Source organism: Variovorax boronicumulans (genome assembly GCF_019352895.1).
Lineage (GTDB): Bacteria > Pseudomonadota > Gammaproteobacteria > Burkholderiales > Burkholderiaceae_C > Variovorax > Variovorax boronicumulans_A.
Genome location: NZ_JAAAFX010000009.1, coordinates 1,341,486 through 1,453,934 on the forward strand (window position 1 = coordinate 1,341,486; position 112,449 = coordinate 1,453,934).

The following is a 112,449-nucleotide window of genomic DNA, read 5'->3' on the forward strand; positions in this document are numbered from 1 at the left end:
CTTCTCCGCGCTCGACCCGATCATCCGCACCGAGATGCAGTCGGAGCTGCTGCGCCTGCAGCAGGCGCAGCGCCGCACCATCGTCTTCATCTCGCACGACCTCGACGAGGCCATGCGCATCGGCGACCGCATCGCGATCATGAAGGACGGCCAGGTGGTCCAGGTCGGCACGCCCGACGAGATCCTGCGCAATCCGGCCGACGACTACGTGCGCAGCTTCGTGCGTGGCGTGGACGCGGCAGCCGTGTTCAAGGCCGCCGACATTGCCCGCAAGCGCCTGACCGTGGTGCGCGAACACACCGACCGCGGCTGCCACGCCGCCTTGCGATTGATCGAGGACCACGACGACGACTTTGCCTATGTGGTCAGCCCCGGCCGGCGCTATCTGGGCACGGTCTCCGCCGACTCGCTGCGCACCGCGCTGCGCGGCCACGTGGGCGCGCTGGGCCTGCAGCATGCGTTCCTGCCGGACGTGCCCCCGATCGCCGCCGAGGACGCCGTGGCCAACCTGTTCGGCCAACTGGCACAGGCGCCCTGCGCGCTGCCCGTGGTGGCCAGCGACGGCCGCTTCTGCGGCGCGATCAGCAAGACCACGCTGCTGCGCTTCCTGGACCGCGACACGCCGCCGGTACCGCCTTCACCGCACATCGAACTGCCCAAGGCCTTGAACCTCACTGCGCCCGCCACCGAGACGATGGCCCCGGGCCTGCCCGCCACCCCCACACAAGAACGAGGGATTGCCGCATGAGCGACGTCGTACACCACGCCCCCGCGGTATTGCTGGCACAGGCCGACCTGCCGCTGACGACCGGCAGCGACCCCTGGACGCCCCCCATCGAGAGCGCCCCGGCCATCGCTTCCTCGCCGTGGGACGTGCCGGCCGACGTGGCGCCTTCGGCGCCTGCCGCCGATCCCTGGGCTGCGGCCACCTCGGCCAGCGACACGGCCTCGGCCCCGGGCGGCGACTGGCTGGCCGGCACGCCGGGCGATGCGCCGGGCGCCGCAGATGCGTCGCACCAGGGTTTTCAACTGAACCAGCTCTGGGACGGCTCGCTGCCGCTGGAGGGCTGGATCAACCAGGGCCTGGGCTGGGTGATCGACAACTTTCGCCCCTTCTTCCAGACCGTGCGTGCGCCCATCGACGCCACCCTGAGCTGGGTCGAGGGTCTGCTGACCACCATGCCCATGCTGGCCATGGTGAGCGTGCTGGGCCTGCTGGCCTGGCAGTTCGCCGGCCGTGGCGTGGCCATCGGCGCCGTCGTCTCGCTGATGCTGGTGGGCATGCTGGGCATCTGGAGCGAGGCCATGGTCACGCTGTCGCTGGTGCTGACCTCGCTGGTCTTCTGCATCGTGATCGGCCTGCCGATGGGCATCGCGCTGGCCGCGAGCGACCGCGCCCAGCGCTGGACGCGGCCCTTCCTCGATGCGATGCAGACCACGCCGGCCTTCGTCTACCTGGTGCCGGTGGTGATGCTGTTCGGCATCGGCAACGTGCCGGGCGTGATCGTGACCATCATCTTCGCGTTGCCGCCGCTGGTGCGCCTGACCAACCTCGGCCTGCGCCAGGTGCGACCCGACCTGATCGAGGCTGCCCGCGCCTATGGCGCCTCGCCCTGGCAGATGCTGGTCAAGGTGCAGCTGCCGCTGGCCATGCCCTCGATCATGGCCGGCATCAACCAGGCGCTGATGCTGTCGCTGTCGATGGTGGTCATTGCTTCGATGATCGCCGTGGGCGGCCTGGGCCAGATGGTGCTGCGCGGCATCGGCCGCCTCGACATGGGCCTGGCCACCGTCGGTGGCCTGGGCATCGTGCTGCTGGCCATCACGCTCGACCGCATCACCCAGGCCATGGGTGCGCCGCGCCGTGGCGTGCGCCACTGGTGGCAGACGGGCCCCGTGGGACTGGCGACGCGCGCGTTCCAGCGCCGCGCCGACACCCTGCCTGCGAGCGTCGTCGTCGCCGACGCGCGGTAGCCCGCTGCGCCAGCCACGCGCCATCAAGACCTTTGGCGGTCGGGTCCGGCCAGCGCCGGGCACCGCCGCGAAAGCCAGGAACGGGGGCCTTGACCGCCCGTCCTTCATCCGCCGACGGCCCGCAGATCCATTGCCATCTGCGGGTTGCGGCTTGCCTTTCCACTTTCCTCAACGCCCGGTCTCGGGCAAAGAAAGAACACGCATGATGAACACTCGCGATTTCACCCGCTCGCTGCTCGCCGGGAGCCTGCTGGCCCTGGGCCTGGGCTCGCCCGCCTTCGCTGCCGACCTGCCCGGCAAGGGCGTCAAGGTGCTGCCACTGCAAAGCGCCCTGGTCGAAGAGACCTTCCAGACCCTGCTGGTGACCCGCGCGCTGAAACAGCTCGGCTACGACGTGCAGCCGATCAAGGAAGTCGAGTACCCGATGGCGCACATCGCCGTCGCCAACGGCGATGCGACCTTCATCGCCAACCACTGGAACCCGCACCATGCCGAGTTCTACAAGAGCGCGGGCGGCGATGCCAAGATGGCGCGCAAGGGCGTCTACGCGGCCGGTGCCACGCAGGGCTACATGATCGACAAGAAGACGGCCGATCAGTACAAGATCACCCACCTGAGCCAACTGAGCGACCCGAAACTGGCCAAGCTCTTCGACGCCAACGGCGACGGCAAGGCCGACCTGGTCGGCCCCAGCGCGGGCTGGGGCGGCGAGGCCGTGGTCGAGCACCAGCTCACCGCCTTCAAGCTGCGCGACACCGTGACCTACACGCAAGGCAACTACCCGGCGCTGATCGCCGACACGCTCGCCCGCTTCAAGCAAGGCAAGCCGGTGCTGTTCTACGCCTGGACGCCGTACTGGCTCAGCAACGTGCTGCGCGCGGGCAAGGACGTGGTCTGGCTCGAAGTGCCGTTCTCTGCGATGCCGGGCGTGCAGGCCGGCACCGACACGAAACAGGCCAACGGCAAGAACTACGGCTTTCCGCTGAACAACGAGTACATCGTGGCCAACAAGGTCTTCGTCGAGAAGAACCCCGCCGCCGGCAAGCTGTTCGAGGTCATGGCCTTGCCGCTGGCCGACATCAGCCGGCAGAACCAGTTGATGCACGACGGCCAGAACCGCCAGCAGGACATCGAACGCCACACCGACAGCTGGATCAAGGCGCATCAGAAGACCTTCGACAGCTGGATCGCGCAGGCCCTGGCCGCTGCGGACAAGTAAGACCGCGGGCGCCGGCGCTGCCGGTCGCCACCCAGCCGCTGCGCCCCCCGGGACAGCGGCTTTTTTGCGCCCGCGCCGGCCGTGGCCGCGCGGCTGTCAAAATACCGGGCGCGCCGAGGCCCGAAAAGCCTGCGCACGCACGGCTCCCACAAGAACGGCTCGCACGATCGAGCGTCCACCCACGGAACGAATTGCCATGACCACGACCATCCAGCAGGCCGACCTGATCGAATCGATCAGCGCCGCGCTGCAGTACATCAGCTACTACCATCCCGCCGACTACATCGCCCACCTGGCCAAGGCCTACGAGCGCGAGCAGAGCCCGGCCGCCAAGGACGCCATCGCGCAGATCCTGACCAACAGCAAGATGAGCGCCACCGGCCACCGCCCGATCTGCCAGGACACCGGCATCGTCAACGTGTTCCTCAAGGTGGGCATGGACGTGCGCTGGGGCGGCTTCACCGGCAGCCTCGACGACGCCATCAACGAAGGCGTGCGCCGCGGCTACAACCACCCCGACAACACGCTGCGCGCCTCGGTCGTGGCCGACCCGCAGTTCGACCGCAAGAACACCAAGGACAACACGCCCGCGGTGATCTTCACCGAGATCGTGCCGGGCGACACGCTCGAGGTCACGGTCGCGGCCAAGGGCGGCGGCAGCGAGAACAAGAGCAAGCTGGCCATGCTCAACCCGGGCGACAACATCGTCGACTGGGTGCTCAAGACCGTGCCCACCATGGGCGCCGGCTGGTGCCCGCCGGGCATGCTGGGCATCGGCATCGGCGGCACGGCCGAGAAGGCCGCGCTGATGGCCAAGGAAAGCCTCATGGACGACCTCGACATGCACGAGCTGCAGGCCAAGAAGGCCTCGGGCGCCGAGCTGAGCAAGGTCGAGGCGCTGCGCATCGAGCTCTACGAAAAGGTCAACGCGCTGGGCATCGGCGCGCAGGGCCTGGGCGGCCTGGCCACCGTGCTCGACATCAAGATCAAGATGTACCCCACGCACGCGGCCAGCAAGCCGGTGGCGATGATCCCCAACTGCGCGGCCACCCGCCATGCGCACTTCGTGATGGACGGCAGCGGCGCGGTCTACCTCGATCCGCCCTCGCTGGACCTCTGGCCCGACGTCGACTGGACCCCCGATTACAACAAGAGCAAGAAGGTCGACCTCGACACGCTCACGCCCGCCGAAGTGGCGAGCTGGAAGCCGGGCGATACGCTGCTGCTCAACGGCAAGATGCTGACCGGCCGCGACGCCGCGCACAAGCGCATCGCCGACATGCTGGCCAAGGGCGAGAAGCTGCCGGTGGACTTCACCAACCGCGTCATCTACTACGTCGGCCCGGTCGACCCGGTCGAAGGCGAAGCGGTAGGCCCGGCCGGCCCGACCACCGCCACCCGCATGGACGGCTTCACCGAGATGATGCTGGCCCAGACCGGCCTGATCGCGATGATCGGCAAGGCCGAGCGCGGCCCGACCGCCATCGAGGCGATCAAGAAGCACCAGAGCGCCTACCTGATGGCGGTCGGCGGTGCCGCCTACCTGGTGAGCAAGGCCATCAAGACCGCCAAGGTGGTGGGCTTCGCGGACCTGGGCATGGAAGCCATCTACGAGTTCGACGTGGTCGACATGCCCGTGACCGTGGCCGTCGATGCGGGCGGCACCAGCGTGCACATCACCGGCCCGGCCGAATGGCAGAAGCGCATCGCCTCGGGCGAACTCAAGACCATCACCCTGGAAGCGGCTTGACCCTGGCGGCGATCGGCGTCTTCGACAGCGGGGTCGGCGGCCTCAGCGTGCTGGCCGCGCTGCGGGCCGCGCTGCCGCACGAGCGCTTCGTCTATTTCGCCGACACGCCCTATGCGCCCTATGGCGAGCGTGGCGATGCCTACGTGATCGAGCGCACGCGCAGCGTGACCGGCGAGCTGATCGCGCAGCACGGCATCAAGGCGCTGGTGGTGGCGTGCAACACCGCGACCGCCGCCGCCATCCACCTGCTGCGCGCCGAACATCCCGCCTTGCCGCTGGTCGGGCTGGAGCCCGCGCTCAAGCCCGCGGTGGCCGCGAGCCGCGCGCGCCGCATTGCCGTGCTGGCGACACGCGGCACGCTGGCCAGCGCCAAGTTCGCGGCACTGCATGCAACGCTGGCCAGCCAGGCCCATTTCACGCTCGTGCCCTGCGACGGGCTCGCGCGCGCAATCGAAGCCGATGACCAGGCCCAGGTCGCGGCCCTGTGCGAGCGCTACGTGCGCGCGGCAGGCCCCTTCGGCACGTCCGAGGGCCAGATCGACACCCTGGTGCTCGGCTGCACCCACTACCCCTTCGCCGCCGAGGAACTGCGCCGGCACACCGGCCCCGCCGCGCGCTTCATCGACACCGGCGCGCCCGTCGCGCAGCAGACGCACCGGCTGCTGCAGGCAGTGGGCCGGCTCGCAGGCCCGGAGGCCGTCGGCGGCGTGACACTCGCCTCGAGCGGCCCGCTCGAGCCCCTGCAGGCGGCGGCCAGGCGCTGGCTCGGCCCCCGCGGCCTTCAAGGCTGACGCCGCCATGCGACGCCTGCTGCGCCCTGCCTTCCTCTTTCTCGGCCTGCTGGCTGTCGGTCCGCTCGCGCACGCCGCCTGCGAAAGCGGCCTGGCCGAGCGCATCCATGCGCGGCTGTACCCCGATCGCGTGCTCGACGAACGATTGGCCGCCTGCAAGGCATGGCCGGCCTTTCCGGGCCGCATCGTGATCGTGTTGCCCATGCCGCGGCCCACGAGCGATCCGACGGCCACCAAGGTCTACGACCTCGAAGTGCTGCTGGTCCAGCGCCCCGACAACGGCAACACCGAGCGCGACACCCTGGTCAGCCGGCTGTTCCAGGCCGAGGCGATGGACGAGGACGGCGTGGCCATCCAGGAGATCAAGGTCGACACGGCGCGCTATGTGCTGGCCGCCGACGCGCGCGCCTTCGGCCTGCGCGTGCGCTACCGGGGCACCACGCGTGCCGATGCCTTCGCCAGCGAGACCCTGCGCCTCTACGTGTCGCAAGGCGGCAAGCTGCGCGAGGTGCTGCAGGAGATCGAACTCGACAGCGACAGCGGCGAATGGAATGCCGACTGCACGGGCCGCTTCCGGCAGCTGCGCACCCTGCTGTCGACCCGGCCGAACCGCAACAGCCCCTTTGCCGATCTCGTGCTGACCCGCACCCGGACCCAGAGCCGCGGACAACTGCAGGACGATGGCAGCTGCGCGGAGAAGGCGCTGCCACCGCAGTACAGCACCGTGGTGCTGCGCTACGACGGAGAGCGCTTCAAGGTGCCCAGGAGCCTGCTGGCACCCTAGGCTCAGTGCAGGTGGCGCGGCCGGCGTCCACCGCCGTGCCCGCCGGCACCGGGGCCGCCCGGGCCGCCGCTGCCACGCGGGCGCTTGCCCAGCTCGAGCGAGTTGACCAGCGCATCGAAGCGGTCGCCGAAGAGCTTGTCGATCTCGGCCACCACGCCGCCGAGCTCGGCGCCGTCGAAATGGCGCTCCATCAGGTGCACCACGTCCTCGACCAGCAGGTCGCGCTGGACCTGCATGATCGCGGCCGGGTTCGGGCCCACGAAGAGCATCAGGAAGTCGTCGCGCGACTCTTCTTCCGGATCGCCCTCTTCCTCGTCGAAGTCGGTGTCGTAGAAGGTGATCTCGATGGCCGCGCCCTGCTCCGCGAGCTCGTTGAGCGCCATGCACATCTCGTCGAGTTCCTGACGGAAATCCTCGTCGCCCGGCACGGTCCAGCACATCTGGAGCATGTGCTCCTTCTGCTCGAAGCGGATGCCGAGTTCTTCCTCGTAGGCGCTGGTGGCGCCGTCGGCCAGCGAGCGGGCGCCAGCGTACTTCCACAGGGGCTTGAGCGCCTCCTGGATCTGCGCGAAGGTCACGTCGGCGCGCAACGGCACATCGCCGTGCACATGAATCTCGAACGGAGCGTTGTAGCGAGGCATGTCTAGCTCCCTTGTAGTTGATGGTGCCCGGAACGGGAATCGAACCCGTATGCCCGTCTAAAGGCGGCGGATTTTAAGTCCGATGTGTCTACCAATTTCACCATCCGGGCCGGGATCTGAGGACGAAGATAACCCAAAACAAAACAGCCCCGACAACGAATGTTGGCGGGGCTTGCTTTTCAGTGGAGGCGCGACCCGGAGTCGAACCGGGCTAGACGGATTTGCAATCCGTTGCATAACCGCTTTGCTATCGCGCCACGCTTGTTTGAAGCGATTTCGCCATGAACTCGCTGTGCTTGCTCTTGCGAAAAAAAGGGAAGCCTGGGCTTCCCTTTTTCAAAACTGGAGCGGGATAAGAGACTCGAACTCTCGACCTCAACCTTGGCAAGGTTGCGCTCTACCAACTGAGCTAATCCCGCGTTTCGAGCCTCGAATTATATGCCACTTTTTCGAGGTTTCGAAGCTGCGCGCAAATTTTCAATGCTTGATCGAACCTTCGGACGGCTGCGCGGCGCGCTGCTTCGACAGTTCGGCCAGCGCCGCGGCAGAGGCGGCCACCTCTTCGTCCGACAACGGCGTGGGCATCTTCTCGAGCGCGATCTCCAGCACCTTGTCGATCCACTTGACCGGCACGATCTCGAGGCCGTTCTTCACGTTCTCGGGGATGTCCTGCAGGTCCTTGGCGTTCTCTTCCGGAATGATCACGGTCTTGATGCCGCCGCGCAGGGCCGCCAGCAGCTTTTCCTTCAGGCCGCCGATGGCCGTGACCTCGCCCCGCAGGGTGATCTCGCCGGTCATCGCGACGTCGCCGCGCACCGGGATGCCGGTCAGCGCCGACACGAAGGCCGTCGTCATCGCGGCGCCCGCGCTCGGGCCGTCCTTGGGCGTGGCGCCGTCGGGCACGTGGATGTGGATGTCGCGCTTCTCGAACATCTCGTCCTTGATGCCCAGGCGGCGGGCGCGGCTGCGCACCACCGTGCGCGCGGCCTCGACCGATTCCTTCATCACGTCGCCCAGCGAGCCCGTGCGGCTGATGATCCCCTTGCCGGGCATGGTCACGGCCTCGATGGTCAGCAGGTCGCCGCCGACTTCGGTCCAGGCCAGGCCCACGACCTGGCCGACCTGGTTCTGCTTCTCGGCCAGGCCGAAGCTGTACTTGCGCACGCCCAGGAACTCGTTGAGGTTGCTGCCGTCGACCGTGACCTTGGGCGTCATCTTCTTGAGCAGCAGGCCCTTGACCACCTTGCGGCAGATCTTGGACAGCTCGCGCTCGAGCGAACGCACGCCGGCTTCACGCGTGTAGTAGCGCACGACGTCGCGCACCGCTTCCTCGGTGATCAGCAGTTCCTCGTCCTTCACGCCGTTGTTCTTCATCTGCTTGGGCAGCAGATACTTCAGCGCGATGTGGGTCTTCTCGTCCTCGGTGTAGCCCGACAGGCGGATGACTTCCATCCGGTCGAGCAGCGCCGGCGGGATGTTCATCGAGTTCGACGTCGCGACGAACATCACGTCCGACAGGTCGAAGTCGACTTCGACGTAGTGATCGCCGAAGGTGTGGTTCTGCTCGGGATCGAGCACTTCGAGCAACGCACTCGACGGGTCGCCGCGGAAGTCGGTGCCCAGCTTGTCGATCTCGTCGAGCAGGAACAGCGGGTTGCGCGTGCCGATCTTGTTGAGGCTCTGCAGCACCTTGCCCGGCAGTGCGCCGATGTAGGTGCGGCGGTGCCCGCGGATCTCGGCCTCGTCGCGCATGCCGCCCAGCGCCATGCGGGTGTACTTGCGGCCGGTCGCCTTGGCGATCGACTGCCCGAGCGAGGTCTTGCCGACGCCCGGCGGGCCGACCAGGCACAGGATCGGCGCCTTGACCTTGTCCACGCGTTGCTGCACCGCGAGGTATTCCAGGATGCGGTCCTTGACCTTGTCGAGGCCGTAGTGGTCCTCGTTGAGCACCGCCTCGGCATTGGCCAGGTCGTGCTTGATCTTGGTCTTCTTGCTCCAGGGCAGGCCGATCAGCACATCGATGTAGTTGCGCACCACGGTGGCCTCGGCCGACATGGGCGACATCAGCTTGAGCTTCTTGAGCTCGCCCTCGGCCTTCTTGAGCGCTTCCTTGGGCATCTTGGCGAGCTTGATCTTCTTCTCGATCTCCTCGATGTCGGCGCCGTCCTCGCCCTCGCCCAGCTCCTTCTGGATCGCCTTGACCTGTTCGTTCAGGTAGAAGTCGCGCTGGTTCTTCTCCATCTGGCGCTTCACGCGGCCACGGATCTTCTTGTCGACGTTGAGGATGTCGACCTCGCGCTCGAGCTGGCCGTAGAGGTTCTCCAGCCGGGCCTTGATGTCGTCGAGGTCGAGCACCGCCTGCTTGTTGTCGAGCTTGAGCGGCAGGTGCGCGGCGATGGTGTCGGCCAGGCGGCCGGGATCGTCGATGCTGGAGATCGAGGTCAGGATCTCGGGCGGGATCTTCTTGTTCAGTTTGACGTACTGGTCGAACTGCTGCATCACGGCACGGCGCAGGGCCTCGATCTCGGTGCCCTTCTGCGCCGCGGCGTCGGCCACCTCGACCGGCGTCACGTTGGCGGTGAAATGCGTCTCGCCGTCGTTGATGCTGTTGACGCGTGCGCGCTGCTGGCCTTCGACCAGCACCTTCACGGTGCCGTCGGGCAGCTTGAGCATCTGCAGGATGGTCGAGACGCAGCCGACCTCGAACATGTCCTCGACCGAGGGCTCGTCCTTGGCGGCCGCCTTCTGCGCGACCAGCATGATGCGGCGTTCGGCTTCCATGGCCAGTTCGAGCGCCTTGATGCTCTTGGGGCGTCCCACGAACAGCGGGATCACCATGTGGGGGAACACCACGACGTCACGCAGCGGCAGCAGCGGCAGGTCGATGGCGTCGGGAGGCAGGGGGGTGTGACCAGACATGCGAGTCCTCGAAGTGATCAGACAAAGATGGAACGCGCCGCGCGAATTTCAAGCCCGCGCGGCGCGTTCATCGTAGGGGCCACGCGCAAAGCGCGTGAAATGCGATATGGGATGACCCCAGGCACTCAGGCCTTCTTGGCTGCCTCGCGATACACGAGCAGCGGTGGCTTGTTCTCGTCGATGGTCGATTCCTCGACCACCACCTTGTCGACATTGGTCGCGTTGGGCAGCTCGAACATGGTGTCGATCAGAGACTGCTCGAGGATCGAGCGCAACCCACGCGCGCCGGTCTTGCGCGCCAGCGCCTTGCGGGCGATCGCCTTGAGCGCGGCGGGACGGATTTCCAGGTCCACGCCCTCCATCTGCAGCAGCTTGGTGAACTGCTTGACCACCGCGTTCTTCGGCTCGGTCAGGATCTGGACCAGCGCGTCCTCGCTGAGCTCGGCCAGCGAGGCGACCACGGGCATGCGGCCCACGAGTTCGGGGATCAGGCCGAACTTGATCAGGTCCTCCGGCTCGACCTCGCGGAACACCTCGGTGATGCTGCGCTGCGCCTTGCTCTTGACCGAGGCGCCGAAACCGATGCCCGAGGCCTCGGTGCGGTTCTCGATGACCTTCTCCAGGCCGGCGAAGGCGCCGCCGCAGATGAACAGGATGTTGGTCGTGTCGATCTGCAGGAAGTCCTGGTTCGGGTGCTTGCGCCCGCCCTGGGGCGGCACGCTGGCCATGGTGCCTTCGATGAGCTTGAGGAGGGCCTGCTGCACGCCCTCGCCCGACACGTCGCGCGTGATCGAGGGGTTGTCGGACTTGCGCGAGATCTTGTCGATCTCGTCGATGTAGACGATGCCGCGCTGGGCCTTCTCGACCTCGTAGTTGCAGCTCTGCAGCAGCTTCTGGATGATGTTCTCGACGTCTTCGCCGACATAGCCGGCCTCGGTCAGCGTGGTCGCATCGGCCATCACGAAGGGCACGTCGAGCATGCGCGCGAGCGTCTGCGCCAGCAGCGTCTTGCCCGAACCCGTGGGGCCGATCAAGAGGATGTTGCTCTTGCTGAGCTCGACCTCGTCGCCCTTGCTGTTCTTTTCCTTGTGGCGCAGGCGCTTGTAGTGGTTGTAGACCGCCACCGACAGCATGCGCTTGGCCGGCTCCTGGCCGATCACGTAGTTGTCGAGGTTGGTCTTGATCTCCAGCGGCGTGGGCAGGTCGTTGCGCGCGTCGCGCGCCTCTTCGCCGGCCGGGAGTTCATCGCGGATGATCTCGTTGCAGAGATCGATGCACTCGTCGCAGATGAAGACCGAAGGGCCCGCGATCAGCTTCTTGACCTCGTGCTGGCTCTTGCCGCAGAACGAGCAATAAAGCGTTTTTTCGCTGGAAGAGCCTTTTTTATCGGCCATGGACAGGTGCCTCGTTACGCAGTAGGTTCAATGATAACTAAAACAAAAACGGCGTTTCCCGCATGGAAAACGCCGTTTTCTGCCATTTGGCGCCCTGCGGCGCCAAGCGGCTTCCAGCGTGTCAGCCGCGTTTTGCAACGACCTGGTCGACCAGGCCGTAATCCTTGGCTTCGTCGGCCGTCAGGAAGTAGTCGCGCTCGGTGTCGCGCTGGACCTTTTCCAGCGGCTGGCCGGTGCGTTCGGCCAGGATCTTGTTCATCTGGTCCTTGGTGCGCAGGATGTCGCGCGCATGGATCTCGATGTCGGTGGCCTGGCCACGGGCGCCGCCCAGCACCTGGTGGATCATGACCTTCGAGTTGGGCAGCGAGAAACGCTTGCCCTTCTCGCCGGCCGCCAGCAGGAAGGCGCCCATGCTGGCCGCGAAGCCCAGGCACATGGTCGACACGGCCGGCTTGATGAACTGCATGGTGTCGTAGATCGCCATGCCGGCGCTCACGCTGCCGCCCGGCGAGTTGATGTAGAACGAGATGTCCTTGTCCGGGTTCTCGCTCTCGAGGAACAACAGCTGCGCGACCACCAGGTTCGCGGTCTGGTCGTTGACTTCGCCCACCAGGAAAATGATGCGTTCCTTGAGGAGCCGCGAATAGATGTCGTAGGACCGCTCGCCGCGGCCCGACTGCTCGATGACCATCGGAACCATGCCGAGGCCTTGAATTTCGTTTGCGATCATGTAGTTGCTCTCCGGGAAGATGAAGTCGTTCGCTGTGACTGAACTGTACGCCTGAGTGAAATGGGGCTCGTGCCGCAAAGCACAAGCCCCATCGGTGTCACAAGGACGGCGGCGATCAGCCTTGTTGCTGCTGCGCCATCAGTTCGTCGAAGGACACGGCCTTTTCATTGACCTTGGCCTTGGCCAGCACGAAATCGGTCACGTTGTTCTCGATGACCACGGCCTCGACTTCGGCCAGGCGGCGGTTGTCGCTGAAGTACCAGCGCACCACGTCGGCCGGCTTCTCGTAGCTGGCGGCCAGCTCGTCGATGTGGGCCTTGATCTGCTCGGGCTTGGCCTGCAGTTCGTTGGCACGCACCAGTTCGGCCACCACCAGGCCCAGGCGCACGCGGCGCTCGGCCTGGGGCAGGAACACTTCCTGGGGAATCGGCGCCTTGTCGGCGTCCTTGATGCCGCGCTGCTTGAGCTCGGCGCGGGCGCCTTCGATCATGCGTTCGACTTCCGACTGCACGCTGGCGTTCGGCAGGTCGAGTTCGGCGTTGGCGATCAGCGCGTCCATCACGGCGTTCTTGTTGCGCGCCAGCAGGCGGAACTTGACTTCGCGCTCGAGGTTGCGCTTGATGTCCGCGCGCAGGCCTTCGACCGTGCCTTCTTCGATGCCCAGCGACTTGGCCAGCTGTTCGTTGACTTCAGGCAGGTGGGTGGCTTCGATCTTCTTGACCGTGACCAGGAAGTCGGCTTGCTTGCCGGCCACGTCCTTGCCGTGGTAGTCGGCCGGGAACGACAGCGGGAAGGTGCGGCTGTCGCCGGACTTCAGGCCGCGCACCGCATCTTCGAATTCCTTGAGCATCTGGCCTTCGCCGATGACGAACTGGAAGTCCTCGGCCTTGCCGCCCTGGAAGGTCTCGCCTTCGATCTTGCCCTCGAAGTCGACCGTCACGCGGTCGTCGTCGCCGGCAGCGGCGTCCTGTGCGCGCTGGGCGAAGGTACGGCGCTGCTTGCGCAGGATGTCGAGCGTCTTGTCGATGGCTTCGTCGCTCACGTCGGCGGTGACGCGGTCGATCTCGGCGGCGCCCAGGTCGTTGATCTTGACTTCGGGGAACACTTCGAACACCGCGTCGAAGGCCAGCTCGCCCTCGGGCGACTCTTCCTTCTCGGTGATGCGGGGCTGGCCGGCCACGCGCAGCTTGGCTTCGTTGGCCGCCTGCGAGAAGGCTTCACCGACCTTGTCGTTCATCACCTCGTAGTGAACCGAGTAGCCATAGCGCTGGGCCACGACGTTCATCGGCACCTTGCCGGGACGGAAACCGTCCATCTTCACGGTGCGGGCCAGCTTCTTGAGGCGCGAATCCACCTCGGACTGGATGGTGCCGACCGGCAAGGTCAGCGTGATCTTGCGCTCGAGCTTTTCGAGGGTTTCAACGTTCACGGTCATTCTTTGTTCCTCAAGAGAGATGGGGCTGGTGCGCGGGGCCGGACTCGAACCGGCACGTTCTTGCGAACGTCAGGACCTAAACCTGGTGCGTCTACCAATTTCGCCACCCGCGCGGTCAGGTGAATCAAGCAAAAACGGGCGGCCTCCTATCGCAGACCACCCGTTTCGAAATCGGTCAACCGCGCATTTTAGACGCTAATGGGACCCGCTTTCGGTTCGCGCTTCACACGGAATGCTGCGGCGTACATCGCAGGCAGTGCCAACAGGGTCAGAACGGTGGCCACGATGAGCCCGCCCATGATGGCCACGGCCATCGGTCCCCAGAAGACGCTGCGCGACAACGGGATCATCGCCAGCACCGCCGCGGCAGCCGTCAGCACGATCGGCCGCAGCCGGCGCACGGCCGATTCGACGATCGCATCCCAGGCCGGCACGCCCGCGGCGCGGTCGCTCTCGATCTGGTCGATCAGGATCACCGAGTTGCGCTGGATCATGCCCATCAGCGCGATCACGCCCAGCAGCGCGACGAAGCCGAAGGGCCGGTTCAGCAGCAGCAGCGCCGCCGCCACGCCGGCGATGCCCAGCGGGCCGGTGATGAACACCAGCAGCGAGCGGCTGAAGCTGTGCAGCTGCAGCATCAACAGCGTGAACACCAGGAACAGCATGATCGGCACGCCGGCCACGATGGAATCCGAGCCCTTGCTGCTCTCCTCGACCGCGCCCGCCGTCTCGATGCGGTAGGCGCCCTGCCCGGCCGCGCGCCACTTGGCTTCGAGCGCGCGCAGTTGCGGCAGCAGCTGTGCCGTGACGGTGGCGCCCTGCATGCCTTCGACGATGTCGGCGTTGACCGTGATCGCGTAGTCGCGGTTCTCGCGCCACATCACGCCCGGCTCCCAGCTGAACACCGGTTTGGCGATCTGCGAGAGCGGAATCGAACGGCCCGAGGCGGTCGGCAGGTAGGCGTTGCCGATGTCGGAGATCGCTTCGCGCTCGTCGGCCGACTGGCGCAGCACGATGTCGATCAGCCGGTCGTTCTCGCGGTACTGGCCGACCGTGGTGCCGCTGAACATGGTGCGCGAGGCCTGGGCGATGGCCTGGCTGGTCACGCCCAGCGTGCGCGCCTTGGCCTGGTCGACTTCGAGGCGGATCACCTTGACCGACTCGTTCCAGTTGTCGTTGACGCCGCGCGTGCTGGCGTTCTCGCGCAGGATGGCCTTGACCTCGTCGGCGTGCTGGCGCAGCGCCAGCGGCTCGGTGCCGATCACGCGGAACTGCACCGGGTAGGCCACGGGCGGGCCGTTGGGCAGCAGCTTGGCGCGGCCGCGCACTTCCGGGAACTCCTGCGCCAGCAGGCCCGGCAGGCGGCGGCGCAGGGTCTCGCGCTGCGTCAGGTCCTTGGTCAGCACGATCATCTGCGAGACGTTGCTCTGCGGGAAGATCTGGTCCAGCGGCAGGTAGAAGCGCGGCACGCCGGTGCCGATCCAGGTGGTGACCGTGGCCACCTCGGGTTCCTGCATCAGGCGCTGCTCGACGCGCTTGGCGATGTCCTCGCTGGCGGCGAAAGAGGTGCCCTCGGGCGACCAGAGGTCGACCAGGATCTCCGGCCGGCTCGAGTCGGGGAAGAACTGCTGCTGCACCCGACCCATGCCCACGATGCCCAGCCCGAAGATCAGCACCGTCGCGCCGATGGTCAGCCAGCGGTACTCCACGCACCAGTTCACCGCGCGGCGGAAGGCGTTGTAGAAGCGCGAGTCGAACAGCTCGTGCGGTGGCGCGTCCGGGTCGTGCGGCTTGACCTTGAGCAGCAGCGTGCCCAGGTAGGGCACGAAGTAGACCGAGACGATCCACGACAGCACCAGCGCGATCACCGTCACCGCGAAGATCGCGAAGGTGTATTCGCCGGTCACCGATTTGGCGATGCCGATCGGCAGGAAGCCGGCGGCCGTGATCAGCGTGCCGGTCAGCATCGGCTTGGCCGTCACGTCGTAGGCGAAGGTGGCGGCACGCGCCTTGTCGTAGCCCTCCTCCATCTTGCGCACCATCATCTCGACCGCGATGATCGCGTCGTCCACCAGCAGGCCCAGCGCGATGATCAGCGAGCCCAGCGACACCTTGTGCAGCCCGATGTTGAAGTAGTTCATCGCCAGGAAGGTCACCGCCAGCACCAGCGGGATGGTGATCGCCACCACCAGGCCGGGCCGCACGTCGATGTGCCAGCCGAAGCGCCCGCCCTTGTGCAGGCCCAGCGCGACGAAGCTCACCGCCAGCACGATCGCCACCGCCTCGATCAGCACATGGATGAACTCGTTGACCGAGGTCGCGACCGACACCGGCTGGTCCTGCACCTGCGTGAGCGAGGCGCCGGCCGGCAGCCGCTGGCCGATGTCGGCCACGGCCACGCGCAGCGCCTTGCCCAGCGCGATGATGTCGCCGCCCTTGGCCATCGACACGCCCAGCGCCACCACTTCCTTGCCCTGGTGGTGCACCTTGGTGGCCGGCGGGTCGATGGTGCCGCGCCGGATCTCGGCGATGTCGCCCAGGCGCAGCTGGTTGCCCGAGCTGCCGCGGATGGGCATCTCGCGCAGCTGGTCCACGCTGGTGAACTGGCCCGCCACGCGCACCTGCACCACGTCGAGCGGCGACTGGATGGTGCCCGCGCTCTCGACCGCGTTCTGCGCGCCGATCTGCTGCAGCACCGCGTTGAAATCCAGGCCCAGCTGCGCGATGCGCTTCTGCGAGACCTCGATGTAGACCTTTTCGTCCTGCAGGCCGAACTGCTCGACCTTGGCCACGTCCTTGACGCGCAGCAGGCCCTGGCGCACGTCGTCGGCGAAGGTCTTGATCTCGGCCGGCGTGTAGCCGTCGGTCTCGAGCGCGTAGATCACGCCGTAGACGTCACCGAAATCATCGTTGAAGAAGGGGCCCTGCACGCCGCTGGGCAGCGTGCCGCGCATGTCGCCGATCTTCTTGCGCACCACGTACCAGACGTTGGCCACCTCGCTGGACTTGGACGAATCCTTGATCTCGAAAATGATCTGCGACTCGCCCGGCTTCGAGTAGCTGCGGATCTTGCTGGCGTAGGGTGCCTCCTGCAGCGTGCGCTCGAGCTTGTCAGTCACCTGCTCGGCCATCTGCTGCGCGGTCGCTCCGGGCCAGTAGGTGCGCACCACCATCACGCGGAAGGTGAAGGGCGGGTCCTCGTCCTGGCCGAGCTGGAAATAGGCGGCGAAGCCCAGCACCATCAGCGCCACCATCAGGTAGCGGGTGAGCGCCGCATGCTCGAGCGCCCACTTGGAAAGGTTGAAGCCGGCCTTGCCGGTCGTCTCGTTGGGGGTGGTCATCGGGGCGACCTCAGCGCGCGGCCGCCGAAGCGGGGGCCGCCGGGGCCGGGGCCGCCGCTGGCGCGGGCGTCTTGCCCTGGTACACCGTGACCTTCTGGCCTGGCGACAGCACGTGCACGCCCGCCACCACCACCTGCATGCCGGGCGCGATGCCCGCGGCGATCACGGCTTCGTTGCCGTCGGCCGTCGCCACCTGCACCGGCTGCGAGCGCACCGTCATGGTGGCGGTGTCGAGCACCCACACCGCGCTGCCGCTGCCTTCCTGGCGCAGCGCGCTGGTCGGCAGCTTCAACACCGCCGCACCGGCATTCGACAGGGCCTTGGGCCGCGCGTACACGGTGGCGCCGAGCGCCGGCGAGGTGGCCGCATCGATCGCCACCTTGACCGAATAGGTGCGGGTCACGGCGTCGGCGCTGGCCGCGACCTCGCGCACCTTGCCCTCGAGCTCGGCCCCGCCGGCCCAGCCGCGCACGGTCACGGCCGAGCCCGGCCGGATCAGCGCCGCGCGGTCTTCCGGCACCGCGAACACCACGTCGCGCGCGCCGTCCTGGGCGATGCGCACCACCGGCGTGCCGGCCGAGACGACTTGCCCGGGCTGCGCGTCGATGGCCGTGACCACGCCCGCGACGTCGGCCACCAGCGTGGTGTAGCTGGCCTGGTTGCCCTGGGAGGCCTGCTGCGCCTGCGCCTGGTCGAGCTGGGCCTGGGACGACTTGAAGGTGGCCTCGCGGCGCTCCAGTTCGGCGCCGCTGATGAAGTTCTGCGCCCGCAGTTCGCGGTAGCGCTTGAGGTCGGCCGAGGCCAGGTCACGGTTGGTCACGGCCGCGGCCTGCTGTGCGCGCGCCGCATCGGCGGCCAGCCGGTAGTCCTGCGGGTCGAGTTGCGCCAGCACCTGGCCGGCCTGCACGTGCTGGCCCAGTTCGGCCTGGCGCCTGAGGATCTTGCCGGCCACGCGGAAGCCCAGCTGCGACTCGATGCGCGCGCGCACCTCGGCCGAGAACTCGGGCACGGTGTCGAAGGCGCTGGTGCCCACGGTCTGCACCTTGACGGAGCGCAGGGGCTCCTCGACCGGCGGCGGCTTGGAACAGCCCGCCACGGCCACCGCCAGCAGCACGGCCGCCGACGGAAATGAGAGCGCAGGACGAAGAAACGATACGGTCATGAACCACCTTGATTGGCACGGAGAGGGTCATTAATGACCGAAGGGTTAGTAATTTTGTGGGATGCGTCCGACGCTGTCAACGAATCGTGACGCGAGCGGCGCACCCGACGCGGTGCCCGACAATCCAGCCCGTGTCATCCCCTGCCCCCCCCGCCGTCGCGCCACCGCCGACGCACTACGAGAACTTCCCGGTCGCGTCCTGGCTCTGCCCGCCGCGCCTGCGCCCCCCCATCGCCGCGATCTACGGCTTCGCGCGCACCGCCGACGACATCGCGGACGAGGGCGACGACGGCCCCGCGCAACGGCTGGCCGACCTGCACGCCTTCGGCGCCGACCTGGCGGCCACCGCGCGGGGGCTGCCGATCTCGGGCCGCTGGCCCGAAGTGTTCGGCCCGCTGGCCCGGGCGATGCGCGACTTCGCGCTGCCCGAAACGCTGCTGGCCGACCTGCTCTCGGCCTTCGTGCAGGACATCGAGAAGACCCGCGACGGCAGCCGCTATGCCGACCGCGCCGAACTGCTGGACTACTGCAGCCGCTCGGCCAACCCGGTCGGACGGCTGCTGCTGCATCTCTATGCCGTCGACGATGCGGTCGCGCTGGCGCAGAGCGACGCCATCTGCAGCGCGCTGCAACTCGCCAACTTCTGGCAGGACCTGAGCGTCGACCTGCCGCGCGGGCGTTTCTACCTGCCACTGGCGGACTGCGCGGCGCACCGGCTCGCGCCCGAGGATGTGCGGCACGGTCCTGGCCACCCCCCGACGCCCGAAGCGATCGCGCTGGTCCGGTCGGAAGTCGCCTGGACCCGCGCCTTGATGGCCCAGGGCGCACCCCTGGTGCACCGCCTGCCTGGCCGCATCGGCTGGGAATTGCGGCTGGTGGTCCAGGGCGGCCTGCGCATCCTCGACAAGATCGAAGCCCAGGGTTTCGACAGCTTCTCGCGCCGCCCGACCATCGGCGCGGCCGATGCCCCCCTTCTGGCCTGGCGGGCCTTCCGGATGCGGAGACAATCGACGCCATGAGCCACGAGAACAGAAGCGACACCCAGAGATGAATCCTGAGCAGTACGTCCAGGAGAAAGCAGCGGCCTCGGGCAGCAGCTTCTATTACGCCTTCCTGTTTCTTCCCAAGCCGCGGCGCGCGGCGATCACCGCCTTCTATGCCTTCTGCCGCGAGGTCGACGACGTGGTCGACGAAGCGCGCGACCCCGGCGTGGCCGCGACCAAGCTCGCCTGGTGGCGCACCGAGGTGGCCCAGTCCTTCGCCGGCCAGCCCAGCCATCCGGTGATGAAGGCGCTGATGCCGCTCGCGGCCGAATACGGCATCGAGGCCCGCCAGCTGCAGCAGATCATCGACGGCTGCCAGATGGACCTGGACCAGACCCGCTACCTCGACTTCCTTGGCCTGCAGCGCTACTGCCATCTGGTGGCCGGCGTGGTGGGCGAAGTCGCGGCGCGCATCTTCGGCCAGGAAGATCCGCAGACCACCGCCTACGCCCACACGCTGGGCCAGGCGCTGCAACTCACCAACATCATCCGCGACGTGGGCGAGGACGCGCTGCGCGGCCGCATCTACCTGCCGGTCAACGAGCTGCAGCAATTCGACGTCAAGGCGCACGAGGTGCTCAACCGCGTGTACTCCGAGCGCTTCGTGGCGCTGATGAAGTTCCAGGCCGAGCGCGCGCACCGGATCTACGACGAGGCCCTGGCGCTGCTGCCGGCGGCCGACCGCCGCAGCCAGAAGCCGGGCCTGATGATGGGCAGCATCTACCGCGCGCTGCTGCGCGAGATCGAGCGCGACGACTTCCAGGTGCTGCAGCAGCGCGTGAGCCTCACGCCGCTGCGCAAGTTCTGGCTGGCGTGGCGCGTGCAGGCGCTGGGCCGGGTCTGAAGCGGAAGCGCCCCGCATGAAGATTGCCGTCATCGGCGCCGGCTGGGCCGGCCTGGCCTGTGCCGTCGAGACCGCGCGCGCCGGCCACCGCGTGACCGTGTTCGAGGCCGCGCGGCAAGCGGGCGGCCGCGCGCGCCGCATCGACGCCAGCCACGGCGGCGCCGCGCTCGACAACGGCCAGCACATCCTGATCGGCGCCTACCGCGACACGCTGGCGCTGATGCGTTCGGTCAGCGTCGACCCCGACACCGCGCTGCTGCGCCAGCCGCTGTCGCTTCGCTTCGCCGATGGCGGCGGGCTGGCGCTGCCCCGGCTGCAGCCGCCTTTCGACCTGCTGGCCGGCATCGCCATGGCCCGCGGCTGGACCTGGCGCGACAAGGGCAGCCTGCTGCGCACCGCGCTGCGCTGGCGGCTCGACGGCTTCCGCTGCGCACCCGAGGCCACCGTCGCCACGCTGTGCGCCGGGCTCACGCCGCGCGTGATGCAGGAGCTGATCGAGCCGCTGTGCGTCTCGGCCCTCAACACCGCGGTCACGCAATCGAGCGGCGAAGTCTTTTTGCGCGTGCTGCACGACGCGCTGTTCGGCGAGCGGGGTGGCGCCGACCTGCTGGTGCCGCGCTGCGACCTGGGCGCGCTGTTCCCCGATGCCGCCCTGCGCTGGCTCGCGGTCCGCGGCGCCACGGTGCGGCTGGGCCGTCGCGTGGCGTCGATCCTGCGCACCGACGAAGGCTGGCAGGTCGACAACGAGCCCTTCGACCGGGTCGTGATCGCCGGCGCGCCCTGGGACGCGGCGCGCCTGCTGCGCTCGGCCGGCGTGGCCGCCGATGCCTGGCTCGCCGCCGCCGACGCGCTGCGCTTCGAAGCCATCGCCACGCTCTATGCCGACGGCGCCTCGGCGCTGGCGGCACCGATGGTCGCGCTGCGCAGCGGCCCGGGCGCGCCCGCGCAATTCGCCTTCGACCGCGGACAACTCGCCGGCCCGCACGGGCTGCTGGCCCTGGTGGTCAGCGCCAGCGACCAGCCGCGCGAGGTGCTGGCCCGCCAGGTGCTCGCGCAAGCGGCGGCGCAGCTCGGCCAGACCCGGCTGCGCATCGTGCAGACCGTGGTCGAGAAGCGCGCCACCTTCGCCTGCACGCCCGGCCTCGCGCGCCCGGCGATGCAGATCGCGCCCGGCCTCGCGGCCTGCGGCGACTACCTCGACGGCCCCTACCCCGCCACGCTCGAAGGCGCGGTGCGCAGCGGGCTGGACGCGGCCCAATGGATCGGACCCTGCGGATGAGCCTCGACTACCTCGATTTCGACTACAGCGAAGATGCCGACGGCAACGGCAGCTTCGACGCGCTGGCCTCGGTGAACGCGGCACAGCTGCCCCAGGTGCATGCGGAGATCGCCGCCGTGCTGCGCTGGGCCCATGCGGCCTTCGCCGAACGGCGCGGCGCGCCCGAGGACGGCGGCGAGTGGGACTACGACCTGCAGTCGCGACGCGAATTCAGCCTCGGCGAGACGCTGTCCTTCGACGCGCGCAGCGGCAGCCTGTCGGTCGAGGCCGGCGCGAGCACGCCGCCGCGCCACACGCTGAGCCTGTCGATCGGCGGCAGCGCGGCCTTCTGCGAAGCCTTCCGCGCGGAATTCGAGATCGACTGAGGCCTACCAGCCCCAGACCAGGCTCTGCGCCACCCAGCCGGTCGTGCCGCTGCCGTGGCGCACCTTGACCCAGCTGCCCTTGCGCTCGAGCGTGCGCAGCACCTCGCCATGGCTGGCCTTGCCCACGATGCGGCCGTTCGTGCCGGGCAGGCTGCGCAGGTTGGCGACGCGCGACCGCACCACATGGTGCGGCGTGCGATCGGTCAGCGAGCGCAGCACCCAGCCGCGGTCGTTCTCGAAGTCGCGCACCTGCAGCCAGTTGCCGCTGCGCTTGATCACCTGCAGCGGATAGCCGCGGCTCAGGGCCCACTGCACCTCGCTGCGCGTGTTCGGGCCCGAGCGCATGTTCACCTCGCCACGCGCCACGCTCACCATCTCTCGCGCATGGGCCATGGAGACCATGGACAGCCACAGCAGGACGAAAGCCAGAAGAAATGCGGGCAGGCGGCGGGAATGCGTCATTCGGTGAAGACCTTTCGGGGACAAGAGAGAAATGGAAAAGCGGCCACGCGAACCGTGGCCAGCCTCTCCGGGTCACTCACCGCCAAATAGTTCCGCAGCGAAAAGACGCGGGCGCTCAGTCGGCGCCGAGCGCGCGGCACAGCGCCTGCAGATCGGGCACCACGAGCTGCGGACGCGCACCGTGCGTCCAGGGCTTGCGCTCTTCCTCGGGATGGCGCACCACCCAGGCCGCCTGCATGCCGACCGCGAGCGCGCCCACCACGTCGAGCGCAGCATCGTCGCCCACATGCAGCACCTCGTGCGGCTGCACGCCCACCGAGGCCGCGGCCGCCTGGAAGATCGGCGCGTGTGGCTTGCCGCTGCCGAAGACGTGGGCGCTGAAGGCCGTGCGAAACCAGGCGTCGACGCCGGTGCGCTTCAGGTCCGCGTTGCCGTTGGAGATCGCCACCAGCGGGTAGCGCTCGCTGAGCCACTTCAACGCGGGCAGCGCGTCGTCGTAGAGCACCACGCGCTGGCGCTCGTCGAAGAACACATCGAAGGCCGCATCGGCCAGCGCCGGGTCCTCGCCCACGCGCGACAGCGCGGCGCGGATCGATTCGCGGCGCAGTGCGCTCAGGTCGTGCGCCAGGTCGGAACGCTCGCGCTCGGTCGCCTCGCGCAGTTCGCGCAGCACGCCGGGCGTGAGCAGCAGCTCGGCGGTCTTGGGCGCCTCGCGCAGCAGCCAGCCGTGCAGCACCTCTTCGGCGCGCGCGATGGTGGGCCAGATCGGCCAGAGGGTGTCGTCGAGGTCCAGCGAGATCGCGGCGATGCGCGTCAAATCCAGGCCGTTGTGTGCCGCAAGGGCCGGTGTCTCGAAAGTCATGGCCGAGAATATCGCATGCCTTCGATCGCCCCGCCCGCCACTCCCCTCCCCCCAACGCCCGCCACGCCACGCACCGCCGTGCTCTGGTGCAACCTGGGTTCGCCCGATGCCCCCACCGCCAAGGCCGTGCGGCCCTACCTCTCGGAGTTCCTGGGCGACCCGCGGGTGGTCGAGATCCCGCGCGCGATCTGGTGGTTGATCCTCCACGGCATCATCCTGCGCACGCGGCCCGCCAAGTCGGCCGCCAAGTACGCGAGCATCTGGCTGGCCGAGGGCTCGCCGCTCAAGGTCTGGACCGAGAAGCAGGCCAAGCTGCTGGCCGGCTGGCTGGGCGAGCGCGGCCACCGGCAGCTGTCGGTGCGCCATGCGATGCGCTACGCCAACCCGTCGATCGCTTCGCAGCTCGATGCGCTGATGGCCGAAGGCGCGACGCGCGTGCTGGTGCTGCAGGCCTACCCGCAGTACTCGGCCACCACCACGGCCAGCGTGATCGACGCGGTCAACGCCTGGACCCTGAAACAGCGCCGGCTGCCCGAACTGCGCTTCGTCAACGACTACCACGACGACCCGGCCTACATCGAGGCGCTGGCTTGCAGCGTCGAAGCCTACTGGAAGCAGAACGGCCGGCCCGACCAACTGGTGATGAGCTTCCACGGCATTCCCGAGCGCAACATCCGGCTGGGCGACCCCTACCAGTCGCAGTGCCTGGCCACCGCGCGCCTGCTGGCCGAGCGGCTGGGCCTGTCGGCCGCGCAGCACCGCGTGACCTTCCAGTCGCGCTTCGGCCGCGCCAAGTGGCTCGAGCCCTACACCGAGCCGACGCTGCGCGAACTCGGCGCCGCCGGCACGCAGCGGGTCGACGTGATGTGCCCGGGCTTCCCGGCCGACTGCCTCGAGACGCTGGAAGAGATCGCGATGGAAGGCCGCGAGGCCTTCCTGCACACCGGCGGCAAGGAATTCCACTACATCCCCTGCCTCAACGACAGCCCGCTGTGGATCGATGCGCTCACGGGCATCGCCGAGCGGCATCTCGCGGGCTGGCCGACCCTGGCGACGAAGCCGGCCGGCTGAGGCTCAGAACTTGCCGAGGTAGTCCATCTTGCCGATGGGCACGCCGCTGTGGCGCAGCACGTCGTAGGCGGTGGTCACATGGAAGAAGAAGTTGGGCAGCGCGAACTGCAGCAGGTAGCGCTGCGCGGTGAACTGCACCTCGTTGCCGCGGCTCTTCATCACCACCGCACGGTTCTCGAAGCCGTCGACCTGGGCACGCTCGAGGGTGTTGAGGTAGTCGATGGTCTTCGCGACCCGGGCCTGCAGCTCGGCGTAGGTGGTCTCGGTGTCGGGAAAGCTCGGCGCCGTGACGCCCGCGAGGCGCGCGCTGCCCAGCTTCGAGGCATCGCTCGCACCCTGCACCTGGCCGGCCAGCGTGTACATGTCGGGTGCGAGCCGAGCGTTGACCAGGGTCGCGGTGTCGATGCCAGCGGCCGTGGCATGCGCCAGGCCCTTGTCGAGCAGGTGGCTCAGCTGGTGCAGGCCGCGGAGGAACACGGGGATGGAAAGGTCGTACAACGAAAGCGCCATGGGGAGTCTCCTGGGGTTCAGCGCGCGATTGTCGTGCGCCTGCCCGATCTCTGCTGGCAGCGCCTCACCAGCGCAGCAGGCGGGGGCCCAGCACCGCGCCGATCAGGGCCGTCGCCGCGATGCCGCTCACGTACCAGACCGCCAGGAAAGGGGCCGCCAGCTCCATGCAGTGCATCGCATACACCGCGGCGCCCACGCCGCCCGCCAGCGCGCCGGCCGCGGCGCCCGCGAGCGCGGGCCGGGTCGGCGCCAGGCTGCGCAGCGCCACCATGGCCGCGACGAACACCGGCGCGGCCATCAGCAGGATGCTGGCCGCGCAGATCTGCCACGAGATCCCCCAGAGCATGGTCGCGCGTTCGGGCGCGGCGGCGGGCATCCACACGACGGCCGCCAGCGCCCAGATCAGGGCCACCGGCACGCAGAGCAGCAGCGGCCACGCGCGTCCGATGCGCACGCCCGGCCGCGCCAGGCGCTGCAGGATCACGCCCGCGGCCAGCGCGATGCACAGCGGGAACAGCAGCTTGAGCCAGAACATCGGCAGCTGCACCGCATCGGCCCAGTCGCGGCGCACGCCGTAGCCCACGAGCAGCACGGCCAGCGACAGCGGCACCGCCAGGCCCAGCGCCAGCGTCAGCCGGCGTGCGGCCGCATGGCGGGGCACCGGGGCGGCATCGGCGGCCAGCAGGGCAATCAGCGCATCGGTCTTCATCGGGCGTCCTTGATCTTCTGCATCAGGGCCTTGAGCCCGCGGTGGATGCCGACCTTGACCGCCGATTCCGACATGCCGGTCTTCTGCGCGGCCTCGGCGATCGAGAGGCCTTCGAGCTTCACGTGGACGATCGGCAGCCGGTGGCGGTCGGGCAAGGTGTCGAGCAGGCCCGACAGGTCGCGTCGCGCGTCGCTGGCCTCGGTGGCCGAGTCGGCGAACACCTCGAGTTCGTCGTCGAGCGGGATGTGCAGCGCCTCGCGGCTGCCCTTGGCGCGCAGCAGGTCGATCATCTTGTAGCGCGCGATCGCATGCACCCAGGCCGTCAGGGGCTGGTCGCTCTGGTAGGTGTGGCGCTGGTTGTGCATGGCGATCAGGCATTCCTGGACGAGGTCTTCCACTTCATCGGGCCAGCCGAACAGCCGACGACCCAGGAAGCCGCGCAAGTGCGCGCCCAACTGGACCAGGAATGCACGGTAGGCCACGGCGTCGCCCGCCTGGCCGCGCACGAACAGGTCGTGCAGCGCCGCTTCGGCGTCGTGCAGATGCTGCGGGCTCCCGGATGTTGTTCGTTTCATTCGCTCTGCGGGTTACAGCGGGAGGCGGGGCCGGTGAAAAAAGACGGCTCGATTGTGCCGTGGACCGGTCGCGGCGCCCGCCTACGGCCGATGGCCTCCCTGCGCTTGCCAGCCACGGGGTCCGTCGGTACATTGCATTTTTTGAGGGCCTGCAATGTCTGTCGACACCGTTCCGAGTTCTCCTGTTCCCGCCTCCGACACGTCGCGCGCGTCGTTCCTCTCCCCGCCGTCCGCCACGCCGCCGCAGAACGAGGTGCCGCCCGGCGAGCCCGACGCGCTGGCCTCGGTCTCGCTGTCCCCGATCTACGCCGCCGCGGCCACCGCCGTGAACGCGACCGGCCCGCGCCACATCCGGCTGACCTCGCATGCCAGCGGTTTCGGCGCCCTGCCGATCCACTGGGGCGCGGCCAGCGCGGCCGAGCGCGGCCCGATCGTCGGCACCACCACCTCGCGCGCGCACCGCAACGTGATCGGCACCCACAGCGGCTCCTACAGCGTGTACCGCGCGCTGGCCGTGGCGGCGGGCGCGCTCAAGCGCGAGCACAAGGCTGACCTGACCAACACCTCGCCCACCGACGTGATCGGTCCCTACCCGCAATGGAGCGAGCCCGGGCGCATCGTCTCGCTCGACCCCTGGGGCGCGATCGTGGCCGACGTGTTCTCGGCCGAGCTCGCGGCCGGCTACGACATCCGCCCGACCTTGGCCGTGACCAAGGCGCACGTGATCCTGCCCGAGGTGATCGAGGCGCTGCAGACCGGCCGGCTCCAGGCCGACGGCAAGTTCCTCACCGACGGCGGCGCGGCCATGGTGACCAAGGTCGCGGTCGAGCCGGCCTGGTACCTGCCCGAGGTCGCCAAGCGCTTCGGCTGCTCCGAGACCGACCTGCGCCGCACGCTGTTCGAGGAAACCGGCGGCATGTACCCCGAGCTGGTGACGCGCTCCGACCTCGAGGTCTTCCTGCCGCCCATCGGCGGCCAGACGCTCTACATCTTCGGCAACCCGCGCGACCTGGCCAACCCCGAGGTCGAGCTCACGGCCCGCATCCACGACGAATGCAACGGATCCGATGTGTTCGGCTCCGACATCTGCACCTGCCGGCCCTACCTCACGCACGCGATCGAGGAATGCATCCGCGGCGCGCAGCGTGGCGGCGTGGGGCTGATCGCCTATTCGCGCAAGGAAGGCCGCGCGCTGGGCGAGGTCACCAAGTTCCTGGTCTACAACGCGCGCAAGCGCCAGGTCGGCGGCGACACGGCCGACCAGTATTTCGCCCGCACCGAATGCGTGGCCGGCGTGCAGGACATGCGCTTCCAGGAACTCATGCCCGACGTCTTCCACTGGCTGGGCATCACCAAGATCCACCGGCTGGTCTCGATGAGCAACCTGAAGTTCGACGCCATCACCGGCTCGGGCATCGAGATCGGCGAGCGGGTCAACATCCCCGACGATCTGATCCCGGCCGATGCGCAGGTCGAGATGGACGCCAAGAAGGCGGCCGGCTATTTCACGCCGGGCCACGTGCCCGACGCCGACGAACTCAAGCAGGCCAAGGGCCGAGGACTCACCGAATGAGCAAGGACAACTACGGAATCGATCCCGAACACGCCACCGCCAACCATGCGGTGCGCCACGCCGACGCGCAAGGCCGCGTCGACCCGGTGCAGGAGCTGACGCCCGACTTCACCCAGCCTGCCGCAGCCGCCACCTGGCTGCGCACCACCGCGGCCGTGCGCGAGCGCGCGGCGCAGCTGCTGGCGCGCGCGCGCAGCGGCGAATCCGCCTGGTTCACGATCGGCGACGCGGCCGCGCTCGACGGCGCCGCGCAGACCGTGGCCGATGTGACGCGCGAGCGCTACCCCTCGGGCCGCATCCCCTTCCACAGCCGCTGGCGCCATTTCGAGGCCGGCGGCGTCGACCGCCTGGCCGAACTCGACCGGCTGCTGGGCAACAAGGTGACGCCGCGCGAACGCGCCCGCGTGCAGATCGACCTGGTGCTGGTCAGCGTGCTGCTCGACGCCGGCGCCGGCCCCGACTGGCACTACGTCGAGTCGGCCAGCGGCCAGCGCTTCACGCGCTCCGAAGGCCTGGGCGTGGCGAGCTTCCACGCCTTCACCAGCGGCCTGTTCTCCTCCGACCCCGAGCGCCCTTTGCAGGCCGATGCCGCAGGCCTGCGGGCCCTGGTGACCGACCGGCTGGCCCAGGCTTTCCAGATCAGCGACGTCAACCCGCTGGTGGGCATCGCCGGCCGCGCCATGCTGCTGCGGCGCCTGGGCGAGGCGCTGGCCGAGCAGCCCGAGGTCTTCGGCCAGGAAGGCCGGCCGGGCCGCCTGTTCGATGCGCTGGTCGGCCCCTACGGCCCGGCGCTGCCGCCGACTGCCGAGGTCAAGGCGCACGACCTGCTGTCGCTGGTGCTGAGTTCGCTGTCGCGCATCTGGCCCGCGGCCAACGCGGTCGACAGCCTGGCGATCGACGGCAGCGACGCGCCCGGCGGCATCCCCATGGGCTCGGGCGACCCGGCCTTTGCGCTGGGCGACTGCTGGCGCCACAGCGCGGTGCACGGCCCCGGCCTGACCAACGGCTGGATGCCCTTCCACAAGCTGTCGCAGTGGCTCACCTACTCGCTGCTCGAACCCATCGAGGGCGCGGGCGTGAAGGTGCGCGGCCTCGACGCGCTCACCGGCCTGCCCGAATACCGCAACGGCGGCCTGCTGATCGACAGCGGCGTGATCGTGCCGCGCGACGCGGCCTCGCTCACGCGCAGCTGGAAGGTGAGCGACGAATTCATCGTCGAATGGCGCGCGCTGACGGTCGCGCTGCTGGACGAACTGGCGCCGCGCGTGCGCACCCTGCTGGGCCGCAGTGCCGAGGAATTGCCGCTGGCCTGCGTGCTCGAGGGCGGTACCTGGGCCGCCGGGCGCGTGCTGGCACAGCGCTTGCGTGACGGTGCACCACCCCTGCGGATCGAAAGCGACGGCACCGTCTTTTAAACTCTCCCCCCTCCGTTTAGAAAAAAACACGGCAACGCCGCCACGCCTTTTCTCAGAATCTCCGCCCTATGAGCAACGTCCACGTCCTCGACCACCCCCTCGTCCAGCACAAGCTCACGCTGATGCGCCGCAAGGATGCGTCCACCAACAGCTTCCGCCGCCTCCTCAACGAGCTCAGCATGCTCATGGCCTACGAGGTCACGCGCGACATGCCGATGCAGGACATCGAGGTCGAGACCCCGCTCGAGACCATGACGTCCAAGGTGATCGACGGCAAGAAGCTGGTGCTGGTCTCGATCCTGCGCGCCGGCAACGGCATCCTCGAAGGCATGCTGAGCGTGGTGCCGGGCGCGCGCGTCGGCCACATCGGCCTGTACCGCGACCCCAAGACGCTGACCGCGGTCGAGTACTACTTCAAGATGCCCAGCGAGATGGAGAACCGCGACATCATCGTGGTCGACCCGATGCTGGCCACCGGCAACTCGGCCATCGCGGCGGTCGAGCGCCTGAAGGAGATGAACCCCAAGTCGATCAAGTTCGTCTGCCTGCTGACCTGCCCCGAGGGCGTGAAGAACATGCAGACGGCCCACCCCGACGTGCCGATCTACACCGCCGCCATCGACCGCGAACTGGACAGCCATGGCTACATCCTGCCGGGCCTGGGCGATGCGGGCGATCGGATCTTCGGAACGAAATAGGACGCCCCCCGAAGGGCTTGCGCACTTCGTGTCGCGGCGCCCCTCCCCCCACTGGGGGGCGATACCGGAGGCCCGGCGGAGCCGGTTCCTCGGTATCCCTCGTGAAGAGTGCGCCTCTACCGCTTTGTTCTTTCTGTCGACTCAAAAAACCCAAGGAAAAAACGTGACAGCTCGTCGTCAATTGATCATTCGTTCGGTGGCCCTGGCCGCCGTCATGGCGGCGGGTGCGCCGGGGCTGGCCTTGGCGCAGGCCAAGCTCAAGGTGGCGGGGGTCTACACCTCGCCCTTCGAGCAGCAGTGGGTCAGCCGGCTGCACAAGGCGCTGAAGGCGGCCGAGGCGCGGGGTGAGATCGAATACAAGGCGACCGAGAACGTGACCAACGCCGACTTCGAGCGCGTGATGCGCGAGTACGCGACCGGCGGCAACCAGCTGATCATCGGCGACGTGTTCGGCGTCGAGGCCGCGGCGCGCAAGGTGGCCAAGGACTTCCCCAAGACCTCCTTCCTGCTCGGCTCCTCGGGCAAGCCGCAGGCGCCCAACCTCAGCGTGTTCGACAACTACATCCAGGAGCCGGCCTACCTCAGCGGCATGGTCGCGGGCAGCATGAGCAAGTCGAACAAGATCGGCATGGTCGGCGGCTTCCCGATCCCCGAAGTCAACCGGCTGATGAACGCCTTCATGGCCGGCGCCAAGGAAACGAATCCCAAGGTCGAGTTCACCGTGAGCTTCATCAACAGCTGGTTCGACCCGCCGAAGGCCAAGGAAGCCGCCTTCGCGATGATCGACAAGGGCGCCGACGTGCTCTACGCCGAGCGCTTCGGCGTGAGCGACGCGGCCCGCGAAAAGGGCAAGCTCGCGATCGGCAACGTGATCAACACCCAGGCCCAGTACCCCGACACCGTGGTCTCGTCGGCGCTGTGGAACTTCGAGCCTTCGGCCGACCGCGCGATCAAGCTGGTGAAGGAAGGCAAGTTCACCGCCGAGGACTACGGCCAGTATTCGATGATGAAGCACAAGGGCTCCGAGCTCGCACCGCTGGGCACCTTCGAGAAGAAGGTGCCGGCCGAGACGGTCGCCAAGGTCAAGGCCAAGGAAGCCGACATCGTGGCGGGCAAGTTCACCGTCAAGGTCGACGACTCCCAGCCCAAATCGACGGCGAAGTGAAGGCGGCCGCGATCACGCGCTGGCGCTCGGCGCTGTCGGCCGTCGTGCTGGCGGCCGGCGTGGTCGCGCTCACGGGCTGCATCGGCATCTACAAGAGTGCCGGCGCGGTCGAGGACACCCGCCTCGACCACACGCCGCGCATCGCGGTGATCTCGGCCTTCCAGCCCGAGCTCACGCTGCTGCTGGCGCGGCTGCAGAAGCCGGTGACGTACAGCGAGCACGGCGTCGACTTCACCACCGGCACGCTCGAAGGCAAGCCGGTGGTGCTGTTCCTCTCGGGCATCAGCATGACGAACGCGACCATGAACACGCAGCGCGTGCTGGACCGCTTTCGCGTCACCCACATCGTCTTCAGCGGCATCGCGGGCGGCGTGAACCCCGCGCTGCACGTGGGCGATGTGACCGTGCCCGCGCAATGGGGCCAGTACCTCGAGGTGCTGATGGCCCGCGAAACCGCGCCGGGCCGGTTCAGCGCGCCGCCCTTCATCACCGACGCGACGATGTTCCCGAACTTCGGCATGGTGCATCCGCGCTCCGTCGAGGTGCGCACCGAGGCCAGGCCGCAGATCGAGCGCAAGTTCTGGTTCGAGGCCGACCCGAAGATGCTCGCGGTCGCGCGCAGCATCCGCAACGTCGAGCTGGCGAACTGCAGCGCGGGCAAGTGCCTGCCGCGCAAGCCCCAGTTGGTGGTCGGCGGCAACGGCGTCTCGGGCCAGGCCTTCATGGACAACAAGGCCTACCGCGAATACACCTTCAGGACCTTCCAGGCCAACGTGATCGACATGGAGACCGCGGCCGTGGGCATGGTCGCCTACAGCAACGGCGTGCCCTACATCGCCTTCCGCTCGCTCAGCGACCTCGCGGGCGGCGGCGACGGCGAGAACGAGATGGGGACCTTCATGGGCATCGCGGCCGACAATTCGGCCAAGGTGATGCTGGCCTTCCTCGCGGCCTGGAAGTGATTCCGCCTTCACTCCCTCCCCTTGCGGGAGAGGGTCGGGGCCGGGGCGCGCACCACCACAGAACGATGACGTGGGCCGCGTGCCCCCCTCCCCGCCTCGCCCCGCAATGGGAAGGAGGAAGACCATGACCCACCCCAGCGCTCTTCGCCTCGTTCTGCTGCCAGGCATGGACGGCACGGGTGATCTCTTCGAGCCCCTGCGGCACGCCATGCGGCCGTGCAACGCCATCGACGTGGTGCGCTACCCCGGCACCGAGGTGTTGGGCTATGACGAACTCGAACGACGGGTGCGTGCGCAACTCCCCGCCGGTCAGCCCTTCGTGCTGCTCGGCGAATCCTTCTCCGGCCCGTTGGCCATCGCGATCGCGGCCGCGCCTCCTCCCAACCTGCGCGGCCTGATCCTGTGCTGCAGCTTCGCGCGCAGCCCCGCACCGGGGCTGGCGTTGCTGCGCGGCGGCCTGCTCGAACTGGCGATGAAATTCCTGCATTCGGACCGAATGCGCGGCCCCATGCGTCACCTGCTGCTGGGCCGCTTTGCCACACCGCGCCTTGCGGGGATGTTGCAGGCCTCGCTGCGACAGGTGACGACCACGGTCATGACGCATCGCCTGAAGGAAGTGCAGCAGGTGAACGTGATCGACCGGCTTTCGCGGGTGCGCGTGCCCGCGCTGTATCTGCGGGCAATGCATGACCGCATCGTTCCGGAGGAGGCGGCGCGTATCATCCAGCGCGCCCTGCCGGGCCTGCGCATCGTGCACCTGCCAGGGCCTCACGGCCTGTTGCAGGCTGTGCCTGAGGCCGCCGCCCGAGCCATCGAAACCTTTTGCAATGCGCTTGGCGACCCCGAGCCCACCGCCCCATGAACCCCACCGTGCTCCGGCTTGCCGGCATCACCAAGCGCTTCGGCCCGCTGGTGGCCAACGACGCGATCTCCCTCGAGCTGCAGGCCGGCGAAGTGCTGGCGCTGCTGGGGGAGAACGGCGCCGGCAAGTCGACGCTGATGTCGATCCTGTTCGGCCACTACACCGCCGACGAGGGCCGCATCGAGGCCTTCGGCCAGGCGCTGCCGCCCGGCAACCCCAAGGCCGCGCTGGCCGCGGGCATCGGCATGGTGCACCAGCATTTCACGCTGGCCGACAACCTCAGCGTGCTCGACAACGTGCTCATGGGCACCGAGCCGCTGTGGCAACCCTTCTCGCGGCGCAGCGCGGCACGGTCGCGGCTGCTGGAGGTCTCCCAGCGCTTCGGCCTGCCGGTGCAGCCCGACGCGAAGATCGGCGACCTGTCGGTCGGCGAGCGCCAGCGCGTGGAGATCCTCAAGGCGCTGTACCGCGGCGCGCGCATCCTGATCCTCGACGAGCCGACCGCCGTGCTCACGCCGCAGGAGAGCGAGGCGCTGTTCGACACGCTGGCCCAGATGGTGGCCCAGGGCCTGTCGATCATCTTCATCAGCCACAAGCTGGGCGAGGTGCTGCGCGTGTCGCACCGCGTGGCGGTGCTGCGCGGCGGCAAGCTGGTGGCGCAGGCGCGCGCGGTCGACACCACCCAGGCCGAGCTCGCGCTCTGGATGGTCGGCCGCGCGGTCGAGAAGACCGCGCGCCGGCCGGCCCGCAGCGTGGGCGATGCGGTCTGCGTGCTCGACCACGTCAGCACCACCGGCAGCGGCCACGACCGGCTCGACGATGTCTCGCTCACGCTCAAGGCCGGCGAGATCGTCGCGATCGCGGGCGTGTCGGGCAACGGCCAGGTCGCGCTGGCCGAGTTGCTGAGCGGCACGCGCCGCGCCATGTCTGGCTCGGTGCAGCTGATGGGCCGCGCGCTGCCGCCCTCGCCCGCCCGGCTGGTGCCGCGTGGCGTCGCGCGCATCCCCGAAGACCGGCACGCCGTGGGCGTGATCGGCGACCTGCCGGTGTGGGAGAACGCGGTGTCCGAACGGCTGCGCAGCCCGGCCTTCTCGCGCTGGACGCCGCTGGGCCTGCGCTGGGTCAAGCGCGCCGCGGCACGCGCCTATGCGGCGCGGGTCGAGAAGGCCTACGACGTACGCGGCGCGGGCCTGTCCTCGCCCGCACGCTCGCTCTCGGGCGGCAACATGCAGAAGCTGATCCTGGGCCGCGCGCTGATGGCGCCCGAGTCCGCCAACGGCCAGCGCAAGCCGCCGCGGCTGATCGTCGCGCACCAGCCGACCTGGGGCCTGGACATCGGCGCGGTCGCCTATGTGCAGCAGCAATTGATCGCCGCGCGCGATGCCGGCGCCGCGGTGCTGGTGATCTCCGACGACCTCGACGAGGTGCTGGCATTGGGCGACCGCGTGGCCGTGATGCACGGCGGCCACCTGGGCGAACCGCGGCCCGCCACCGCCTGGACACGCGAAGCCATCGGCCTGGCCATGGCCGGCACGGAACATTCATGAGACTCGAACGCCGTCACCGGACCTCCCCCCTGGCCCTCGTGCTCGCGCCCATCGGCGCGATCGCCTTCACGCTCGTCGTCAGCGCCCTGCTGGTGCTCTGGGCCGGCGCGCCCGTGGGCCGCACCTACGCGCTGCTGCTGCAGGGCGGCTTCGGCTCGGTCTTCGCGTGGAGCGAGACCCTGACCCGCGCCATCCCGCTGATCCTCACCGGCCTCGCAGCCACCGTGGCCTTCAAGGCGCGGCTGTTCAACATCGGCGCCGAAGGCCAGCTCTACGCGGGCGCGCTGGCCGCGATCGCGGTCGGCGGCATGCATGGCGGCACCGGCTTCGCGCTTTCGCCCTGGCTGCTGTTCCCGCTGATGATGCTGGCGGCGGCCGTGGCCGGCGCGCTGCTGCTGCTGGGCCCGGCGCTGATGAAGAACCGACTGGGCGTCGACGAGGTCGTGACCACGCTGCTGATCAACTTCATCGTGCTGCTCGCGGTCTCGGCCATGCTCGACGGCCCGATGAAGGACCCGACCGCCATGGGCTGGCCGCAGAGCGTGGCACTGCAGGGCGATCTCGAACTCGGCAAGCTGATCGCGCAGACCCGCGTGCACACCGGGCTGATCTGGGCCGTGTCGCTGGCCGTGATGGTCTGGGCGATCTTCAAGTACACGGTGCTGGGCTTCGACATCCGCGCGGTCGGCGCCAACGCGCGCGGCGCGGCCTTCGCGGGCGTGCCGGTGACGCGCACCGTGGTCATGGTCGCGCTGCTGTCGGGCGCGCTGGCCGGGCTGGCGGGCGCCATCGAGGTCGCGGGCCGCACCAGCTACGTGACGCTCGACATGTCGCCGGGCTACGGCTACACCGGCATCGTGATCGCGATGCTCGCCGGCCTGCACCCGCTGGGCGTGATCGCCGCCGGCGTGTTCGTGGCCGGCGTGCTGGTCGGCGCCGACAGCATGAGCCGCGCGGTCGGTGTGCCGACCTACATCGCCGACGTGATCGTCGCGGCCTCGCTGATCGCGGTGCTGGTGGCGACGCTGCTGACGCAGTACCGGGTGCGGCGCAAATGAGGGCGCCCTCCTCTGCGGCTGGGCTCCTTCCCTCGCTGGGGGAAGGCTGGGATGGGGGCTGCAGCCTGCCCATCGCGCGCCGCCTGCCCCCACCCCCGCCCTCCCCCGGAAGGGGAGGAAGCAAAGACAAATGACCGACCTCTTCGACATCCTCTCCAACGCCTCCTTCTGGGTGGCCACGCTGCGCATCGCCACGCCGCTGATCCTCGGCACGCTGGGCGTGCTGCTGTGCGAGCGCGCGGGCGTGCTCAACCTCGGCATTGAAGGGATCATGGTCGCGGGTGCCTTCACGGGCTGGCTCGCGGTCTACGCGGGCGCGCCGCTGTGGGTCGGCGTCGGCGTGGCGGCCTTCACCGGCGCGGTGTTCGGCCTGCTGCACGCCTTCCTGACGGTCGGGCTCGCGCTGTCGCAGCACGTGTCGGGGCTGGGCATCACGCTGCTGGCCACGGCGCTCAGCTACTTCGGCTACCGCGTGAGCTTCCCCAAGGTCAGCACGCCGCCCACGGTGACGCCCTTCGCGCCGATGGACTGGCTGCCGATCCCGATCCTCAACGCGCAGACCGCGCTCACGCTGTTCGCACTGCTGCTGGTGCCGGTGGTCGCGTGGGTGCTGCTGCGCACGCCGGTCGGCCTGGCGGTGCGCATGGTGGGCGAGAACCCGCAGGCGGCCGAGGGCCAGGGCGTGTCGGTCGCGGCCACGCGCACCGGCGCCATCGTGGCGGGCTCGGCGCTGATGGGTGTGGCGGGCGCCTTCCTCACGCTGTCGGCCTTCAACGCCTTCTTCTTCAACATGGTCAACGGCCGCGGCTGGATCTGCGTGGCGCTGGTGGTGTTCGCCTCGTGGCGGCCCGGCAAGGCGCTGCTGGGCGCGCTGCTGTTCGCCTTCTTCGACGCGCTGCAGCTGCGCCTGCAGCAGTCGGGCGACGCCGCGCTGCCCTACCAGCTCTACCTGATGCTGCCCTACCTGCTGTCGATCCTGGCGCTGGTGCTGGTGGCGCGCAAGGCGAGCTATCCGCAGGCGCTGATGAAGCCTTATCGCAAGGGCGAGCGATAGGCTGATGTTTCAGTAGGTCGTTCATCCGTTCGCGATTTGGGATGCTGTGGTTACCAAGACGCGCCCCTTGACTCAGGAGAACGGATGAACAGCCATAAGCATGCGAGATTGACGCCAAAGGTCGAGCCCTTCTGGTGGACAGGGCACGAACGCAGAGCTGGAAAGTCGCAGCGGCACGCAATGCGGCCGGCGTGAGCCCGCGCACGGCCTGTAAGTGGCTTGCTCGCTTCAAGGCCGAGGGCCTGTCTGGGCTCAAAGACCGCAGTTCCAGGCCCGCATGTTGTCCTCATGCGATGAGGACCGGGTTCGGTTCGAAGCGCTGAGCCGCCAGAGATGGCCCCTGTGAGCCATCAGGTTCCCATAAGCCGCATACCGGCTATGAACAACCTACTGAAATTCAACAGCCAGAGCCTCACCGTCTTCAATGAACAGCACCCGCTAGCTGAACTCAAAGGACATTACATCACGCAGCAAACAGAAATACCACAAAACTTACTGCATTGCGCAATGAATGAACACATGCGACCAATAAATAGGGGTGTCCCCCAGGAAAATCGCGAGCAACAAAACCCATTGCCAGCAACAAACCAAAAATAAACGCTCCCCAAAACTGAAGCCCTAAAGAATGGGCCAATCCAAAGGCAATCGCCGATATCAAAACATATCCCATCCGACTCTCGAACCCCGCGCGCTGCATCACACGACGTATCAACAGCTGGTGCAGCGCCGTCTCAAATAAGGGCCCAACCAGCACAGCCATGACGAATACTCGCAACCACCCTTTCGCAAAAAGCGCTTCTTGCACAGGGGCCGCCGAATTTGAGGAAAAGCCGATGAAATGCAATACATAAGATATTGCCACAGCATAAAAAATACCCACAAACAATAACAAGCCCACAAAACCGAGACAGTTTATATTTCTAAGAAAGTGAAACACGAAATAAAATCCATGACGCACGACATTAAAAATCATAATCCCCTACTAATATCAAAATTAATCATAGGAATTTTTATTTGACTGACAATCCAAGATTGAAGATACGCACGCTCATCTGAGCTTAGAAGTTCATAGATCACGATGTCAACCACATCATCACACCTCATCGCATCTCGTCAGAATAATTCACCATTTATTCTAGACACCCGATTATTTGAGACAAATGTTTCTAGAATTCACTAGGAGATTTGGCATCGTTTTGAGCAAAATCGTTAGTTCTTTGGTTTTCAGCCTGAATTGACCAACAAGGGCGAAAGCGACATCCGCAATACTGGAGTTGAAGAGGTTTTCCAGTGGAAGGATGTACTGACGCGCCTATCGCCGATAGCAAGCCTGATCGACTCCGCCCGCGATAGGCGTGTCAGCCAGGACTGATGCGTTGGATTAGCTGTGCGCACGCCGCCGGCCTGCGCGCAGGTACTGGGCCAGCAACCCGCGCGTGCGCGCGCCGTAAAGCAGTTCACTGACGCCAAGCAGTTGCAGCTAACGCCCTCGATGTTGAGTCGACGCCAGCTGGTGCAGGTGAAGTTCAAGCAATGACGCCGGCCGCGTGCCGCGGCACGCACAAGCACCGAGGTGGTGGTGAAGTTCTGGGCAGGGAGTGGCCAATAGCGATTCCCAAATGGCACTGCATGTGCTGGCGCCACCTTGCCATCACTCCCGATGGACTGCTGATAGCTCCATCAGAGCAGATGGGCCGGCTTAGGAACTATGACCTGCACGAGCAGTTGCCCTCTTTGACCTGGTGCATATCAAGGCCAGTGTGGATTTCTACTGTCCGCAGAATCTGGTTGATCGGTTAGATCGCATCGACACGCGAAACGCAGCTTTAAAGGCCCAAGGTCCCTCAAAGTGGGCTTACAATGCGAATAATTCTCATTTGAGTTGTTGCATCCGGTACTTTCCGACAGTGAAGCAGCTCGCCCGAATGGAGCTTCTTCACCGTGTCCGCCCTGCCGCCGCTGCCTGCCTGCGCTCCTGCCGATCCGCCTGCCGTCGAATCGCTCTACCTCGCGCATCACGGCTGGCTGCAGATGTGGCTGCGCAAGAAGCTGGCGAACGCGGCCGACGCGGCGGACATCGCGCATGACACCTTCGTTCGCGTGCTGGCCTCGCGCCACCGCACGCGCATCGCCGAACCGCGGGCCTTCCTCACGACCATCGCCAAGGGGCTGGTGATCGACAGCTGGCGCCGCCAGGAGATCGAGCGCGCCTACAGGGAAGCGCTGGCGCTGCAGCCCGAGCAGCTCGCGCCCTCGCCCGAGACGCACCTGCTGATCGTCGAGACGCTGGCGCGCATCGACCGCCTGCTCGACGGGCTCAAGCCCAAGGTGCGCACCGCCTTCCTGCTGGCGCAGATCGAGGAACTGCCCTACGCCGAGATCGCGCAGCGCATGGGTGTGACCGTGCGCTCGGTCGAGCGCTACGTGGCCGAGGCGCTCTACCACTGCCACCTCGTGCTGGCTTCGGACTGAGATGCCGCAGCCCGCCTCTCCGGCGCCTTCCGCGGTGCGCCAGGCCTTCGGCTGGATGGTCCGGCTGCAATCGGGCACCGCCGACGCGCGCACGCAGCGCGCGTTCGCGCAATGGCGCAGCGCCGACCCCGCACACGAGCAGGCCTGGCAGCGCGCGCAGGAAGTCGGACAGGCCCTGCGCGCGGACTTCGGCGCGCTGCCTGCCGGCGCGGGCGGTGCATCCTTCGAAGCGCTGCAGGCCGGCGCCCAGCGCCTGAGCCGACGGCGCCTGCTGGCCAAGCTCTCGGTCGGCGCGGCCGTCGTGGGCCCGGTCGCCTGGCTGACGGGCGAGCTCGCCCCCTGGCAGCGGCTCACGGCCGACTACAGCACGGCCAAGGGCGAGCGGCGCAGCGTCACGCTTGCCGACGGCACCGCGCTCGCGCTCAACACCGACAGCGCGGTGCAACTGCGTTTCGACGGCACGCAGCGCCTCTTGGTACTCACCCGCGGCGAGATCGCGCTGGTCTCGGGTGCGGATGCGCAATCGGCGCTCAAGCGCCCGCTGCGCGTGCAGACGCGCGACGGGCTGCTCGAGGCATTGGGCACGCAGTTCGTGGTGCGGCTCGACGCCGACGCGAGCCTGCTGTCGGTCGAGGAAGGTGCGGTCGCGATGCAGCCGGCGCTGGCCGGCGCGGGCGCCGAGCTTGTCGTTGCGCGCGCTGGCACGGTCTACCGGCTGAGCCGCACCGAGGCCGTGCCCGCCGACACCGGCGGCCTCGACCCCACGGGCTGGACCGACGGCGCGCTGGTCATCCGCGACATGCGGCTGGGCGACTTCCTGGCCGAGCTCGGCCGCTACCGCAGCGGCCACATCGGTTGCGACCCGCGCGCGGCCGAGCTGCGGCTGTCGGGCGTCTACCGCCTCGACGACACCGAACGGCTGCTGGCGATCCTGCCCAGCGTGCTGCCGGTGCGCATCGACTACCGCACCCGCTTCTGGGTGCAGGTCTCGATGCGCTGAAAAAAATCTTTCGCTTTTCCTGTCGGGTTTCGCCGTCCCGTCCGGCATGGACAGGACACATCGCTTTTCTTTGCACTCCATGCCACTCCCACATCTGCCCGCCCGCTTCCGGCCTTCCACGCTGGCGGTCTGCCTGCACGGCGCGCTGTGCCTGGCGCTGCTGCCTACTTCCGGCTTCGCGCAGGCGCCCGCGGCCACCGACGCCGACGCACGCGCCTACCGCATCGTCGCGGGGCCGCTCGACGACGCACTGAACCGCTTCGCGCGCCAGGCCGGCATCACGTTGTCCTTCACGCCGCAGCAGGTCGACGGCCTGCGCAGCCGCGGGCTGGAGGGCAGCTTCTCGGTGCAGACCGGCCTCACGCGCCTGCTCGACGGCAGCGGCTATGTGGCGCGACTGCAGGCACCGGGCCACTACGTGCTGCAGACCCGCGAGCCGCTGGTGGGCTCGGCCGCGCCGCATTCCGCCAACGCCGCGCCACCGCCGGCCGCCGAGGTCACGCTGCCGACCACCACCGTGACCGCCGCGCGCGACCGCCGCCAGGAGGTCTACGACACGCCCGCCTCGGTGGCGGTGATCACGCGAGAGGAGATCGACCGGCTGCCGCCGCGCAACACCGCCGACCTGCTGACCGACGTGCCGGGCGTCTACACCTCGCAGTCCCGCATGGACCCGGGCATCAGCGTGAACATCCGCGGGCTGCAGGACTTCGGGCGCGTCAACGTGATGATCGACGGCACGCGCCAGAACTACCAGCAGAGCGGCCACGGCTCCAACGGCTCTGTCTACCTCGACCCCGAACTGCTGGGCGGCGCCGACATCGCCAAGGGCCCGACCTCGACCGTGGGCGGCGCGGGCATGATCGCGGGCCTGGTCAACTTCCGCACGCTGGAAGTGGCCGACCTGCTGCAGGACGGCCAGACGCTGGGCGGCCGCGTGAACACCACCACCGGCAGTAACGCCTACGACTTCGCGGGCAGTGCCGCCTTGGGCCTCAAAGCCGGCGAGGACTTCGACGGCGTGATGGTGCTGAGCCGCAAGAAGGTCGGCGCCTTCGAGAAGGGCCAACGCGGCTCGGTGCGCGAAGGCCTCGACGCGGTGGTGCACGGCATCAGCCAGCTCACCGACCAGGACCAGACCTCGGCGCTGCTCAAGGGCACCTGGCGCTTCGCGCCCGGGCACATGGCCAAGCTGAGCTACATCGGCCTCGACGCGAACTTCGGCGAGAAGGCGCAGTCCGCCTCGGCCGGCGGCCTCACCAACCACGTGCGCACCGACACGCTGCTGGCCAACTACAACTGGAACCCGGCCGATTCCAAACTCATCGACCTCAAGACCAGCCTCTACTACACCCGCACGCGCAACGAAGCCTTCCGCCATGCCGGCGGCCAGCTCGACGACAACGCCTACCAGCTGCGCTACCAGACCAGCACCGTCGGCGGCACGCTGGAGAACACCGCGCGCCTGGCGCTCGCGAAGACCACCGACGCGGTGCTCAAGACCGGCGGCGAGTTCTTCCACGACTGGACGAGCCCGCAGGCGCAGGCGCTGTCGATCGGCGCCGATGCGGGCACGACCGCGCTCTACACCGGCTCCACGCCCGAGGGCAAGCGCACCGTGGCCAGCCTGTTCGGCGAAGCCACGCTGCTGCACGACAGCTGGCTCGAGGTGACCGGCGGCCTGCGCTACGACTGGTACGGCCTGCAGGGCGACGGGCGCATGCGCATCGGCTCGATCAGCAACCCGGCGGGCGTGCGGCCCTCCACCACCGCGCTCTACACCCGCTTCCAGACCGACCGCCACGGCGGCTCGATCGCGCCGCGGCTGTCGGTGGCCGTCAAGCCCATCGAGCAGCTGCAGTTCTTCGCCAACATCGGCCGCGGCATGCGGCCGCCGGCCATCACCGAATCGCTGCAATGGGGCCAGCACGTGGGCAGCCTGTTCCCCTACTACCCCAACCCCGACCTGCGCGCCGAGTACTCGCGCAACACCGAACTGGGCGTGAACGCGGTCTTCAAGGGCCTGCTGACCGGGCGCGATGCGCTGCGCGTCAAGGCCGCGTGGTTCGACAGCAAGGTCAAGAACTACGTCACGCTGGGCCGCATCATGGCGCCCAACGACACCGCGGGCGGCGGCCTGCTCGGGCCCTATGCCTACGTCAACCTCGACGACCCGTTTCGCAGCAAGGGCCTCGAGCTGCAGGCCGACTACGACACCGGCCGCGTGTTCGGTTCGCTGAGCTACACCCACATGATGGTCAAGACCGGCAAGGGCGGCTACGACCCCTTCCCGCTGGGCAGCATGATGGGTTTCCCGTCGAACACGCTGGGCACGCCGGGCGACGCCAACATCTGGTACACGCTGCCGCCGCGCAAGAACCTCAGCATCTCGGCCGGCGTGCGGCTTCTCGACGACAAGCTCACGCTGGGCGGCCGCATGCGCTTCCAGTCGCCCACCGCCACCACCAGCGTCTGGACCATGCAGGGCGATGCCTACAACCAGAAGGCCTGGCACCTCTACGACCTCTGGGCCAGCTACGAGCTCAACCGCCACACCACGCTGCGGCTGGCCATCAACAACCTGATGGACAAGAACTACGCCGAGATGCAGGGCGGCGGCTATTTCGTCGGCCCCGGCCGCACCGCGATGGTCACGCTGTCGCTCAAGTTCTAAGCGGGTGCCGCGCGCACCGATCCCTCCTCCTTCTCCCCATCTCCGCATGCACTCTCCACATCCGCTTTCCGCCGCGTCGCACCCCGCGCGCTTCGGCCTCTCGCTCGCGCTCCTGGCCACGCTGGCCGTCACCGCATTGCCCGACACGCAAGCCCAGACGCACGTCTCCGGCGTGCGCGTCACCTCGCTGGCCTCGCTGCGGCCATCGGGCGAGGACGTGACCTCATCCGACGGCACCGTGGGCTGGCCCGGCGCGCGCCACCCCACCTCGCCGCCGCTGTTCGCGGTCAAGCCCGGGACCACCACGGGCTACCTCTACGGCGGCTTCCTGGGGGCCGGCTGGACCGGCAACCGGCCGACGCTGTACACCGCGGTCGGGCTCTACAGCATGCGGGCGGGCGTCTCGGTCTACGAGCGACTGGCCTTCGACTTCGACACCGACCTGCAGGGCCGCATCAACAGCACGCCGGTGCGCTCGAGCAGCGGCGCGCTCTACGCCGTCATGACCAGCCTCTACGGCGAGCAGTACGCCGGCACCGACGAGAAGAGCAACTACACCTACTCGGCCACGGTCGGCCAAGGCCTGATCGTGCGCACCGATTTCGACGGCGCCTACCCCTCGGTGGTGGAGTCGTCGCGCGGCAAGCTCTACTCGCCCAACGGCGCGCTGGTGATCGACGCCAAGGACAACCTCTACGGCGTCGACAAGGGCCTGCAGGGCCAGGGGCGGATCTTCCGGATCAACCTGGGCACGGGCGTGCTGAGCACCGTGCATGAATTCGCCGTGGGCCCCAAGGGCATGAAGCAGGTGGCCAACGACATCGTGCTGGGCGGCGACGGCTTCCTCTACGGCGTGACCGCCTACCGCCGCGGCCTGCCGCTGGCCCCCGGCACACCGAACGCGCCCGACACGCCCACCGGCACGCTCTACCGCATCGATCCGAACGCCGCCGGCGCGGGCCCCACTGTGCTGCACACCTTCACGCTGGCCGAGGGCGAGCTCAACGTGGGCGACAACGTGACGCACGAGGGCTTCCGCCTGTATCCCAGCGAGCAGCCGGTGACCATCGGCATGACGGGCCCGGCCACGCTGCGCAGCCTGAGCTCGGGCGAGCAGAACGGGCTGTCGTCGCTGGTTGACGGAGGCGACGGCTATCTGTACGGCACCACTTCGGTGGCCGACTGCTACACCTACGTCCACAACCTCAACACGCTCACGGGGCTGCCATCGGTGACGCGCAACAACCCGCTGTGCGGCTTCCGTTCGTGGGCCGCCGCCCCGAACGCCTTCTCGTACCCCGGCGCCTATCCGTACCACGACGGCCCGCGTCCCTACGGCGCGGTCTGGCGCATCGCGCGCAACGGCAGCGGCAGCCTGCAGGTCCTGCACACCTTCAACGAGGACGACGGCGCCACGCCGCGCGGCCCGCTGGCGCTCGCCCCCGACGGCGCGATCTACGGCACCACGCTGGCCGGCGGCACCCACACCTGCAGCAACCGCAACACCGCGAACGCCGAGGTGCGCTGTGGCACGCTCTACCGCATCCGGCCCTCGGCCATCGCGGTCGAAGGCGGCGGCCATGTGGCCAACGGCGGCTTCGAGAAGGTGCACAGCTTCTCGGGCAACGACGGGCGCATCCCGCTGGGCGTGCGCGCCGGCGCCGACGGCCGGCTCTACGGCGTGACCTCGATGGGCGGCAGCTATGCCGACAGCCAGGGCAAGGCGGTGCCGACCGACTTCGGCACCGTGTTCCAGGTGGCGGTCAATTCGGACGGCGCCCCCGATGCCAGCGTGAGCCTGGTGGCGAGCCCGACGCAGCTCAAGGTCGGCGAGACCAGCACGCTGACCTGGATCAGCAGCAACGCCACGCAATGCACCGCGGCCTCGTCGGCCAACGACTGGCGCGGTGCCGTGGCGGACTTCGGTGCCGTCTCGGTCACGCCCAAGCCCGGCACCTACCGCTACACGCTGACCTGCAACGTCGCCGGCAGCGCCTTCGGCGCGCAGGTCTCGGCCAGCACCACGGTCTACGTGGGCACCGACGCCACGGCCGTCGACGGCAACACCGTGAGCTTCGGCAACGGCGGCGGTGGCGCGGCTTCGCCGGTCTGGCTGCTGGCGCTCGCGGTGCTGGGCCGTGCCGCATCGCTGCGCCGCAAGCGCAAGACCCCGCACACCTCCACATCGATGACCACCGCACAGAAGAACTGACATGAAGACCTCGTCCACCCTCTCCTCCGGATCGCGGCCCCTGCTGCTCCTCGCGCTGGTCTTCGCCAGCCTGGCCGCCTCGTCCGCCATCGCGCAGACGACGGCCTTCAAGCCCACCGTGCTGCACCGCTTCACCGGCACCGCCGACACGGCCCAGCTGGGCGGCATGCCCATGGTGCCGCCGGTGCTGGCCAAGGACGGCAGCGGCCAGTTGCAGGGCCACACCTTCAATGGCGGCACGCCGCTGACCCTAGTGCTCGGCCAGGGCGTGAGCTACCGACTCGACGCCCTCAAGGGCACGGGCTACCAGGCACGGCTGCTGGGCGACATCTCCAAGTCGACGACCACGCTGGTGCAGGATGCACAGGGCAAGATCTACGGCGGCGCGGGTGCGTCCAACGTCAACAACGACACCAGCGCCAACCCCTTCGGCTCGACCGCCGCGATGTTCAGCCTGCAGGCCAACGTGGCGAGCGCATTGCCGACGCCGCCGGTGCGCCCGCGCGGCCAGCTGGCGATCGACGACGACCAGCGCGTGTACTTCGGCGGCGGCGACGCCCCGGGCACCTGCAACGCCAGCGGCGTTCTCGCGGCCGGCCTGTGGCGCCTGAACCCTGACGGCAGCTACGCCAAGGCCTTCGACTTCTGCCAGTTCTTCACCGTCGTGGGCCGCCTGCAGCTCCACGAGAAAGGCGGCGCCCCCGTGGCCAGCGTCTGGAGCAAGACCGACCAGGCACTCTATGTGCTGACCAGCGTCGGCGCCACGGGCGTGTTCGACAGCACCCAGGCCAGCGACAACGCCGGCCGCGCCTTCGGCACGCTGGTGAAGATCGACAAGGCCACGCTCGACGAAGGCGCAGCCAACAACGGCCAGCTTGCCTCGGCCGATCAGGTGAAGGTGCTGCACACCTTCCTGCGCCACCGCGACGGCGCGCCGACCTCGGTCGGCGACCGCTACAGCACGCTGGTCGAGGCCGGCGAATGGCTCTACGGCACCAGCTACGCCAACGCCCCGACCGCCGGCGGCGTCAACGACCTGCGCTACGGCGGCACGCTGTGGCGCGTGAAGAAGGACGACCCGGCCAGCTTCACCGTGCTGCACCGCTTCCGCGATGCCGACATGCTCGCGAAGGACGGCACCGCCCAGGCCGACGGTTCCACGCCCAATGGCCCGCTGGTGCTCGCCGCCGACGGCAACATCTACGGCACCACGGCGCGCGACGGCTCCAGCCTCTACCGGCCCGCGACCGGCCTGCCCACGCCCTCGGGCGCCGGCACGCTGTTCCGCATCGTCGTCGGCAGCAAGGGCGATCGCTCGGACGACATCTATGAAGTGCTGCACCGCTTCGACATCGCCACCGAAGGCGCACGCCCCGTGGGCCTGAGCCTGGGCGCGACGGTCGACGGCGTGCAGAAGCTCTATGGCGCGACCGCCAGCGGCGGCCCGGGCGAAGCCATCGACCCTGCCTCGCCCGACACCAGCGGCAACGGCACCGTGTTCTCCATCGACGTGCCGCTGCCCAGCGTGAGCTTCACCACGCCGCTGACCGCCTCGGCCTCGAGCGCGCTGGTCGGCGACCGCCCGACCCTGAGCTGGGCCACGCAGAACGCCGCCGGCTGCACCGCCAGCGGCAGCAACGGCAATACCTGGAGCGGCGCGCAGCAGACCCAGGGCAGCCAGATCCCGCTGTCGGGCGCGCTGAGCAAGACCGGGGTCAACACCTTCACGCTGCGCTGCGAAAGCGCTTCGGGCGGGCCGGCCGTGGTGCAGACGGTGTCGATCACGGTCAGGGCCGTGACCGTGGCGCCGCCCGCGACCTCCGACGGCTCGGGCACCGGCACCTGGGAGCGCAACAACAACCGCAGCGACGGCGGCGGCCCGCTGAGCCCCTGGCTCCTGCTGCCGCTGGCCGCGCTCGGCCTGGCCCGCCGCTTCGCGCGGCGCGGCTGATCCTTTTCTTCCCCACGACCACGACCTCCCCGACATGACCACCACTTCTTCTTCCGCCCTGTCGCAGCGCCTCAAGCACGAGACCGCCCCCCAGCACGAACGCATGCATGCGCTCATGGCCACGGCCGACCCCTTCGCGAGCCGCGCGCAGTACGCGCGCTTCGTGGCCGCGCAGTACGTATTCCAGCGCGACGTCGAGCATCTGTTCGCCGACGCGCAGGTGCAGGCCGCCGTGCCCGACCTGGCCGAGCGCGGCCGCGCCGAGGCCTCGCTGGCCGACCTGCACGACCTCGAGGCCCCGGTGCCCAGCGCGGCCCTCGCCACCGAGGGCGTGACGATGCCCGAAGCGCTGGGCTGGCTCTACGTGTCCGAAGGCTCGACGCTGGGCGCGGCCTTCCTGTTCAAGGAAGTCGGCGACAAGCTCGGGCTCACGGCCGAATTCGGCGCGCGCAACCTCGCGGCCTATCCCGAGGGCCGGGCGCGCGTGTGGAACCGTTTTGTCGAAGCGCTGGATGCGCCCGCGCTGGCGGCGGTGCACGAGCAGGTGATCGCCGGTGCGCTGGCCGCCTACGACCGCTTCGGCAACCTGCTCGAGGCGCAGTTCACGTCGGACGCCACGGCTTGACACTGCCGGTCGCACCGCACGCCGCGCGCCGCCTGTGGCCCTGGGCCACGGCCGGTGCGCTGTGCGGCGCGCTCGCCATGCTCGGTTGGCAGCTGCCCGCGCACTGGCTCACCCCCGCCATGGAACGCGCCACGGGCGAACGCATCCGCTTCGCCGATGTGCGCGGCACGCTCTGGAACGGCTCGGCCGTGCTGAGCCTCGCGGCGGGCCCCGGCGGCCACGACCTGCGCGCCCTGCCCGGCCGCACGCACTGGCGGCTGCGGCCGTCGCTGTCGCCGGTCCCGGCCTTGCAGCTGTCGATCGACCAGGCCTGCTGCCTCGACCGGCCCGCGCAAGCGCGCATCGCGATCGGCGCGGACGGCGTCGACCTGCGACTGGCCGCGCTCGACTGGCACGGCCCGGTCGAAGTGGTGCAAGGCCTGGGCACGCCCTGGAACACGCTGGGCTTCGACGGCCGGCTGCGGGTGTCGACGCAGGCGCTGCACCTGCGCCGGCAGCAGGGACAGATGCAACTGGAAGGCCGGCTCTCGCTTACGGCGGAATCGGTCTCGTCGCGCATCTCGGCCTTGCGTCCGCTGGGCAGCTACCGGTTCGACATCGATGGCGATGCGACGCGCGGCGAACCCAAGGCCCCGTTGCGCCTCACGCTCGCCACGCTGCAGGGCCCGCTGCAACTCAGCGGCCAGGGCGTATGGACCGCCGGCCAGCTGCGTTTTCGCGGCGAGGCGCAGGCCGAGTCCGGCCGCGAGGAGGCGCTGGCCCACGTGCTCAACCTGATCGGCAACCGCAACGGCGCCGTCGCCTTGCGCGTGCTGCGATGAGCCGCCACGCCCCCCACAAGGAACACAATCGACCGTGATGTCCGTCGAACAGAACCACACCCCCGAGACCCCGCTGCCGCCACCGCAGCGCCCCCCTCTGCCGCTCGTCGCGCGCTGGCTGCTGCTGGCTTTCGCCGGCCTGTGCCTGGTGCTGGCCGTGATCGGCGTGATCGTGCCGGGCATGCCCACCACCGTCTTCGTGCTGATGGCCGCCTGGGCCGCCGCGCGCAGCTCGCCACGGCTGCACCGCTGGCTGCTCGACCACAAGCTCTTCGGTCCGATCCTGCGCAACTGGGAAAACGGCCGCACCGTGAGCCGCCGCGCCAAGTGGAGCGCCACCGCGGCGATGGCCTTCTGCGCGGTCGTGATCCTGCTGACCGCGCACAAGCCCTGGCTTGCGGCCCTGGGCATCGGCTCGATGGCCTGCGTGCTGGCCTGGCTCTGGCGGCGTCCCGAGCCGAATGCCTGAGGTCACGCCGGGCCGCGCCATGGCGCATGCGGCCCTTGCGGCGCTGCTGCTCGTCGCGCTGCAGGCGACCGGCGATGCGCCAAGACTGCTGCTGCGCTACGAACGCGACGCCGTGCTGCACGGCGAACTCTGGCGCCTGTTCAGCGCGCACCTCGTGCACCTGGGCTGGGCCCACGCGCTGCTCAACGCCTGCGGCCTGCTGCTGTGCGCCTGGATCGCGCCCGCGCGCTTCGGCGCGTGGCGGCTGGTGTGCGACGGGCTGTGGCTCGGCGGCTGCGTGTCGCTGCTGCTGCTCGCCTTCTCGCCCGAGGTGGCGCACTACGTCGGCCTGTCCGGCGTGCTCTACGGCCTGTTCGTGCTGGGCCTGGCGCCGCCGGCTTTCAGGGGCGACCGCATCGCGCTGCTGGGCCTGACCACGGTACTGGGCTGGATGGCCTGGCAACTGATCGCCGGCCCCGCGCCCGCCGAGGAGCGGCAGATCGGCGGGCGGATCATCGCGGTGGCGCACCTCTACGGCGTGGTCGGCGCGTTCGTCCTGCTGGCGGTGCAAGGGCTGCGCGCGCACCGCCAGCGCCTCGCACCGCGCTGACCCGCTACTGCATGCGCGGCAGGTTGCCGATGCGCACCAGCATCTCGGTGAACATCTGCATGTCGGCGTCGAGGTCGACCACTTCCTTGAACTCCTTGGCGTTGTGCGCCGTGTACTTCTTGCCGGGCATGGCCGGGCCGAAGTTGATCGCGTTGGGCATGAGCTTGGCCGTGGTGCTGCCGGCCGTGGGCACGGGCTTGGCCTCGAGCCCGGTGGTGTCGCCGAAGATGTTGAGCAGGGTCGACAGCCAGGCGCCGCTCGGGTCGCGCGCCATCCAGTTGCCCTGGTCGTAGGCCACCTCGGCCGGGATCGCCGCGCTCGCCGACCAGGCGCCGATCTTCGCGGTGATCACCTGCTTCAGTTCATCGGGCGTGCGGCCGCGCGGCATGCGCACGTTGACCGTGACGTCGACCTTGCCGTCGGCACCGCCACGGATCAGCGTCGGCGACAGCGTGAGCGGGCCCATGAAGTCGTCCTGGTAACCCACGCCCATCTGCTCGCCCAGGTAGCCGGTGCCGTACAGCGCGGCGATGTATTTGGCGGCGCGCGCGTAGCCGTTGTCGGCCAGCGGCACGCCGGCCTCCTGCAGGAACAGCGCGAGCCGCGGCACCGGGTTCACGCCCTCTTCCGGGCGCGAGCCGTGGGCCGACACGCCCGTGACCTTGATCGTCAGGCCGTCGGGCGCGTTGCTCAGGTCGATGCCGAACTTGCCGCCCTGCCCCTCGTATTTCTGCACGAAGGCCGCCTTGGCCGCCTCGAGTTTCGCGGCCACCGCCGCGAGCTCGCCGCCCTGCAGTTTCGCGGTGGCGGTCTGCGGGATCGCGTTGGCCGAAGGCGCGCCGGTCATCGCGGTGATGGCGGTCGCCGATGCATCGGCCGGCCCGCCCGCGAACGAGACCTTGAGCGCGCCCGAGCCCTTCTCGGCCACCACCGCCGGGTACTTGCTGTCGAGCACGATGTTGTAGGCCGGCAGTTCGGTCTTCTCGCGGTAGTACTTCATCGCGTCGCCGCCGGTTTCCTCGGTGGTCTCGACCATCAGCCGGATGGTGCGCGCCAGCGGCAGGCCGCTGTCCTTGACCGCCTTCATCGCATAGAGCACCGCCGCGATCGAGCCCTTGTCGTCGATGGTGCCGCGGCCGTAGAGGTAGTCGCCCACGCGCGTCAGCTTGAAGGGGTCGAGCTTGGTGCCGTCGTCCAGCACCCATTCGGCCGCGTTGGCCGGCACCACGTCGGCATGCGTGAGGATGCCGAATTCCTCGCTGCCGCTGCCCGGCAGCTTGACCTCGAAGATGCGGTTGTCGACGTTGCGGTACTGCAGGCCGAAGTCGCGCGCCATCGCCTCGATCTTGCGCCCGATCGCCTGGATGGCCGGGCTCTCGTGCGGCGGCACGTCGGCCGCGCGCACCGTGGGCATCGCGACCATCTCGCCGATGGTGGCGATCACCGCATCGTGGTGGTGCAGCCGGTTGTAGAGACCCAGCACGCGGCTCACGTTGACCAGGTCGTCGCCGGCCAGCGGGCGCTTGGCCGCATAGGCCGCGGCGGCGCGCTTCAGGCTCGGGTCGGCCTTGGCGGCCTGCGCGAGGAAGCGCGGGAAGTCCGGCGCCTTGCGCAGTGCGGGCGTGGCCACCAGCGCGTCGAGCTGCGGCTTCTTCAGGAGAGTGTCGTCCGAAGCGCCCGAGGAAAAGCTCAGGGCGATGGCGAGGGGAAGGATGGCGAGGGAAAGGCGGTTCATGGCCGTGATTCTCGCGCTGCCGCCGACGCGTCAGGCAACCGGATGTCGCCGGTGGCCCAGCGCTTATGCTCGAAGGCTTCCGTCGGCCCCGCGCCGCGCCACTTCGCGCCATGCCCTCCTCCCATCCCACCGCTCCCGCCGACCCCACGCGCGGCCTGCGCGCCCTGACCTTCGCCTTCGCGCTCAGCCAGTTCTTCCGCACCTGCCTGGCCGTGATCGCGCCCGAACTGCAGCACGACCTCGGGCTGTCGCCCGCGGGTTTCGGCGCGCTGTCCTCCTCCTTCTTCCTGGCCTTCGCGGTGGCGCAGATCCCGATCGGCATCGCCTTCGACCGCTACGGCGTGGGTGCGCCCACGCGGCTGCTGATGGTGGTGGGCGTGCTCGCCTCGGTGCTGTTCGTGGTGGCGCCCAACGGCGCGACCGCGATGGTCGCGCAGGCCGGCCTGGGCCTGGCCTGCGCGCCGGTGTTCATGGGGCTGATGCACTTCGCGTCGGAGCAGTTGCCCGCCGCGCGCTACACCACCGCGGTCGGCCGCGCGAGCGCCATCGCCATGCTGGGCGCGCTGTGCGCCACCGCGCCGCTGGGCTGGGCCGCGCACCAGTTCGGCTGGCGGCCCGCGCTGGCCGTGGCCGCGCTGTGCATGCTGGCCGCCTGCATCGGCACCTGGCGCCATGTGCGCGACACGGGCCATGCCGATGCGCGCGCCGAGACGCCGATGAACCTGCTGCTGGGCAGCGCGCGGCTGCTCAAGGTGCCCGCGCTCTGGACGCTGATCCCGCTGTGCGTGGCGATGGCTGCCGGCACCGCCTTCCGCAATGCCTGGGGCGGCCCCTACCTGGCCGAGGTCTACGGACTCGCGGCCGGCCCGCGCGGCCTGGCGCTGACCTTCGTGAGCCTGGGCGCCTTCGCCACCGCGCTGCTGCTGCCCAAGCTGGTGTGGCGCCATTCGGTGCGCAAGACGGTGCTGTACTGGTCGCTGCTGTCGCTGGGCGGCGGCGCGCTGCTGTCGGCCTGGCCGGCCGCCGGGCTCGGGTCCAGCGTGGCGCTGCTGACGGTGCTGGCCACCATCGGCATGCTGCACCCGCTGGTCATGACGCATGGCCGCTCGATGGTGCCGCAGGCCCTGCGCGGGCGCGGGCTGGGCGTGCTGAACACCTTCGTCTTCCTCGGTTCCGCCGTGACCTCCTGGGCCTTCGGCCTGATCGCCGACGCGGGCCAACGCCACGGTGCCAGCGCGCCAGGCACCTACGCGAGCATCTTCGTCTGCGCCACGGTGCTGGTCCTGATCGGCGTGCTGTTCTACGCACGCAGCCCGCGGCTCGCGCCGGGCTGAGGCACCGGCCGCGACGCGGCCCCCCCTGACGCCAGAAGCTCGCCGCGACGCCCGCGGACGGCCACGCCCGTGCGCTGGCGCCGCGGTCGTTGATCGACGCCGCGAGCAATACGCGCTCGCCTTTCCTCCTCGTGACACCGAGCTACTTTTCAGCAGGAGAAAAGCTCGAAGTTTTCAATTGCGGCGCGCCACGTCGAATGAAAAGATGCCGCATCTCGCTCGCATGGCCCCCCAGTTTCCGGGCCCCGCGAGGGCTCTTCACTTCGCGCATCAAGGCCTACCGACGCATGACTCCCCCGGCACCTTTTCGACTGGCACAGCGTGCGGCGCGCATCCAGCCTTCCATCATTCGCGAGATCCTCAACCTCGCAGCCAGGCCCGGCGTGATCTCGCTGGCCGGCGGCCTGCCCTCCCCCGATGCCTTTCCGCTGGACAAGGTGCGCGAGGCCACACAGCGCGTGCTGTCGAAGTCGCCGCGCGAGGCGCTGCAGTACGCCGCCACCGAAGGCTTCGCGCCACTGCGCGAATGGGTGGCGAACGACCTGGCCGCGCAAGGGTTGCAGGTCGGCCCGGCCGATGTGCTGATCACCAACGGCTCTCAGCAGGGCCTCGACCTGGTCGGCAAGGTGTTGCTCGATCCGGGCAGCACGGTGGCCGTCGAGTCGCCGACCTATGTGGGCGCGCTGCAGGCCTTCAATCCGTACGAAGCGCGCTACCTCGGCATCGAAGGCGACGACGAAGGTCCGCTGCCGCAGGCACTGGACGCCGCGGCCGATGCGCGCTTCCTGTACCTGGTGCCGAACTTCCAGAACCCCACCGGCCGCAGCATCGGTGCGGAACGACGCGTCGAGCTCGCCGTACAGGCCCGACGCCTGGGCCTGCCGTTGGTCGAGGACAACCCTTATGGCGACCTGTGGTTCGACGCGCCCGCCCCGCACGCGCTGGCCTCGCACTGGCCCGAGGGCAGCGTCTACCTGGGTTCCTTTTCCAAGGTGCTGGCCCCGGGCCTGCGCCTGGGCTACGTGGTGGCGCCGCCCACGCTGATGCCCAAGCTGGTCCAGGCCAAGCAGGCGGCCGACCTGCACACGCCGATCTTCAACCAGCACCTGGTGCACGAGATCGTGCGCGACGGCTTCCTTGCCGAGCACGTGCCGCTGATCCGCGAGCGCTACCGCACGCAGCGCGATGCGATGCAGGCCGCGCTGCAACGCCGCCTGCCCGCGGGCTGCGAATGGCAACTGCCGGCCGGTGGCATGTTCTTCTGGGTCGCGCTGCCCGAGGGCACCGACACCATGGCCCTGCTGGCACGCGCGGTCGCGCTGGGCGTGGCCTACGTGCCCGGCTTCGCCTTCTTCGCCGACCACTCGCGTCGCCATCTGCTGCGTTTGTCCTTCGTCACCGTATCGCCCGCGCAGATCGACCAGGGCATCGCGCTGCTGGCCCGGGCGCTGGCCGAGTAACGCGCAGCGACACCCCATAACCATAAAAGGAGACCTCCATGAAACGCCGCCACTTCTCGACCTCGCTCGCGCTCGCCGCCGCATCGATTGCATCGTCCACGGTGTGGGCCCAGGACGCCGCGCCCACCCGCATCCTGGTGGGCTTCCCGCCTGGTGGCGCGGTCGACGCGGTCGCGCGCCTGCTGGCCGACGCGTTGCGGGTGTCGCTGGGCACGAACGTGATCGTGGAAAACCGGCCAGGCGCGGCCGGCCGCCTCGCGCTGGGCGAGTTGCGGCGTTCGCGTCCCGACGGCCTGACGCTGGCGATCGCGCCCGGCGGCGCGCTGACCATCCTGCCCTGGCTCTATCCGAGCAGCCTGGGCTACGACCCGGTCAAGGATTTCACGCCGGTCTCGCGCCTGACCACGCTCGACTTCGCGTTGACGGTCGGGCCGGCCGCGCCGGCCGGGGACGTCAATGCGCTGTTCGCGTGGATGAGGGCGAACCCAGAGCGCGCGACCTATGCCACCTCCGGCGCCGGGTCGGTGCCGCACTTCGCGGGCCTGCTGATCGGCCAGGCGATCGGCGTGCCGCTGATCCACGTGCCCTACCGCGGCGGTGCCCCCGCGGTGCAGGACCTGGCCGGCGGACAGATTCCGCTGATGATCGACAGCCCGTCGGAGACGATGGAGATGCACCGTACCGGCACGCTGCGCATCCTCGCCGTGACCGGCGCGCAGCGCTCGCCCGCCTTGCCCGAGGTGCCGACGCTGCGCCAGGCCGGCGTGGACGTGGTGGTCGACAACTTCTTCGGTCTCTATGCACCGGCCGCCCTGCCGGCCGCGACCGTGCAGCGCATCGATCGCGCGGTGGCCGAGGCACTCGCCACGCCAAAGGCGCGCGAGCGCCTCCTGAACCTGGGATTGATCGCCGACCACGGCGGCCCGCAGCTGCTCGCCAGCACCCAGGCCAGCCAATACAAACGCTGGGAAGCACCGATCAAGCGCTCGGGCTTCACGGTCGACTGACCCTTCTCTCTCACCCCCCAAGGATCCTCCTATGACCGAGTCCTCCATCGCGACGGCGAGTCCCGCGCGGACCATTCCGCCGCCGCATCCGAACCCCAGCCGCCCGGCCTTCAGGCTGCCAGCCGGCGCCTGCGACGCGCACTGCCATGTGTTCGGCCCCGCCGCGCGCTTCCCCTATTCACCCAAGCGCACCTACGAACCGCCAGACGCACCGGCGGCCCGGCTGCGTGCGCTGCATGCCTTGCTGGGCATCGAGCGCGTGGTGCTGGTCCAGGCCAGCGTGCACGGCCACGACAACAGCGCCATGATGGACGCGATCGCGCAGTCGCCCGAAACCTACCGTGGCGTCGCGATGGTGCCGGCTTCGGTGAGCGACGCGGAGTTGCAGGCGCTGCACCGCGGCGGCGTGCGCTCGGTGCGCTTCAACTTTGTGCGCCGGCTCGGCGGTGCGCCCGACCTCGACGCGATCCGCAGCATCGCGCGCCGCGTGAAGCCGCTGGGCTGGCACCTGGTGCTGCACTTCGACCCGCAGGACCTGCCGGTCTACCGTGCCTTTCTCGACGAACTGCCCGTGCCCTACGTGATCGACCACATGGGCCGTGTGCTGGCGGAGGGCGGCCTGCAGCAGGCGCCCTTCGACGCGCTGCTCGAACTGATGAAGGACGAGCGCTGCTGGGTCAAGGTGAGCGGCGCCGAGCGCACCTCGCATCTTCTGTCCACCGGCCCGGGCCTGCCCTTCGAGGACGCCGTGCCCTTCGCGCGCCGGCTGGTCGAGGCTGCCCCCGATCGCGTGCTCTGGGGCACCGACTGGCCGCATCCCAGCGTGCGCGAGATGCCTGACGACGGCAAGCTGGTCGACCTGCTGCCGCTGTTCAGCGACGACCCGGCCGTGCTGCACAAGCTGCTGGTCGACAACCCCACGCGCCTCTACTGGCAGGACTGAACGCCCGACAGGGCCCACGAGACACCCATGAACCACACCGACAAACTCGCACTGCGCCAGACGCTCGAGGCACTGGCCATCGACTACTGGTACGAGGTCGACTTCAACTGGGGCCAGGAGGCCCCCGCCTACTACACCGAGGACGCTGTGTTCACCACCAGCCAGAAATCGCGCACCGGCCGCGCAGCGATCGCCGATTTCTACAGCGCACGCCAGGCCCGCGGCGCGCGCACTTCGCTGCACCTGGTGCAGAACTTTCGCGCCGTGCCCACGGCCGCGGACCGCGCGGACTGCAACTACCTGATGAGTTTGTTCGCGGCCGACGGCGAAGGTGTGCTGCCGTCCAAGCCCGCGATCATGGTCGCCGACGTGCGCGAGACGCTCGTGCGGCAGGCGGACGGCCGATGGCTCTGCGCGCTGCGCACGCTGCGCCCGCTGTTCCGCGACGACACGCCGACCACGGGCTGAAATCATCGAACGAAAGAAGCCCATGCTGTTCATCGACCCCGACAACACCCCCAACTTCAAGCGCACCCTGTTCAACGCGATCGTGGCGCCACGACCGATCGGCTGGATCAGCACCATGGGCCCCGAAGGCCAGGTCAACCTGGCGCCGTTCTCGCACTTCAACCTGGTCTCGACCGCACCGCCGATCGTGATCTTCTCGTGCAACGCTCCGGCGGACCGGCACGAGAAGGACACCATCACCAACGTGCGCGCCACCGGCGAATTCGTGACCAACCTGGTGACCTGGGAGCTGCGCGACCACATGAACATCAGCTCGCTCGACGCGCCCTACGGCACCGACGAATTCGAGCTCGCCGGCCTCGAAAAGGCGCCCAGCGTCAAGGTCCGTCCGCCGCGCGTGGCGCGCTCGCCGGCCAGCATGGAATGCAAGCTGCTGCGCATCGTCGAGATCGAGCCGCAAGGCCCCGGCGACACCTTCAGCAACGTGGTATTCGGCCGCGTGGTCGGCATCCACCTGGACCCAGCGTTCATGGAGCCGAACGGGCGCTTCGACGTAGCCCGCACGCTGCCGCTCACGCGGCTGGGCGGCAACCAGTACGCGTCGGTCGGCCCGCTGGTCGAGCTGTCGCGCCCGAGTCCGCGACGCGACTGACGCCTTTTCGGCGCCTCACACAGAACAACGAAAGGAATGCGATGACGAACACGACACACGAGACCGCAGTGCGCCGCGCGGCGGTCCATGAACTGCCACCAAGTGCAGTGGCGCGCGGACAGAACTTCTGGGTCCAGTGGATCGAAGGCGAGGCCGCGCTCGACGCCACCAGCCCGCACGAAATGCTGCTGCTGCTGCCCGACGGCGGCGCCACCGTGCACACCGCCACCGAAGTCCGCGAGCTGCCGGGGCGCAGTGTATGCGTGCTGCCGGCCGGCGCAGCCACCGTGCGCCTTGCGGGCACGGGACGGGCCGCGCTGATCGCCTCGTCGCGCCCCGACCTGGACACCGGTGCCGCGCGCAACGAGGCCGACTACGCGCGGCCCGATGCGCGCATCCGTCCGACTGGCCACCCCTACGAGCGCAAGACGCCATCGACCGCGATCCAGGTCCTGGAGGTCGACGCCATCCAGCCGCCGGCCGACAAGCCGCGGCTCAAGATGTTCCAGACCGACACGCTGAGCATCAACTGGGTCGAGTACCAGGGCCCGCGCGACCGCAAGCAGCTCAGTCCGCACAACCACACCGACTTCGAGCAGGGTTCGCTGGCCCTGGCGGGCGATTTCCTGCACCACCTGCGGGTCCACTGGGGTGGCAATGCCGACCAATGGCGTGAAGACGAACATCTGCAGGCTCCCTCTCCTTCGATGATCACGGTGCCCGTGCTGATGGTGCACACCACCGAAGGCGTGGGCCCGGGCCGGCACCTGCTGATCGACGTGTTCTCGCCCCCGCGCCACGACTTCATCGACAAGGGCTGGGTCGCCAACGCAGGCGACTACACGCGCCTGAAGGCCGAATAGGAAGCGAACCCGGCGCGGTCGGCGGGCGCCGCATCGGGCGCCGCCTACACTGCGCCCCTCCATGGCCTCCTTCACTCCCATCCGCGCCGTCGAACGCGCCATCGATGTGCTGGCCGCGCTCAACCGCGCGCCCGTCTGCACGCTCGACTCCCTGCACCGCAACACCGGCATTCCAAAGCCCACGCTGATTCGACTGCTCGAGACGCTGCAGGGCAAGGGCCTGGTCACGCGGGCGCCGCAGTACGGTGCCTACAGCCTGACCTCAGGCGTGCGGCAACTGTCCTCGGGCTACCACGGCGAGCCTCGCCTGGTCGAGGCGGCAATGCGGCCCATGGACGAACTCACGCGCAAGCTCAAGTGGCCGATGGCGCTGGCCGTGCCCGACTACGACGCGGTCGTGATCCGCTACAGCACGATTCCGAGTTCGCCGCTGTCGCTGCTGCATTCCAGCATCAACATGCGCCTGAGCCTGATGACGCGCGCGCTCGGCCGCGTCTACCTCGCAGCCTGCACGGCACAGGAAGGCCGTGCGCTGCTCGACATCCTCAAGCTCTCGGACGACCCGGAAAATGCATTGGCCGGACAGACGCGCACCGTGCAGGCGATGCTGCGCGAGATCCGGACGCAGGGCTATGCGCTGCGCGTGCCCGGTGTGCGCCCAGTCTCGAACACGCTGGCCGTGCCGGTGTTCGAGGGGCGCCGCGCGGTCGCCAGCATCGGGCTCACCTGGATCGCTTCCGCCGTCACCGAAGAGCAGGCGGTGAAGAGATTCCTGCCGCCGATGCAGGAGATGGCGCTGCGCATCAAGGAACGGCTGGCCGCTCTTTAGGTTTGCCGGCGATGCCCTGCACTGCTTGCCGCAGCAGCGTCTGGTCGGACGAGACCACGAACCAGTTCGCGCCTTCATGCATGAACTGTTCGCGCTCGGCCGTGCCGCCCACATGCATGCCGGCCAGCTTGCCGGCACGCGTCGCGGCCTGCAGTGCCACGCGCGTGGCCTGCAGCACCTCGGGCGCGCGCGGGTCTTCGAGGCCCATCGACAGCGCCAGGTCGGCGCGGCCGACGAACAGTCCGGCCACACCCGGCACCTCGGCGATGGCTTGGGCCTCCTCGACCGCCTGGGCGCTCTCGATCTGGCAGACGATCTGCGCCTGGTCGCCCAGCCGCAGCGCCTCGGCCATGCCCAGGCTCGCGTAGCTGGCGAAACGCGGACCGCCGGAGTAGCCGCGACGGCCACCGCGGTAGCGCGCCATCGCCACCACCTCGCGCGCCTGCGCTGCCGTGTCCACATGCGGTACCAGCAGCCCGGCGGCGCCGATGTCGAGGCAGGACAGGATCACCGCCGGGTTGATCTCGGCGATGCGGATGAACACCGGGATGCGCGCGGCGCGCCCGCCCATCACCATCAGGTCGAGCGTGGCACGGTCGAAGGGCGCGTGCTCGGCATCGACCACGACGAAGTCGAGGGCCGTGGTGCCCAGCACCTCGATCACCTGGGGCGATCCGGTCTTGACGAAGGTGCCGATCAGCGGCGAGCGTGGGGTGTCGTTCATGGGGTGCGCGCCTTCAATCGAGCTTGATCTGTGCGGACTGGATCACCTGCTGCCACTTCTGCGCATCGGCCTGGATGCGCTGGCGCAGCAGCTCGGGCTTGCCGGTCGCAACCACGGCACCGTACTGCTGCAGCTTGCTCTTGCCCTGCGCAGACTCCAGCACCCGGTTGATCTCGGCGTTCAGCAGTTGCACCGCCGGCGCCGGCATGCCCGCCGGGCCGACCACCGCGAGCCAGACCGTGGCCGTGAGGTCGATGCCCTGCTCCTTGGCGGTCGGCACATCGGGCAGGCCGGGGAAGCGCGCCTGCGAGGTCACGGCCAGCGCACGCATCTTGCCGGCCTGGATGTTCGGGATGAAAGCCGAGACCGGTGCCGAGATGGCCTGCACCACGCCACCCAGCAGGTCGGTCAGCGCGGGCGTGTCGCCGCGGTAGGGCACGTCCTGCAGCTTGACGCCGCTGGTCATCGACAGCGCGGCCAGCGACAGGTGGCCGATCGTGCCGTTGCCCGGCGTGGCCACCGAGACCGACGAGGGGTTGGCCCGCGCCATGTCGATCAGGTCCTTGAGGTTGCGCAGCTTCGACTGGTTCGGATTGCTGACGATCACCGTCGGGATCTCGCAGACAAGCGCGATGGGTGCCAGGTCCTTGTCGGCATCGAAGGACATCGACTTGTAGAGGAACTTGTTGTTCACCAGCGGCCCGGAAGTGACCAGGCCGATGGTGTAGCCGTCGGCCGACGACTTGGCCACCGCATCGGTCCCGATGTTGCCGGCCGCGCCCGCGCGGTTGTCCACGACGATGGGCACACCCAGGCGCTCACCCAGGCCCTGCGCCAGATGGCGCGCCACCATGTCGGTGCTGCCGCCGGCCGGGAACGGTACGACCATGCGGATCGGCCGGTTCGGCCAGGCGCCGTTGGCCGCCAGCGCGGTCAAGGGGGAAAGGCCGGCAGCCGCGCCTGCGCCGATGGCGCCCAGGGTCGCGCCGAGACAATGTCTCCTGTTCATCATTCTTGAAGTCTCCTATGGGTTTCTAAAGGGATGTCTGGCGGGCCGCTGCCAGGCCCTGCAGCAGTTGCGGCATGCGGGCCTGCGCCTGCGCGCGCAGCTGGTCGTAGAGGCTGTTGCCGTGCGCATCGATCGCCACGGTGGCCGGCCCGAGCTCCGCCACGTCGAGGGTCAGCAGGCGGAACTGCGAGATGTATTCGTTCCAGTGCGACGACACCACGCGGCGCAGTCCGCGCGACAGCAGCGGCGCGCCGCCGCCGAGGAAGGACAGGTAGACGCAGCCGGTGTCGCGCAGCGCCTGGACCGACGCGGCATCGAGCCCGCCCTTGCCACCCGTCAGGCGCAGGTCGAGGCCGCGCACCAGCCCGGGCATCCACTGGTTGTAGCGCGTGCTGGTGCTCGGGTTCATGTAAAGCGGCACCGGCCCGGCCTCGGTTTCGCGCACACAGGTGCTCAAGTGGAAGAAGGCGCCGCCGCGCAGGTCGACCGGCAGGGCCACGCCATCGGCCAGGGCCTGCGCCATGCGCTGGTGCGTCGGCAGGCCGATGCTGACGGTGATCTCGCCGGTGAGTGTGACCATGTCGCCCACGGCAAGTTCACGCACCTTGTCGCGCGAAAGCGGAAGTTGGAGTTCGTGGAACATCGCGGCCTACCAGTTCAGGTCTTCGACGCGGCCGTCGTTGTAGATGCGGGCCGCCGTGCGGCGGTTGATCCAGCAGTTGAAGCTCACCGCGACCGGCACGAAGCCATGGCTCGCGGCGTAGTCGATGTGGACCGCCATCGCGCTCGCGTCGCCGCCCGTTCCCATCGGGCCGAAGCCCATGGCGTTGATCGCGTCGAGCAGGCGCTTCTCCATGGCCGCCAGGATCGGTTCGGGGTTCGTGCGGCCAAAGGGGCGCAGTACCGACTCCTTGGCCAGTTTCGCCGCGTAGTCGAAGGTGCCGCCGATGCCCACGCCGACCACGATGGGCAGGCAGGGTTGCGAGCCGGCGCGCAGCACGGTGTCGATCACGAACTTCTCGATCTGCTCGAGCGTCGGGTAGACGAAGGCGTCGATTGCCTCCCAGCGTCCGGTGCCCATGGCCTTGGGCGCGCAGACGATCTCGATGTAGTCGGCATCGTCGATCACGTCGAAGCTGATCAGCGGCATGTCCTTGCCCGCATAGCTGCGCGCGTGGGTCAGCGGGTTGGTCACCATCTTGAGGATCGGCGGATCGATGTGCTGCACCAGGTCGGCAAAGCCGCGCGTGACCGCTTCGCGCACCGGGCCGTCGAACTGCACGCGGGTGCCGATCTTGATGCTGTAGACGGGGATGCCGACATCGGTGCACACCAGCTCGTCGCCCTGCTGCGCGGCGTCCGCGCTCTGCAACATGATCTTCAGCGTGTGCTTGCCGGTGGCACCGGACTCGACCGCTTCGGCACGCTGGAGCGCGGCACGCGTGTCGTCGGGAATCTTCTTCAGGGAACGCTCGTAGAGCTGCGCTGTCACGCGCTGGATCGTTGCACTGTCAATGGCCATTTTCTCGTGGGTCTCTTGTCTCGATGGCCCGTACGATGCGCCGCGAACCGCAAGTGTTCAAGCCCATTCTTCGTAGTTTTCACCAGCAGAAAAGTCTCAAGGTTTCGTTTGCGATGAGGTCATCGCTCCTCCAACAATGCGCTCCCCAAACTTAGATGGAGGAGACAAGTCATGAGGAATTTCGCGATCGGCCTTGCAGCCGTGGGTCTTGTCAATGCGGCCTGCGCCCAATCTTCGATCACGCTGTTCGGCGTCGTCGACGCGGGCATCAGCAGCTACACAAGCAAGTCGGTGGATGCACGGACGCAGCGCGGCCAGCGGGCCAGCCAGCTGGCGATGTCCAGCTCGGGCCTCGCATCGAGCCGGCTCGGCTTTCGGGGTGTCGAGGACCTCGGCGGCGGGTTGGCCGCGAGCTTCTGGCTCGAAGCACCCATGTCGAACGACACCGGTGCCGACGCGCTGAGCTTCGGTCGCCGCTCGACCGTGAGCCTGTCGGGCGGCTTCGGCGAGATTCGCCTGGGTCGCGACGTCAACGCGACCTTCGTCAACGACTTCGTGTTCGATCCGCTCGGCGTCAACGGCGTCGGCACCAGCCTGCTCTACCGAGCCGGCACCGTCATGAGCAAGATGGGCGTACCGCCCACGCCGGGGCTCAGCCCGATCCTGGCCAACGCCTACGCGCGCAGCAACAACATGGTGGCTTACCTGCTGCCTGCGAGCCTCGGTGGCTTCTACGGACAGGTGCAGTACGCCTTCGACGAAAAGATCCACTACGGCGCGGGCGGGTTGCCTGCTGCTGGCACCGACGTGCGTTCGGGCCGTTACGTCGGCGGGCGCTTCGGCTACGCCCAGGGGCCGCTGGACGTCGCCCTGGCCGCGAGCCGCAGCACGCTGCTCGACGACCGCGCCGCGGGTCTCACACTGCGGCAGGACACGGTCAACCTCGCCGCCGCCTACGACCTCGGCCCGGCCAAGCTTTTCGCCGAAGTCACGCGCATGGCGAACCGCACGATCGTCACGGGCCCGGTGGTCGGCGCTCCCCGCGAAGTCGATCTCACAGGCTTTCTGTTCGGCGTCAACGTGCCGGTGGGACCGGGCACGATCCGCGCGTCCTATGCGCAGGTCCGCTACGACTACGACGGCGCGACGACGCCCGATCCCAAGGCCAACCAGTTGGCGCTGAGCTACGTGCACAACCTGTCGAAGCGCACAGCGCTGTACGCAAGCGCGGCCCGCATCCAGAACAAGAACGGCGCGGCCTTGTCGGTGGGCAGCCCGTCGTTCCCGGGTGGAGGTTTCACGCCCAAGAGCTCGACCGGCTACGACCTCGGTCTTCGCCATGCCTTCTGAGCCCCTGCGCCCCCGCGCCGGCACGCGGGCCTTGCGCATCGCGATCATCGGAGCGGGGGCGATCGGCGGGCACTTCGCCGCGCAACTGGCCGAGGCCGGCCACACGGTCAGCCTGCTGGCCCGCGGCGACACGCTCGACGCACTGCGACGACACGGCCTGCGCTACCGCAGCGGCGCCGAGCCGTTGCGCAGCATTGCGGTGCATGCGACCGACCGGCCCCGCGAGATGGGCTCGCCAGACCTCGTGGTGCTCGCGCTCAAGTCGCAGGTGCTGCCTGCCGTCGCGCCCTCGCTGGCGCCGCTCCTGGACGGTGGCGCCACGGTGCTGCCGGTCGGCAACGGCCTGCCCTGGTGGTACTTCGGCGTACCCGATCAACCGCTGTCGGGACTTCGACTGCGCAGCGTGGACCCCGACGGCACCATCGCGCGCACCGTCGCGCTGCCACAGGTGCTTGGTGGCAGCGTGATGGCGTCCTGCCATTGTTCCGCGCCCGGGGTGGTGGTGCACAGCGCCGGCGGGCGCGTGGTGATCGGCGAGCCGCTGGGCGGCGCCAGCGAACGGGCCGAACATTGGGCCGCGGTGCTGACCAACGCCGGCCTGACCGCGGCCGTCAGCGAGAACATCCGCGACGACCTGTGGCTCAAGCTGCTGGGCAATGTCTGCGCGAATCCGCTGAGCCTGCTGACTGGCGTGAGCACCGACCGGTTGCTCGACGATCCGCGCACGCGTGAACTCTTCGGGCAAATGATGGACGAGTGCATCGACCTGGGGCGACGCCTGGGCCTGCCGGTGGCAACGGATTCGACACAGCGCATGGCACAAACGCGCAAGCTCGGAGCCATCAAGACCTCGATGCTGCAAGACCTGGAAGCCGGACGCGAGGTAGAACTCGATGCGATCCTCGGCGCGGCGCTCGAATGCGCGCAGGCCTTGCAGCAGTCGACGCCCCAGTTGTGCAGCGTTTTCGCGCTGGCCTGCATGCGTGCGCAGCAGGCCGGCCTGTACAGCGCGCGGGCGCTCGACTGAGCAAAGTCGGCCGGATCGGCCCGCCCCGCGTCGCAAACTCTCCTACGCCCACACGCGGCACGCTCGCGCATGTGGGGCCCTAAGGGTGCACCAGACTGCAAGCTCTGCCACCCGAAGGAGCCGCCATGCCCGCGAAGAAAAAAGGCCTGTACGCCAACATCCACGCCAAGCAGGAGCGCATCGCGCATGGCAGTGGCGAACACATGCGCAAGCCCGGGGCACCCGGTGCCCCTGGCAAGGAAGACTTCGAGAAGGCCGCCCGGACGGCCAAGCCGAAGAAGGACGCGCACTGAGCGCGCGGCATCCCATCGATCCGGAGGAATCCCCATGAAGAACATCGCCCTCACCGTGCTCGCCTGCATGGCCACGCTCGCGCTGGCCGCCTGCGACCCCACGCCCAAGACCCCGAAGGCCCTGCAGAGCTACACGCCGACGCTGATGGTCTGATCCGCGAGCGGTCCGAGCGTCAACGCACGCTGCGCGGCCTGCGCCTCGGCCGCATCGAGCGGCACCAACCAGGCGACCTCGCCCGCGATGCTGGTCGCGATCGGCAGCCCGTCGCGCCACAGCACACGCGAACCCGCCACGCGCGGCACCTTGGTGCCGTGGACGATCGTGCCCAGCAGGTTGGCCGGGTCGCTGGCCGCGAGCACGATGAAGGCACCGTCGCCCGGTGTGCGCCGCACCTGACGCATCGCGGCCACCGCCTCGGGCAGCGCGAACTGCTCGCCGGTCAGGCCCGCGATGAAGCGGCCGCCGCGGATCTCGCCGCGCGCTTCCAGCCGCCGGCACACGCGCACCAGCTCGCGCCAGGGCGGCAGCCATGCGGCCTCGCGTTCGAGCAGGCGCCAGCAGACCACACCGTAGCGCCGCAGCAATACATGCACGACCTGCTCGTGGGCCTCGGCCGAGCCCGGGTTGGCCGACTCACCCACCGAAGGCGGACGCACCAGCGTCCAGCGCCCTGCATCCTCGATGCCGAACAGCGGCACGCGGCGGCGCCGGCGCGTGTCGGCCGAGGCGCGCTTCGAGGCCGGCACCAGCAAGGCGCGCAGCCCGGCATAGCTGTCGCAGCGCACGCGGCCCTTGGCCACCAGTTCGGTCAGCGCCTCCTCGATCTCGACCGGCAGCAGCCGCGTGCCGCCCGCGATCTCGTCGAAGAAGCAGGCACCGTGCTGCTGCAGGTGCGCGGCCACACGCGCGGCGCGCGAGCCCAGCGTCTCGTCGTCGACCGGCGCGGGCGCCAGCCCGGTCCAGAGCGCAGCGCTGCGGCGCGGCAGCAGCACCACCGGCGTGGCGCGCAACGACAGGCTGCCTGCGCCCTTGCGGCCTTCGCTTGCCGAAGGCCGCAGCCGCGTCCACAGCACGCGGCCCGCGGTGCACAGGTCGTCGAGCCAGGCGCCCGCGTAGTCGGCCACGCGCGCGGGCAGCAGCTCGGCCTCCCAGATCGGCGCGGGCGCTTCGTAGCCTTCGAGCTGCGACAGCACGCCCGACAGCGCCTCGGGCCCACGCACGCGCGAGGCCGCGCCCAGGTGCTGCCAGTCGAACAGGAAGCGCGCGAAGTCGCGCGGTTCCACCGGCTCGATCTCGCGGCGCAGGCGCTTGAGCGTGTAGCGGTGGATGCGCGCGAGCAGATGGCGCTCGCACCATTCGACGACCGGCGTGCCCGGCGTGAAGCGGCCCTGCAGGACGCTGCCCTCGGTCTGCAGTGCAAGCAAGGCGGCTTCGACCTGTTCCAGCGGCAGGCACAGCGGCTGCGCGAGTTGCGCGACCGTGACCGGACCGAGGCCGCCCAAGCGCGAGCGCAGCAGCTCATGTAGCGCGGCCTCGCGGTCCTCGGGGCGCTCGGCATCGGCCGGGGCTTCGATGGGCGGCTGCATCGGCGCATCGGGCACGATGGCTTGCCACAGCGGCAGGCGTTCGGCCGCGACCCAGAGGCCGCGTGCCGTGCGGCCCTGGCCCCCGACGCGCACACGCGTCGCGCGGCCCGACTTGGCCAGCGCCGACAACCATTTTTTCCAGTCGGCATGCGATGCGACCTCGTCGTCGCCAACCGCACCCAGCATGCCCAGCGCCTCGTGCATCTCGTCGCTGCCGCGCGGCTGCGGCCAGGCCTCCTCGCGCACGCCGGCGATGGCTTCGGCATCGAGCTGGCCCACGTCGTCGGCGCTCTCGGGGTCGGTGTAGCGCCGGTTCTGCACGGCCAGCGTGCGGCGCTCCTCCAGCGGCGCATCGTCGAGGAAGGCGTAGGGCCGCGCGTTCAGCACCTCCATCGCGAGCGGCGATGGGGCCGGCAGGTCGCGCGCCAGCATGCGCACCTCGCCCGACTCCAGGCGGCGCAGCAGCGCGAGCCAGCCCTCGGCGTCCATCGCGTCGTGCAGGCAGTCGTCGAGCGTCTGCGCGACCAGCGGATGCGCGGGGATCTCGCGCTCGCCGACGAGGTTCTCGGCGCAGGCCACCTGGTCGGGGAACACGGCCGCCAGCAGGTCTTCGGAGCGCATGCGCTGCAGCTGCGGCGCGACCTTGCGGCCGCCGGAAAAGCGCGGCAGCGCGAGCGCGGTGGTCGCGTTCCAGCGCCAGCGCACGCCGAACAGCGGCGCGTCGAGCAGTGCCTGCACCAGCACGTCGAGCGCCGAATTCGAATGCAGGTAGCGCGCCACCTCGTCGAGCGGGAAGCTGTGGCTGGTCGCCAGCGAGAGCACGATCGCGTCCTCGGTGGCCGCGGCCTGCAGCTCGAAATTGAAGGTGCGGCAGAAGCGCTTGCGCAAGGCCAGGCCCCAGGCGCGGTTGAGCCGGCTGCCGAAGGGCGAATGGATCACCAGCTGCATGCCGCCCGAGGCATCGAAGAAGCGCTCCATGACAAGCGTGTGCTGCGTGGGCAGCATGCCCAGCACGGCCGCGGCGTGCGCGAGGTGCTCGACGATCTGGCGCGCGGCCTCGGCGTCCAGGCCCATCGCGCCGGTCAGCAGCGTCATTGCCGCCTCGCGACCGCCTTGCACCAGCGCCTGCGCCACCTCCTCGCGCAGCCGCGACACGCCGAAGGACAGCTCGTCGCTGCGCCCCGGTGCCTCGCCCAGCCAGAAGGGAATGTTGGGCGCGGCGCCGTGCGCGTCTTCCACGCGCACGCGGCCCGGCTCGATCTTGAGGATGCGGTAGCTGGTGTTGCCCAGCTGGAACACGTCGCCCGCCAGGCTCTCGACCGCGAAGTCTTCGTTGACCGTGCCGATCTTGTCGGCCTGCGGCTCCAGCATCACGGTGTAGTCGCCGGTCTCGGGGATGGTGCCGCCCGAGGTCAGCGCGGTCATGCGCGCGCCCTTGCGCTCGCGCAGCAGGTGGTTCACCGCGTCACGGTGCACATAGCCGGCGCGCTGGCCCTGGCGCGTGGTGAAGCCCTCGGACACCATGCGCACCACCTCCATGAACCGCGCATGCGTGAGCTGCGCATAGGGCCAGGCGCGGCGCACCAACGCGAAGAGTTCGTCCTCGTGCCATTCGCGGCAGGCGGTCTCGGCCACGATCTGCTGGGCCAGCACGTCGAGCGGCGCGGGCAGCACGCGCAGCGCATCGAGTTCGCCGCGGCGGATGCAGTCGAGCAGCGCCGCGCACTCGACCAGTTCGTCGCGCGACTGGGGAAAAAGCCGCGCCTTGGGCACGCCGCCCACCGCATGGCCCGAACGCCCGGCGCGCTGCAGGAAGCTCGCGATCGAGCGCGGCGAGCCCAGCTGGCAGATCAGGTCGACGTCGCCGATGTCCAGGCCCAGCTCGAGCGAGGCGGTCGCGACCAGCACCTGGAGTTCGCCGCGCTTCAGGCGCTGCTCGGCCTCGAGCCGCGTCTCCTTCGACAGGCTGCCGTGGTGCGCGGCCACCGCTTCCTTGCCCAGGATCTCGCCCAGGTGCCGCGCCGCGCGCTCGGCCATGCGGCGGGTGTTGACGAAGACCAGCGTGGTCTTGTGCAGCCAGACCAGCTCGGCCACGCGCGCATAGACCTGCGTCCATTGTTCGTTGGACATCACCGCATCGAGCGGCGTGGGCGGCAGTTCGAGCGCCAGGTCGCGCTGCTTGGCATAGCCGATGTCGACGAGGGTGCAGTCGGCCGTGCCGTCGGGCCGCAGCGCGCCCGCGCCGACCAGGAAGCGCGCCACCTCCTCGATGGGTTTCTGCGTGGCCGACAGGCCGATGCGCACGGGGCGCACACCGCCTTCCGCAATGCACAGGGCCTGCAGCCGTTCGAGCGACAGCGCGAGGTGGCTGCCGCGCTTGCTGGCTGCCACGGCATGGATCTCGTCGACGATCACGCTGCGCACCGTCTGGAGCATCTTTCGGCCCGAGACCGAGCCCAGCAAGACGTACAGCGATTCGGGTGTGGTCACGAGGATGTGCGGCGGCTTGCGCAGGCTCTGCTGGCGCTCGCGCGGGGGCGTGTCGCCGGTGCGCACGGCCGTGCGGATGTCGACGTCGGGCAGGCCCAGCGCCGCGAGCTCCGCCCGGATGCCGGCCAGCGGCGCCTCGAGGTTCAGCCGCACGTCGTTGGACAGCGCCTTGAGCGGCGAGACGTAGAGCACCACGGTCTGGTCGGGCAGCCCGCCTTCGGCGTCGAGCCCGCGCACCACCAGGTCGTCGAGCGCGGCCAGGAAGGCGGTCAGCGTCTTGCCCGAGCCCGTGGGCGCGCCCACCAGCGTGTCGCAGCGCGCGCGGATCGCGGGCCAGGCGGCGACCTGGGCCGCGGTGGGCGCGGGAAAGGTCCGCTGGAACCAGCGGGCGACGGCGGGGTGGAAAGCATCGAGCGGCACGGCTTCATCACATCAGGGCGGGCGGCGGGATGTCAAGCCGCGGCCCCCGGGCTCGATGCCCGCCGCAGTCGCCTATCCTACAAACGCAGTGACGAACTCTTACAAACGTGCTGCGCGCCCGACCCCAGTATGAAAGGGTCGGGACGCTGGCTGCGGCATGGGTTTTCGACACACGCCTTCCAAGGCCCTTGCCTTCTTCTCATCAACGCCCTGCGCGGAGAGTCCCGATGCCTGCTTCAACGCGACCCGTCGATGCCGACCCGAGCGGGGCACCCGTCGACGCCGACCCGAGCGGGGCACCCGTCGACGGTGTCCCGGGCCCCTTCGTCCAGCAAGGCGCAGCGGCCCTTTCGCGGTCTTCTTCGTCCGCATCGTGGGCCTTGTCGGCCTGGGGCGTCGCCTCCCCCGCGCTTGTGCACACCACGCTGCCGCCGACGGACGCGGCGCATCAAACCACCGTCGACGGCGTGCTGCGCCTGGCCCTGCACGACCTGCGAAATTCGCTGTCGGCGATCCAGCTCGGCCTCGAATTGCTCGGCCGGCGCGAGGGCCTGCCGCCGCCGTCTCAGCAGCCGCCCTCTGCCGTGCTGGCGCACATGGACAACGCCGCGCAGCGGGCACAGGCCTCGGTGGTCGAACTGGAAGACCTCACGCGCCTGGCCGCGGGCCGCAGGCTGGCGGTCTCGCCAGCGCACTTCTCGCTGCACACCGTCGTGCGCGACACGCTCGATGCCTGCCGGCTCATCGTGCCGGGTGTCGTGGTCGAGCACGACCGCCTCGGCGATGGCGACTGCAGGGGCGATCCGGCCCGCCTGGCGCAATTCCTGGGCCTGGCACTCGAAGAACTTTGCACCGCGGCCACGCCGGCGCGCGTCATCGTGATCAGCGAGGTCGCGGGCGACCGCTTTCGCATGGCCGTCCATGCCGCGGGCGCGGTCGGCGCCGCGCCGGCTGCGGACGATCCGGCGGCAGCGCCGGCGCGCGCGCAGGCCCGTCGCCGCGTGCTGCTCCAGGCCATCGCGCAGGCGCATGGCGGCGATGTCGGCTTCGAGGGCGGATACGCTTCGGGGGGCCGATCGGTCGAGGGCAACTTCTCGCGCCTTGCCGATCCGTCTTCCCCACCCGCACAAGGCCTTCCATGATCACGACCACCGACGACGCACGCCCCACCCACGATGATTGGCAACTCCCCTGGCAAGGCGGCTGCCGCTGCGGCCAGGTGCGGCTGCGCATCAGCGCGCCGCCGCTGCTGGCCATGGCCTGCCACTGCACGGGCTGCCAGCGCATGAGTGCAAGCGCCTTCTCGCTGTCGCTCGCGATCCCCACGCCGGGCTTCGAGGTCACCGCCGGCGAGCCGGTGCTGGGCGGGCTGCATGGCGCATCGCACCACTACTTCTGCCCGCACTGCAAGAGCTGGATGTTCACGCGCACCGAGGGCATGGACGCGTTCGTCAACCTGCGCCCGACCATGCTCGACGCGCACCGATGGTTCGTGCCCTTCGCCGAGACCTGGACCGACGAGAAGCTGCCCTGGGCCTCGACGCCGGCAGTGCACAGCTTCGGCCAGCTGCCGGCGATGGAAGCTTTCCCTGCATTGATCGAGGCCTATGCGCGGGAAGGCGCGCGGCCCCCAGCCCCGAAACAGGACTGAGGGCCGCGCGGGGTCGGTCCGATCAGGTCAGGTCAGGTCGTTGCCAGGCGCTCGGCCGCATCGAGCGCACGCTTGGCCTTGATCGACTTGCGCACCGTCGACCAGATGGCCCAGCCCAGCATCGCGGCCGTGCAGGCCAGCAGCGACGCGCTGATCGGGCGCTCGAGGAAGACCATCGCATCGCCGCGCGACAGCAGCATCGCGCGCCGCAGATGCTCTTCCAGCATCGGGCCCAGGATGTAGCCCAGCAGCAGTGGCGCGGGCTCGAAGCGCAGCACCATCAGCACATAGCCCATGATGCCCAGCGCAGCCACTGAATAGATGTCGAAGACGTTGTTGTTGACGCTGTACACCCCCAGGGCCACGAACACGATGATGGCCGGGTACATCCAGGCGAAGGGAATGCGCAGCAGTGCGACCCACAGGCCGATGGTGGGCAGGTTCAGGATCACCAGCATCAGGTTGCCGATGCCGAAGCTCACGACCAGGCCCCAGAACAGATCGGGCTGCTCGCTGATCAGGTTGGGTCCGGGCTGGATGCCGTGGATGATCAGTGCGCCCATCATCACGGCCATCACCGCGTCGCCCGGAATGCCCAGCGACAGCGAAGGCACGAAGGCCGTCTGCGCGGCGGCGTTGTTGGCCGACTCGGGGGCGGTGATGCCCTCGATCGCGCCCTGGCCGAAGCGGCTCGGGTCCTTGGCGACTTTCTTCTCGATCGCATAGGACATGAAGGCCGCGATCGACGGGCCCACGCCCGGCAGCGCGCCCAGGGCCGATCCCAGCGCGGAGCCGCGCATCATCGGCTTGATGGTGGCCTTGAACTCGTCCTTCGTGGGCACCATCGACTTGAGCGTGACCTTCTCGGGCTTCTGGTTGGTGTCGGCCGAGTTGATGCAGCGCACCACCTCCGCGACGCCGAACAGACCCATGGCCAGCGCGATCAGGTTGATGCCGTCCATGAGCTCGGGCACGTCGAAGCTGAAGCGCGCGACGCCCGAGTTCACGTCGGTGCCGACCATGCCCAGCAGCAGGCCGAACACCACCATGCACAGCCCCTTGGCGGCCGAGCCGGCGGTCATCGACGAGGCCGCCACCAGGCCCAGCACCATCATCGAGAAGAACTCGGCCGGGCCGAACTTCAGGCCGATGCTGGCGATGGCCGGCGAGAACAGCACCAGCAGCACCAGGCCCGACATGGCACCGGCCAGCGAGGCGATGGTGGTCACGAACAGCGCGACGCCGGCCTTGCCCTTCTTCGCCATCGGATAGCCGTCGAGGCAGGTCACGGCCGACGAGGGTGTGCCCGGCAGGTTCAGCAGGATGGAGGCGGTCGAGCCGCCGTACTGCGCGCCGTAGTAGACGCCGGCCAGCATGATGATCGCCGCGGTCGGCGGCATGTGGTAGGTCAGCGGCAGCAGCAGCGAGATGGCCGCGAGCGCGCCGATGCCGGGCAGCACGCCGACGACAGTGCCGAGCAGCACGCCGAAGAAGCAGTAGGCGAGCGTGACGGGTTCGGCCGCGACCTGGAGGCCGAGCCAGAGATTGCTGAGGAGATCCATGGGTATGTCCGGGGCGTCGGGTTCAGTTGCTCCAGGGCCAGATGGGAAGAATCATCTGTAGCGCCAGGGGGAAGATCAGCGTGGTGAGCAGCGCCACCACGGCGCACACGATCATTCGGGTGCGCAGCGTCATGGCCGAAGGCACCAGCGCCAGCAGCGCGGCCAGGAAGGATGCGACCACCACGCCCAGGCGTTGCAGCGCCCAGGCGAACACCAGCAGGCTGGCGATGGTCCAGGCCAGGTTGCCCCATTGCACCGTGACGCCGGCGCCCTTGCGCCACCAGGCCGGCAGCGCGACCAGCAGGCCGAGCACTGCGAGCGTCCAGCCCAGTACCACCGGGAAGTAGCCGGCCCCCATGCGGGCGGAGGTGCCGAAGTTGTAGCGACTGCCGTAGAGGGCGAAGAACAGGCCGGCAGCCACCATCAGCAGCCCTCCGATCAGGTCGTGGATGTCTCTCGTGATTTTCATGTTCAGCGGAATGGCGTTGGAGAACGCTCTGGATGGAACAGGTCGACGCGCAGCGTGGGAAGAAGGCGTCGGCGAAGCCCGCCTCGGGGCGCTGAAGTACAGGCCGAAGCACCGGGCTGGCGAAAGCTTAGGGGGGCAATTCGGGCATGCCGGCGGCCATTTGTATTGGGATATGTTGAGCCGCGACATCGACACATCGCATTGCAAGACGCGCGGATGAAGTCCATCGCCCGGCGATAGATTCAATGCCAGCCGATGCCCACCGACCTCACCTTTTCCGCCTGCAGATGACCGCGCAGGCCCTCCACCCCACCGACGCGCACGACCGGGACGGCAGCGGCATGCGCCTCGACCGGCCGGCCGAATTCCTGTCGGGCGCGGCCTTCAGCGCCTTCGGCATCTCCTTTGCCTGCGGCGCCAGCGTGTTCAACCACGAGGCGCCCTCGATGCACTGGGCCGGCGCGTGGCTGCCGCTGCTGGCGGGCCTGCTGATCGCGCTCACCGGCAACCTGATCATCCTCAAGTCGCTGGCGCTCTGGCGCCTGCAAGCCAGGCCGCTGCCCAGCGCGGGCCGCGCGCTGCTCGGCATCCTGCTGCTCAGCGGCGTCTTCGCCGCGGCGCTGGGCGCCTGGTCGCCGGCCGGCCTGCCCACCATCGGGCTGCTGGGCGGCATCTACATCGCCGGCTTCGCCGTGTGGCTCGCGGGCAAGGACGTGCACCTGCGCACCTTCGCCGGCCTGGCCGCGGCGCTGGCCTTCGGCAGCTACCTGGCCTTCGTGGTGGCGCTCGACCTTTCGCTGCCCGTGTGGCCCACCTTTCTGCACGGATGAACCTTCCAACGTTTCCAGGAAACCCTCACCATGCGCATTAGCAGCCGCGGACGGCTGGCCGTCGCGGTCATGATCGACTTCGCCTTGCACCAACGGCACTGGCCCATCTCGCTCAAGGTGCTGAGCCGGCGCCATCGGGTGTCGCTGTCGTTGCTCGAACCCATCGCGGCCGACCTGCGGCGCCACAGCCTGGTCGAGGCCACGCGCGGGCCCGGCGGCGGCTACGGCCTGAGCCGCGCCGCCACGAACATCTCGGTGGCCGACATCGTGTTCGCGATCGACGGCTCGATGGACGCCAACCCCGCGCGGCCCACGGGCCGCACCCAGCCCGCGCCCCACTGCGCCACGCACGACCTCTGGGACGGCCTGCGGCAGAACGTGGTCGACTTCCTGCAATCGGAGTCGCTGCACAAGCTCGCGAGCACGCAACGCCCCTGGGGCTTTCCCGCCACCGCCGAGCCGCTGCACAAGGAGCCGCCACCGGCGCCCGCCGCGGTGGCCGTCAACGCACCCAACTCGGTCTTCGACCTGGCCCGTTTCCACGCCTGAGCGCGGGCAGGTCGCTAGGCCTTGGCGCGCCGGGGCAGCGTGAGCAGCGCTTCGAGACCGCCCTCGGCCCGGTTGCGCAGCGTGATCGATCCCTCGTGGGCCTGCGCGATCGAACGCGCGATCGACAGCCCCAGCCCCGACCCGCCCGAGGCCGTGTTGCGCGAGGTGTCGAGCCGCAGGAAGGGCTCGAACACTTCCTCCAGCGAGTCCTCGGGAATGCCCGGGCCCGCGTCGGCGATGCGGATGCGCAGGGCCTGCGCCGAATCCTCGATGCGGATGTGCGCCGCACCGCCGTACCGGATCGCGTTCTCGATGATGTTCTGCACGCAGCGCCGCAGGCTGGTGACGTAGGCCGGCAGCGGTGCGCGCGCATGGCCTTCGAGCGTGACCAGTGCGCCCGTTTCCTCGAAGTCGGCGCGCAGCCCGGCCAGCAGGCTGTCGATGTCCACCGATTGCCGGGGTTCGTTGTGCTCCTCGCCACGGATGTAGTCGAGCGTCGACGAGATCAGCGATTCCATGTCGCCCAGGTCCTTGCGGAACTTGTCCTGCATCTCGCCGGGCGGCAGGAACTCGGCGCGCAGCCGCATCCGCGTGATGGGCGACCGCAGGTCGTGCGAGACCGCGGCCAGGAAGCGCGTGCGCTCGCCGATGTCCTGGATCAGCCGCCGCTGCATGAGATTGAAGGTGCGCGCCGCCTGCCGCACCTCGCGCGGGCCGCTCTCGACCAGCGGCGGGCTGTGCAGGTCGTGGCCCAGTGCATCGGCCGCATCGGCCAGCCGCCGCAGGGGCCGCAGCGCGAGCCGCACCGCGACCAGCGCGATGACCACGAACACCAGGATGCGCAGCACGTAGATGCGCAGCACGTAGTCGGCCACCATGCCGAAGGGCTTGGCCTCGATGCCGCCCTGCGACTCCGAGGCCGTGACCTCGATCCATTGGCCGTGCAGGCCGGGCATCTCCAGCGCGATGCGGAAATGACCCACCGGCTCGCGCGCGTTGAGCAGCGCCCAGAGATCGGCCGACTGGCCCGCGTCGTCGGTGAGTTCGGCCGACAGCAGCCTGGCGTCGGCATCGCTGCCCAGCCGGTCGCTGAGCGACTGGCTCAGGATGTCCTGCACGGTCTCGAGCGTGTTGTCGGGATTGGCCACGGTCGGCATCGGCCCGGGCTGCAGCGTGAGCCGGAAGCGCTCGGAGCCCAGCCAGGCCAGCGTCTGCGGCACCGTCTCGGCGGGCAGCCCGCGCAGGATGCGCATCGCGTCGGCCAGCTGGATCGAGACCAGCCGGATCGGCATCTCCATCGCATGGCGGTAGCGCATGTCGAACCAGACCGAGCTGGTCAGCGCCTGCGCGGCCAGCATGCCCAGCACCAGGATCAGCGCCAGCCGGCCCCACAGCGAACCGGGCCAGGGCACCCAGCGCCGCCAGCGGCCTTGCGGCGCGGTGTCGGCACCGTCCATCTCAGCGCTCCTCCACCACATCGACCGCCATCACGTAGCCCGCATGGCGCACCGTGCGGATCATCATGGGCTTGCGCGCATCGTCCTGCAGGCTCACGCGCAGCCGGCTGATGCAGACGTCGATCGCGCGGTCGAAGGGTGCGCGCTCCTTGCCGAACACATGCTCGATCAGGAAGTCGCGGCTCAGCGTGCGGTGCGCGTTCTGCAGCAGCAGCCGCAGCACCCGGTAGTCGGAGCCGCCCAGCGACACCACCACGCGCTGCGGCGACAGCAGCTGGTGGGTGCGCGTGTCCAGCACCCAGCCTGCAAAACGCACCACCGCGGCCTCCTCGGCCTCGCGCGAGGGCGGAAAGCTGTGGATGCGCCGCAGCACCACCTTGATCCGCGCCAGCAGCTCGCGCGGATCGAAAGGCTTGGGCAGGTAGTCGTCGGCGCCCATCTCGAGCCCGATGATCCGGTCGAGCAAGGCGCCGCGCGCGGTCAGCAGGATCACGGGCGGGCCGCCCTTGGCATGCAGGTCGCGGCACAGCGAGAGCCCGTCCTCGCCGGGCATCATCACGTCGAGCACCACCAGCGAGATCGACTGCAGCCCCAGCTGCCGGTGCATCTCGACCCCGTTCGACGCGGTCGCGACCTTGTAGCCGGCATCGGACAGGTAGTCCGAGAGCAGTTGCCGGATGTCGCCGTCGTCGTCGACGATGAGGATGCGTTCGATGGGGGGTGAGGACATGGCGGGTGATGCGATGGGTGAGACCGACGCCGAGAGGCGCGGGCTGGCCGATCGCCTCGACGGATCGAAGGCGGTGAGGAACAGCAGGGATTTTCAACCAGATCGCGCGCGGGCCCTGGCAGCACCCTATGTGTTGGGGGGCGATGGGAATCGACTGCGCGCCCGCCAAAGCACCCGGGCCATCCTGCCGCCTTCCTGGGCCACCGATTTCAGATTCCTGGGGCGCGCTTCGCCGCGGCGCAGCCAGGCCGCATGGGCAAGGCCCTTCCTAGGCGTGCCGCCGCACCGCGCCCTGCAGCGTGCGCACGCGGTTCTCCGGCGAGGCCGGCCCCCAGCCCTGAGGCAACGCATGCAGCACGGCCTTGGCGTCGAGCGAACGGATCGCCACCGAGGTGTCCGCCGGAATGCGCCCCTGCGCCACCATCGCCTCGTAGCGCAGGGCGCTCACGCGCAGGAAGGACGCGAAGTTGCCGACCTCGCCGCGCGCCGCCACCAGCTCGTCGTACAGCCGCTCGATGAGCTGCACCACGACCATGCCGTCGCGCTGCGCGATCTCCTCGAGCACCTGCCAGAACAGGTTCTCGAGCCGGATGCTGGTGACCACGCCATGCAGCCGCACCGAGCGCGTGCGCGCGTCGTAGCTCTGCGGGTCGGCGCTGATGAAGATCTCGCACATGCGGCCTCCTGTGTGGGAATGGTGGGCGACGCTCGCACTGTAGCGCCGCCCACGCGGGCCCGTCAGTGTTCGATGCGCGTGCCCAGCACCACCAGGAACTGCGCGAGCCACGCCGGGTGCGCGGGCCAGGCGGGCGCCGTGACCAGGTTGCGGTCGGTCACGGCCTGGTCGACCGGAATGCCCACGTACTCCGCGCCGGCCAGTTCCACCTCGACCTGGCAAGCCGGGTACGCCGACACCTTGCGGCCTTTCAGCAGGCCCGTGGCCGCGAGCAGTTGCGCGCCGTGGCACACGGACGCCACCGGCTTGTCGGTCGCCAGGAAGTGCTTGGCGATCTCGACCACGCGGCTGTGCATGCGCAGGTACTCGGGCGCGCGGCCGCCGGGGATGACCAGCGCGTCGTAGGCCTCGGGCTTCACGTCGGCGAAGTTGGCGTTCAGCGTGAAGCGGTGGCCCGGTTTTTCGCTGTAGGTCTGGGCGCCCTCGAAGTCGTGGATGGCGGTGTGCACCCAGTCGCCGGCCTTCTTGTCGGGCGCCACCGCGTGCACGGTGTGGCCCACGGCCAGCAGGGTCTGAAAGGGCACCATGGTTTCGTAGTCTTCGGCGTAGTCGCCGCAGAGCATGAGGATCTTGCGAGCCATCGGGGTTGTCTCCTTCGAATGAGGTGTTGAATGCGCCCCGGCATGGACATGCGGGCCGTCGCCGCATTATTCGAAGGCGGCGGGCGCAGCGGGTAGCAGCCGGCTGTGACCGCGCGATGCCGGCTTCGACGCGCGCGTCATCACGCGGTCACGCGGCTGCCCGACCATCCCTCTCCCCCTACCTTGGAGCCCGGAGATGCGCCTGCGCTGGCGAAAGCCCTGGCCCGTCGGCGTCCTGCTGATGGCGGCGCTGGCCGCCTGCAGCACGCCGCCCGTAGAAGAAGGCGCCCGGCCCTCGCTGACCCTCAAGCTGATCGCCTTCAACGACCTCCACGGCAACCTGGAACCGCCCAGGCTGGCCATCGCCGCGCCCTCCTCCACCGGCGGCACGGTGGCCGTGCCCGCGGGCGGCGCGGCCTACCTCGCCACGGCCATCGCGGCGCTCAAGGCGAAGAACCCGCAGCACGCGGTGGTCTCGGCCGGCGACATGATCGGCGCCTCGCCGCTGGTGTCGGCGCTGTTCCTCGACGAGCCGACCATCGAAGCGGTGAACGCGATGGGCATCGACTTCAACGCGGTCGGCAACCACGAGTTCGACAAGGGCCAGGCCGAGCTGCTGCGCATGCAGCATGGCGGCTGCGCGGCATACACGGCGCTTGCGCCCTGCCAGGTGAACACCGCCTTCCCCGGCGCCAACTTCGGGTTTCTGGCGGCCAACACGGTCAAGCGTGATGGCACGACGCTGTTCCCGGCCACGGGGCTCAAGACCTTCAGGCAGGGCGAGGCCCAGGTCACGGTGGGCTTCATCGGCCTGACGCTCAAGGCCACGCCGACGGCGGTCACGCCCGCGGGGGTGGCGGGACTTGCGTTCAGGGACGAGGCCGACACGGCCAATGCGCTGATCCCGGGCCTGCGCGCGCAGGGCGCCGACGTGATCGTGGTGGTGATGCACGAGGGCGGCACCACCACCGTGGGCTACAACGACAAAAGCTGCGCCGGGCTCAGCGGCAACGTGCGGCCGATCCTCGACCGGCTCGACCCGCGCGTCGACGTGGTGATCTCCGGCCACACGCACAGCGCCTATGTCTGCGATTACGGCCGGATCAACCCGGCCAGGCCTTTCCTGCTGACCAGCGCGGGCCAGTACGGCACGCTGCTCACCGACATCGACCTGGTGGTCGACACGACGACCCGCAAGGTCACGGCCAGGTCGGCGAACAACCTGATCGTGCAGGGCGAGGCCTTCATGCGCGGCGCGGACACGGTGGCGCTGAGCGAGCAATACCCGCGCTTCCGGAAGAACGCCGAGATCGACGCCTTGATCGCGCGCTACCGCACCGTCGCGGCGCCGCTGGTGCAGCGCGTGGTGGGCCGGCTCAGCGCGCCGGCCAGCCGCGCACCCACTCCCTCGCGCGAGAGCGTGCTGGGCAACCTGATCGCCGATTCGCAGCTGGCCGCCACCGCGCCCGCGGCCAAGGGCGGCGCGCAGATCGCGTTCATGAATCCGGGCGGCGTGCGCGCGGACCTGGTGCCCGGTGCGAGCGGCGGCGTGCGCTACGGCCAGCTGTTCAGCGTGCAGCCCTTCGGCAACAGCCTGGTGGTGAAGACCCTGACCGGCACGCAGATCCGCGCCCTGCTCGAGCAGCAGTTCGCCAGCGGCACCAACACGCTGGCCACGCCGCGCGTGCTCATGCCCTCGCGCGGCTTCCGCTACCGCTACGACCTGTCGCGCCCGGCCGGCGCGCGCATCGAGGGCATGACGCTCGATGGCGTGCCGCTGGCCGATGGCAGCACCTACCGCGTGACCATGAACAGCTTCCTGGCCAGCGGCGGCGACAACTTCACGGTGTTCAACCAGGGCATCGACTTGCTGGGCGGCGACCTGGACATCGATGCCTTCGAGGCCTACCTGCAGGCCCACCCGGCGCTCGTGCCGCCCGCGGCCGACCGCATCACCGCGATCGGCACGGCCCGCTGAGCGGGTCGCTCAGCGCGGCTCGGCCACGGCGCGGATCAGGCGCGTGGCCGGCGCGACCAGCGCGCGCAGGTCGCTCGAGCGGTCCTGCTCCACCGCTTCGAGGATCAGCTCGTTGATGCCGCCGACCACCGCCAGCGCGAGTTCGGGCGACAGGCGCGCGCCGCCGTCCGAGCCCGTGGCCAGCGCCACGAAGCTCGCGATCTGGGCATTGACCTTGCGGCGCACCGCGAGCCCGGCCAGCCCCAGGCCCAGGATCTCGACGAACAGCGTCTTGAGCAGCACCGGGTCCTGCGCGAGGAAGTCGAGGTAGGCCATGACGGCATGCTCGACCTGCGTCTGCCAGGGCTGCAGCGGATCGACCGCGGCGCTCAGCACGCCCAGCGCCTGCTCGCTCGCGGATTCGTAGAGCGCGATCAGGCAGTCGGCCTTGGTCGCGAAATGCTCGTAGAAGCTGCGCCGCGACACCGCGGCCTCGCGCACGATGTCGGCGATGGTCGTGTCGGCATAGCCCTTGGCCGCCACCGCCTTCGCCATGCCTTCGAGCAGGCGGTAGTGGTGCGCGTGCTGCAGCTCGGCGCTTTCGGAGGCGGTGTCGGTGGACGTCATGCGGCCTGATTGTCGAAAGGGTTGGTACTTGACAGTACCAGATCGCGAGTCCACGATGACGGTACGCAAACGTACCAACATTCATTGCCAGCCCTCATTTCCCGAAGCACCATGACCGATCTCGTCGTCCGCCGCCTGCTCATCGACCTGAAGCCCCCGTTCGCGCGCGACTGGTGCGGCGGCGATGCCTTCTCGAGCGCCGTCTTCAATGCGCTCTCGATGAGCTTCCCCTACGGCGAGCAGTTCTTCATCGACGCGGTGCGCGACACGGTCGACATGCTGGCGCCCGAGCTGCAAGCGCGGCACAAGGCCGAGGTCAAGGGCTTCATCGGCCAGGAGGCCACGCACCGCCGCATCCATGCGCTGTTCAACGAACAGCTCGAACGCCAGGGCCTGGTCGACCACTGGACGCCACGCGCCATGGCCCGCATGAAGACGCTCGAAGGCAACGATCCGCGGCATGCGCTGGCGATCACCGCGGCGACCGAGCACTTCACCGCGATGTTCGCCGACTGGCTGCTGGCCCATCCGCAGGTGCTCGACGGTGCCGAGCCGCGCCTGCGGACGATGTGGTTCTGGCACAGCGCGGAGGAATCCGAGCACAAGAACACGGCCTTCGACCTCTACGCCGCAGCGGCGGGCTCGCAGGCCTGGCGCACCCGCTGGTTCCGGCGCGTGACGATGATCTTCCTGACCGACCTCGCACGCCAGACCGTGACCAACCTGCGCCACGAGGGCCAGCTGTGGAAGCTGTCGACCTGGCGCAGCGCGGCGCGCATCCTGCTCGGGCGCGACGGCCTGCTGCGCAGCAACCTCCCGTCCTGGCGCGCCTACTTCCGAGCGGACTTCCATCCCTCGCAGCACGACAGCGACCTGGCCGGGCGCTGGCTGGCGGACAACGCCGCGATGTTCGAGCCGGTGAATGCGCTGCGCCCGGCGGCGAGCTGAAGGCCCCCTTCCTTCCTTCCTTCCTGCCCGCCACGCCACGGCCTGCGCACTACGGCCGTCGGGGGCTGCCCGGCGCGACCAGCCCGCGCCTTTCGATGGGCGTCGAGAAGACGATGGACGTGCGCGTCTCGCCATAGCCGTTGATCGTGCCGATGAAGCGCTCGAGATCGGCGAGGCCCGTGGCCACCACCGTCATCACATAGGAATCGGCCCCGGCGACGTGGTGGCACTCGAGCACCTCGGGCGCCTTGCGCAAGCGCTCCAGCAGCGGCTTCTTGCCGGGCTGGGTGGCCGTGATGCCGATGATGGCCTTGACCGGGTAGCCGAGCTTGGCGGCATCGAGTGCGACCGTGAAGCGCTGCGCGATGCCCGACTCCTGCAGCCGCTTGAGCCGCTCCGCCGTCGCGGCCACCGACAGGCCCGTGGCCTCGGCCAGCGTCTTCAACGGCGCGCGTGCATCGTGCTGCAGCGCCCGCAGCAGGCACCAGGCGGCATCGTCCAGTTCGTGATGGGGTGTTCTTGCCATCGACGCATTTCACCAGAAATGCAACGGCGTCCGGGCGACTGGGCCGGAAGAATGCGCTGTCTCGGCACGGGCTCTCACCGCATGATCGATGGCGTTTCCATACCTCCATCCCTTCTTGCACCCGATGCCCGACATCCAGAACTACGGCAGCTTCATCGCTGCCATCCTCGTGTTCCAGGCTGTGCCCGGCGCCGGCACGATCGCGATCCTCGATGCCACGGCCCGCGACGGCCGACGCGCGGGCATGGCCGCCGTGCTGGGCACGCTGGCCGGCGACTTCCTGTTCATGCTCGCCGCGGCCGCCGGCCTGGCCGCGCTGCTGCAGGCCCATCCCCTGTTGTTCCACGCGCTGCGCTGGTCCGGCGTGGCCTACCTGGGCTGGCTGGGCGTGCAACTCCTGCGCAGCCGACCAAGCGCAGAAGGGTCGACGCCCGCCCGCCCGCAGACCGCCAGGGTGTATTTCCGCCGCGCGTTCATGGTGAGCCTGACCAACCCCAAGGTCATGCTGTTCTTCGTGGCCTTCTTTCCGTTGTTCCTGCGGCCCGATGCGTCCGCGCTCACGCTGCCCGTGATGATGCTGCACGTGACCGCGCTGAGCCTGGCCTACCAGGGCACGCTGGTGCTGGCGGGCAACCTCGTCGCGCGGCGCGTGGCGACGCGGCTCGCGGGCCTGGTGCTGGTCGCGCTGGGCGTGCGGCTCGCAAGCGACATCCGCTGAGCGTTCAGGCGCCGCGCCGTACCCTCTCCAGCAGAACCTCGACCGGATGCCGCAACCGCCGGCCGCGCAGGCGATCGACCTGGCTGCGGCACGAATAACCCGTCGCCAGCAGCTCGCCGCTCGCGGCGTTGTCGAGCAACGGGCCCCATGACTGCTCGAAGATCACTTTCGATGTCGAGAGGTTGCGCGCCTCGTGGCCGTAGGTGCCCGACATGCCGCAGCAACCGCTGGCCTGGCTGCACAACGCGAGGCCTGCGCGCGCGAACACGGGCATCCAGAGCGCGGTCGCGGCCGGCGCATTGGTCTTCTCGGTGCAATGTGCGAGCAGCCGAAACACATCGCCGGCATCGACGGCGGCTTGCTGCGGCAGCGCGCCCAGCAGCCATTCCTGTGGCAACAACACCTCGGGTGCGGCCTCCATGCCCTCGAGCTTGCGGTACTCCTGCCGATAGACCAGGGTCATCGCGGGGTCGAGTCCGAGCAGCGGCAGGCCACTGCGGGCCAGCGCGGCCAGCATCGCGGCATTGCGGCGCGCGGCGCGGTCGAAGGCGCCAAGGAAACCCTGCACCTGCAGCGGCTTGCCGTTCGGGCGGAAGGGCGCGAGCCACACGGTGTAGCCGAGCCGCGCCACGAGTTCGATGAAGGCCGCGAACACCGGCGTCTCGAAATGGCGGGTGAAAGCGTCCTGCACCAGCACCACGCTGCGTGCGCGCGCTACGCTGTCCAGGCGCGCCAGCGCGGCCGGCGTGGCATGGCGCACGCCCCACCGACGCGCCATGGCGCGGAAGTCGAAGCGGCTGAGCAAGGGGCTGTCGACCATCCCGGCGCAGCCTTCGAGCTGGCGGCGCACCCAGGGCGCGGCCATCACTGCGTTGTAGATCACGGGCGCACGGGCCAGCCAGGGCACCGTGTATTCGAGCGAGCCGATCAGGTAGTCCTTCAGCGGTCGCAGATAGCGCGCGTGGTAGAGGTCGAGGAAGCGCGCGCGGAACTCCGGCACGTTGACCTTGACCGGGCACTGGCCCGCGCAGGATTTGCAGGCCAGGCAGCCGGCCATGGCCTCGTAGACCTCGTGCGAGAAATCGTCGGCGGCGCTCTCGCGACCCTGCGTACGCGCGTGGCTGCGGCGCCAGCGGGCGGGCAGGCCAACCAGAAAACCAGGCTGTCGTGCGGCAGCCTGAAGCACATCGACACCAGCCTCGCCTTGCAGACGCAGCCACTCGCGCAGCAGTGACGCGCGGCCTTTGGGCGAATGGCGACGTTCGCGCGTGCCCTTCCACGACGGGCACATCGCATCGTCGGGGTCGACGTTGTAGCAGGCGCCGTTGCCGTTGCAATGCACAGCCGTCCCATAGCTCTGCCACACGCGCTCGTCGATCCGGCGGTCGGCCTGGCCGCGCATTGGCACCTCGTCGATGCGCAGCAGTTGCGCGCCGCTGGCCGCGGGCGTGGCGATCTTGCCGGGGTTGAGCTGGTTGTACGGATCGAAGGCCGCCTTGAGTTCCTGCAGCGACGCGTAGAGCGGCCCGAAGAAGGCCGGCGCGTACTCGGAGCGCACGCCCTTGCCATGCTCGCCCCAGAGCAGGCCGCCGTATTTTTGCGTGAGCCGCGCGACCGCGTCCGAAATCGGTCGCACCAGCGCAGCCTGCGCCGGGTCCTTCATGTCGAGCGCCGGCCGTACGTGCAACACGCCGGCATCGACGTGGCCAAACATGCCGTAGCTCAACCCGTGGCCGTCAAGCAGCGCGCGGAATTCGGCGATGTAGTCGGCCAGGTGTTCTGGCGGCACGGCGGTGTCTTCCACGAAAGGCTGCGGCCGCGCCTCGCCCTGCACGTTGCCCAGCAGTCCGACCGCGCGCTTTCGCATGCCGTAGACCTTCCCGACCGCCGCATGCCCCGAGGCCAGCGTGTGTCCCAGCCGCCGCACGCTGCGCTCGGTGCGCAGGTGTTCGACGAAATCGGCCACGCGGCACGCGACCTCGTCTTCGGCATCGCCGCTGAACTCGACCAGGTTGATGCCCAGCGTCTCGCTCTCATCGCCATCGGCGGGAAAGTAGCGCGCCACGTCCTGCCAGACGATGTCCTGCATGGCGAGCCCCAGCACGCGCGAGTCGACGGTCTCGATCGACAGCGGGCGGTGCGCCATCAGCGCCTGCGCGTCACGCAGCGCGTCCATGAAGCTCGCGTAACGCACGTTGACCAGCACCGCATGGCCCGGAATGGGCAGCAGGTCGAGTTCCACCTCGACGATCAGGCCCAGCGAGCCCTCAGCGCCGCAGAGCACGCTGTTGAGGTTGAAGCGCCCGTCGGGCTCGCGCAGATGGGCCAGGTCGTAGCCGGTCAGGCAGCGGTTGAGTCGGGGAAAGCGCTCTTCGATCAGCGCTGCCTGCGTGCGCGCGATGCGGTGCGCGCATCGCCAGGCATCGCCCAGGCGGCCGGGCTGCGCCAGCCGCAGCGCGAGTTCGGCTTCGTCGACCGCCATGCTGGTGAAACGCTCGCCGCCCAGCAGCACGGTGTCGAGCGCATGCACGTGGTCGCGGGTCTTGCCGTAGGTGCAGCTGCCCTGCCCGCTCGCATCGGTGCTGACCATGCCGCCGATGGTCGCGCGGTTCGAGGTGGACAGCTCGGGCGCGAAGAACAGGCCGTGCGGCTTGAGCGCGGCGTTGAGCTGGTCCTTGACCACGCCGGCCTGCACGCGCGCGCGTCGCCGCCCGGCATCGATCCAGAGGATGCGGTTCATGTGGCGCGACAGGTCCACCACCACGCCGTCGGTCAGCGACTGGCCGTTGGTGCCGGTGCCGCCGCCGCGCGGCCCGAGTGCGACGCGGCGGAACGCGGGGCGGTCGACCACCTGCGCGAGCCGCACCACATCGTTGGCATCGCGCGGGAACACCACCGCCTGCGGCAGGCGTTGGTAGATCGAGTTGTCGGTCGACAGCACGGTACGGTCGGCGTGGCGCGTGCTGATCTCGCCACGGAAGCCCGCTTCCGCCAGCGCCGCCAGGAAGTCACGGTAGACCGAGGCCAGCGTCGCGGGCGGCGCGACGTGGGCGATCACGGGGGCGTGCGCCACCTCAGGCCAGCGTGTAGGCCGTCTTCACGGTGGTGAAGAATTCCTGCGCGTAGCGTCCCTGCTCGCGCGGCCCGTAGCTGCTGGCCTTGCGCCCGCCGAAGGGCACGTGGTAGTCCACGCCGGCCGTCGGCAGGTTGACCATCACCATGCCGCTCTGCGCATGGCGCTTGAAGTGCACGGCGTGCCGCAGGCTGCTGGTGGCGATGCCCGCCGACAGCCCGAAGGGCGTGTCGTTGGCCACGGCCAGGGCCTCGTCGTAGTCCTTCACACGGATCACGCTGGCGACCGGGCCGAACACCTCCTCGCGGTTGATGCGCATGGCCGGCGTGGTGTCGGTCAGCAGCGTGGGCGTGACGAAGAAGCCGGTCTTTCCGCTGCCGCTGTGGCATTGCGCGGCGCCACCGCCGGCCGCAAGCGTCGCGCCCTCCTCGCGTGCGATGTCGATGTAGCGCAGGTCCTGCGCCAGCTGCGCCTCGCTGGCGGCCGGGCCGACGTCGGTGCCGGCATGCAAGGCATCGCCCACGCGCAGGCCCGCCATGCGCTCGCGCATCGCCGCGACGAAGCGGTCGTGGATGCCCTCGGTCACGATGAGCCGGCTCGAGGCCGTGCAGCGCTGCCCCGTCGAGAAGAAGGCGCTCTGCACGCAGAGCTCGACCGCCTGCGCGAGATCGGCATCGTCGAGCACCACCTGCGGGTTCTTGCCGCCCATCTCGAGCTGCACCTTGGCGCCGCGCTCGGCGCATTGCAGCGCGATCCGGCGCCCCACTTCCACCGAGCCGGTGAAGCTGAGCGCGGCGATGCCAGGGTGTTGCACCAGCGGGTCGCCGATCACGCTGCCGCGGCCCATCACGAGGTTGAACACGCCCGAGGGGATGCCGCTGCGATGGATGATCTCCGCCAGGGTCCAGGCCGAACCCGGCACCAGGTCGGCCGGCTTGAAGACCACGCAATTGCCGAAGGCCAGCGCAGGCGCGATCTTCCAGGCCGGGATCGCGATCGGGAAGTTCCAGGGCGTGATCAGCCCCACCACGCCCATGGGCTCGCGCGTGATGTCCACGCCCACGCCGGTCCGCACCGAGGGCAGCGTCTCGCCCGACAGCCGCAGGCATTCGCCGGCAAAGAACTTGAAGATCTGGCCCGAACGCGTGACCTCGCCGATCGCCTCGGGCCGGGTCTTGCCCTCCTCGCGTGCGAGCAGCACGCCGAGTTCTTCACGCCGCGCAAGGATCTCGGCGCCGATCCGGTCGAGCGCATCGCTGCGCGCCTGGATGCTGCCCGTGGACCAGGCCGGGAACGCGGCCTGCGCCGCGGCTACGGCCGCGTCGAGCTGCGCGGCATCGGCCTGCGCGTATTCGCCAATCAAGTCGGCGGTGTCCGAGGGGTTGCGGTTCTGGCCGCGCTGCGGGCCTGCGATCCATTCGCCGGCGATGAGGTTGTCGAAGGGCATGTGTCGTTCGTGCGGATTCAGGGGACCGGCGTGACCAGGGGCCGGCCGATGAAATGAGCGTCGGCGTTCTCGAGGAAGCGCAACACCGAGGCATGGATCGCCTGCGGCGAGATGCCGCCGATGTGCGGCGTGAGCACCGCGTTGTCGAAGGCCAGCAGCGGCGCGGGTGGCGTCGGCTCGTTCTCGTACACGTCGAGCGCGACGGCCCAGATGCGCTGCTCGCGCAGCGCGTCGGCCACCGCGTCGGTGTCGACCAGGGTGCCGCGCGCGATATTGACCAGCACACCCTGCGGGCCCAGTGCATCGAGCACCTCGCGGTCGACGATGTGATAGGTCGCCTTGCCGCCGGGCGCGGCGATCACGAGGAAATCGCACCAGGCCGCGAGACTGTGGATGTCGTCGAACCACTGGAAGCCGGTCTCGTCGCGCCGGGTGCGGCTGTGATAGCCGATCTCCATGTCGAAGCCGAGTGCGCGCTGGGCAATCTTCCTGCCGATGGCGCCGAGGCCGAAGATCCCCATGCGGCGGCCGCTGACATGCGGCGGACGCGGAATATCGTCGCGCCACAACCCGTGGCGCACGCCGTTGTTGAGGAATGGCAGCCGCCGGATGGCCGCCAGCAGGATCGTCATCGCATGGTCGGCCACCGCGGCGTCGTTGGTGCCGGCCGCGTTGCACACCGGGATGCCACGAGCCCGCGCGGCATCGAGCGCCACGTTCTCGAAGCCCACACCCACGGTGCATATCAGCTCCAGCCGGGGCAGCGCCGCGATTTCCTCGGCCAGCAGGCCGTTGGTACCGTTGGTCAGCACCACGCGGATGTCCTGGCCACGCGCGGCAATCTGCGCCGCGCCGTTGCTGCGGTCGGCGCCCAGCTTCTCGTTGGGCGCATAGAGGGTGTCGAAGCGTTCGGCCACCAGCGCGCGGTGCTCTTCGGAAAGAAAGACGAGGACGAGAAGAAGGGGCTTCATTGAGGAACGGGGAAAAGTCGGAAGGAAATGAACGGTACAGGGCCTCAGTCGACGCGAGCACCCGAGAGCTTCACCAGCTTGCCCCACTTGTCGATTTCGACCGCGAGGTTGGCCTTGAATTCTGCGGGCGTGTTGCCGACCGGTGTCGAACCCTGGTCGGCCAGCACCTTGCGCATCCCCGGGTCCTGCAGGATCTTGGCGATGGCGGTGTTCAGCCGCGTCACGACCGCAGCCGGTGTGCCGGCGGGCGCGAACACGCCGTTCCACAGCACCACGTCGAAGCCGGGCAGCGCTTCGTGGATCGCCGGCACATCGGGCAGGCGCGGTGAGCGGGCCTTGGTGGTCACGCCCAGCGCGCGCAGCTTGCCGCTGTCGATGTAGGGCAGCACCTCCACCAGCGGCGAAAACACCGCCTGGATCTGGCCACCCAGCAGGTCCGCATTGGCCGGCGCACCGCCCTTGTAGGGTACGTGCACCATGTCGCCCTGCGCCATGCTGTTGAACAGTGCGCCTGACAGGTGCTGCGAAGTCCCATTGCCGGCGGAGCCGAAGTTGACCGTGCCCTTTTTCTGGCGCACGTAGTCAACGAACTCCTGCAGGTTCCTGGCAGGCACGGCGTTGTTGACCATCAGCACGTTGGGAATCAGCGCGACCTGCGAAACCGGAATCAGGTCCTTCTGCAAGTCGAAGCCCATGTTCTTGTAGAGCGACACGTTGGTCGCGATGGTGCTGGTCGACATCAGCAGCGTGTAGCCGTCGGGCGTGGCCTTGGCCACGTAGGCGCCGCCGATGTTGCCGCCCGCCCCGGCCCGGTTGTCGACGATCACGCTCTGGCCCAGCTCGGTGCCCAGCTTCTCCGCCACCAGCCGTGCCGTGGTGTCGGTGCTACCGCCGGCCGCCAGTGGCACGACGAGCGTGATGGTGCGTTCAGGCCACTGGGCATGGGCGGCGAAGCCCGCCAGTCCGATGGCGGCGCTCAGCAGGAGCTTGGAGAAGAGGGTCTTGGTCATGCGTTGTCTCTGTTTTTTTGAAGATGGAAAGCGTCAGCGGCAGTGCGGTGTCAGCGCTGGCCGTCGCCCACGGAGATCTTGTCGGCGCGCAGGCCGCCCAGGCGTTCGTGCACGCGGCTGCCGGTGGACATCACCAGCGCGTACAGCAGTTCGTCGGGGCGCGGGCTGTCGATCGCGCCCACATCCATCGTGCTGAAGTGGCTGCGCACATAGCACGCCTCGACGTGGTGCAGCGGGATCTGCAGGCGCGTGCCGGCCGAGGCGACGACCTTGGCGGCGGGCACGATGGACTTGGCATGCGGCAGGTTCGCACGCATCGGCCAGCCGCCGGCCTCGTGCCAGATGGCGCCGTGCTCGAGCTCGCCGTTGAGGCCCACGATCGCGCCCTTGCCGTAGGCCTGGATCTTGTCCGCGCCACCCAGTGCCTCGAGCAGTTCGGGTACCAGCGTCTCGGCCATCACCGTGGCGTCCTTGACCAGCTGCGAGAGGTCCTCGACATAGCGGCCCGCATAGGGGTTGTGCAGCACGACGGCGATGCAGCCCATCTTGATGGGGTCGGTGCGTGCCGGGCCGCCTTCGTGGTAGATCGATTCGACGGTCAGCAGCTTCTTGCGGATCTTGATGAGGGACATGGTGTTTCCTTTGAGTGGGTAAGTGAAGAAGAGAGGAAAGAAAAAGAGGAGGAGAGGCGCTCTATTGCGGCTGCATGCCGGCGTCCTTGAACACCTTCCCCCACTTGGCGATGTCGGTGTCGATCAGTCGACCGAATTCCTGCGCGCTCGAAGGCTTGGGCGCGAGGCCGGCGTTCTCGAAGCGCTTCTGCACACCGGGATCGGCCAGCACCTCGCGCAGCGCGGTGTTGATGCGCTGCACGATGGCGGCCGGGGCGCCCGCCGGGGCCGCCATGCCGAACCAGACCGTGAGGTCGAAATCGGGCAGGCCGGCCTCGGCCAGCGAAGGCACTTCCGGGGCGAGCGGCGAGCGCGTCTTAGAGGTCACGCCCAGCGCGGTCACGCGGCCGGCGCGCGACTGCTGCAGGCCGTTGACCAGGTCGGCGATGGTGAAGTGCACGACACCGCCGATCAGGTCGGTCATCACCTGCGGCACGCCGCGGTAGGCCACGGGCATCGCTTCGAAACCGCCCATCGACACCACCTGCGCCGCGCAAAGCTGGGCACTGCCCGAGCCGTAGCCGTACGACAGCTTGCCCGGATGGGCCCGGCCATAGGCGATCAGTTCCTGCAGATTCCTGACCGGCAGCTCTTTCGAGGCCACCAGCATGAAGGGCGCATCGGCGATCGTGCCGATCGGTGTGAAGTCCTTGCGCGGGTCGTACTGCAGGGCCTTGAAGGCGCTCACGTTGCTGGCGCCCGTGCTCACGCCGACCATGAACAGCGTGTAGCCATCGGGCGCGGCCTTGACGGCCGAGACCGTGCCCACGATGCCGTTGGCGCCCGCGAGGTTGTCGACCACCACCGGCTGGCCCAGCTTGCCCGCCATGCCGTCGCTGAGCGCACGCGCCACCACGTCGGTGATGCTGCCCGCAGGGAACGGCACGACCAGGCGGATCGGCTTTTCGGGGAAGGCGGCAAGTGCCAGCAGCGGCAGCGCGCAAGCCATGGCGGCGAGGAGTTTCTTCATCATTGTGTCGCCGTCAATCCGCGGCCTGGCCGAACTGCACGCCGGCCCACTGCTCGAAATGGCGGATCGGGAACACGTTGTCCTGTTGGCCGTCGCCCTGCGTGATCGCGAAGGCCAGGAACTGACGGGCCGCGGGGCTGACCAGCATCGGGGCGCCGATCTTCTCGGCCTCGTCGATGCACATCTTGATGTCCTTGTGCAGCAGCTCGGTGGTGAAGCGGACCGGGAAGCTGCGGTCGAGCACGCACTGCGGAATGCGCTCGAGCGTGGCGAAGGAGCGGCCGCTCGACACGTTGAGCACGTCGAGCATGGTCTTGGCATCGAGCCCGGCCTTGACGCCGTAGACCAGCGCCTCGCAGCTTGCCACCATGCTGGTCGCGTAGAGCGTGTTGTTGATGATCTTCATGGTCTGGCCCAGGCTCGGGTCGGCGCCCAGGTAGAAGATGTTCTTGCCGATGGCGCGCAGCAGCGGCTCGATCTCCGCATAGGTGGCCTCCGGGCCGGCCGGCATCACGGCCAGCGTGCCCTTCTCGGCGGCCACGGTACCGCCGCTGACCGGTGCGCCGACCATCGCGATCCCGTGCGTCTTCAGCAGCGCCTCGATCTCCTTCGTGACCGAGGGGCCGGTGGTGGAGAGATCGACCACGATGCGCACCGCGCTGCCCTGCGCCACCTCGGCCGCCACGTCGGCGACGATGCGCGGCATCGGGAGACACAGCAGCACGATCTCGGTTTCCGAGGCCAGCGCCTTCGCGCTCGGCATGCCGGTGGCGCCCTTGGCCACCAGGCGCTGCTGCATGGCGTCGCTGCGGTCGTGCACCAGCAGTTCGTGGCCGGCCGCGAGCAGCCGCGTGCCGAAATGCACGCCGATGTTGCCCAATCCGATGAGTCCGATTTTCATGTTGTCTGTCCTGCGATGTCTGGAAGGTGGAGGGACGGGTGCGCGAGCGCGCGACTCGCCCCCGGCAGCGGCCGAAGTGGCCGCCGCGATGTGGGGGATTTCAAGGAGGGGCGGCTGTGCGCCCGCGAGCTCAGTATTCGGACGCGTAGCCCAGGCGCTGGAGCGCCCCGTCGACCCACGAGGTGTCGAGCGAGCCGGCCGCGATCTGGGCGATCGTGAGCTTCTCCTGCTCGTTCTTGTCGTGCGCCGCGGCATAGATGGCCTCGGCCTGGCCCTTCGGCACGCAGAGCACGCCGTCGGCATCGCCCACGATCAGGTCGCCGGGCTCTATGACCATGCCGTCGATGGCGATCGCCACGTTGATCTGGCCCGGGCCGTCCTTGTAGGGACCGCGGTGGGTCACGCCGGCGGCGTAGACCGGGAATCGTGAGGCGCGCAGCGTGTCGGCGTCGCGGATGGCGCCATTGATCACGATGCCCGCGATGCCGCGGCTCGCCGCGTAGCCGGTCATGAGCTCGCCCATGATGGCGTTGGTGAGGTCGCCGCCGGCATCGACCACGATCACGTCGCCCGGCTTCGCCAGGTCCAGTGCCTTGTGCGCCAGCAGGTTGTCGCCGGGTCGCGTCTTGACCGTGAAAGCCGGACCCGACAGGGCACCGCCCGCATGCATCGGCCGCAGCCGGGGACCGGCCGCGGTGATGCGCTGCATGCAGTCGCTGATGTTGGCCACGGGAATCGCGCGGAAGCGCTCGGCCAGCGCGGCCGGTACCTGGGCGCGTCGCTTGAAGATCTGGATCGGCGGGTTCTGGCTCATGGTCTGTGTCTCTTTGCGTTGTCTCGAATGGGTTCCGCCGTGTGCGGAACCGATGGACGCAAATCTAAGACGCAGGCCCCGGCGCGGCCAGTGCTGCATGTGCGGTGGGGTATAGCCTGAGGTTAAGCCCCGGGTTTACCAGCAGCCGCTCAGAAGTCCGGCGAGGCCGGGGCCGCGGTGTCGGTGGCGGGTTCCGTGAGCAGCTCCACGAACTTGTCCGCATGCGTCTTGCGCGTGTCGAACACCGAGCGCACCACGCTGGGTGTGAGCCGGATCTCGTCGACCAGCGGCAGCACCTGGAGGTCGATCCAGTCGACGCCGGCCACCGTGAACTCGTCGACCATCGCGATGCCCGCGCCGGAACGCACCAGCGAGCAGGCCACGTCGGTCTGATGGATATGGATGCGCGATTCGAGCGTGACCTCGGCCTTGCGGAAGGCGGCCGCGACCAGCTGGCCGAACGGGATGCTCGGGTGATGCGCGATCAGCGTGTAGCGCGCGAGGTCGGCGATCGACACCGCCGCCAGCTGCGCCAGCTCGTGGCCACGCGGCACCACGCAGACCATGCGGCCCTCGGTGAAGGGTTGGACCGTGAGGTTGGGATGCTCGAGCGGCAGCACCGACACCGCCAGGTCCACCTTGTTGCTCAGCACCTCCTGCGCCATGCTGTTGAGCAGGGTCGTGTGGTAGTTGACGCGGATGTTCGGGTAGCGCTGCACGAAGCGGGTGATGACTTGCGGCATCAGGCTGCGGCTCAGGCACGGGCTGGACGAGATGTTGAGCGTGCCCGAGGGTCCCTGCGCCAGGCCGCGCGCGAAGTCGTCGACCCGCAGCGCCTGCTGGTAGAACTCGTCGACCTCGCGGAACAGAGCCTCGCCTTCGGGCGTGGGCACCAGCTTGCCCTTGATGCGGTTGAACAGCGCGAGGCCCAGCGTCTGCTCCGTATGCGAAACGATCCGGCTGATGGCCGGCTGCGAGGTGAACAGCAGCTTGGCCGCGCCGTTGATGGACCCCGTGAGCATGACGGCCCGGAAGACCTCCATCTGCCGCAATCTGAACTTCATGTGTCTCTCCCCCTCCCTGGAGGTCGGCACCGGCCGGCCCTTCCGAAGGGCGGGAAAGATAGCACGTGCCTCGCGGGCGCCGTGCGCTTCAGCCCTGCGCGCGCTCAGTCTTTGGCTGTGCGACGTTCGCCGCGCCGACCCCGGTCCGCCTTCGGCAGCACCGCCGCTTCGGCCATGCGCTCGGCCCGCGCCTGCAGGCGCTGCAGTGCGGTATCGAAACGCTCGGCCTCGGCCGTCGCCAGCGCCGCCGCGAGTTCGGCGTTGATCGCGCTCACCAGCGGAAACAGTTCGTCGTAGAGCGCGCGGCCGCGCTCGGTCAGTCGCAGCGTGACCTGGCGGCGGTCGCTGGCCAGCGCCACGCGTGACACCAGGGCCTTGGCCACCAGCGAGCCGACCGCCTTCGAGGTGCGGGCGCGGTCGAGCTCGGCATGGGCGGCCAACTGCGACGAGCTCAATTCACCCAATCCCGCCAGCGTGACCAGCATGCGCCACTCGCGCCGCGTGATGCCGAAGCGGCCCTCGCACAGGCGCGTGACCATGCGGCCGGTCACGGCCATCAGGCGCGACAGGCGGTACAGGAGGAGCGCGTCCAGCGGTGGCGGGGTCATGGTCGGCAAGAAAAATGCGGCCGAAAGGCGGCCGTTAGGGGTTAGTCCCGACGATGGTTGATTTGATCCATCGACTGTAGCCTCGCCAGAATCGCCAGCGTCGGCCTTGCGTCCACGACGGCCTCGCCCCCACACCACGGAGATTTCCTTCATGACCACGCCCTTCTCTTCCACCCTGCGCCTCACGCGCCGCATGGCCGGCCTCGTGGCCGTTGCCGGCCTGTTCGCGGCCGGCATGACGGGCGCGCATGCCCAGGCCCAGCTCGACAGCCCGCTGCGCATCGTGGTCGGCTACGCCCCGGGCGGCGCCACCGATCGCGTGGCGCGGATCGTGGGCGACAAGCTGGCCGCGAAGCTGGGCGTGCCGGTCGTGGTCGACAACAAGCCCGGCGCGGGCGGCCGGCTGGCCGCGCAGCAGGTGAAGAACACACCGGCCAACCAGAACGTGCTGATGCTGGCCAACCCCGCGGTGATGGTGGTGGCGCCGCTGGTCTTCAAGGACAACGGCTACGACGCCGAGCGCGACTTCGTGCCGGTCTCGCATGTCAACGACTACGACTTCGCGCTGGCCGTGTCGCCCACGCTGCCGGTGCGCGAGCTGAGCCATCTGCTGGCCTGGATGCGCGCCAACCCCGGCCAGGCCAATGTCGGCGTGCCCGCGACCGGCAGCCTGCCGCACTTCTTCGCGCTGATGGTGGGCGAGAAGGCCAAGGTGCAGACACAGGTGATCGGCTACCGCGGCTCGGCGCCGCTGCTCAACGACCTGCTGGGCGGCCAGGTGCCGGTGGCGATCGACACCTCCGACGTGGTGCTGCCGCAGCACGAGGCCGGCAAGCTGCGCATCCTCGCGCTGTCGGGCGCGCAGCGTTCGCCCTTCGCGCCCAAGATCCCGACCTTCAAGGAAGCCGGCCTGGACCTGGCCGCCACCGGCTGGAACACCTTCTTCGCGCCCGCGACCATGCCGCGCGACAAGGTCGACAAGCTGTCGCGGCTGATCCATGAAGTGATGCAGGACCCGGACACCGCGCGCCGCTTCAAGGACGCGCTGATGACCCCGGTGGTCAGCACGCAGGCGCAGACCGCGGCCATGCTCAAGGCCTACCGCGCGCAATGGGCGCCGGTGGTGCAGAAGTCCGGCTACCAGCCATGACGCGGCCCAACATCGTCTTCATCGTCGCCGACGACCTGGGCTACGCCGACCTCGGCTGCTACGGCGGGCGCGACGCGGCGTTCGGCCCGGTGTCGCCGGTGCTCGACGGCCTGGCGGCGAAGGGCCTGAAGCTCACGCAGGGCTACGCCAACTCGCCCGTGTGCTCGCCCACGCGCTTCGCGATGATCACCGCGCGCTACCAGTACCGGTTGCGCGGCGCGGCCGAAGAGCCGATCCGCAGCGACAGCCGCGGCAGCACCGCGCTGGGGCTGCCGCCCGAGCACCCGACGCTGCCCTCGCTGCTGCGCGCCGGCGGCTACCGCACCGCGCTGATCGGCAAGTGGCACCTGGGCTATCCGCCGCACTTCGGACCGCTGCGCTCGGGCTATGAAGAGTTCTTCGGGCCGTTGTCGGGCGGGGTCGACTACTTCACGCACTGCGATTCCTCGGGCCGCCACGACCTCTGGGACGGCGAAGAGGATGCGCAGCACGAGGCCTACCTCACCGACCTGCTGTCGCGGCGCGCGGTCGACTACGTCGAGCGCATGGCGCAACAGGACGCCCCCTTCTTCCTGAGCCTGCACTACACCGCGCCGCACTGGCCCTGGGAGACACGCGACGATGCCGACAAGGCGCCGGCGGTCAAGGACAACCTGTTCGACCTCGCGGGCGGCAACATCCACGTCTACCGCCGCATGGTCCATCACATGGACGAGGGCATCGGCCAGCTGATGGCTGCGCTCGAGAAGCACGGCCTGGCCGAGAACACGCTGGTGGTCTTCACCAGCGACAACGGCGGCGAACGCTTCTCCGACAGCTGGCCGCTGGTGGGCGGCAAGATGGACCTGACCGAGGGCGGCATCCGCGTGCCCTGGATCGCGCACTGGCCCGCGGTGATCGCACCCGGCGGCGAGAGCCGGCAGCTGTGCATGACCATGGACTGGTCGGCCACCATGCTCGATGCCGCGGGCGTGTCGGCCGCGCCCGGCTACGCGCTCGACGGCGTGTCGCTGATGCCGGTGCTGCGCGACGCGGCCCACCGCTTCGACCGCCCGCTGCACTGGCGCATGAACCACCGCGGCCAGCAGGCGCTGCGCCATGGCGACTGGAAGTACCTGCGCGTGGACGGCAACGAGTACCTGTTCAACATCCCGGCCGACGAACGCGAGCGCGCCAACCAGGCGCGGCGCGAACCCGGGCGGCTCGCGCAGATGCGCGCCGACTGGGAGGCCTGGAACGCCAGCATGCCGGCGATTCCGGCGGATGCGACGGTGAGCCTGGGGTATTCGGTGAAGGACATGCCGCAGCGCTGAGCCCCATGGCCCTAGACTCGCCGCATGCCGATGCCCACCCGTTTCCACAAAGAGCGCGCTCTGCGCGCCGCCGGGGTGCCGGTGCAGCCCTACCCCTTGCCGACGCGTGCCGACGACGAGCCGCAGGCCGTGGCCGACCGGCGCTTCCTCGATGCCTGCGCGGCCTGGGACGCCGAGATCGACCGGCATTACCTGCAGCTGACGCAGCAGTTGCCGGCCACCCTCCCGAGCCCCGACGTCCAGGCCTTCCTCGACCGTTGCGCCGGCCAGGGCCTCAAGGCCGCACTGGCCGATCTCAACGGCCGCGTGCCGCACCGCTACACCGCGCTGTACCGGCTCGAAGACGCGCAGCTGAAGAACGTCGAGCTCATCGACAAGGCGGGCGAGTTGCGCCCCGAGTTCCTGGCCTCGGTGCCGCTGACCGACAGCTTCTGCCAGTTCGTGCTGCGCGACGGTGCCTTCCTGACCGAGGATTCGGCACGGGACGAACGGCTCGACGGCCATCCCTACAAGGGCGTGATGGTGGCCTACCACGGCGTGCCGGTGATCGACGGCGCGGGCGAGCTCTTCGGCTCGCTGTGCCATTTCGATGTGCAGGTGCAGCCGCTGAGCGATGCCGAGTTCGCGCACCTGCAGGGCGTGGCCCAGGCACTGGCCCGGGTGATGCCGGGAAAGGCCCCTACAACACCTTGACCGCGCGCCCGATGAACTGGATCGGCCCGGTCGGCCGGTCCAGCGGCGAGCCGTTGGCCGGCTCCAGCGTGAGCTCGAACAGCTGGTTGGCCTCCAGCGGCGGCAGCTTGTCGAGCGCCACGCGCAGCGGCTGGCCCGGCGTGACCAGGCCCAGCGACACCGGGCCGCGCCAGGCGTCGGCCTTGGTCCAGAACTGCAGCGACTTGTCGCTCGGCACCGCGACCGTGCCCAGCGGGATCAGGCTCAGCTGCTCCTGCTGACGGCCGCCGGTCTGCACCACCCAGCCGGGCGCCTTGTCCTGCGGCGCGACCAGCACCACCATGTACTGCGGCACCGCGGGCGCCTGCACGCGCAGCACCAGCACGGCGGCCATCACGGCCGCGGCCGCGAAGCCGGAGCCCGCCAGGCCGCGCCAGAGGTTCAGATTGTTCCACCAGCCCTGCACGCCCGACACCGCGCGGCGCGTGTTCGCCGATACGGAGGCCGCCGAGGGCCGCACGCTGGCCTCGATGCGCTGCCACAGCGAAGGCGAAGGCTCCACGGGTTCGGCCAGCGCGGTCAGCGGATGCAGGCGCTGCGCCCAGGCATCGACGGCATCGCGCAGCGCGGGCTCGCCCGCCATGCGCGACTCGACCTCGCGGCGGCGGGCCGCAGAAAGCGTGCCCAGCACGTACTCGCCCGCAAGTGCCTGCAGGGCATCGTCGTCGTTGGCGGCATCGAAGGGATGGTTCGGGTTCATGTCATGCACTCGCGCAGCGCGCGCATGCCGCGCTGGATCCAGGCCTTGACGGTGCCCAGCGGGGTCTTCGTGCGCTCGGCGATCTCGCCGTGCGAGCAGCCGTCGACATAGGCCAGCACGATGCATTCGCGCCGCCCGGGCTCCAGCTGGTCGAGGCAACCGTCGAGACGGCCGAGCTCGACGCGGGTCTCGGCCGCATCGCGTGTCGTCGCATGGTGGTCCACCGCCATTCCGTCCTCGAGCGCCGTCGCGGTCTCTTCGTCGACCGGCACGTCGCGCGCGTTGTTGCGAACCCAACTCAGCGCGGCATTGCGCACCACGCTGTAGATCCAGCCGCGGCCCGCGCCGCGTGCCGCATCGAAGGTGCCGGCGCGCTGCCAGATCGCGACGAAGGCGTCGTGCAGCACGTCTTCGGCGTACTGCCGCTGCCGCACGATGCGCAGCGCCACGCCCAGCAGGTAGCGGCTCTCGCGCGCGTAGATCCGTGCGAGCGCGGCCTGGTCGCCCCCGGCGCAGGCGACGAGCGCGGCTTCGTAGTCGAAATCGTCGGGAGCGGGCAAGGCGTGGAGGTGAAGGTCGAAGGAGCCCGGATATTAGTCGAGCCCGTCGCCCTCAGACCCGAATGCCCTTGCCGCACCGGCCGGTCAGGCGGCCTTCCAGAAGATGTAGTCGGCCTGGTACTTGACGGTCGTCTTCTGGCCCTTGTTCATCGGCGTGCAGGGCGTCGCAGCTGGTGCCACGCCGCCGGTCAGCGCGACGCGCTGGATGTAGGTCACGCCGGTCATCGCGCCCGAGCCCATCGCGGGATTGGCCTTGACCAGTTGGAACGGCAGGCTGGTCGGGCCCGAGGGCGCGACCGCGAGCTGCGTGGCCGTGAGCTTGGAACCGTCGTTCGCTTCCCAGGTGGCCGGCGGGCCGTAGTACTTGCCCACCTGCTTGCCCGCGCGATCGTTGAGCACCGCGTTGGGGCCGACGAAGACCCATTCGGTCTGGCCGGGCATGTTGGCCTTGTCGCGGCATTCGTAGGTGATGTCGCCCACGCCCACGGTTTCCCACGCCACCTTGTTGCCGGCCGGCACCTGGATGCTCGGCGGCAGGCTCGTCTGCGAGAACGTGGACATGGTGCCCATGTTGTTCATCGAGCCGCAGGCGGCGAGGACGGCGGCGGAAGCCACGAGCGCGGTCACGGCGACGGGACGGAAGGAAGTCAGTTGACGCATGGGAAGCTCCTTGGAAGTTTCGGGTGGGCAGCCGTTTTCTGTGCTGCTGCAGGTACTACCCACCAGACACCGCTTTGGATGCAGCAGCTCGCAAATATTTTTTCGCGTCGCTTCTCATTGGGGATTCGCGCGTAAACCCTGGGTGCGCGGCAACGCCTGCTTACCAGTGGCTGCATCCGTTGCCGCATCGCCAGCCGTACCCCCTGCAGGGCGAGCGGCTGCTTGTCGGTCGCCCCATCCGTTCCGCGGTGCATGTCGCACCGCGGTGGTCAACGTTGTTGCGGTGACTGCATCGGAAACGAAGCGCGCCGCTCAGGAGATGTGATGCTTGGAATTCCTGTGACTCTGGACCTCTTGCAAAAACGCACCGAGAAGCTCGCCGACCGGCGCCGCTTCTTCCGCAAGGGCGGCGGCTTCGCGGTGGGCATGGCGGGCGGCGCGATCCTCGCGGCCTGCGGTGGCGGTGGCGGCAACGCGATCGGCCAGGCCACGCCGAATGGCGGCGGCCCCAGCGATATCGACATCCTCAACTTCGCGTTGAACCTCGAATACCTCGAGGCGCAGTTCTACCAGTACGCGGTGTTCGGCACCGGCCTGCCCGAGAGCCAGCTGGGCGGCAGCGGTAAGCGCGGCGCGGTGCGGGGCGGCCATGCGGTGCCCTTCAAGGACCCGGTGGTGGCGCAGTACGCCCGCGAGATCGCCAAGGACGAGGCCGACCACGTGCGCTTCCTGCGCAGCGTGCTGGGCAGCGCCGCGGTGGCGCAGCCCGACATCGACGTGAGCGCCGACATGAACGGCGCCTTCTCGTCGGCGGCGCGCGCGGCCGGGTTGATCAAGGCGGGCGAGGCCTTCGACCCCTATGCCAGCGACGAGGCCTTCCTGTTCGGTGCCTTCATCTTCGAGGACGTGGGCGTGACCGCGTACAAGGGCGCGGCCCCGCTGATCGCCAACAAGACCTACCTCGAGGCCGCCGCCGGCATCCTCGCGGCAGAGGCCTACCACGCGGGGCTGGTGCGCACGGTGCTGTACGCGAAGGGCATCGAGACGCCTTCGCTGCGCACCGGTGCCGATGCGATCTCGAACGCGCGCGATTCGCTGGACAACTCGATCGACGACGACCAGGGCATCACCGGCACGGCCGACATGTCGAACATCGTGCCGCTCGACGACAACGGCATCGCCTACAGCCGCAGTCCGGGCGACGTGCTCAACATCGTCTACCTGACGCCCACCGCGGCCGACAAGGGCGGCTTCTTCCCGAGCGGCGTCAACGGCACGCTGAACCTGAGCTCGGCCTTCGCTTGAGCCATGGGCGGCGGACGCGCAGCTTGCGCGTCCGCCGCCATGACCTTCCGCACCCTGCCCCAGGAGTCGACCATGGACCTGCCTTCGCTGCCCGTTGCCCCTTCTGCCGCCACCGTCGATGCGGGCCGGCCTGCACCGCCGCACCACCCGTGGCGACGCAGGATCGGCTTCGCCATCGTGCTGGCCGGCGCCGCGGCACTCGCCTGGCAGGCCGCGCAGGCCATCGACGGCAGCGACCCGCGCATGCGCGGCGCGATCCTCGGCGGGCTGTTCGCCGCCTTCGCGACCGCGCTGGGCACCGTGCCCGTGCTGCTGTCGCAACAATTCTCCCAACGCACCTACGACAGCATGCTGGGCTTCGGCGCCGGCGTGATGCTGGCCGCCAGTTCGTTCTCCCTGGTGATCCCCGCGCTGTCCGCCGCCAAGGCCCAGGGCGCGGGCGGCTGGGGCGCGGGCGGCATCGTGGGCATGGGCATCCTGCTCGGTGCCGCGGCGCTGCTGGCCATCGACCGGCTCGTGCCGCACGAGCACTTCGTCAAGGGCCTCGAGGGCCCGCAGGCGCGTGCGCTCAAGCGCGTGTGGCTGTTCGTGCTCGCGATCTCGCTGCACAACCTGCCCGAAGGCCTGGCCATCGGCGTGGCCTTCGCGGGCTCCGACCCGGTGGGCGCGACCGCGCTCGCGACCGGCATCTCGATCCAGGACGTGCCCGAAGGCATGGTGGTGGCGCTCGCCTTGCGCAGCGTGGGCTACGGCCGCTGGATGTCGGCCGGGCTGGGCGTGTTGTCCGGCCTGGTCGAGCCGATCGCGGCCGTGTTCGGCGCGGCCGTCATCGGCATCTCGGCGAGCCTGCTGCCCTGGGGCCTGGCGCTGGCCGCGGGCGCGATGCTGTTCGTGATCAGCCACGAGATCATTCCCGAATCGCACCGCAAGGGGCACGAGGCCTATGCGACCGGCGGGTTGATGCTGGGCTTCGTGGTGATGATGCTGCTGGACACGGCGCTGGCCTGAGGGCCGCTTGCGAACGCCGGCCCGACGACGGTGCTTCAGGCGCTTTTCCTGCATGGGGCGCGCCATGCGCCGCTTAGGGTCTGGGCTTCCTCCTCACCGACATCGCACCATGCCCGCTCGCCATCCCACACACGAGATCGACGTCTGGTCGGTCAAAGGCCGCTTCCAGCACCTGATCTTCAGTCCCAAGGGCGCGATCGAGGGCCTGATGATCGACACCCAGGGCGTGCCCACGCAGTTCGTCACCGATGCGCAGGACCCCGGCACCGTGGCCTTGTTCGGCGCGTTGCAGGTGGGCCAGAAGCTGGTCGTCGAAGGCACCCAGGCGCCGCCTTCGCCCAAGGGAGAGGCCTCGCACACCGTGTACCGCTTCGAGCGCCTGGCCAGCGTCGACGACCAGCCGCCGCAGCCCGCGCCTTCGCACGAGGGCACCAAGGGCACGGTCGTCCGCTTCAACCATGCCAGGCATGGCGAGGCCAACGGCGTGGTACTGGACAACGGCGACTTCGTGCACACGCGCCCGGATGGCCTGGCGGCGCTGGGCCTGCAGGTCGGCGACTGGGTCGCGGCCGAAGGCTCGGCACGCGCACTGGTCACCGGCAGCGGGCGCGTGATCGAGGCGGTGCGTGTCAACGACCAGCCGGTGGCGCGGGACCATTGAGCCGCACCCATGACCGTCGGCGCGGGTGCTGTGGGCCGCGTCCCACGTCGCGATGCGACTTCGACCGAGCATCCATTCACGGCCTCACTGCGTATTCAGGCTACGCGCGCATCGCGATGTCGCGCGGGGCCTCTTCTTTCCCTTTTTCTTCACTCGTCCTTCAGGAGCTCTCATGAACAAGTTCATCACCGCCACGGCCATCGGCCTGTTCGCCTTCGCCGCCCACGCCCAATCCAACCCGCCGGGCGCACCGGTGCCGCCGAACACCCCGGGCTATGCCACCGGCAAGTCCGAGATGGCGGGCGAAGCGCGCAAGAACAACCGTCCGCAGGGCCAGGTGAAAGGTCCGGCCGGCGACGCACCGCGCACGCCCGAAGGCGGCGCGATCGGCACCGACCGCGCGGCCGTGGCCGGCGAGAAGCGCGCCGAAACGCGCGACCAGCGCCGTCCGGGCAAGCGCCAGTCGATGCAGGGCGGTACGCCCAAGTAAGCAGACAGGTCCGAACCCGCCGCCGCGGCAGCGGGTCAGGGTCAGGGCCGGGTCTGGACCAGCTTGATCACGCTCGAGAAATCAAGCGCGCCGTGGCCGGCCAGGCTGTGTGCCGCATACAGGTTGCGCGCCAGGCCGCCCAGCGGCGTGGCGGCGCGCACCGCGGCAGCGTTCTCCTGCGCCAAGCCCAGGTCCTTGAGCATCAGGTCGGTGCCGAAGCCCCCCGCGTAGTTCTTCGACGCGGGCGCGGTTTCCATCACGCCCGGCAGCGGGTTGTACTTCTCGAGCGCCCAGTTGCCGCCCGAGCTGCGCCGCATGATCTCCGACAGCACCTTGGGGTCGAGTCCGTTCGCCACGCCGAGCGCGATGGCTTCGGAGGTGCCGATCATCAGGATGCCCAGCAGCATGTTGTTGCAGATTTTCGCGGTCTGGCCCGCACCGGCCGCGCCTGCGTGGAAGATGTTCGCGCCCATCTTCTCCAGCACCGGACGCGCGCGTTCGAGGTCGGCCTCGCTGCCGCCCACCATGAAGGTCAGCGTGCCGGCGATGGCACCGCCCGTGCCGCCCGAGACCGGCGCATCGATCACGGCCACGCCTCGCTTCGCGGCAGCCTCGGCCACCTTGCGCGAGGTCGCGGCGGCGATGGTGCTGCTGTCGATCACCAGCGTGCCGGGCGCAATCTTCTCGAGGATGCCGGGCTGGCCATTGCCACCCAGGTAGAGCCCTTCGACGTGCGCGCTGGCCGGCAGCATGCTGACCACGATCTCCACGCCCTCGAGCGTGGCCGCGGCGGACGCGGCGATCGGCAGGCCCTCGGCCGCGAACTTCGCGCAGGCGTCCTTCGACAGGTCGAAGGCGCTGAGCGCGTGGCCAGCCTTGTGCAGGTTCAGGGCCATCGGGCCGCCCATGTTGCCGAGTCCGATGAATGCGATCTTCATTGCTTGTCTCCAGGTTGTTTGAATGCGGGGACGGGGACAGGACGCAGAGGACGCGAAGGTTGCGCAGAGGACGCAAAAGAATCCTTCAGAATTTTTTACCCTTCTGCGTCCTCTGCGAAAGCTCTGCGCCTTCTGCGTCCGACTGCCCGATGTCTCAGGTCAGCCCGACCAGCTCCGGTGCCATCTCGCCGCGCACGCGCAGGTGGTCCTCGACGAAGGCCGGCGTGACCTCGGCCAGCGTGGCGGGATTCCACTTCGGGTTGCGGTCCTTGTCGACCAGCACCGCGCGGATGCCTTCGGCGAAGTCGGCATGGGCACAGAAGCCCAGCGAGGCCCAGTACTCGAGGCGGAACACTTCCGCCAGCGACATGCGCGGCACGCGCTGCCACAGCGCCCACGACAGCGCGACCGAGCTCGGCGCGCCCTTGGCATAGGTCTTCACAGCGGTCTGCAGCCACGGGTCGTCGCTCTGCAGCGCGCGCAGGCGCTGGTCGATGTCAAGCAGGTCCTCACCGGCCAGCGTGGCGTTGATCAGGTCATAGTGCTCGCGCAGCTTCGAGGCGGGCACCGCGGCGCCCTCGCCTGCCTGCGCCAGCAGCTTCGACATCAACGCACGGTCGGCCTCTGGCGTGCCCTTCCAGGCCGCGGTGGTGATGGCTTCGAGCACCTGCGCCTTGGCCGCGTGCGGCACCAGCACGTCGGCCAGGCCCGCGAAGATCGCGTCGGCGCCATTGACCTGCGCGGCCGTGAACGCGAGGAACAGGCCGGTGCGGCCCGGCGCGCGGCGCAGGAACCAGCTGCCGCCCACGTCGGGGTACAGGCCGATGTTGACCTCGGGCATCGCGACGCGGCTGCCGTCGGTCACCACGCGGTGCGTGCAGCCTGCCATCAGGCCCACGCCGCCGCCCATCACGATGCCGTGGCCCCAGCAGACCAGCGGCTTGGGGAAGGTGTGGATCAGGTGGTCGAGCTCGTATTCCTCGCCGAAGAAGCGCTCGGCGTATTCGTTGCGCCCGGCCTTGCAGTCCAGCAGCGTCTGGTAGAGCTGGCGCAGGTCGCCGCCGGCGCAGAAGGCCTTCTCGCCGGCCGCGTCCATCAGCACGCCGACGATGCCCGCATCGGCCGCCCATCTGCGCAGCTGCGGCGTGAGCAGGCGCACCATGTCGACCGACAGCGCATTCAGCGAGGCGGGTGCGTTGAGCGTGGCGATGCCGAAGCGCTGGCCGTTGGCGGTCGGGATTTCCTTGAAGAGAACAACTGGTTCGGTCATTGGGATTTCTTTGAGAGGGAAGACAAACGGTGATTCTTACCGGATGTCGGCATCGCCTTCGAGCAGCTTGCGCGCCACGATGACCCGCATGATCTCGTTGGTGCCTTCGAGGATCTGGTGCACGCGCGTGTCGCGCACCAGGCGCTCCAGCGGGAATTCGGCCAGGTAGCCGTAGCCGCCATGCAGCTGCAGCGCGTCGTTGCAGACGTTGAAGCCCGCATCGGTCGCGAAGCGCTTGGCCATCGCGCAGTAGGTGCTGGCGTCGGGGTGCGCGGCATCGAGCTTGCTCGCGGCCATGCGCACCATCTGGCGCGCCGCGACAAGTTCGGTCGCCATGTCGGCCAGCTTGAACTGCAGCGCCTGGAAGCTCGCGAGCGGCTTGCCGAACTGCTGGCGGTCGTGCAGGTAGCCGCGCGCCGCGTTCAGCGCGCCCTGGGCCGCGCCCACCGAGCAGGTCGCGATGTTGATGCGCCCGCCGTCGAGCCCCTTCATCGCGATGCGGAAGCCCTCGCCCTCGGCGCCCAGCAGGTGGTCGGCCGGCACGCGCACGTTGTCGAAGCTGATGGTGCGCGTGGGCTGGCTGTTCCAGCCCATCTTGTGCTCCTTCTTGCCGTAGCTCACGCCCGGTGCGTCGGCCGGCACCGCGAAGGCCGAGATGCCGCCCGCGCCGCCACCGCCGGTGCGCGCCATCAGCACCAGCACGTCGGTTGCGCCCGCGCCCGAGATGAAGGCCTTGCCGCCGTTGATCACGTACGCGCCGCCCTGCAGTTCGGCGCGCGTCTTGAGCGAGCCCGCATCCGAGCCCGCGCCGGGTTCGGTCAGGCAGTACGAGGCCAGCTTGCGGCCGCTGGTCAGGTCCTCGCCCCAGGTCTTGCACACCGCCTCGGTGCCCCAGGTGCCGAGCATCCAGGTCGCCATGTTGTGGATGGTGATGAAGGCCGTGGTCGAAGGGTCGACCGCGGCCATCTCCTCGAACACCAGCGTGGCGTCGAGCCGCGGCAGCGCGAGCCCGCCCACGCGCTCGGGCGCGTAGAGGCCGCAGAAGCCCAGCTCGCCGGCCTTGGCGATGGCGTCCTTGGGGAAGAAGGACTCGGCATCCCAGCGCGCGGCGTGGGGTGCGAATTCGGCCGCGGCGAAGGCGCGCGCGGTCTGGGCAAAGGCGTTCTGTTCTTCGGACAGTTCGAAATTCATTGTTGACGACCCTTCCAGAGATCGAGTGCGGCGGTGCGTTCGCGGGTCGACTGTTCAAGGCAGGTGTAGAACTCCAGCGGCCAGATCGAGCCGCCTTCGCTGCCCTTCGAGGCCGTCTTGCAACCGGGATCGCGGCCCTTGAGCCAGGCGCGCTGCTCGTTGCGCAAGGCCGTGCGCACCTGCGGCGACAGCGACTTCATGACCTCGCCGTAACGGATGTTGAGCGCCACGTCGGCGGCGCGGTAGTCGCGCACCGCGCAGGCGTTCATCTGCATCTGGTTGCCGTCGGGCCGGCAGTCCTGCGGGTTCGCGTCGTCGGCCGCCTGCGCGCCCGCGGCGCACAGCAGCATGGCCGACGCCGCCACCGCAGCGCGGAGCGCGCCCCTCACTTGAGGCTGATCGTCGTGTTGACGCCCTGGCTCACGGTGCTGTCGTCGAACCATCGCGCCGTGACCGTCTTGGTCTGCGTGTAGAACATGATGACCTGCTTGCCGTACGGGCCCAGGTCGCCGAGCTTGGAGGCACGCGAACCGGTGAAGGAGAACATCGGGACCGGCACCGGGATCGGCACGTTGATGCCGACCTGGCCGACGTCGATGTCTTCCTGGAACTTGCGTGCCGCGGCGCCCGACTGGGTGAAGATCGCGGTGCCGTTGCCGTTGGGGTTGCTGTTGATCAGTTCGATGGCTTCGTCGATGGTCTCGGCATCGGCGATGCACAGCACCGGGCCGAAGACTTCCTGGTCATAGATGGTCATGCCGGGCTTCACGCCGGTGAAGATCGTCGGGCCGACGAAGTTGCCCTTCTCGTAGCCGGGCACGGTCGGCTTGCGGCCGTCGAGCACCAGCTTCGCACCGTCGGCTTCGCCGCGTTCGATCAGGCTGTTCACGCGGTCGAAGGCGGCGCAGGACACCAGCGGGCCCACGTCCACGCCCTTGTCGGTGCCGGCGCCGATCTTCAGCGTCTTGGCCTTGGCGATCAGTTCGGGCACCCAGTTGCGCGCCTCGCCCACCAGCACCGCGACCGACACCGCCATGCAGCGTTGGCCCGCGGCGCCGAAGCTCGCGCCGGCCAGGGCATTGAGCGTCTGCTCCTTGTTGGCGTCGGGCATCACGATGGCGTGGTTCTTCGCGCCCATCATGCATTGGGCGCGCTTGCCGGCCAGCGTGGCGCGGTTGTAGACGTGCGTTCCGACCTTGGTCGAGCCGACGAAGCTGATCGCCTTGATGTCCTTGTGGTCGCAGATGCCGTTGACGATCGCTTCGCCGCCATGGACCACGTTGAGCACGCCGGGCGGCACGCCGGCTTCGAGCGCCAGTTCGCACAGGCGCATCGTGACCATCGGGTCCTGCTCGGACGGCTTGAGCACGAAGGTATTGCCGGTGACGATGGCCATCGGGAACATCCACAGCGGGATCATCGCGGGGAAGTTGAACGGCGTGATGCCCGCGCACACGCCCAGCGGCTGCAGCAGCGTGTACGTGTCGACGCCGTTGGCCACGTTGTTGGCCAGCTCGCCGAGCTGCAGGTTGCCGATGTTCGAGGCGTGCTCGACCACTTCGAGGCCGCGGAACACGTCGCCTTCTGCATCGGGCAGGGTCTTGCCCTGTTCGGCCGTGAGGATCGCGGCCAGTTCGCCCATGTTCTCGCGGATGAGCTGCTGCAGCTTGAGGAAGATGCGCGCGCGTGCGCCCAGGGGCGTCTTGCGCCAGGTCTTGAAGGCTTCCTTGGCCGAGGCCACGGCGGCGTCGAGCTCGGCCGGCGTGGCGAAGGGCACGCGGGCCAGCACCTGTTGCGTGGCCGGGTTGACGACGTCGCGCCACTCGGTGGTCTTCGACTCGACGAACTTGCCGCCGATGAGCAGCTTGACGGTGGTGACCTGGGTGGTCGGCGTGGTGGTGGCGTCCATGGTGTTGTCTCCGGGTGAATGCGTACGTTGCAGCCGGCCATCCTAGCTTTGCACTTTTGCGATGGCAATAGACAAATATGCACCCACGATCTGCATAATCGCAACGCATGGACTGGGACAACCTGCGCTTCTTCCTCGAACTCGCACGCTCGGGCACGCTGCAGAGCGCGGCCCGCCGGCTGGCGGTCGATCACACCACCGTGGCGCGGCGCATCCAGGCGCTCGAGAAGCAGGTCGGCTCGCCGCTGTTCGCGCGCGAGGCCGGCGGCCACCGGCTCACCGAGGCCGGCCGGCGCCTGCAACCGCAGGTCGAGGCGATGGAGGGCGCGTTCCGCACCGTCGAGCGCGCGGCGCCGGCCTCGCACGAGGGGCTGTCGGGCGTGGTGCGGGTCGGGGTCACCGAGGGCTTCGGCACCGTGGTGCTGGCGCCGCAGCTGGCGGGCTTCGCGCGCCAGCATCCGCGGCTGGTGATCGACCTGCTGGCCATGCCGCGGGTGGTGCACCTGTCGCGGCGCGAGGCCGACATCGTGATTTCGCTCGAGCGCCCGGCGCGTGGCCCGGTCGTGGTGAGCAGGCTCACCGACTACACGCTGCGGCTCTATGCCTCGAGGACCTATCTCGCCCAGCACGGCCCGATCCGGGCGCGCGAGGACCTGCAGGGCCACAGCTTCATCGGCTATGTCGACGACCTGCTGTTCAGCAAGGAGCTGCAGTACCTCGACGAACTGCACAAGCCCGACATGTTCGCGCTGCGCAGCACCAGCATCCTGGCGCAGCATGCGGCCACCGCGGCGGGGCACGGCATCGCGGTGCTGCCGGCCTTCGTCGCCGAGCGCGACACTTCGCTCAGGCCGGTGCTGCCAGCGCTGGCGCACTTCACGCGCACCTTCTGGATGTCGATGCCGGCCGAGACCAAGCACCTGGCGCGCATGCAGGCGGTGTGGAACTTCCTGCGCGAGACGGTCGAGAGTCAGCGCGGCGTGTTGCAGCTCAAAGCGCCCGGCTGAGACCGATGTGGTGCTTCTCCATCAGGCGGTAGAGCGTCATCCGTGAGACACCCAGTTCGCGCGCCGCATGGGTCACGTTGCGGCCGACGCGGTCGAGCGTGAGACGGATGGCATCTCTTTCGGCCAGGGTGCGGGCGGCATCGAGACCGACGCCGGCCGCCTCGCGCTCCTCGCCGGCGAGTTCCAGGTCGGCTGGAGAGACCAGCCGGCTGTCGGTCATCACCAGCGCGCGCTGCACGCGGTTGAACAGTTCGCGCACGTTGCCCGGCCAGTCGTGCGTGAGCATGGCGCCAATCGCCTGGCGGCTGAAACCGTCGACACGCGTGCGGCTCAGCTCCGCCATGCAGCGCCGGTAGAAATGCTGGGCCAGGATCGGCACGTCTTCCTTGCGTTCGCGCAGGGGCGGCACGGTGATCGACAACACGTGCAGCCGGTAATAGAGGTCCTCGCGGAACTTGCCGCTGGCCACGGCTTCGGCCAGGTCGACGTGCGACGCAGCGACCACGCGCACGTCGACCGCCAGGCTGCGCGTGGCCCCGACCCGCTGGATGGTCTTCTCCTGCAGGAAGCGCAGCAGATTGGTCTGCAACTCGATCGGCAGGTCGCCGATCTCGTCGAGGAACAGCGTGCCGCCCTGCGCCGATGCGATCAGGCCACGCCGGTCGGCCATGGCGCCGGTGAAGGATCCGCGCTCGTGCCCGAACAGTTCGGACTGGGCCAGCGCCGGCACGATGGCGCCGCAGTTCACCGCCACGAAGGGGCCGCCGAAGCGCGCCGAACCGCGGTGGATGGCCTGCGCGGCCAGTTCCTTGCCGCTGCCGCTCTCGCCGCCGATGAGCACCGGCGCCTCGGTCGCGGCCACCTTCTGGATCTGCCGGCGCAGCTGCGCCATGGTGTCGCTCTTGCCCACCATGCCGAGGCCGTCGGGCGCGCCCGCGGACACCGGGCTCCGGCAAGCCGCGCGCAGGCACGCATGGCGGTGGGCCCGGGCCATGATCTGCAGCAGGCAGCTCGGGTCGAGCGGCTCGGTGTGGTAATCGAAGAAGGCCTCGAGCACCAGTTGCTGGAAGGACGGTAGTTCGAGCGCACGCGAGGGAAAGACCGCGATCCATTGAACCTCGCTGCCGGGCGCGACGAGCGCCGCGATCTCGTCGGTCAGCGCGGCGTCGACCCGGTCGAGCAGCAGCAGGCAGAAGCCGATGTCCAGCCGTTGCTGCAGGCGCCGCGCCGTGGCCAGATCGACGGCCCAGCTCACCTCCCAGGCCTCGGCCCGCAGATGCGTCTCGAGCAGGGACTGCTGCCGACCACCCGGCGCCACGCAGAGGAGTCGTCGCGCGACCATGGCCGAACTAGAAGGAGAAGGGAATGCGCGCAGTGAGCGTGAGATCGGGCGTATCCCGTGTCAGGCCGGCCCCGACCGAGATGTTCACCGTCCGCTTCGCGTCGTAGCGGTAGGAGTAGCCCAGCATCAGCGTGGCGAGCTGCGTGCGCACCGAGCCCGGCACCGGCAGGCCGTTCTGCTTGACGCGGCCGACCGAGTTCAGGTCGACGCCGATGCTGAACGAGGACTTGTCGTTGAGCGCCAGGCCCATGCCGAAGTTCATGCCGAGGATGTCGCCGGCCTTGAAGTCGCCGAGAAACTCGCGCGCGCCGTCGCGCACTTCGCGGCTCACGTTGCTGCGCTTGAAGTTGTGCGCATAGCTGAAGCTGCCGAAGAACACCACCGGGTCCGAGGGGAACAGCCAGGTAAGGCCGGGCTGCAGCGTGTAGAAGCCCGAGCCCGTGGGCAGGTCCAGCGGCAGGCCGGTGCCGGTGGTGTTGCCGACGCAGCGCGTGACGCAGTCGGTGACCACCTCGAACGGGTCCTTGCCGGTACGCGACTTGAAGCGCAACGTGCCGATCATGTAGGGCGTCGATGCGTCGCCCTCGTTGAGCTGGTAGCGCGCCGTGACCTCGGCATCGCCAAGGCTGCGGCCGCTGGTCTCGAACACGTTGTCGATGGCCGAGCCGGTGAAGATCTCCCGGCTGACGGTCGAGTTCGACCGGTAGACATAGGGCACCCGCGCCTCGATCTCGAAGCGGTTGGTGATGCCGAAGCGTCCGGTGAGCGCACTGGTGAGCGTGTTCTGCTTGACCTGCCGGACGTCGACCAGGCCGATCAGCAGCGACGGGATGATGGTGTAGCCGACCAGCGCCACCTGGTTGCTCGACGAGTAGGCGTACTGGAGCGAAGGCTCGAGCACCATCGAGCCCTTGGGCGTGAGGATGCCTGGCTGCTCGAACAGCGGCGCCACATTGAGCCGCGCATCCTGGCTCGGCGCCTGGCCGACCTGGATCGCACGGGGCGGCGCGCTCACGACCGGCCGGCTATCGACCGCCACCGTGGCCGCGGTCGCCGCCGCGGTGGCACGGTCGGAGGCGTTCCTGTTTTCCGCCAGCGAGCGCTCGAGTTCCCCGTAGCGCGATTCCTGCTGGGCCATGGACTGCTTCAGCGCCTCGATCTCGCGAGCCTGCTCGGCGACCTGGCGCTGCAGTTCCGTCAGCGCGGATGACGACGGCGCTCGGCGCGGCGTTGGCGGGGCCTGCTGCGCCTCGACGACCCCCCAGGCGGTCGCGGCGCTCATGCAGAGGACCCAGTTTCTCAAGGCTCTTGGTTGTTGCATGCCAGCCCTCACACTTCTTTTTGGAACTTTCGTTGCAACGGATGCTATCGAGCCAAGTTCCCGCATATTTACTTCTGCTAGAAATAATTGTTAACTTTTGTTCCTTACTACTTTGACACCTTGTTTCCGGTTTGAAAGGATCAATTAATCATGTTTACTCAAGCAACGGTTTGATCTGCAATTCGGCCTATTCCGAACGCGATAGTCCCGGCGACGCGACAAAATTTTTAACACGCCCAAACAACCAAGCCATTGATTCAAAAGGATTTCAGTCCGAGTCCTTCCGATTTTCATGTCACATCAATGTGACAAGATCCGCCGAATTCAGGATGTTGGAAGCTGTAAAACAACCCAATTTTCGTCGTCACCTGCAGCCAAAAGTATTGGCATTGAATTTGCATTGAGCAAACCGTTGCGCATCTGCACAACTCTTGGCTCGAAATTCAACCAACCTTTTGGAGACTTCATGAACAAGACACTTCTGGCTTCGGCCATCGCGCTCGGCCTCGGATTCGCCTCCACGGCCGTGCTGGCTGACATCACGCAGTCGGGAACCGGTGCCAACGCGGCCGACGACGCACGCGCCTGGCAGGACAACAGTTCGGACTCCAGCACCAGTACCAAGACCGACACCAAGACGAACACCAACACCAAGACCACCACCACCACCAAGACCGACTCCAGCACGAACCTGCGCACCAGCGACAGCCGCGACCAGAGCACCAACCGCAACTCCGGCGCTGCCCGCGCGGCTGCCGATCGCTCGGTGGCGCTCAACAATGGCTCGACCGGCACCTTCTCGAATGCCTTCAACGTCACTACGGCCACGGCCAGCAGCACACTCAGTGGCGTGGTCACCGGCAACACGGTGCACGGCATCGGCAACTACGCCTACAACACCGGCTCGGCGGCAGGCGCCACCGGCCAGGGTGGTTATGGCGGCACGGGACGGGGCGGCACGGCCGAAGGTGCGGGTGTCGGCGGCAACGGTGCCGTGGGCACCGGCGCCGTGGGCGCGACCGGCGGCAGTTCTTCCAACGGTGCCATCAGCCACGGCAGTGCCACCAACGGCAGCGCCTCGGCCGGCGACGGCGGCAGGGGCTCGGGCGGCAGCGCCTCGGGCAGCAACTCCAGCGGCTCGGCCACGGCCAACGGCGCCGGCGGCGGCGGCGGTGGTGGCGGCAGCGGCAGCGGCGGCAACGGGGGCATGACCGGCAGCAGCGGCAACGCCAACGGTGGCGGCCTGATCGCCAGCGGCGACGGCGGCACCAGCGGCAACACCGGCACGGGCGGCGCAGGCGG

Annotated in this window: 103 protein-coding genes, 4 tRNA genes and 1 pseudogene (1 of these 108 cut by a window edge); 57 read left to right on the plus strand and 51 right to left on the minus strand. The window is 69.1% G+C overall.

Going from position 1 to position 112,449, the window contains the following annotated elements:
- The 6 genes from K0H49_RS30800 to K0H49_RS25360 form a co-directional block, all read left to right on the plus strand.
- Window positions 1-748 (plus strand): CBS domain-containing protein (locus K0H49_RS30800; RefSeq protein WP_257625120.1); only part of this gene is annotated, 748 nt, incomplete at its 5' end.
- Window positions 745-1,974 (plus strand): glycine betaine/L-proline ABC transporter permease ProW, encoded by a 1,230-nt coding sequence (gene proW / locus K0H49_RS25340; RefSeq protein WP_219218556.1) that lies wholly within the window; start codon window positions 745-747, stop codon window positions 1,972-1,974. The genes K0H49_RS30800 and proW, both read left to right, overlap by 4 nt.
- Before the next feature lie 205 nt (window positions 1,975-2,179).
- On the plus strand, window positions 2,180-3,193 hold the full coding sequence (gene proX / locus K0H49_RS25345; protein WP_257625121.1) for a glycine betaine/L-proline ABC transporter substrate-binding protein ProX: 1,014 nt from the start codon (window positions 2,180-2,182) through the stop codon (window positions 3,191-3,193).
- Window positions 3,194-3,389: 196 nt separating this feature from the next.
- Window positions 3,390-4,943 carry a fumarate hydratase gene (locus tag K0H49_RS25350; RefSeq protein WP_219218561.1) on the plus strand — a complete coding sequence of 518 codons (1,554 nt, stop codon included), beginning with the start codon at window positions 3,390-3,392 and terminating at the stop codon, window positions 4,941-4,943.
- A gap of 2 nt (window positions 4,944-4,945) precedes the next feature.
- The gene (gene murI, locus K0H49_RS25355) at window positions 4,946-5,734 is read left to right on the plus strand and encodes a glutamate racemase (RefSeq protein WP_257625206.1); all 789 of its coding nucleotides are present in this window, start codon (window positions 4,946-4,948) and stop codon (window positions 5,732-5,734) included.
- 7 nt (window positions 5,735-5,741) lie between these two features.
- A complete protein-coding gene (locus K0H49_RS25360; RefSeq protein ID WP_219218566.1) occupies window positions 5,742-6,518 on the plus strand; it encodes a hypothetical protein in 777 nt (258 codons plus the stop codon).
- Window positions 6,519-6,520: 2 nt separating this feature from the next.
- Here K0H49_RS25360 and K0H49_RS25365 read toward each other — a convergent pair whose 3' ends face one another.
- From K0H49_RS25365 to K0H49_RS25415, 11 genes are all read right to left on the minus strand, one after another.
- Window positions 6,521-7,159, minus strand: a complete 639-nt coding sequence (locus K0H49_RS25365; protein WP_219218568.1) for a DUF6806 family protein — start codon at window positions 7,157-7,159, stop codon at window positions 6,521-6,523.
- 21 nt (window positions 7,160-7,180) lie between these two features.
- Window positions 7,181-7,269: transfer RNA gene (locus K0H49_RS25370), tRNA-Leu, on the minus strand.
- A gap of 73 nt (window positions 7,270-7,342) precedes the next feature.
- A tRNA-Cys gene (locus K0H49_RS25375) sits at window positions 7,343-7,416 on the minus strand.
- A gap of 86 nt (window positions 7,417-7,502) precedes the next feature.
- Window positions 7,503-7,578, minus strand: a tRNA-Gly gene (locus K0H49_RS25380).
- A gap of 58 nt (window positions 7,579-7,636) precedes the next feature.
- Window positions 7,637-10,078, minus strand: coding sequence for an endopeptidase La (lon, locus tag K0H49_RS25385; RefSeq protein ID WP_219218570.1), 2,442 nt, complete (start codon window positions 10,076-10,078; stop codon window positions 7,637-7,639).
- A 125-nt stretch (window positions 10,079-10,203) separates the two neighbouring features.
- Window positions 10,204-11,472 carry an ATP-dependent Clp protease ATP-binding subunit ClpX gene (gene clpX, locus K0H49_RS25390; protein ID WP_219218573.1) on the minus strand — a complete coding sequence of 423 codons (1,269 nt, stop codon included), beginning with the start codon at window positions 11,470-11,472 and terminating at the stop codon, window positions 10,204-10,206.
- Window positions 11,473-11,593: 121 nt separating this feature from the next.
- Window positions 11,594-12,202 (minus strand): ATP-dependent Clp endopeptidase proteolytic subunit ClpP, encoded by a 609-nt coding sequence (gene clpP / locus K0H49_RS25395; RefSeq protein WP_219218575.1) that lies wholly within the window; start codon window positions 12,200-12,202, stop codon window positions 11,594-11,596.
- Window positions 12,203-12,317: 115 nt separating this feature from the next.
- Window positions 12,318-13,637, minus strand: a complete 1,320-nt coding sequence (tig, locus tag K0H49_RS25400) for a trigger factor (RefSeq protein ID WP_219218583.1) — start codon at window positions 13,635-13,637, stop codon at window positions 12,318-12,320.
- Window positions 13,638-13,663: 26 nt separating this feature from the next.
- A tRNA-Leu gene (locus K0H49_RS25405) sits at window positions 13,664-13,750 on the minus strand.
- A gap of 75 nt (window positions 13,751-13,825) precedes the next feature.
- On the minus strand, window positions 13,826-16,978 hold the full coding sequence (locus K0H49_RS25410) for an efflux RND transporter permease subunit (RefSeq protein WP_219218584.1): 3,153 nt from the start codon (window positions 16,976-16,978) through the stop codon (window positions 13,826-13,828).
- Window positions 16,979-16,988: 10 nt separating this feature from the next.
- Window positions 16,989-18,140, minus strand: coding sequence for an efflux RND transporter periplasmic adaptor subunit (locus K0H49_RS25415; protein WP_219218586.1), 1,152 nt, complete (start codon window positions 18,138-18,140; stop codon window positions 16,989-16,991).
- 131 nt (window positions 18,141-18,271) lie between these two features.
- On the opposite strand from K0H49_RS25415, the gene hpnC reads away from it, so the two are divergent.
- The 4 genes from hpnC to K0H49_RS25435 are packed head-to-tail and all read left to right on the plus strand — an operon-like array spanning window position 18,272 to window position 21,671.
- Window positions 18,272-19,159, plus strand: a complete 888-nt coding sequence (hpnC, locus tag K0H49_RS25420) for a squalene synthase HpnC (protein ID WP_374122416.1) — start codon at window positions 18,272-18,274, stop codon at window positions 19,157-19,159.
- A gap of 28 nt (window positions 19,160-19,187) precedes the next feature.
- On the plus strand, window positions 19,188-20,027 hold the full coding sequence (hpnD, locus tag K0H49_RS25425; protein ID WP_219218588.1) for a presqualene diphosphate synthase HpnD: 840 nt from the start codon (window positions 19,188-19,190) through the stop codon (window positions 20,025-20,027).
- 16 nt (window positions 20,028-20,043) lie between these two features.
- Window positions 20,044-21,306 carry a hydroxysqualene dehydroxylase HpnE gene (gene hpnE / locus K0H49_RS25430; protein WP_219218590.1) on the plus strand — a complete coding sequence of 421 codons (1,263 nt, stop codon included), beginning with the start codon at window positions 20,044-20,046 and terminating at the stop codon, window positions 21,304-21,306.
- Window positions 21,285-21,671: a hypothetical protein gene (locus K0H49_RS25435; RefSeq protein ID WP_257625122.1), complete on the plus strand. Its 387-nt coding sequence runs from the start codon at window positions 21,285-21,287 to the stop codon at window positions 21,669-21,671. Before hpnE ends, K0H49_RS25435 begins: the two co-directional genes overlap by 22 nt.
- A 3-nt stretch (window positions 21,672-21,674) precedes the next feature.
- On the opposite strand, the gene K0H49_RS25440 is transcribed toward K0H49_RS25435, so the two are convergent.
- Window positions 21,675-22,133 (minus strand): SH3 domain-containing protein, encoded by a 459-nt coding sequence (locus K0H49_RS25440; protein ID WP_219218592.1) that lies wholly within the window; start codon window positions 22,131-22,133, stop codon window positions 21,675-21,677.
- A gap of 115 nt (window positions 22,134-22,248) precedes the next feature.
- Window positions 22,249-22,995, minus strand: coding sequence for an HAD family hydrolase (locus K0H49_RS25445; protein ID WP_219218594.1), 747 nt, complete (start codon window positions 22,993-22,995; stop codon window positions 22,249-22,251).
- Window positions 22,996-23,010: 15 nt separating this feature from the next.
- Here K0H49_RS25445 and hemH point away from each other — a divergent pair, with 15 nt between their 5' ends.
- Entirely contained in the window at window positions 23,011-24,066 is a 1,056-nt protein-coding gene (hemH, locus tag K0H49_RS25450) for a ferrochelatase (protein WP_219218595.1), read from the plus strand.
- Between the two features lie 3 nt (window positions 24,067-24,069).
- On the opposite strand, the gene K0H49_RS25455 is transcribed toward hemH, so the two are convergent.
- The 3 genes from K0H49_RS25455 to K0H49_RS25465 form a co-directional block, all read right to left on the minus strand.
- Complete coding sequence (locus K0H49_RS25455) at window positions 24,070-24,576, minus strand: DUF1993 domain-containing protein (protein ID WP_219218597.1); 507 nt, start codon at window positions 24,574-24,576, stop codon at window positions 24,070-24,072.
- A 64-nt stretch (window positions 24,577-24,640) separates the two neighbouring features.
- Window positions 24,641-25,285 carry a DUF1109 domain-containing protein gene (locus tag K0H49_RS25460; protein WP_219218607.1) on the minus strand — a complete coding sequence of 215 codons (645 nt, stop codon included), beginning with the start codon at window positions 25,283-25,285 and terminating at the stop codon, window positions 24,641-24,643.
- On the minus strand, window positions 25,282-25,860 hold the full coding sequence (locus tag K0H49_RS25465; protein WP_219218609.1) for a sigma-70 family RNA polymerase sigma factor: 579 nt from the start codon (window positions 25,858-25,860) through the stop codon (window positions 25,282-25,284). The genes K0H49_RS25460 and K0H49_RS25465 overlap by 4 nt, the downstream gene beginning before the upstream one ends.
- A 154-nt stretch (window positions 25,861-26,014) precedes the next feature.
- Here K0H49_RS25465 and K0H49_RS25470 point away from each other — a divergent pair, with 154 nt between their 5' ends.
- The 10 genes and pseudogenes from K0H49_RS25470 to K0H49_RS25515 all read left to right on the plus strand — a co-directional run.
- Entirely contained in the window at window positions 26,015-27,433 is a 1,419-nt protein-coding gene (locus tag K0H49_RS25470) for a GTP cyclohydrolase II (RefSeq protein ID WP_257625123.1), read from the plus strand.
- Window positions 27,430-28,848: a URC4/urg3 family protein gene (locus tag K0H49_RS25475; protein ID WP_219218612.1), complete on the plus strand. Its 1,419-nt coding sequence runs from the start codon at window positions 27,430-27,432 to the stop codon at window positions 28,846-28,848. The genes K0H49_RS25470 and K0H49_RS25475 overlap by 4 nt, the downstream gene beginning before the upstream one ends.
- A gap of 68 nt (window positions 28,849-28,916) precedes the next feature.
- Window positions 28,917-29,546 carry a uracil phosphoribosyltransferase gene (gene upp, locus K0H49_RS25480; protein ID WP_183028816.1) on the plus strand — a complete coding sequence of 210 codons (630 nt, stop codon included), beginning with the start codon at window positions 28,917-28,919 and terminating at the stop codon, window positions 29,544-29,546.
- A gap of 214 nt (window positions 29,547-29,760) precedes the next feature.
- Window positions 29,761-30,711 carry a BMP family protein gene (locus K0H49_RS25485; protein ID WP_219219185.1) on the plus strand — a complete coding sequence of 317 codons (951 nt, stop codon included), beginning with the start codon at window positions 29,761-29,763 and terminating at the stop codon, window positions 30,709-30,711.
- Complete coding sequence (locus tag K0H49_RS25490; RefSeq protein WP_374122417.1) at window positions 30,708-31,673, plus strand: 5'-methylthioadenosine/S-adenosylhomocysteine nucleosidase; 966 nt, start codon at window positions 30,708-30,710, stop codon at window positions 31,671-31,673. Before K0H49_RS25485 ends, K0H49_RS25490 begins: the two co-directional genes overlap by 4 nt.
- Window positions 31,674-31,797: 124 nt before the next feature.
- Complete coding sequence (locus K0H49_RS25495; RefSeq protein WP_219218613.1) at window positions 31,798-32,535, plus strand: alpha/beta fold hydrolase; 738 nt, start codon at window positions 31,798-31,800, stop codon at window positions 32,533-32,535.
- Window positions 32,532-34,082, plus strand: a complete 1,551-nt coding sequence (locus K0H49_RS25500) for an ABC transporter ATP-binding protein (RefSeq protein ID WP_219218615.1) — start codon at window positions 32,532-32,534, stop codon at window positions 34,080-34,082. The genes K0H49_RS25495 and K0H49_RS25500 overlap by 4 nt, the downstream gene beginning before the upstream one ends.
- Complete coding sequence (locus K0H49_RS25505) at window positions 34,079-35,140, plus strand: ABC transporter permease (RefSeq protein ID WP_219218617.1); 1,062 nt, start codon at window positions 34,079-34,081, stop codon at window positions 35,138-35,140. Before K0H49_RS25500 ends, K0H49_RS25505 begins: the two co-directional genes overlap by 4 nt.
- Window positions 35,141-35,270: 130 nt before the next feature.
- On the plus strand, window positions 35,271-36,194 hold the full coding sequence (locus K0H49_RS25510; protein WP_219218619.1) for an ABC transporter permease: 924 nt from the start codon (window positions 35,271-35,273) through the stop codon (window positions 36,192-36,194).
- An 84-nt stretch (window positions 36,195-36,278) separates the two neighbouring features.
- A pseudogene (locus K0H49_RS25515) lies at window positions 36,279-36,487 on the plus strand (leucine zipper domain-containing protein); the annotation flags it as partial.
- A gap of 170 nt (window positions 36,488-36,657) precedes the next feature.
- Here K0H49_RS25515 and K0H49_RS25520 read toward each other — a convergent pair.
- On the minus strand, window positions 36,658-37,131 hold the full coding sequence (locus K0H49_RS25520) for a CPBP family glutamic-type intramembrane protease (protein WP_219218622.1): 474 nt from the start codon (window positions 37,129-37,131) through the stop codon (window positions 36,658-36,660).
- A gap of 1,013 nt (window positions 37,132-38,144) precedes the next feature.
- On the opposite strand from K0H49_RS25520, the gene K0H49_RS25525 reads away from it, so the two are divergent.
- The 9 genes from K0H49_RS25525 (at window position 38,145) to rrtA (ending at window position 49,007) form a co-directional block, all read left to right on the plus strand.
- The gene (locus K0H49_RS25525; protein WP_257625207.1) at window positions 38,145-38,666 is read left to right on the plus strand and encodes a sigma-70 family RNA polymerase sigma factor; all 522 of its coding nucleotides are present in this window, start codon (window positions 38,145-38,147) and stop codon (window positions 38,664-38,666) included.
- A 1-nt stretch (window position 38,667) separates the two neighbouring features.
- Window positions 38,668-39,666, plus strand: a complete 999-nt coding sequence (locus K0H49_RS25530; RefSeq protein ID WP_219218624.1) for a FecR domain-containing protein — start codon at window positions 38,668-38,670, stop codon at window positions 39,664-39,666.
- Between the two features lie 79 nt (window positions 39,667-39,745).
- Window positions 39,746-42,340, plus strand: a complete 2,595-nt coding sequence (locus K0H49_RS25535; RefSeq protein WP_219218626.1) for a TonB-dependent receptor — start codon at window positions 39,746-39,748, stop codon at window positions 42,338-42,340.
- A 46-nt stretch (window positions 42,341-42,386) separates the two neighbouring features.
- Window positions 42,387-44,552 carry a choice-of-anchor tandem repeat GloVer-containing protein gene (locus K0H49_RS25540; RefSeq protein ID WP_219218627.1) on the plus strand — a complete coding sequence of 722 codons (2,166 nt, stop codon included), beginning with the start codon at window positions 42,387-42,389 and terminating at the stop codon, window positions 44,550-44,552.
- Between the two features lies 1 nt (window position 44,553).
- Entirely contained in the window at window positions 44,554-46,503 is a 1,950-nt protein-coding gene (locus K0H49_RS25545) for a hypothetical protein (protein WP_219218637.1), read from the plus strand.
- A 34-nt stretch (window positions 46,504-46,537) separates the two neighbouring features.
- A complete protein-coding gene (locus tag K0H49_RS25550; RefSeq protein WP_219218639.1) occupies window positions 46,538-47,128 on the plus strand; it encodes a biliverdin-producing heme oxygenase in 591 nt (196 codons plus the stop codon).
- Complete coding sequence (gene gspN, locus K0H49_RS25555) at window positions 47,125-47,949, plus strand: type II secretion system protein N (protein ID WP_257625125.1); 825 nt, start codon at window positions 47,125-47,127, stop codon at window positions 47,947-47,949. Before K0H49_RS25550 ends, gspN begins: the two co-directional genes overlap by 4 nt.
- A 37-nt stretch (window positions 47,950-47,986) precedes the next feature.
- Entirely contained in the window at window positions 47,987-48,418 is a 432-nt protein-coding gene (locus tag K0H49_RS25560) for a YbaN family protein (RefSeq protein ID WP_219218641.1), read from the plus strand.
- On the plus strand, window positions 48,411-49,007 hold the full coding sequence (rrtA, locus tag K0H49_RS25565; RefSeq protein WP_219218654.1) for a rhombosortase: 597 nt from the start codon (window positions 48,411-48,413) through the stop codon (window positions 49,005-49,007). Before K0H49_RS25560 ends, rrtA begins: the two co-directional genes overlap by 8 nt.
- Window positions 49,008-49,011: 4 nt before the next feature.
- On the opposite strand, the gene K0H49_RS25570 is transcribed toward rrtA, so the two are convergent.
- Window positions 49,012-50,742 carry a dipeptidase gene (locus tag K0H49_RS25570; protein WP_219218657.1) on the minus strand — a complete coding sequence of 577 codons (1,731 nt, stop codon included), beginning with the start codon at window positions 50,740-50,742 and terminating at the stop codon, window positions 49,012-49,014.
- Between the two features lie 110 nt (window positions 50,743-50,852).
- Between K0H49_RS25570 and K0H49_RS25575 the strand changes: the two genes are divergently transcribed.
- The 8 genes from K0H49_RS25575 to K0H49_RS25610 all read left to right on the plus strand — a co-directional run bounded on the left by K0H49_RS25575 (window position 50,853) and on the right by K0H49_RS25610 (window position 58,298).
- Window positions 50,853-52,076, plus strand: a complete 1,224-nt coding sequence (locus tag K0H49_RS25575; RefSeq protein WP_257625126.1) for an MFS transporter — start codon at window positions 50,853-50,855, stop codon at window positions 52,074-52,076.
- 287 nt (window positions 52,077-52,363) lie between these two features.
- Window positions 52,364-53,536, plus strand: a complete 1,173-nt coding sequence (locus K0H49_RS25580; protein ID WP_219218661.1) for an aminotransferase-like domain-containing protein — start codon at window positions 52,364-52,366, stop codon at window positions 53,534-53,536.
- Between the two features lie 38 nt (window positions 53,537-53,574).
- Entirely contained in the window at window positions 53,575-54,543 is a 969-nt protein-coding gene (locus tag K0H49_RS25585; RefSeq protein ID WP_219218663.1) for a tripartite tricarboxylate transporter substrate-binding protein, read from the plus strand.
- Between the two features lie 31 nt (window positions 54,544-54,574).
- Window positions 54,575-55,486: an amidohydrolase family protein gene (locus K0H49_RS25590; protein WP_219218665.1), complete on the plus strand. Its 912-nt coding sequence runs from the start codon at window positions 54,575-54,577 to the stop codon at window positions 55,484-55,486.
- A 27-nt stretch (window positions 55,487-55,513) separates the two neighbouring features.
- Window positions 55,514-55,954 carry a nuclear transport factor 2 family protein gene (locus K0H49_RS25595; RefSeq protein ID WP_219218667.1) on the plus strand — a complete coding sequence of 147 codons (441 nt, stop codon included), beginning with the start codon at window positions 55,514-55,516 and terminating at the stop codon, window positions 55,952-55,954.
- A 22-nt stretch (window positions 55,955-55,976) separates the two neighbouring features.
- Window positions 55,977-56,606, plus strand: a complete 630-nt coding sequence (locus tag K0H49_RS25600; RefSeq protein WP_219218668.1) for a flavin reductase family protein — start codon at window positions 55,977-55,979, stop codon at window positions 56,604-56,606.
- A gap of 41 nt (window positions 56,607-56,647) precedes the next feature.
- The gene (locus K0H49_RS25605; protein ID WP_219218670.1) at window positions 56,648-57,469 is read left to right on the plus strand and encodes a hypothetical protein; all 822 of its coding nucleotides are present in this window, start codon (window positions 56,648-56,650) and stop codon (window positions 57,467-57,469) included.
- 61 nt (window positions 57,470-57,530) lie between these two features.
- On the plus strand, window positions 57,531-58,298 hold the full coding sequence (locus K0H49_RS25610) for a DNA-binding transcriptional regulator (protein ID WP_219218672.1): 768 nt from the start codon (window positions 57,531-57,533) through the stop codon (window positions 58,296-58,298).
- On the opposite strand, the gene K0H49_RS25615 is transcribed toward K0H49_RS25610, so the two are convergent.
- Genes K0H49_RS25615 through K0H49_RS25630 form a run of 4 tightly spaced genes read right to left on the minus strand, consistent with a single transcriptional unit; the run spans window position 58,273 to window position 61,553 of the window.
- A complete protein-coding gene (locus K0H49_RS25615) occupies window positions 58,273-59,022 on the minus strand; it encodes an HpcH/HpaI aldolase family protein (protein WP_219218674.1) in 750 nt (249 codons plus the stop codon). The two genes, K0H49_RS25610 and K0H49_RS25615, sit on opposite strands and share 26 nt — an antisense overlap.
- 13 nt (window positions 59,023-59,035) lie before the next feature.
- Entirely contained in the window at window positions 59,036-60,034 is a 999-nt protein-coding gene (locus K0H49_RS25620) for a Bug family tripartite tricarboxylate transporter substrate binding protein (RefSeq protein WP_257625127.1), read from the minus strand.
- A 22-nt stretch (window positions 60,035-60,056) separates the two neighbouring features.
- Entirely contained in the window at window positions 60,057-60,674 is a 618-nt protein-coding gene (locus tag K0H49_RS25625) for a fumarate hydratase C-terminal domain-containing protein (RefSeq protein WP_219218676.1), read from the minus strand.
- Between the two features lie 6 nt (window positions 60,675-60,680).
- Window positions 60,681-61,553 (minus strand): fumarate hydratase, encoded by an 873-nt coding sequence (locus K0H49_RS25630; RefSeq protein WP_219218678.1) that lies wholly within the window; start codon window positions 61,551-61,553, stop codon window positions 60,681-60,683.
- Window positions 61,554-61,724: 171 nt separating this feature from the next.
- Between K0H49_RS25630 and K0H49_RS25635 the strand changes: the two genes are divergently transcribed.
- From K0H49_RS25635 to K0H49_RS25645, 3 genes are all read left to right on the plus strand, one after another.
- Window positions 61,725-62,903, plus strand: coding sequence for a porin (locus tag K0H49_RS25635; RefSeq protein ID WP_219218680.1), 1,179 nt, complete (start codon window positions 61,725-61,727; stop codon window positions 62,901-62,903).
- Window positions 62,893-63,930 carry a ketopantoate reductase family protein gene (locus K0H49_RS25640; RefSeq protein WP_219218689.1) on the plus strand — a complete coding sequence of 346 codons (1,038 nt, stop codon included), beginning with the start codon at window positions 62,893-62,895 and terminating at the stop codon, window positions 63,928-63,930. Before K0H49_RS25635 ends, K0H49_RS25640 begins: the two co-directional genes overlap by 11 nt.
- A 125-nt stretch (window positions 63,931-64,055) precedes the next feature.
- A complete protein-coding gene (locus tag K0H49_RS25645; protein WP_219218691.1) occupies window positions 64,056-64,223 on the plus strand; it encodes a hypothetical protein in 168 nt (55 codons plus the stop codon).
- A 129-nt stretch (window positions 64,224-64,352) separates the two neighbouring features.
- Here the strand turns inward: K0H49_RS25645 and K0H49_RS25650 are convergent, their stop codons facing one another.
- Window positions 64,353-68,720 (minus strand): DEAD/DEAH box helicase, encoded by a 4,368-nt coding sequence (locus K0H49_RS25650; RefSeq protein ID WP_219218693.1) that lies wholly within the window; start codon window positions 68,718-68,720, stop codon window positions 64,353-64,355.
- A 227-nt stretch (window positions 68,721-68,947) separates the two neighbouring features.
- Between K0H49_RS25650 and K0H49_RS25655 the strand changes: the two genes are divergently transcribed.
- Together K0H49_RS25655 and K0H49_RS25660 are read left to right on the plus strand one after the other, a co-directional pair.
- A complete protein-coding gene (locus K0H49_RS25655; RefSeq protein ID WP_219218695.1) occupies window positions 68,948-69,862 on the plus strand; it encodes a hypothetical protein in 915 nt (304 codons plus the stop codon).
- Window positions 69,859-70,371: a GFA family protein gene (locus K0H49_RS25660; protein WP_219218696.1), complete on the plus strand. Its 513-nt coding sequence runs from the start codon at window positions 69,859-69,861 to the stop codon at window positions 70,369-70,371. The genes K0H49_RS25655 and K0H49_RS25660 overlap by 4 nt, the downstream gene beginning before the upstream one ends.
- A 32-nt stretch (window positions 70,372-70,403) precedes the next feature.
- On the opposite strand, the gene K0H49_RS25665 is transcribed toward K0H49_RS25660, so the two are convergent.
- The gene (locus K0H49_RS25665; protein ID WP_219218707.1) at window positions 70,404-71,933 is read right to left on the minus strand and encodes a tripartite tricarboxylate transporter permease; all 1,530 of its coding nucleotides are present in this window, start codon (window positions 71,931-71,933) and stop codon (window positions 70,404-70,406) included.
- 22 nt (window positions 71,934-71,955) lie between these two features.
- A complete protein-coding gene (locus K0H49_RS25670) occupies window positions 71,956-72,402 on the minus strand; it encodes a tripartite tricarboxylate transporter TctB family protein (protein ID WP_219218708.1) in 447 nt (148 codons plus the stop codon).
- Window positions 72,403-72,689: 287 nt separating this feature from the next.
- Between K0H49_RS25670 and K0H49_RS25675 the strand changes: the two genes are divergently transcribed.
- Together K0H49_RS25675 and K0H49_RS25680 are read left to right on the plus strand one after the other, a co-directional pair.
- Entirely contained in the window at window positions 72,690-73,232 is a 543-nt protein-coding gene (locus tag K0H49_RS25675) for a tripartite tricarboxylate transporter TctB family protein (protein ID WP_219218711.1), read from the plus strand.
- 30 nt (window positions 73,233-73,262) lie between these two features.
- On the plus strand, window positions 73,263-73,781 hold the full coding sequence (locus tag K0H49_RS25680) for an Rrf2 family transcriptional regulator (protein WP_219218712.1): 519 nt from the start codon (window positions 73,263-73,265) through the stop codon (window positions 73,779-73,781).
- A 14-nt stretch (window positions 73,782-73,795) separates the two neighbouring features.
- Here the strand turns inward: K0H49_RS25680 and K0H49_RS25685 are convergent, their stop codons facing one another.
- The 4 genes from K0H49_RS25685 to K0H49_RS25700 all read right to left on the minus strand — a co-directional run bounded on the left by K0H49_RS25685 (window position 73,796) and on the right by K0H49_RS25700 (window position 77,285).
- Window positions 73,796-75,238, minus strand: a complete 1,443-nt coding sequence (locus K0H49_RS25685; RefSeq protein ID WP_219218714.1) for an ATP-binding protein — start codon at window positions 75,236-75,238, stop codon at window positions 73,796-73,798.
- A gap of 1 nt (window position 75,239) precedes the next feature.
- A complete protein-coding gene (locus K0H49_RS25690) occupies window positions 75,240-75,968 on the minus strand; it encodes a response regulator (protein ID WP_219218716.1) in 729 nt (242 codons plus the stop codon).
- A 268-nt stretch (window positions 75,969-76,236) separates the two neighbouring features.
- On the minus strand, window positions 76,237-76,644 hold the full coding sequence (locus K0H49_RS25695) for a ribbon-helix-helix domain-containing protein (protein WP_219218718.1): 408 nt from the start codon (window positions 76,642-76,644) through the stop codon (window positions 76,237-76,239).
- 62 nt (window positions 76,645-76,706) lie between these two features.
- On the minus strand, window positions 76,707-77,285 hold the full coding sequence (locus tag K0H49_RS25700) for a DJ-1/PfpI family protein (protein WP_219218719.1): 579 nt from the start codon (window positions 77,283-77,285) through the stop codon (window positions 76,707-76,709).
- Between the two features lie 241 nt (window positions 77,286-77,526).
- Here K0H49_RS25700 and K0H49_RS25705 point away from each other — a divergent pair, with 241 nt between their 5' ends.
- Window positions 77,527-79,263 carry a bifunctional metallophosphatase/5'-nucleotidase gene (locus tag K0H49_RS25705; RefSeq protein ID WP_257625208.1) on the plus strand — a complete coding sequence of 579 codons (1,737 nt, stop codon included), beginning with the start codon at window positions 77,527-77,529 and terminating at the stop codon, window positions 79,261-79,263.
- A gap of 9 nt (window positions 79,264-79,272) precedes the next feature.
- Here the strand turns inward: K0H49_RS25705 and K0H49_RS25710 are convergent, their stop codons facing one another.
- Window positions 79,273-79,869 carry a TetR/AcrR family transcriptional regulator gene (locus K0H49_RS25710; protein ID WP_219218729.1) on the minus strand — a complete coding sequence of 199 codons (597 nt, stop codon included), beginning with the start codon at window positions 79,867-79,869 and terminating at the stop codon, window positions 79,273-79,275.
- Between the two features lie 111 nt (window positions 79,870-79,980).
- Between K0H49_RS25710 and K0H49_RS25715 the strand changes: the two genes are divergently transcribed.
- Window positions 79,981-80,817 (plus strand): metal-dependent hydrolase, encoded by an 837-nt coding sequence (locus K0H49_RS25715; protein WP_219218731.1) that lies wholly within the window; start codon window positions 79,981-79,983, stop codon window positions 80,815-80,817.
- 49 nt (window positions 80,818-80,866) lie between these two features.
- Here the strand turns inward: K0H49_RS25715 and K0H49_RS25720 are convergent, their stop codons facing one another.
- The gene (locus tag K0H49_RS25720; protein ID WP_219218734.1) at window positions 80,867-81,343 is read right to left on the minus strand and encodes an Lrp/AsnC family transcriptional regulator; all 477 of its coding nucleotides are present in this window, start codon (window positions 81,341-81,343) and stop codon (window positions 80,867-80,869) included.
- A 124-nt stretch (window positions 81,344-81,467) separates the two neighbouring features.
- Here K0H49_RS25720 and K0H49_RS25725 point away from each other — a divergent pair, with 124 nt between their 5' ends.
- Window positions 81,468-82,061: a LysE family translocator gene (locus tag K0H49_RS25725; protein WP_219218736.1), complete on the plus strand. Its 594-nt coding sequence runs from the start codon at window positions 81,468-81,470 to the stop codon at window positions 82,059-82,061.
- A gap of 4 nt (window positions 82,062-82,065) precedes the next feature.
- Here the strand turns inward: K0H49_RS25725 and ydiJ are convergent, their stop codons facing one another.
- The 10 genes from ydiJ to K0H49_RS25775 form a co-directional block, all read right to left on the minus strand.
- A complete protein-coding gene (ydiJ, locus tag K0H49_RS25730; RefSeq protein ID WP_374122418.1) occupies window positions 82,066-85,134 on the minus strand; it encodes a D-2-hydroxyglutarate dehydrogenase YdiJ in 3,069 nt (1,022 codons plus the stop codon).
- A 1-nt stretch (window position 85,135) separates the two neighbouring features.
- Window positions 85,136-86,581 carry an aldehyde dehydrogenase family protein gene (locus tag K0H49_RS25735; protein ID WP_219218737.1) on the minus strand — a complete coding sequence of 482 codons (1,446 nt, stop codon included), beginning with the start codon at window positions 86,579-86,581 and terminating at the stop codon, window positions 85,136-85,138.
- Window positions 86,582-86,598: 17 nt separating this feature from the next.
- Entirely contained in the window at window positions 86,599-87,552 is a 954-nt protein-coding gene (locus K0H49_RS25740; protein ID WP_219218748.1) for a 2-hydroxyacid dehydrogenase, read from the minus strand.
- Between the two features lie 44 nt (window positions 87,553-87,596).
- Window positions 87,597-88,562 (minus strand): tripartite tricarboxylate transporter substrate binding protein, encoded by a 966-nt coding sequence (locus tag K0H49_RS25745; RefSeq protein ID WP_219218750.1) that lies wholly within the window; start codon window positions 88,560-88,562, stop codon window positions 87,597-87,599.
- 50 nt (window positions 88,563-88,612) lie between these two features.
- Window positions 88,613-89,194, minus strand: a complete 582-nt coding sequence (locus K0H49_RS25750) for an amino acid synthesis family protein (protein WP_219218752.1) — start codon at window positions 89,192-89,194, stop codon at window positions 88,613-88,615.
- A gap of 61 nt (window positions 89,195-89,255) precedes the next feature.
- A complete protein-coding gene (locus K0H49_RS25755; RefSeq protein ID WP_219218754.1) occupies window positions 89,256-90,206 on the minus strand; it encodes a Bug family tripartite tricarboxylate transporter substrate binding protein in 951 nt (316 codons plus the stop codon).
- 10 nt (window positions 90,207-90,216) lie between these two features.
- Complete coding sequence (locus tag K0H49_RS31000; RefSeq protein WP_374122431.1) at window positions 90,217-91,203, minus strand: NAD(P)-dependent oxidoreductase; 987 nt, start codon at window positions 91,201-91,203, stop codon at window positions 90,217-90,219.
- Window positions 91,204-91,234: 31 nt separating this feature from the next.
- Window positions 91,235-91,918 (minus strand): RraA family protein, encoded by a 684-nt coding sequence (locus K0H49_RS25765; protein ID WP_219218759.1) that lies wholly within the window; start codon window positions 91,916-91,918, stop codon window positions 91,235-91,237.
- Between the two features lie 149 nt (window positions 91,919-92,067).
- Window positions 92,068-92,982, minus strand: coding sequence for a LysR family transcriptional regulator (locus K0H49_RS25770; protein ID WP_219218768.1), 915 nt, complete (start codon window positions 92,980-92,982; stop codon window positions 92,068-92,070).
- 104 nt (window positions 92,983-93,086) lie between these two features.
- Entirely contained in the window at window positions 93,087-93,590 is a 504-nt protein-coding gene (locus K0H49_RS25775; RefSeq protein WP_219218770.1) for a MarR family winged helix-turn-helix transcriptional regulator, read from the minus strand.
- Between the two features lie 151 nt (window positions 93,591-93,741).
- Between K0H49_RS25775 and K0H49_RS25780 the strand changes: the two genes are divergently transcribed.
- The 3 genes from K0H49_RS25780 to K0H49_RS25790 are packed head-to-tail and all read left to right on the plus strand — an operon-like array spanning window position 93,742 to window position 96,746.
- On the plus strand, window positions 93,742-94,740 hold the full coding sequence (locus K0H49_RS25780) for a Bug family tripartite tricarboxylate transporter substrate binding protein (protein ID WP_374122419.1): 999 nt from the start codon (window positions 93,742-93,744) through the stop codon (window positions 94,738-94,740).
- Window positions 94,737-96,053 carry a sulfatase family protein gene (locus K0H49_RS25785; protein ID WP_219218773.1) on the plus strand — a complete coding sequence of 439 codons (1,317 nt, stop codon included), beginning with the start codon at window positions 94,737-94,739 and terminating at the stop codon, window positions 96,051-96,053. The genes K0H49_RS25780 and K0H49_RS25785 overlap by 4 nt, the downstream gene beginning before the upstream one ends.
- Before the next feature lie 24 nt (window positions 96,054-96,077).
- Window positions 96,078-96,746 (plus strand): GAF domain-containing protein, encoded by a 669-nt coding sequence (locus K0H49_RS25790; RefSeq protein WP_219218775.1) that lies wholly within the window; start codon window positions 96,078-96,080, stop codon window positions 96,744-96,746.
- On the opposite strand, the gene K0H49_RS25795 is transcribed toward K0H49_RS25790, so the two are convergent.
- From K0H49_RS25795 to K0H49_RS25805, 3 genes are all read right to left on the minus strand, one after another.
- Window positions 96,733-97,485 (minus strand): anti-sigma factor, encoded by a 753-nt coding sequence (locus K0H49_RS25795; protein WP_219218777.1) that lies wholly within the window; start codon window positions 97,483-97,485, stop codon window positions 96,733-96,735. The two genes, K0H49_RS25790 and K0H49_RS25795, sit on opposite strands and share 14 nt — an antisense overlap.
- The gene (locus K0H49_RS25800) at window positions 97,482-98,045 is read right to left on the minus strand and encodes a sigma-70 family RNA polymerase sigma factor (protein ID WP_219218779.1); all 564 of its coding nucleotides are present in this window, start codon (window positions 98,043-98,045) and stop codon (window positions 97,482-97,484) included. Before K0H49_RS25800 ends, K0H49_RS25795 begins: the two co-directional genes overlap by 4 nt.
- 84 nt (window positions 98,046-98,129) lie before the next feature.
- Window positions 98,130-98,705, minus strand: coding sequence for a DUF3455 domain-containing protein (locus K0H49_RS25805; protein WP_219218781.1), 576 nt, complete (start codon window positions 98,703-98,705; stop codon window positions 98,130-98,132).
- A gap of 324 nt (window positions 98,706-99,029) precedes the next feature.
- On the opposite strand from K0H49_RS25805, the gene K0H49_RS25810 reads away from it, so the two are divergent.
- From K0H49_RS25810 to K0H49_RS25825, 4 genes are all read left to right on the plus strand, one after another.
- Window positions 99,030-100,010 carry a ferritin-like domain-containing protein gene (locus K0H49_RS25810; RefSeq protein WP_219218783.1) on the plus strand — a complete coding sequence of 327 codons (981 nt, stop codon included), beginning with the start codon at window positions 99,030-99,032 and terminating at the stop codon, window positions 100,008-100,010.
- 39 nt (window positions 100,011-100,049) lie between these two features.
- On the plus strand, window positions 100,050-101,018 hold the full coding sequence (locus K0H49_RS25815) for a ZIP family metal transporter (protein ID WP_257625129.1): 969 nt from the start codon (window positions 100,050-100,052) through the stop codon (window positions 101,016-101,018).
- A 109-nt stretch (window positions 101,019-101,127) separates the two neighbouring features.
- The gene (locus K0H49_RS25820) at window positions 101,128-101,679 is read left to right on the plus strand and encodes a hypothetical protein (protein ID WP_219218785.1); all 552 of its coding nucleotides are present in this window, start codon (window positions 101,128-101,130) and stop codon (window positions 101,677-101,679) included.
- 172 nt (window positions 101,680-101,851) lie between these two features.
- Window positions 101,852-102,169, plus strand: a complete 318-nt coding sequence (locus K0H49_RS25825) for a cell envelope biogenesis protein TolA (RefSeq protein WP_219218787.1) — start codon at window positions 101,852-101,854, stop codon at window positions 102,167-102,169.
- A 41-nt stretch (window positions 102,170-102,210) separates the two neighbouring features.
- Here the strand turns inward: K0H49_RS25825 and mmsB are convergent, their stop codons facing one another.
- The 5 genes from mmsB to K0H49_RS25850 all read right to left on the minus strand — a co-directional run bounded on the left by mmsB (window position 102,211) and on the right by K0H49_RS25850 (window position 107,477).
- The gene (gene mmsB, locus K0H49_RS25830; protein ID WP_219218788.1) at window positions 102,211-103,107 is read right to left on the minus strand and encodes a 3-hydroxyisobutyrate dehydrogenase; all 897 of its coding nucleotides are present in this window, start codon (window positions 103,105-103,107) and stop codon (window positions 102,211-102,213) included.
- Between the two features lie 154 nt (window positions 103,108-103,261).
- A complete protein-coding gene (locus K0H49_RS25835) occupies window positions 103,262-104,377 on the minus strand; it encodes an enoyl-CoA hydratase/isomerase family protein (RefSeq protein ID WP_219218790.1) in 1,116 nt (371 codons plus the stop codon).
- A gap of 36 nt (window positions 104,378-104,413) precedes the next feature.
- Window positions 104,414-105,568, minus strand: coding sequence for an acyl-CoA dehydrogenase family protein (locus tag K0H49_RS25840; protein WP_219218793.1), 1,155 nt, complete (start codon window positions 105,566-105,568; stop codon window positions 104,414-104,416).
- Window positions 105,565-105,957: a lysozyme inhibitor LprI family protein gene (locus K0H49_RS25845; RefSeq protein ID WP_219218794.1), complete on the minus strand. Its 393-nt coding sequence runs from the start codon at window positions 105,955-105,957 to the stop codon at window positions 105,565-105,567. Before K0H49_RS25845 ends, K0H49_RS25840 begins: the two co-directional genes overlap by 4 nt.
- Window positions 105,954-107,477: a CoA-acylating methylmalonate-semialdehyde dehydrogenase gene (locus K0H49_RS25850; RefSeq protein WP_219218796.1), complete on the minus strand. Its 1,524-nt coding sequence runs from the start codon at window positions 107,475-107,477 to the stop codon at window positions 105,954-105,956. Before K0H49_RS25850 ends, K0H49_RS25845 begins: the two co-directional genes overlap by 4 nt.
- A gap of 107 nt (window positions 107,478-107,584) precedes the next feature.
- Here K0H49_RS25850 and K0H49_RS25855 point away from each other — a divergent pair, with 107 nt between their 5' ends.
- Window positions 107,585-108,484: a LysR family transcriptional regulator gene (locus K0H49_RS25855; protein WP_219218798.1), complete on the plus strand. Its 900-nt coding sequence runs from the start codon at window positions 107,585-107,587 to the stop codon at window positions 108,482-108,484.
- Here K0H49_RS25855 and K0H49_RS25860 read toward each other — a convergent pair.
- Both K0H49_RS25860 and K0H49_RS25865 read right to left on the minus strand, forming a co-directional pair.
- Window positions 108,468-109,826, minus strand: coding sequence for a sigma-54 dependent transcriptional regulator (locus K0H49_RS25860; protein ID WP_219218800.1), 1,359 nt, complete (start codon window positions 109,824-109,826; stop codon window positions 108,468-108,470). The genes K0H49_RS25855 and K0H49_RS25860 overlap by 17 nt on opposite strands.
- A gap of 7 nt (window positions 109,827-109,833) precedes the next feature.
- Window positions 109,834-111,108 carry an acetate kinase gene (locus K0H49_RS25865; RefSeq protein ID WP_219218801.1) on the minus strand — a complete coding sequence of 425 codons (1,275 nt, stop codon included), beginning with the start codon at window positions 111,106-111,108 and terminating at the stop codon, window positions 109,834-109,836.
- A gap of 505 nt (window positions 111,109-111,613) precedes the next feature.
- On the opposite strand from K0H49_RS25865, the gene K0H49_RS25870 reads away from it, so the two are divergent.
- Window positions 111,614-112,449 carry the 5' portion of a hypothetical protein gene (locus tag K0H49_RS25870; protein ID WP_219218803.1) on the plus strand. It continues 448 nt past the right edge of the window, so only the first 836 of its 1,284 coding nucleotides appear in the window; the start codon lies at window positions 111,614-111,616; the stop codon falls past the right edge of the window.

Bases quoted from the DNA above. Each gene is read 5' to 3' on its own strand.
- proW (WP_219218556.1), top strand. From the start codon at position 745: ATGAGCGACGTCGTACACCACGCCCCCGCGGTATTGCTGGCACAGGCC.
- proX (WP_257625121.1), top strand. From the start codon at position 2,180: ATGAACACTCGCGATTTCACCCGCTCGCTGCTCGCCGGGAGCCTGCTG.
- K0H49_RS25350 (WP_219218561.1), top strand. From the start codon at position 3,390: ATGACCACGACCATCCAGCAGGCCGACCTGATCGAATCGATCAGCGCC.
- K0H49_RS25360 (WP_219218566.1), top strand. From the start codon at position 5,742: ATGCGACGCCTGCTGCGCCCTGCCTTCCTCTTTCTCGGCCTGCTGGCT.
- K0H49_RS25365 (WP_219218568.1), bottom strand. From the start codon at position 7,159: ATGCCTCGCTACAACGCTCCGTTCGAGATTCATGTGCACGGCGATGTG.
- lon (WP_219218570.1), bottom strand. From the start codon at position 10,078: ATGTCTGGTCACACCCCCCTGCCTCCCGACGCCATCGACCTGCCGCTG.
- clpX (WP_219218573.1), bottom strand. From the start codon at position 11,472: ATGGCCGATAAAAAAGGCTCTTCCAGCGAAAAAACGCTTTATTGCTCG.
- clpP (WP_219218575.1), bottom strand. From the start codon at position 12,202: ATGATCGCAAACGAAATTCAAGGCCTCGGCATGGTTCCGATGGTCATC.
- tig (WP_219218583.1), bottom strand. From the start codon at position 13,637: ATGACCGTGAACGTTGAAACCCTCGAAAAGCTCGAGCGCAAGATCACG.
- K0H49_RS25410 (WP_219218584.1), bottom strand. From the start codon at position 16,978: ATGACCACCCCCAACGAGACGACCGGCAAGGCCGGCTTCAACCTTTCC.
- K0H49_RS25415 (WP_219218586.1), bottom strand. From the start codon at position 18,140: ATGACCGTATCGTTTCTTCGTCCTGCGCTCTCATTTCCGTCGGCGGCC.
- hpnD (WP_219218588.1), top strand. From the start codon at position 19,188: ATGAATCCTGAGCAGTACGTCCAGGAGAAAGCAGCGGCCTCGGGCAGC.
- hpnE (WP_219218590.1), top strand. From the start codon at position 20,044: ATGAAGATTGCCGTCATCGGCGCCGGCTGGGCCGGCCTGGCCTGTGCC.
- K0H49_RS25435 (WP_257625122.1), top strand. From the start codon at position 21,285: ATGGATCGGACCCTGCGGATGAGCCTCGACTACCTCGATTTCGACTAC.
- K0H49_RS25440 (WP_219218592.1), bottom strand. From the start codon at position 22,133: ATGACGCATTCCCGCCGCCTGCCCGCATTTCTTCTGGCTTTCGTCCTG.
- K0H49_RS25445 (WP_219218594.1), bottom strand. From the start codon at position 22,995: ATGACTTTCGAGACACCGGCCCTTGCGGCACACAACGGCCTGGATTTG.
- hemH (WP_219218595.1), top strand. From the start codon at position 23,011: ATGCCTTCGATCGCCCCGCCCGCCACTCCCCTCCCCCCAACGCCCGCC.
- K0H49_RS25455 (WP_219218597.1), bottom strand. From the start codon at position 24,576: ATGGCGCTTTCGTTGTACGACCTTTCCATCCCCGTGTTCCTCCGCGGC.
- K0H49_RS25460 (WP_219218607.1), bottom strand. From the start codon at position 25,285: ATGAAGACCGATGCGCTGATTGCCCTGCTGGCCGCCGATGCCGCCCCG.
- K0H49_RS25465 (WP_219218609.1), bottom strand. From the start codon at position 25,860: ATGAAACGAACAACATCCGGGAGCCCGCAGCATCTGCACGACGCCGAA.
- K0H49_RS25470 (WP_257625123.1), top strand. From the start codon at position 26,015: ATGTCTGTCGACACCGTTCCGAGTTCTCCTGTTCCCGCCTCCGACACG.
- K0H49_RS25475 (WP_219218612.1), top strand. From the start codon at position 27,430: ATGAGCAAGGACAACTACGGAATCGATCCCGAACACGCCACCGCCAAC.
- upp (WP_183028816.1), top strand. From the start codon at position 28,917: ATGAGCAACGTCCACGTCCTCGACCACCCCCTCGTCCAGCACAAGCTC.
- K0H49_RS25485 (WP_219219185.1), top strand. From the start codon at position 29,761: ATGGCGGCGGGTGCGCCGGGGCTGGCCTTGGCGCAGGCCAAGCTCAAG.
- K0H49_RS25495 (WP_219218613.1), top strand. From the start codon at position 31,798: ATGACCCACCCCAGCGCTCTTCGCCTCGTTCTGCTGCCAGGCATGGAC.
- K0H49_RS25500 (WP_219218615.1), top strand. From the start codon at position 32,532: ATGAACCCCACCGTGCTCCGGCTTGCCGGCATCACCAAGCGCTTCGGC.
- K0H49_RS25505 (WP_219218617.1), top strand. From the start codon at position 34,079: ATGAGACTCGAACGCCGTCACCGGACCTCCCCCCTGGCCCTCGTGCTC.
- K0H49_RS25510 (WP_219218619.1), top strand. From the start codon at position 35,271: ATGACCGACCTCTTCGACATCCTCTCCAACGCCTCCTTCTGGGTGGCC.
- K0H49_RS25530 (WP_219218624.1), top strand. From the start codon at position 38,668: ATGCCGCAGCCCGCCTCTCCGGCGCCTTCCGCGGTGCGCCAGGCCTTC.
- K0H49_RS25535 (WP_219218626.1), top strand. From the start codon at position 39,746: ATGCCACTCCCACATCTGCCCGCCCGCTTCCGGCCTTCCACGCTGGCG.
- K0H49_RS25540 (WP_219218627.1), top strand. From the start codon at position 42,387: ATGCACTCTCCACATCCGCTTTCCGCCGCGTCGCACCCCGCGCGCTTC.
- K0H49_RS25545 (WP_219218637.1), top strand. From the start codon at position 44,554: ATGAAGACCTCGTCCACCCTCTCCTCCGGATCGCGGCCCCTGCTGCTC.
- K0H49_RS25550 (WP_219218639.1), top strand. From the start codon at position 46,538: ATGACCACCACTTCTTCTTCCGCCCTGTCGCAGCGCCTCAAGCACGAG.
- K0H49_RS25560 (WP_219218641.1), top strand. From the start codon at position 47,987: ATGTCCGTCGAACAGAACCACACCCCCGAGACCCCGCTGCCGCCACCG.
- rrtA (WP_219218654.1), top strand. From the start codon at position 48,411: ATGCCTGAGGTCACGCCGGGCCGCGCCATGGCGCATGCGGCCCTTGCG.
- K0H49_RS25570 (WP_219218657.1), bottom strand. From the start codon at position 50,742: ATGAACCGCCTTTCCCTCGCCATCCTTCCCCTCGCCATCGCCCTGAGC.
- K0H49_RS25575 (WP_257625126.1), top strand. From the start codon at position 50,853: ATGCCCTCCTCCCATCCCACCGCTCCCGCCGACCCCACGCGCGGCCTG.
- K0H49_RS25580 (WP_219218661.1), top strand. From the start codon at position 52,364: ATGACTCCCCCGGCACCTTTTCGACTGGCACAGCGTGCGGCGCGCATC.
- K0H49_RS25585 (WP_219218663.1), top strand. From the start codon at position 53,575: ATGAAACGCCGCCACTTCTCGACCTCGCTCGCGCTCGCCGCCGCATCG.
- K0H49_RS25590 (WP_219218665.1), top strand. From the start codon at position 54,575: ATGACCGAGTCCTCCATCGCGACGGCGAGTCCCGCGCGGACCATTCCG.
- K0H49_RS25595 (WP_219218667.1), top strand. From the start codon at position 55,514: ATGAACCACACCGACAAACTCGCACTGCGCCAGACGCTCGAGGCACTG.
- K0H49_RS25600 (WP_219218668.1), top strand. From the start codon at position 55,977: ATGCTGTTCATCGACCCCGACAACACCCCCAACTTCAAGCGCACCCTG.
- K0H49_RS25605 (WP_219218670.1), top strand. From the start codon at position 56,648: ATGACGAACACGACACACGAGACCGCAGTGCGCCGCGCGGCGGTCCAT.
- K0H49_RS25610 (WP_219218672.1), top strand. From the start codon at position 57,531: ATGGCCTCCTTCACTCCCATCCGCGCCGTCGAACGCGCCATCGATGTG.
- K0H49_RS25615 (WP_219218674.1), bottom strand. From the start codon at position 59,022: ATGAACGACACCCCACGCTCGCCGCTGATCGGCACCTTCGTCAAGACC.
- K0H49_RS25620 (WP_257625127.1), bottom strand. From the start codon at position 60,034: ATGATGAACAGGAGACATTGTCTCGGCGCGACCCTGGGCGCCATCGGC.
- K0H49_RS25625 (WP_219218676.1), bottom strand. From the start codon at position 60,674: ATGTTCCACGAACTCCAACTTCCGCTTTCGCGCGACAAGGTGCGTGAA.
- K0H49_RS25630 (WP_219218678.1), bottom strand. From the start codon at position 61,553: ATGGCCATTGACAGTGCAACGATCCAGCGCGTGACAGCGCAGCTCTAC.
- K0H49_RS25635 (WP_219218680.1), top strand. From the start codon at position 61,725: ATGAGGAATTTCGCGATCGGCCTTGCAGCCGTGGGTCTTGTCAATGCG.
- K0H49_RS25640 (WP_219218689.1), top strand. From the start codon at position 62,893: ATGCCTTCTGAGCCCCTGCGCCCCCGCGCCGGCACGCGGGCCTTGCGC.
- K0H49_RS25645 (WP_219218691.1), top strand. From the start codon at position 64,056: ATGCCCGCGAAGAAAAAAGGCCTGTACGCCAACATCCACGCCAAGCAG.
- K0H49_RS25655 (WP_219218695.1), top strand. From the start codon at position 68,948: ATGCCTGCTTCAACGCGACCCGTCGATGCCGACCCGAGCGGGGCACCC.
- K0H49_RS25660 (WP_219218696.1), top strand. From the start codon at position 69,859: ATGATCACGACCACCGACGACGCACGCCCCACCCACGATGATTGGCAA.
- K0H49_RS25665 (WP_219218707.1), bottom strand. From the start codon at position 71,933: ATGGATCTCCTCAGCAATCTCTGGCTCGGCCTCCAGGTCGCGGCCGAA.
- K0H49_RS25670 (WP_219218708.1), bottom strand. From the start codon at position 72,402: ATGAAAATCACGAGAGACATCCACGACCTGATCGGAGGGCTGCTGATG.
- K0H49_RS25675 (WP_219218711.1), top strand. From the start codon at position 72,690: ATGACCGCGCAGGCCCTCCACCCCACCGACGCGCACGACCGGGACGGC.
- K0H49_RS25680 (WP_219218712.1), top strand. From the start codon at position 73,263: ATGCGCATTAGCAGCCGCGGACGGCTGGCCGTCGCGGTCATGATCGAC.
- K0H49_RS25685 (WP_219218714.1), bottom strand. From the start codon at position 75,238: ATGGACGGTGCCGACACCGCGCCGCAAGGCCGCTGGCGGCGCTGGGTG.
- K0H49_RS25690 (WP_219218716.1), bottom strand. From the start codon at position 75,968: ATGTCCTCACCCCCCATCGAACGCATCCTCATCGTCGACGACGACGGC.
- K0H49_RS25695 (WP_219218718.1), bottom strand. From the start codon at position 76,644: ATGTGCGAGATCTTCATCAGCGCCGACCCGCAGAGCTACGACGCGCGC.
- K0H49_RS25700 (WP_219218719.1), bottom strand. From the start codon at position 77,285: ATGGCTCGCAAGATCCTCATGCTCTGCGGCGACTACGCCGAAGACTAC.
- K0H49_RS25705 (WP_257625208.1), top strand. From the start codon at position 77,527: ATGGCGGCGCTGGCCGCCTGCAGCACGCCGCCCGTAGAAGAAGGCGCC.
- K0H49_RS25710 (WP_219218729.1), bottom strand. From the start codon at position 79,869: ATGACGTCCACCGACACCGCCTCCGAAAGCGCCGAGCTGCAGCACGCG.
- K0H49_RS25715 (WP_219218731.1), top strand. From the start codon at position 79,981: ATGACCGATCTCGTCGTCCGCCGCCTGCTCATCGACCTGAAGCCCCCG.
- K0H49_RS25720 (WP_219218734.1), bottom strand. From the start codon at position 81,343: ATGGCAAGAACACCCCATCACGAACTGGACGATGCCGCCTGGTGCCTG.
- K0H49_RS25725 (WP_219218736.1), top strand. From the start codon at position 81,468: ATGCCCGACATCCAGAACTACGGCAGCTTCATCGCTGCCATCCTCGTG.
- K0H49_RS25735 (WP_219218737.1), bottom strand. From the start codon at position 86,581: ATGCCCTTCGACAACCTCATCGCCGGCGAATGGATCGCAGGCCCGCAG.
- K0H49_RS25740 (WP_219218748.1), bottom strand. From the start codon at position 87,552: ATGAAGCCCCTTCTTCTCGTCCTCGTCTTTCTTTCCGAAGAGCACCGC.
- K0H49_RS25745 (WP_219218750.1), bottom strand. From the start codon at position 88,562: ATGACCAAGACCCTCTTCTCCAAGCTCCTGCTGAGCGCCGCCATCGGA.
- K0H49_RS25750 (WP_219218752.1), bottom strand. From the start codon at position 89,194: ATGTCCCTCATCAAGATCCGCAAGAAGCTGCTGACCGTCGAATCGATC.
- K0H49_RS25755 (WP_219218754.1), bottom strand. From the start codon at position 90,206: ATGATGAAGAAACTCCTCGCCGCCATGGCTTGCGCGCTGCCGCTGCTG.
- K0H49_RS25765 (WP_219218759.1), bottom strand. From the start codon at position 91,918: ATGAGCCAGAACCCGCCGATCCAGATCTTCAAGCGACGCGCCCAGGTA.
- K0H49_RS25770 (WP_219218768.1), bottom strand. From the start codon at position 92,982: ATGAAGTTCAGATTGCGGCAGATGGAGGTCTTCCGGGCCGTCATGCTC.
- K0H49_RS25775 (WP_219218770.1), bottom strand. From the start codon at position 93,590: ATGACCCCGCCACCGCTGGACGCGCTCCTCCTGTACCGCCTGTCGCGC.
- K0H49_RS25780 (WP_374122419.1), top strand. From the start codon at position 93,742: ATGACCACGCCCTTCTCTTCCACCCTGCGCCTCACGCGCCGCATGGCC.
- K0H49_RS25785 (WP_219218773.1), top strand. From the start codon at position 94,737: ATGACGCGGCCCAACATCGTCTTCATCGTCGCCGACGACCTGGGCTAC.
- K0H49_RS25790 (WP_219218775.1), top strand. From the start codon at position 96,078: ATGCCGATGCCCACCCGTTTCCACAAAGAGCGCGCTCTGCGCGCCGCC.
- K0H49_RS25795 (WP_219218777.1), bottom strand. From the start codon at position 97,485: ATGAACCCGAACCATCCCTTCGATGCCGCCAACGACGACGATGCCCTG.
- K0H49_RS25805 (WP_219218781.1), bottom strand. From the start codon at position 98,705: ATGCGTCAACTGACTTCCTTCCGTCCCGTCGCCGTGACCGCGCTCGTG.
- K0H49_RS25810 (WP_219218783.1), top strand. From the start codon at position 99,030: ATGCTTGGAATTCCTGTGACTCTGGACCTCTTGCAAAAACGCACCGAG.
- K0H49_RS25815 (WP_257625129.1), top strand. From the start codon at position 100,050: ATGACCTTCCGCACCCTGCCCCAGGAGTCGACCATGGACCTGCCTTCG.
- K0H49_RS25820 (WP_219218785.1), top strand. From the start codon at position 101,128: ATGCCCGCTCGCCATCCCACACACGAGATCGACGTCTGGTCGGTCAAA.
- K0H49_RS25825 (WP_219218787.1), top strand. From the start codon at position 101,852: ATGAACAAGTTCATCACCGCCACGGCCATCGGCCTGTTCGCCTTCGCC.
- mmsB (WP_219218788.1), bottom strand. From the start codon at position 103,107: ATGAAGATCGCATTCATCGGACTCGGCAACATGGGCGGCCCGATGGCC.
- K0H49_RS25835 (WP_219218790.1), bottom strand. From the start codon at position 104,377: ATGACCGAACCAGTTGTTCTCTTCAAGGAAATCCCGACCGCCAACGGC.
- K0H49_RS25840 (WP_219218793.1), bottom strand. From the start codon at position 105,568: ATGAATTTCGAACTGTCCGAAGAACAGAACGCCTTTGCCCAGACCGCG.
- K0H49_RS25850 (WP_219218796.1), bottom strand. From the start codon at position 107,477: ATGGACGCCACCACCACGCCGACCACCCAGGTCACCACCGTCAAGCTG.
- K0H49_RS25855 (WP_219218798.1), top strand. From the start codon at position 107,585: ATGGACTGGGACAACCTGCGCTTCTTCCTCGAACTCGCACGCTCGGGC.
- K0H49_RS25860 (WP_219218800.1), bottom strand. From the start codon at position 109,826: ATGGTCGCGCGACGACTCCTCTGCGTGGCGCCGGGTGGTCGGCAGCAG.
- K0H49_RS25865 (WP_219218801.1), bottom strand. From the start codon at position 111,108: ATGAGCGCCGCGACCGCCTGGGGGGTCGTCGAGGCGCAGCAGGCCCCG.